Consider the following 112,459-nt stretch of genomic DNA (forward strand, 5'->3'; position numbering starts at 1 on the left):
CGGTGCGTGATCCCGCCGCCTCGTACCCGCAACTGCAGCGCGCGGCGGTGGCGAAGTACGGGGCCGGGGCCGGCATCGAGGACCTCGCGACCGGCTGGCTCAACGACCGCGCGGCAGTGGTCCGGCCGCACGGCATGAAGCCCAAGGCGTGGAACGACGGACTCTTCCGCGACAGCACCGTCCGGGCCGACAAGGACATCGAGATCGAGTACTGGACGGGCAAGGAGTACGGGGCCCGCCCGCCGGAGCAGTACCTGAGCGAGGGGTTCAAGATGCTGAACCTCAACGACGAGTTCCTCTATTACGTGCTCGGTCAGCCCAACAACTTCGTCTACCCCACCGGCAAGCGCATCTACGAGCAGTGGACCCCTCTCGTCCTGCGCGGCACCAGCCCCGTCCCGGCGAAGTACTCGGCCCAGATCCTCGGCGGCCGGTTCGCCGTCTGGGGCGACCTGCCGAACGCCCAGACCACGGCACAGGTGGCCGAGGGCATCCGGATGCCGCTGCGGGCCACGTCCCAGAAGCTGTGGGACCCGGACAAACCGCAGCTGACCTGGGACGGGTTCAAGGCGCTTGCGAAGGAGATCGACCAGGGCTGAGGCCGTGAACCCGTGAACCCGTGGACAGCGCGGCGAGCGGGGGCTACGTTCCGCTTGCCGCGTGGTCCGGGGAGGGACGCGCGCTCCATGCGCAGACGTCCGAATCCTGGGGGGTTCCACTTTCATGCTCTGCTCACTCTGCGGTACGAGACCTGCCGGCACCGCTGACGGGCGGTGCACGGTGTGCACCGCCTTCCGCCGTTCACGGGCGGGCGGGCTGATGCCGACGCCGACGGGACCGCAGACCACGCGTCTCCTGCGGTCACCGGTCGGGCTCGGCAGGGCGGTGTGCGTGCTGCTCGGCTCGGTGGCCGTGGCGGACCTGCTGGCGCTCGGCGCCGGCATCAACTCGCGCCAGGTGTTCAGCGAGGGGATGGCCGACGACTTCCTGACGTACGACGAAGCGGCCGGGGACCGCGCCGACATGCTGTACCAGGCCTCCGGATCGTTGCAGGTGCTGACCTTCCTGGCCACCGTCGTCGTCTTCCTCATCTGGTTCCGACGAGTGCGGCTCAACGCGGAGGTGTTCGACGCGTACGCCCACTCGATGCGGCCCGGCTGGGCGATCGGCGGCTGGTTCATACCCATCGGTGTCCTCTGGCTGCCCCACCGCGTCGCGAGCGGCATCTGGACCGCGAGCTCCCCGGGCGGCAGTAGCCGGCCTCCGGCCCCGCGCGGGCTGCTGCACGCCTGGTGGGCGGCGTTGCTCTGCTCGGAAGTCTTCTCCCGGTACGCCGAGCAGGTCTACTCGGACGCCGAGGAGCCGGACGAGATCCTGAACGCCTTCGACCAGGTCATGGCCGCCGACGCGCTCGACATCGCCGCCGCCGTTCTCGCGATCCTGTTCGTGCGCCGGCTGACCGCGATGCAGGGCGAGCGGGCGGTGCAGCGGGCTGTCCCCGTCGCCCCGCCGTTCGCAGCGGAACAGGCCGGCTGACCCCGGGCGCACTGAGAGACGGAGGCCGACCGGGGCCGAGCGGCGGTAATCAGACGGGACGAGTGACGATTTTCGGCCATTCGGCGCTGAAGGCGATAAGACGACGCGCTGCGTCCCCGTACGTCCGCGTACGGGGACGCCGACGGGAGACGCCGATGAGCCTGCTCGAACTGATTGCCGCCGCTGACGCCCGGGGGCTCGCCGCGAGCGGGGCCGCCTGCCTGGACCGGTGCATGCCGCAGCCCGCCGCCGGGGCCGAACCGGATCCGCTGCGCCCGCTCTGGGCCGGCTGCGCCGACCCGCGCGACTGGCCGGACCGGCTGGCCGAGGCCCGTGCGGCGCTGGACGCCCTGCCCGATCCGCCGGAGAGCGTCCTGCGCATCCGGATTCTGCTCGGCGAGGCGCCCGCGGAACGGGCGGGCGAGGAGCTGCGTACCTGGGCGGACGCGTGCTCGGTGCTGGCCCTCGACATCCACCGCGGACACGACGCCGCACGCGCCGACGCCACGGAGCTGGTGGGGCGCTGCCGGGCCGGCGATCCGGAAGGCGCGGGGCCACTGCTGTCCGGGGAGGCCGCCCGGCAGGTCCGGATCCTGGAGATGCTGGCGGAGATCGGGGACGCCGCCCCCACGGGAGTCGGCCTGCGCCAGGTGATGGATGTCTCGACCGAGGGCCAGCGGGTCCTGCGGGCCGCGGCTTCGCGACGGGCCCGGGTGCGCGGCTGACCCGGCGCCGAACGCCCACTGAAGAAGAGTGTGGCCCCGGTGTTGCTCGGCCTGGCTGCGGTGCTCGGCATTCTCCTCGCCGCGGGCGGCGGCATCTGCGTGCCGGCCGGCCTGTTGATCCGCCGGGCCGGGCGGGCGCGGGCGTTTGCCGTGCCGTTGACAACCCATGGCTTGGAGGGTCAGCAGGCCCCGTGGCCCGCGTCGGAGCGGTGACCCCGAACTTCTTTGCTAACACAAATAGCTTGTCCTACAGTGTGCCCCCTGAGACGAGCGTGGGGGAGGGGTCTTGGATCGGCCTGGAGCAGCGCTTGCTGTGCGAATTGCCGAGCGGCGGCGGGGTGTTGGTGATCCGCGGGCGCTGGTAGGTGAGATGCGGCGTTCGGTTCTTCTGGTGCCGACCGTGGGTGAACGGCTCTGGTCGGCGCGGTTGGGCGGGGTGCGGTGGATCTACGGGTTCACCGACGAGGCGGCGCTGGCCCGGTTTGCTCTGCTTCACGCATCGGGTGATCAGCCGATGGACTACGCGGCGCTGTTGGGTGCGCGCATCGTCGACGAGATCGTGCCGTCTCTGGGGGAGCCCGCCGGTCTCGCGGTCGACATCGCGACCGAGGACGGGTCGATGATCTTCCCGCCGGTGGTCGGCATCGTTCCGCAGGCGGTTGCCGTCGACGCGGGCGGGGCTGGGGAGGAGCGGTCATGAGCGGTGACGGGGCGGACCTGCATCTCGACAAGGAGTCGGTCACCAAGTTCACGAAGGGCGTGGGCGCGACGATCGACCAGCTCGGTGATCTCGGCGGTGCCACCGGGTCGGTGATGGGCAAGGGTTTCTCGGAGATGGCGATGACCGGGATGGAGGCCGGGCACCACGGTCTGGCGGCCGACTTCGAGGACTTCTGCGAACGCTGGGAGTGGGGTGTACGCGCCCTGGTGCGGGACGCCAGTGGGCTTGCGAACCGGCTCGGTCTGGCGGCGGGTACCCAGTGGGAGCACGACCAGTACCTCGCGGGCACGCTCAAGGTGGGTGCCAACTCCCTGTTCGGTGGGAACCCGCACGCGAGCGAGGAGGAGATCGCCAAGCAGAACTGGGGCGACATCTTCACGCCGGACTATCTGAACCCGGACTACAGCCCCGAGTCGTTCGACAAGGCGAGCCAGGACATGGGGCAGACCTGGAAGGACACCGGTCGCACCGTCCTCACCGAGGGCTACGGCGGCCGGCAGTCCGAGGTGTTCAACAACGCGCTCGGCCTCTCCGACGACCAGTTCGACCAGGCGCTGGACGAGACCTTCGGTCCGTCACCGGAGGAACGCGCCCAGCAGGCGCAGCAGCAAAGCGAGCCGGGGGGCAACTGAGCGTGGGTATAGGCGACTTCCTGAGCGACATCACGCCCGACTCGGTCGAGGACGTGATCGAGGACGGCGTCGAGTGGGCCGGTGACCGGGTCGAGGACGCCGGGAACTGGACCGCCGACCGGCTGGAGGACGTCGGCTGGGATTCCGGTGCGGACTGGGTGCGCGAGCAGTCCCGTTCGGTTGCCAACCGGATGGGCGCGGAGGTCGACGAGATGGACCTCGGGCAGACCGAGGACAAGACCAAGCTGATCTACGGCAGCCCCAGCAAGCTCAACGCCACCGTCACGAAGCTCCGCGGCTTCCAGTCGGCCTTCGACGGCACCGGCGACGGTCTCAAGGGCCTGGACTCCGGGCAGCTCAAGGGCGAGACGGCCGACGCGTTGCGCACCGCGGTGGGCACCCAGCCGCCCAAGTGGTACGCCGCCGCCGATGCGAGCGCGAAGGCGATCGGGGCTCTCGACGCGTTCGCCGACACCGTCACCTGGGCGCAGGGGCAGGCGCAGACGGCGATCGACAAGTGGAAGGAGGGCGTCAAGGCCTCCGAGGACGCCGCGGACGCCCACCGCAAGAAGGTCGACGACTTCAACAGCGCGGTCGACCGCTACAACGCCCAGCCCTCCGACAAGCGTGACCCGTCCTCTCTGCCTCCCCGGCCCGCGTCGACGTTCGTGGACCCCGGCAAGAAGCTGATGCAGGACGCGCAGGACCTCCTCGCCGCGGCCCGCGAGCAGCGGAACTCGGCGGCGCAGACCGCGCGCACGGCGGTGTGTGCCGCCCGCGACATGGCTCCGCAGAAGCCCTCGTACACCGAGCAGTTGCGCGACGGGGCCGAGGAACTGCAGGTCATGGGCATGCATGTGGACGGCGGCATCATCAAGGCCACGGCGGGCATGCTCAACTTCGTCCGCAGCGTCAACCCGATGGACCCGTACAACCTGACGCATCCGGCCGAGTACGTCACCTCCCTCAACAGCCTTGCCGCCGGTCTGGTGGTTGCCGCCAACGACCCGGTCGGCACCGGCACCACGATGGTCAAGGACTTCATGAAGGACCCGGCCGAGGGATTCGGCCGGCTGATCCCCGACATCGCGCTGACCATCGCCACCGGTGGCGGCGGCGCCGCGGTGAAGGGCGTGCGCGTCGCCGACGAGGCCGCCGAGGCCGCGCGGCTGCGCAGGTTCGTCGACGACGCCCCGGAAGGCACCCACAGCCGGCCCGACGGCGAGCGAATATCCGACGACACCGACCCGGTGGACCTCGCCACCGGCCGGATGTACCTCCCGCAGACCGACGTCACGGTCCCCGGCATCCTGCCGCTGCTCTTCACCCGCCGCACCGAGTCCGGTTGCACGGCCGGCCGCTTCCTGGGGCCCTCCTGGACCTCCACCGCCGACGAACGTCTGCAGATCGACGCCGTCGGCATTATCCACATCACCGCCGACGGGCTCCTGATCCGCTACCCGCACCCGGCCCCGGGAGCGCCCACCACGCCGGAGACGGACAGGGCCCGCACCCTGCTGGCCCGCGACGCCAACGGCGACTACACGGTCACCGACCCCGACAGCGGCCTGGTCCTCGACTTCGACGCCCCGCCGGGCAGCGAACCGGGGGGTGACGGAACCGCCTGGCTGTCGGAGGTGACCGACCGCAACGGCCACAGGATCAGCGTCGACCGCGACGAGGGCGGCCTGCCGCTGGCCCTGGTCCACTCGGCGGGCCACCACGTGAATCTGACCACCGAGGACGGCCGGATCACCGCTCTGTCCCTGGCCGGTGCGGGCGAGGCCGGCACGGACCTGCCCCTGATGAGCTACGGGTACGACGGCGGCGACCTCACCACCGTCAGCAAGCCGTCGGGCGCCACGACCACCTTCGTCTACGACGACCGCCGCCGCGTCACAGCCTGGATCGACTCCAACAACAGCCGCTACGACTACGCCTACGACGACCACGACCGCGTCATAGCCGAAGGCGGCCAGGCCGGCCACGTCCAGATCACCCTGACCTACACCGAACCCGACCCCGAGACGGGCCACCGCTCCACCACGCTCACCACCGCCGAAGGCCACGCCACACACCATCTGTTCGGCCCCGGCTGCCGTCGGCTGGCCGTCACCGACCCGCTCGGCCACACCACCCGGTTCACCTACGACCCATGCGGCAACCTCCTGGCCCGCACCGATGCGCTGGGTCTGCGCACCGCCTATGCCTACGACGAAGACGGCCGACTCGTCTCCACCACCGCCCCCGACGGCGGCGAACTACGCACGGTCCGCGGCCCGTTCGGCCTGCCCGTGGAGGTCGTCGGGCCGGACGGCAGCCGCATGCTCCACGAGTTCGACGAACGCGGCAACCGCACGGCGGCCACCGACCCGGCCGGCTCCACCACCCGCTACACCTACGACCGGGCCGGCCGGATCACCTCGGTCACCGACGCCCTCGGCGCCACGACCCACGTGGTGTGCGACGCGGCGGGCCTGGCCGTGGAGGTGACCGGCCCGACCGGCGTCGTCACCCGCACGGAGCGGGACGCCCTCGGCAGACCGGTCCGCGTCACCGATCCGGTCGGCGGCGTCACCCGCCTGGAGTGGCACGCCGACGGCCAACTCGCCCGGCGCACCGGGCCGGACGGCGCCACGGAGTCATGGACGTACGACGGCGAGGGCAACCGGCTGACCCACACCGACGCATCCGGTGGCGTCACCCGCTCCGAGTACACCCACTTCGATCTGCCCCTCGCCCGCACCGGACCCGACGGCGTCCGCCACGAGTTCGAGCACGACAACGAACTGCGCCTCACCCGCGTCACCAACCCACAGGGACTGGAATGGAGTTACGCGTACGACGCGGCCGGCAACATCGTCTCCGAGACCGACTTCGACGGGCGCACCCTCAGCTACCGGGTGGACGCCGTGGGCCGGCTCGCCGCCCGCACCGACACGCTCGGCGGGACCATCTCGTTCGAACGCGACCAGCTCGGCCAGGTAGTCAGCAAGGACGTCGACGGCCATGTGACGACGTACCTCTACGACAGAGCGGGACGCCTCCAGGAGGCGGCCGGGCCGGACAGCGAACTCCGGTACCAGTACGACCGCCGGGGAAAGGTCAAGACCGAGCTGGTCGACGGCCGTCCCGTCTCCTATTCCTACGACGCCCTGGGCCGCCGCACCCGGCGCACCACACCCACCGGTCACGTCACCTCCTACGCCTACGGTGCCGACGGCAGGCCCGAGCGCCTGACCAGCGGCGATCACCGGATCGACTTCACGCACGACGCCGTCGGCCGGGAGCTCACCCGCGCCTTCGGTGACGGGCTCACCATGACGTCGGCGTGGGACGAGGCCGGACGGCTCGCCGTCCAGCACATCACCGCCGGGACCCGGGCTGTCAACAGCCGCGCCTACTCCTACCGCGCCGACGGCAACCTGACCTCCGTCGCCGACCGGAAGTCGGGCACCCGCACCTTCGACCTCGACCCGGCGGGCCGCGTCACCGCCGTCCACGCCAAGGACTGGACGGAGCGCTACACCTACGACGACGCCGGCAACCAGACCTCGGCATCCTGGCCGTCCGGCCACCCCGGCAGCGAGGCCACCGGACCGCGCGCCTACACCGGTACCACGATCACCCGTGCCGGGAACGTCCGCTTCGAGCACGACGCCCTCGGCCGGGTCACCCTGCGCCAGAAGACCCGCCTGTCCCGCAAGCCCGACACCTGGCACTACACATGGGACACGGAGAACCGCCTCACCTCCGTCATCACCCCCGACGGCACACGGTGGCGCTACCGCTACGACCCGCTCGGCCGCCGCACCGCGAAACAGCGCCTCTCGGCCACCGACGGAAGCGTGGCCGAGGAGGTCCGGTTCACCTGGGACGGCCTGACCCTGTGCGAACAGACCAGCCACCGGCCGGACTCCCCGAACACGGTCGCCCTCACCTGGGACCACCGCGGCCACGCACCCCTGGCCCAGACCGAACGCATCCTCACGGCCGACGACCGCCAGGCAGAGATCGACCGCCGCTTCTTCGCCATCGCCACCGACCTCATCGGCACCCCCACCGAACTCATCGACGAGACCGGACACATCGCCTGGCGCTCCCGCTCCACCCTCTGGGGCACCACCGCCTGGAACCGGAGCAGCACTGCCTACATGCCCCTCCGCTTTCCCGGCCAATACCACGACCCCGAAACCAGCCTCCATTACAACTTCTTCCGGCACTATGACCCCACCACGGCCCGCTATCTCACCCCGGATCCGCTCGGTCTCGCTCCCGCGCCCAACCCGGCCGCCTACGTCCACAATCCGCACACCTGGTCGGACCCGCTTGGCCTTTCTCCGTGTCAAGAGAAGGGAGGAAACGCGGAGGTCGATCCCCGAAAGCTCGATTACCTGTTCAACAAGGACATCAAACCGGACTCACATAACTCGCCGAGGGCACTCCAGAACGAACTGCAGCTCCACCGGATCGGAATACCGGACACTCCACAGATGCGGCAGTACGTCACCGATCATCTGGCCCATACTGCCCAACAGCCGTTCGGGCGTACATTTAGCAAGGAGTGGCCCGGCGGAAGCGGTGATTTCGGCGTGACCGAATCTGTCCTCTACGGCCCGCACGGAGCACTTGGCGTCGAGAGTACCTGGCAGATTCTGCCGGGCGGCGAACATAGACTCTCCACAGTTATCTTCCGCGGTAGTGGCCCGAATGTCAGCATTCACGGCAGCCTGGACCACTGGCCGCCGTACAGTGAAAAGTGAAGGCGGACATGTACCGAGAGTTCCTCACCCCCGACGACGAAGAGGTCTACGAGGCCACCGGCGAATGGCCGGAGTCGGATGAAAGCGGCGCACGGGTTCTCACCCTGCGGGATGATTCAGGACAATCCATCATCTTTTCTTATGATGCCCCGGCGAGGTCAGTGAGGATCCGTTGGGTGAACGATCGGGGGGTCGAGATGCTGGATTTCTTCCGTGAAAGCGCAACGCGCCTTTCCTTCGCCTCAGGGCAATCGACCAAACACATGTCCATCGACTTCCATACGGGCGAGTGCGTGGGGGTCATGGAGATTCAGGTGACGCCCCATCTTTGGGTACGCGATCGCCTCCTATTCCAATAGGAATTCCAATAGGAGGCACTTCCCCTTCCCTGCGGTTGGCAACGTGCTTGGCGACTGCGACCAGGCTGTCCGGTGCCATCACGCATGAAGCGGGACGGGGCGATCTCGCTCCTCCCGCCGCCCTGCTTCTGGTGTCAGTGCCGTCGCTGATGACCATGCCCGCCGAAGCGACCATGCAGCCAGCGCTGCCCCGATTCCGTCAAGGGTGGGATTCCCGCCAAGCGCGGTTGCGCGACCCGGCTGTGCATATTCGATGAGGAGCAATCTCGGTGAGAATCACTATGGATGATGGCTGGCGCGCGGTGGTGACGGACGAGCCGCTGCACATCGCCCCCCGCTTTTCAGGCGACGCTGTGTGCGTCATGCACTACGCGGACGGGAAGGAGCGTGAGCGGTTCGTTGCGGACACCTTCGGTAGCCAACACTGGTTGTGGGACACGCCCGATGTCTTCCGGTTCGCCCCGGACAGCCGGAAACTGGTCGGGGTCGAACTCCAGATGCCGTACATGTCCGCCGTCGCCGAGACCTCTACTCGCCTTCCCGCCATGCCTGCCGTACGCCCGGGCGGGCTCCGTGCGGACGAGGTCCGGGACTTCCGGCATGAGACGTGCACAGTGCTGTGCCGCGCTCCGGGGGACGCCATGCTGATCTGTTTGCGCGACCTCGACGTCCTGGACGAACCGCTGGAGGCCTGCATCGGCATCGCCCCGGACATGGCGCTCCTCGTCCAGCACGGCAGCGTCGTCGGCTGGAATCTGACCGACCCGGTCCGGTACTTGACCACTTGGTTCGCCGACCCCGATCCCGCCCCGCCGTCCGACACCACGCGTCGGCTGCTCACAGAGTGCCTGGACCTGATCACCGAGCCGGTGATCGACGACGTGATGGACCGCGAACCGGCCGCCTTGGCCCGGCTCCGGGCCGCCGACGATGCCCTGCGCAACCAACAGGATGACCGCCATCGGGCCGACGCCCTGCTCGCGCTCATCGCTGGACTGGTCGAGGACTACGCAGACGTGCCGCCCCCGCAGAAGCCGTGAACCACTGCCCTGCCCTGCCCGGAGCGAGCGAAGTCCTGATCCCTCACATGACCGAGAGGAATCCGTGGGCAGGCTGACAGCGGCCTTTCGTAAGCGGGACACGCATTACTTCTCCGCAGGAGAACCGATCACGGCCGACGAGCCGATCGCCGGCTTCGACGAGCAGGAGGGCCGCCTGCTCGCGGACCACCCCCGAATGCGCCGGATCATATTTCGCCCACGTCCCGGCTGGCCGTTGCACCGCCACTACCTGCACTGGAGCGACCGAACCGGCCTGCCGTCCCTCGACAGGCGGGTGGCGGCCGGGGTGGCGACCGAAGAGGACTTCGCCGGGGCCGTTGTCGGAGAGCCTTACGGCACCTCGCACCCAGCCTGTGGTGCGAAGTTCCGGGTGATCGAAATGACCACTGTTGTTCCCTTGTTCTCCGACAGTCTCGAGCGCTCACGCGCTCACTCGTACCGCAACGGGTGCCCAGTCTGCGGGGGCCGCTTCAGGGGCAGCGCACTGGAGTCATCACGCCAGGAACGCCGTAAGGCGCGTTCGGGCCTCGCCCGGTCAGGGCCAGTAGGGACCCGCACTGGGCCGGCGTCAAGCCTTCGCGCAGGCGGATGATGGCAGTGACGTCGCGGATGACCACGCCCGCTGAAGCGGCTATGGCGGCAGCACCGCCCCGATGTCGTAGAGGGCGGGATTTCCGTCAAGCGCGGTTGTACGACTACGGCTGTGCAGATCCGTTGAGGAGCAACCTCGGTGAGAATCACCATGGACGGTGAGGGACCGCGAGTGTGACGGGCGGACCTCCGGTCATCGCGCCGCGCTTCGACTTCCCGGAGGATCACGGACATGGGTGACGGTATTTCTGGGGAGCTCCAGATCTACTCAGTAGAGGCTGGAGATGCTGCGACCGCCACGTGCGTAGTCCGCTGCGTAGGCGGCGTGGTGCGCACTGGCCGGCATTTCAGGACTTGCCCAACTGGTGACGCAACAGGCGATCCAGTCCTCCTGAGCCTCGACTGGATCAAGTGCTACGAAAAAATTGTGGACTCCCTGCATCCGCCCTACAGCGCCAAGGTTAAATTGTCCGGGAATGGGGTGGAATCCCTGAAGAGGGGCGTAATCCTTGCCTCTGTCGCGAATGATGAGCCCGAAGCGCCGTAAGGCGCGTTCAGGCCTCGCCCGGCCCTTCGGCTGCGCGCGGGGCGTGCGGAGGCCGCACGCCCTGGGCGTGACATGGCCGGAGCGGGGGAAATGGAGGACGACCGGGGCCGCCACCCCCCACAGGAGAGGCCCCGGTCGTCTTCCGCGGGGCCGCAGGACGACCCCGTACTCATCTCAGCGCCGCGACTGCGTTTTCTGTCACACCGCGCGGTGTCCGAAGAATGTTGCGGGTTGTACAAGTCATGGACGTGATGCCCGCGAAGGACGTAGCGTGCTGAGTCGCGCAGGGTGGCGCGGCAGCGATGACCAGCTGCGATTCAGGACAGCAGGGCAGGGTTGAGGGAGTGCTGGGGGACGACGCGGGGCTTACTGCCGCGGTGCTCGCGGCACAGGACGGGGACGAGGACGCCTTCCGTACTGTGTACCGCGCTGTGCAGCCGCGGCTGCTGGGCTACATACGAACGCTGGTGGGGGAGCCGGACGCCGAGGACGTGGCGTCCGAGTCGTGGCTGCAGATAGCCAGGGACCTCGACCGGTTCAGTGGTGACGCCGACCGGTTCCGGGGCTGGGCGGCGCGCATAGCCCGTAACCGCGCCCTGGACCATCTGCGGATGCGGGGCCGGCGGCCCGCCATCGGCGGCGACGAGACGGAACTGTCCGAGAAGCCGGCCGCGTCCGACACGGCCGACGAGGCGATCGAGGCGCTGGCCACCGGCCGCACCATGTCGCTCATCGCCCAGCTGCCGCAGGACCAGGCCGAGGCCGTGGTGCTGCGCGTGGTGGTCGGACTCGACGCGAAGAGCGCGGCGCAGACGCTGGGCAAGCGGCCCGGTGCGGTCCGCACCGCCGCGCACCGCGGGCTGAAGCGGCTCGCCGAACTGCTGCGGACGGATGGTGCGGACGCCGCGGACGGTGCCGGGCACCCGGGCGGCGAAGGCGGTCTGCGGGCGGCCGGTCCTGCGGAAGCGAGCAGTCCGCGCGGTGACGGACCGGCCGGAGGGGTGGGCGCGCCCAGGGGGTCGGCCGATGGTACGGCCCCGGCGCAGTCCCCGCAGGGCAACGGGGCGGGCCGGACGGTGGAACTCGGCGCCGTTCCCGCGCAACGCCCCTCCCGCAGCGGTCTGGTGGCGCCCGCCGGTGTGACGCATTCGCGTCCGTGGACGCAGAAGGACATGTGATGGCCGACGAGCAGTGCGAATGGCTTGACAAGGAAGCGGCGGAGAAAATGCTCCGCGGCGAACCGGTCGACCCCGCCGACGGCCGGATCCGACAGGACGCCGAAAGGCTCGCGGCCGTTCTGGATGCCGCGGCCCGCACCGGCCGCCCCGCTGCCGGTGAACTGCCCGGTGAGGCCGCCGCGCTGGCCGCCTTCCGTGCCGCCCGCCGTTCCGTCGCCCCTGCCACCGCCGTGTCCGCCCCCGCGGATACGGTGCGCGCTGCCCGGACCGGGACGGACGGCTCCGCCGAGTCCGAGTCCGGAATGCTCGCGCCCGTACACATACGCTCGGCCGGTTCCGGCACGGCGTCCGGAGCCGCGGGTTCCCGCGGCCCCCGCCCGATGCGCTGGAGCCGGCCGATCCGCTTCGGTCTGGTCGCCTCCCTCGCGTGCTGTGCGATCGGCGGGGTGGCCGTGGCCGCCGGGACCGGGATGCTGCCCGGCCCCTTCAGCCGGCACGCGCCCACACCGGCCACCTCGGTGTCGGCCGCAGCGTCCCCCGAGGAGCTGGGCTCCGGCCTCACCGCCGACGACGAATCCTCCGCACCGTCGCCCGGATCTCCCCGGCGGTGAGACCGCGACGCCGGGCGAGCCCGGCGCCGACGGGACCGGCGGCCCGGAGAGCGGCCGCCCCGACGGCGACGGCCGCACCACGGACGAGGGCTCCGGCGGCGACGGCACCGGCGACAACCGGTCCGGTGGCGCCGGGGACACCCCGTCGGACGGTGCCGACGCGACGCAGGGCCGGAGCAGCCAGGACGGCCAGGCCGGCGACGGGACGTCCGGCGACACCGGCGGCAAGACGCTCACCTGGTACGCCAAGACCCTGAAGGCCTGCCGCGCCTACCGCGACGGCACACTCGACGACGAGCGCAGAAGCCGCCTCGAAGCGTTGGCCAAGGGAGCTCGCAACCTCGACCGGTTCTGCGACCGGATGCTCGACGGAACGAGCACCGACGGAACGAGCGCCGAAGGTACGGGCGGCAACGGTACGGGCGGCGACGGTACGAGCGGCGACGGCCAGAGTGGCAGCGACAGCGACGACGACCCGGCCGGCAGCGACGGCTCGTCCGGCGGCGGCTCGGGCACTCTGCCCTCGATCAGGTTCTCCACCGCTTCCCCGAAGCCCCCGGCCGCCTCCCTCGCCCCGGGCTCCGGGTCCTCGTACTCCCCGGCGCCGGCGCTCTCCCGCGTGGCGCACTGACGTTCCTCACCGGCCCCCACCACCGGGTGTGACGTTTTTCGGCCTGTTGGCGCAGTACTGAGTGAGCCGACTGGTCATCGGCAGCGCCCGGAGCCGGGGTTCCCCCCGTACCTACGGCTCGGCGCAATGGCGCGGGCGGGACACGTTCCCCCGGTCCCGCCCGCGCCCCTCATCCACGACCTCACCAGTAGATGACGACCTTGTCGCCGTTGCGGACCTGGGCGAACAGTGACGCGATCTTCCCCTCGTCCCGGACGTTGACGCAGCCGTGCGAGGCGCCGTTGTACCCGCGGGCCGCGAAGTCCGACGAGTAGTGCACCGCCTGGCCGCCGCTGAAGAACATCGCGTACGGCATGGCCGTGTGATAGATCGACGACACGTGGTGCCGGGACTTCCAGTAGACGGAGAAGGTCCCTTCGCGGGTCGGTGTGTACTGCGAGCCGAACCGCACGTCCATCGACGAGACGACGTTGCCGTCGATCATCCAGGACAGCGTCCTGCTGTTCTTGCTGATGCAGATCACCCGGCCCGTCATGCACCGCTTGTCCGGCTTCGCGGCCGGGCGGGTGGTCGGCGGGTTCAGCTCGGCGGCCGTCGGCGCGTGCGTCATACCGAGCAGCTTCTGCCAGGTGAGCGTGTCCGTCCTCCCCGTACGGGACAGCCCGCGCTTGCCCTGGAACGACTGCACGGAGGCGACCGTGACAGAGCCGTAGTAGCCCGTGGGGCTGCGGTCGAAGTGGCCGATCTGACGCAGCCGCGCCTGGAGCTCGCGGACCTGCTTGCCCTGCGCGCCGCTCGCCATCAGCACCTTGGCCTGCGGATCGGCCGACGGCGTGGACGATGGTGTGGACGGGGGTGTGGGCTTGGGCGTGGCCTTCGGCGGTGCGCTCGGCTTCGCGCTCGCGGACGGGGTGGCGGATTCCGACCCGTTCGTGCCGGGCTTGGCGTCGTCGGTGGGTGAGCTGCTCGCCGACGGTGCGGCTGAAGCGCCGCCGGCCGGCTCCGCCTTGCATCCGGCGGTCACGGCGACCAGTGCCAGTACGGCGACGGCGGATGCCGCACCGGCTCCCCGGCCGCCTCTGCGTGCGTGGCCGCGCCCGGTCCTTCTGCTGCGTATCATCTCGGCCCCCTGAATCTGCGGTATCTCATGGGACGGATTCCCGCTCTGCCCGGTTGCCGAATCCTGCGCATGATGGGGAAAGCGGCACCGAGGACCGGAGGATGTCAGGCATCAGGGCTGTGAGCAAGGTCCCAGCCCTGTCCCCTCCAACGGTTGGGCACCCGCCGCTACAGTCCGTCGCGAGAGCCATTGGTTACCAGTGAGTAGCTTCAGCGGGAGGCACAGCAGATGACGCGCGAGTCGGAATCGGGACTGCCGATCGAGCCGGTCTACGGACCGGACACGCTCGACGGATGGGACCCCGACGAGAAGCTGGGTGAGCCGGGCACCTACCCCTTCACGCGCGGCGTGTACCCGTCCATGTACACCGGGCGCCCGTGGACGATGCGCCAGTACGCCGGCTTCGGTACGGCCACCGAGTCCAACGCCCGCTACAAGCAGCTGATCGCCAACGGCACGACGGGCCTCTCCGTCGCCTTCGACCTGCCCACCCAGATGGGCCACGACTCCGACGCGGAGATCGCGTCCGGCGAGGTGGGCAAGGTCGGGGTGGCGATCGACTCCATCGATGACATGCGCGTGCTGTTCGACGGGATCCCGCTGGGCGAGGTCTCCACGTCCATGACGATCAACGCCCCCGCCGCGCTGCTCCTGCTCATGTACCAGCTGGTCGGCGAGGAGCAGGGCGTCCCGGCGCGGCAGCTCACGGGCACCATCCAGAACGACGTGCTCAAGGAGTACATCGCCCGCGGTACGTACATCTTCCCGCCCCAGCCCTCCCTGCGGCTGATCGCCGACATCTTCAAGTACTGCCGGGCCGAGATCCCGAAATGGAACACCATCTCGATCTCCGGCTACCACATGGCGGAGGCCGGGGCCTCGCCCGCGCAGGAGATCGCCTTCACGCTCGCGGACGGCATCGAGTACGTCCGTACCGCCGTCGCGGCCGGCATGGACGTCGACGACTTCGCCCCGCGGCTCTCCTTCTTCTTCGTCTCGCGTACGACGATCCTGGAGGAGGTCGCCAAGTTCCGCGCAGCCCGGCGGATCTGGGCGAAGGTGATGAAGGAGGAGTTCGGCGCCGAGAACCCGAAGTCGCTGATGCTCCGCTTCCACACCCAGACCGCCGGCGTGCAGCTCACCGCGCAGCAGCCCGAGGTCAACCTGGTACGCGTCGCGGTACAGGGCCTGGCCGCGGTCCTGGGCGGCACCCAGTCCCTGCACACCAACTCCTTCGACGAGGCGATCGCCCTTCCCACCGACAAGTCCGCCCGCCTCGCCCTGCGCACCCAGCAGGTCCTGGCGTACGAGACGGACGTGACGGCCACCGTCGACCCGTTCGCGGGCAGCTACGTCGTCGAGAAGATGACCGACGACGTCGAGGCCGCGGCCGTGGAACTGATGCTCAGGATCGAGGACATGGGCGGCGCCGTCCACGCGATCGAGCACGGCTTCCAGAAGAACGAGATCGAGCGCAGCGCCTACCGCATCGCCCTGGAGACGGACAGCGCCGAGCGGGTCGTCGTCGGCGTCAACCGCTTCCAGCTCGACGAGGAGGAGCCGTACGAGCCGCTCCGCGTCGACCCGGCGATCGAGGCCCAGCAGGCGGCCCGGCTGGCGAAGCTCCGCGCCGAACGAGACCAGGGCGCGGTGGACGCGGCCCTGGCGGCCCTGCGCAAGGCGGCCGGGGGCACGGACAACGTGCTCTACCCGATGAAGGACGCGCTGCGGGCCCGCGCCACGGTGGGCGAGGTCTGCAACGCGCTGCGGGACGTGTGGGGGACGTACGTGCCGACGGACGCGTTCTGAGGCGTCTTCACGGGTCCGGCACCAAGGCTGAGGGAGCGCCGCCCCAAACCCCCGCTTCCGGCGTGTCGTACCCCCGTGCGAGACTCCGTTTCATGCTGGGTGTCACCGACCTTCCGACCTATCTCGCCGGCCTCGTGCTCATCGTTCTGCTGCCGGGGCCGAATTCGCTGTACGTGCTGTCCGTCGCCGCCCGGCGCGGGGTACGGACCGGCTATGTGGCCGCGGCCGGGGTGTGGACCGGGGACACGGTGCTGATGACGTTGTCCGCGCTCGGGGCCTCGTCCCTGCTGCAGACGACGCCCGTGCTCTTCGCCGTGGTGAAGTTCGCCGGTGCGGGCTATCTGACCTGGCTGGCGATCGGGATGCTGCGGGCCGCGGTGTCGATGTGGCGTGAGCGGCACCGCCGGGTGGCCGAGCTCACGGGCGAGGCGGCGGACGGGGCCGGGACCGCGGGCACCATGGAGCGGCCGTACCGGCGGGCGCTGGTGGTCAGCCTCTTCAACCCGAAGGCGATCCTGTTCCTGATCTCGTTCTTCGTGCAGTTCGTCGACCCGGGGTACGCCTACCCGGCGCTCTCCTTCCTGCTGCTGGGCACACTGCTCCAGATCGCCAGCTTCCTGTACCTGTCGATGCTGATCTTCGGCGGCACCCGGCTGTCCGCCGTGTTCCGCCGCCGCAAGCGGCTCTCGGCGGGAGCGACTTCGGCGGCGGGCGTGCTGTTCCTCGGGTTCGCGGCGAAGCTCTCGCTCAGCAGCGTCTGACCGGGCCTCAGGACTCCCGGTCGCCCTGCCCGGGCAGTCCAATGGCTCCCGAGCGGGACGGTGGCGTCACGGAGGCCTCGATCCGGGCGAACTGGTGGCCGAGGCTTGTCATCCACACCTCCAGATCGACCGACAGGGCAGTCGGTGGGTGGTCGCCCGGTTGCGGTACGGGCGGCCGCGCGGGCACCGTTCGGCCGGCCAGCAGTGCAGCGATCCGGTCGGCCTCCGTTTCCAGAGCCGCCGCTGTGGCGCGGGCCCAGGCCGCGGGCGAGCCCGTCGTACCGGAGCTCGGACGAAGGCCGAAGCGAGGGAGCCGGTACGCGCGCCCATGAGCATGTGGTTGGCGACGATGAGCACTGCGTGCCAGTCGGGGCCGGCTTCCTCCGACGCAGTACCGGACTACTCGTGCCAGGCCTCGCCGCCGACGTTGTGGATCATCCGCTGGAGCACCTTGAGGGTGCGGACGAACTCCTCGGGCGGGACGCCCTCGTGGATCTCCGCGCTCGCCCGCTGCACCCGGGCGTACGCGCGGTCGCGCAGGGCGTGGCCCTCGGGGGTCAGCCGTAGGCGGGTGCCGGGGTCCTGGGTGATCAGGGACCGGTCGAGCAGGGTGTCGATCTCGGGCTCCATACCGTCCCCGACGTCGAGGTAGCCGCTGAGCAGGGCGACCACCTCCGCGCGGGGGCGGCCGAGCTCGTCCGCGTCGGCGAGCTGGTTGAGCACCCACCACCGCGGTTGTGTCAGTCCGTGCTCGGCCAGCGCGGTACGGATGTGGGTCACGGTCGCCTTGTGGGCCGCCCAGCTCCAGTAACCGATCGGCTGCCGGGCGAGCCCTTCGTCGTCATGTGAGTAGTCCATGCCGCCGAACGTAGGAGCTCAACCGCGCTTGAGGTCAACACCCAGCGGAGCCAGATACTCCGTGAGCCCGGTGGCGTCCTCGCCCGCCCAGCCGATGTAGCCGTCCGGGCGGACCAGGAACAGCCCCTTGCCGTACGCCTCGTAGGCGTCCGTGCGGTGCACCCTGACCTGTGAGCCGGCGAACTCCGGCAGCTCCGCGTCGGTGCCGACCGCCAGGAGTGTGAAGTGCGGGCCCCGGAAGACGTCGAACAGCCGCCGGTCGCCCGCGGGCCCGTCGGGAGCGCGGTCGCCGGCCTCCAGAGCGCCCGCGCGGCCCGTTGACAGCGGCCCCTCGCGGTAGCCGAGGCCCAGTTGCTGGGTGGCCGCGCCCCGTTCCTGCTCGCCGCGGTGGATACGGGTGGACAGGCCGAGCATCTCCGCGGCGACGGGGCGGCGCTCCTCCTCGTAGGTGTCCAGCAGGGCCGCCGGCGCCCCGTGGCCCAGCACCTGGCCGAGCTTCCAGCCCAGGTTGTACGCGTCCTGCACGCTGGTGTTGAGCCCCTGGCCTCCCGCGGGGGAGTGGACGTGGGCGGCGTCCCCGGTCAGGAAGACCCGCCCGTCGCGGAACCGGTCGGCGAGTGCGGCGCGCGGCCGGAAGTCGGAGGACCAGAGCACCTCGGTGATGTCCTGCGCCGCCAGGTGGGTGCGCTCCGCGACGACGGCCCGCACCCCCTCCACGGAGATGTCCGGCTCGCCCTCCTTGAACTGGGCGACCAGCTGGAAGTCCGCTGTGCCGGGCAGCGGGCAGAGCGTGATGAAACCCGAGTCGGTGTTCATCATGTGCCAGTTGAGCCGGTCGAGCGCGGCCTCGGCGACCCGTACGTCGGCCACCAGCATCGGCGCCGGGTCCACCGTCTCCCCGGTCATCGCGATGGGCAGGGCCCGCCGCACGGTGGAGCGCCCGCCGTCCGCCGCGACGAGGTAGGAGGCGCGGACCGGGCCGGTGCTCAGCTGCGCGGTGACCCCGTCGGCGTCCTGGTCGAGGCCGGTCAGCGCGGTCGAGAACACGACGTCGCCGCCCAGCTCGCGCAGCCGGGCCAGCAGGATCTCCTGGGTGCGCCACTGCGGCATCATCCACGGTTCCCCGTACGGCTCCGCGTCCGTCGGGGCGGCCACCCGGAACATGTGGTGCTCGCCCATCCGCTCACCGTGCTGCCAGGCCATCCCGACCGGGGCGGGGCCGCCGTGCTCGCGGACCGCGTCGCCGACCCCGAGGTCGTCGAGGACCTCCCGGGTGCGGGGCTGGATGCCCTTGCCGCGCGAGCCGGGGAAGAGCGAGGGCGCCTGCTCGACGAGGAGGGCGGGAACGCCGCGACGGGCCAGGTCGCAGGCCAGGGCGAGACCGCAGGGGCCGGCGCCGACGATGAGGACCGAGGTCTCCGTGACGGTTTCCTTAACGCTGTTAAGTTCCATGCCCCGGAGTCTGCGCTTAACGCTGTTAAGTTGTCAAGGGTGGGGGCTGTTAACTTGTCGAGGTGGGTACGACGAAGATCGACCGGTCCCGGGTGGCCGAAACGGCGCTGCGGCTGCTGAACGAGGTGGGCCTGGACGGGCTCAGCCTGCGCGCCATCGCCAAGGAGCTGGACGTCAAGGCGCCCGCGCTCTACTGGCACTTCAAGGACAAGCAGGCGCTGCTCGACGAGATGGCCACGGTGATGTACCGCCGGATGCTCGACGAGGGCCTGCCGGGCCCGACTCCGGAGCGCTGGCAGGACCAGCTCGTCGCGTACAACAGCGGCCTGCGCGATGCGCTGCTGCGCTACCGCGACGGGGCCAAGGTGTACGGCGGTGCGAAGTTCACCGGCACCGAGCATGCGGACGGGCTCGAAGCCCATCTGCGGACCATGGTCGACGCGGGCTTCGAGCTGTGGCAGGCCGTCCGGGCGGGCACCACCGCGTACTCCTACACGATGGGCTTCGTCAGCGAGGAGCAGGGCGTCCGCCCGATGCCGGACCAGCAGCGCGAGGGCTTCGACATCGGGGAACGCGCGGAACGGCTGGCCCGCTACCCGCTGGCCGCCGCGGCCGGCGCCGAGATCTTCGCCAACTACGACGAACGCTTCGAGGACGGGCTGCGGCTCATCGTCGCGGGCATCGAGGCGCGGTACGGGACGGGCTGAGCCCGCCCCGCCGGAGCGCGCGGCCCGGTGCCGTCGCCGCTACGGTCGCGCGCGCCACCGCCGTACGCGCGTCAGAACCGCCGGTCCGAACGCCACGGCGAGCAGGGCCGCCAGCGCGGCCATCCCGGCAACCGTCCCGGCCCGCAGCCCCGGCGGCCGGAAGGTGCAGTCCACCGAGGTCCGGTCGCCGCCGACCGGCACTGCCACCAGGCCGAGGTACGAGTCGGCCGAACGCCCGTTGCAGCTCCATCCCGCGATCCGGGGCGCGGCCAGCACAGCCACCCCCCGGGTCCGCGGCGGGAGTTCGGCGTGCACACCGCTGCCCGAGACGGTGACCCGCGTCGCGCCCGTGTGCTTCAGCTCCGCCACCGCCGAGGCCAGGCGTCCCGGATCCAGGCAGCCGACGGCCTCGTGCGGGACGGTCCCCGCCCGCTCCACCCGCAGCGTCACGGCGATCCGGCCCGCACCCGCGCCCAGCGGCAGAATCCCGGCCCGGCGCGCGGGCATATCGCCCCGGACATCGGTCGGTTCACCGTTCGCACCCAGCCGGGCAGCGCCGAACAGGTCGGGCGCCCACAGGAACACCTGGCTGCCCGCGGGGCAGCTCGCCTTCAAGGTGTACGCGCCGGGCTCCACCGCGTAGGTGCTCGAATTCCTGTCAGTGGCGGCAGTGCCGTCCGCGGACCGCAGCGCGGTCGTGGAAAGCGTGTACACCGAAGCGCCCAGCACCTTCTCCTGGTTGCGGAACGGCGAGCGCCCCCACCCGGAGGCACCGGAGCCCGACGGCCGCACCGTCACCAGCGGCGGGACGTCCTGCCGGGTCACGGTCACCGGCCGCCGGTCCGGGCGGTTCCAGAGCTGATGCGGATCGCGCGGCATATGGACCCGGGCCCCGACCGAGAACACCGCGTCGGTCACCGGGTTGTCCAGGCTCTGCAGCGCGCGGCCGCGCGAGGTCCAGCCGGCGCCCAGCGCGAGGAAGGTGCGGGTCGTCACGTCAGGCGTATGACTGCTGTAGTAGGCCCCGCCCTGCCCGCCGACCAGCATCGGATCGTTGGCGGTGCTCTGATCGAGACCGGGGTCGGTGCGGTAGCGCGGCCAGCCGTCGGCGCCGGCGACCGCAGCGGCCTGGAGGCTCTGCCGCTCGCCCCAGGGGGCATAGTCGTCGAGCCGGTTCAGCCGCTGCCGGTCGGCGTACGCGGTGGTCGCGGCGGCCTGCCCGGCCTGCGCCCCGGCCAGCAGGAGCACCGCGAGCACGACGAACCTGCGGCTGCGGACCAGCGCGAGACCGCAGACCGCCGACACCAGTCCGGCGGCGAACAGCGGATAGGTCCACCGGGTGACCAGTTCGCTGGGGGCGGCGGCCGCGGCGATCAGCACCAGCACCCCGCCACCGCCCAGCAGCGCCCGCCGGTCCGGCCAGGCGTGGGCGACGGCGGTCCAGGCGGCGATCACCACGAGGCCGGAAAGGACGAACGTCTGCCGGAACGGGCTCCCGTTCGGCGTCGCGAAGGCGTGCCAGAGCAGATGGGTGGGCCCCCACTGCAACGACAGCGCGACCACCGCCACCAGCCCCGGCCACACCCACCGCTCCGCGCGCGGCACGGCACGGTGAAAGGCCAGCGCGCAGGCCAGCAGCAGGGAGCCGGTGCCGAGGAAGACCGCCGGGCTGAAGAATCCGTACGTGGCCGGCAGCAGCCGGGCGGCGACGTCCGGCCAGGGGGCCGGGGCGAACTCCCGGGTCCAGCCCGGATAGGCGTGCCGGGTCCCCAGGAACACCGGCACCAGCACCGGCGCGGCCAGACCGATGCCGATCAGCACCGTCCGTACCGCGCGCACCAGCCCCCGGACCCGCTCACGCGACGTCCCGTCCTCCAGCAGCAGCCGTACCACCAGCACCAGGGCCGCCCCGAGCGTGGCCATGTACGCGGTGTAGAAGTTGGACACCCAGGCGAGCGTGACAAGGAGCGCCCCCAGCACGGGCCGCCGCGCGGTGCGCGCCCACTCGCCGGCCAGGCACAGCAGCGGGAAGGCGATCAGTCCGTCCAGCCACATCGGGTTGTACGCGGCCTCGACGACCGACCAGCCGCACAGCGCGTACGAGGCACCGAGCACGGCTGCCAGCCACTCCCGGCCGCGCCCCCGGTGCAACGCGGTGAGCAGCCAGGTCATGGCCGCCGCTGCCGCCCCCGTCTTCACCAGCGTGACCACGTACACGGCCAGGTCGATCCGGTCCCTCGGGAAGACCCCGACGAGCAGGGCGAAGGGGCTGGTCAGGTACGTACCGAGGTCCGGCAGGAAGCTCGTGCCGAAACCCGACTGCCAGTTGACCAACAGCCCACCGTCCGCCCGCCCGTGCAGCAGGTCCCACAGCCGGGCGTGGAACGGTACGAACTGATTGCCCAGGTCGTTCACGCTGCGGGTGTGCGGGCCGAAGGGGTAGCTGCGGGCCACCGCGTCGCCGGCGCAGACGGTCACGACGGTGAGCGCGGTGGCCAGGGCAGCACCCAGGGCGCGCGGCGACCGGAGAATCGACGGAGTCCTCATGATGGGTCGAATATGCCATCGAACATCGCCAAATCCCGCGGGCGAAAAGGCGGTTCACCTGATGGACCGCCAGCCTTCACGCGGTCATCCCCGCTCGGTCATCCTGCACCCGCGGCTACCCGTGCAGAGTGCCGGACGGACACCGTCCACCGAGGAGCGTCCTGGGCGACGAGGCCGCGTCCTCATGATGACGATCGGCAGGGAAGAGATTGAAGGCATGGGAGTGGGAGCTGCAGCGCCACGACTGGGCGGCCTTGCGCTGCGGCTGCGGAAGGGGAGCGGCACACCTGCCCACCACCTTCCAACGGCTCCTCGGAGCCACCGCCCCCGACCGGACCGTGGGCCACACGTTCGCCGGTCATCTGGAGGAGCAGTCCATGCTCTTCGAGGCCGCCCCGCACGCAGTCCCGGTGATCCTCGCCGGCCTGGCCGAGCGCCCGCCGGATTTCGTCCGCGGCCCCCTGCTGAGCACCCTCGGCTTCCTGGTCACGGGCGAGTCCCACCACAGCGAAGCGGCAGCCGGGCGGCCCGGCCTGGACGAGGAGTGCGCAGAGTCGGTACGGGAGGGGCTCTGGCAGTTGTACGCCGAAGCCGCCGACGGCCACACCGAGGCGGCCCTGGACATTCTGGAGTACGTCGATCCGGACGAGGAACGCTTCGCCTTCCACCGGGCACGCTGCGCCGGCCGACTGCGGAAGTGACGCGACGTTCCTCCCCGCGTACAGCCGCCTCCGAGCGCGGGGCATGGCGGTCAACGAGGCACGGGTGACGGCCCGCCGGCCGGCACCCACGGACGGAGAGCGGCAGTTTCCCGTGCTGACAGGGCGAGTTCATCTTCCGGCTGTTCAGGTTTCCTAGCGTGCTACGGAGCCACGAACGGTTGACGAACATCCGTACCTCTCTCCCTACGCCCCTTCCCCCCACGGGCAGCAGACGCTTGGAGCGCCATGACGAAAGCCCGCACCCGTTGGCCACGGCAGCGTGACGCGGAGGAACCGACACCGCCCGACGGCGGCACGTCCTCCCTCGCCGCCGTCCGCCCGACGGAACTGGAGACCTGTCTGCGCGCCTGCGCCGCGCACAGCGGGAAGCTGGTCGCCGGGCTCGACCGCCGGCGTACGGCGCTCGCCGAGGCCCTGCGGAATCTGCTGGCCACCCACGCGACCATGGAGCAGCCGTCCTCCGAGGCAGCCTCCCCGCTCCCGCTGCTTCGGCGCGCCGGCAAAGGCGGGCCGGCCTCCGCGCTGGTCCTCGGTGACCAGCTGCTCGACCCGCTGCTCGGTGTCGGCACCAAGGCGCTGGACTGCGGTTACGAGGACGAGCTGAAGCTCGCCGTCCTCATCACCGACACCGTGCTGACCCAGCGCAGGAAGTCCCGGGCGGCCTGGCGGCTGCGGGCCCGGGTCCTGGAGGCGATCGGCGCGGAGAGCGCCGCCGTCGAGGCGTACGAGCGCTACCTCGCCCTCACCGACGAGGACGGCTTCGGGGTCGCCGCGAAGACGGCCGGTCTGCGGGCCGGCGCGGAATACCAGAGCGAACTGCTGCAGAAGCTGGAGCAGAGCTGCCCCGAGGCCGCGGCCTTCGCCGCAGGGTCCGTCACCGACACCTGGGCCGAGGGCCTGGCACTGTACGGGCGCGGGGACTGGAACCGGGCACAGTCCCGTCTGATCGGCGCGCTGCTGGCCCAGGACCGGGCCGGCGCGCCCGTGCCGGAGATCCAGGAAGCCCTCAGCCAGTACGTCGGCCTCGTGCTGGAGGCCGGCGGCGCGCCGGGTGGCGGCGGCCGTCCCCGCACCACCGCGGGCGACGGCGACCTCGCCCTCCTCACCGAACTCGTGGAGCTCTACGCCGGTCAGCGCCGGACCCGGATGCGTGGCCCGGTCGGCGACCCCACCTTCGGCGGCGTCGAATGGACGACGCTCGGCGAGTTCCGTAACCGCATCGCGGGCAAGTCGATCTGTCTGATCGCCAACTCGCAACGTGTCGGCACCGGTTCGATGGGCGCGGAGATCGACGCGTACGACCTGGTCGTCCGCTTCAACTCGTACCGGATCGACCCGTCGGCGACCGGCAGCCGTACCGACATCCACGCCACCATCCACAAGCACGGCTTCAACTGGGACCAGAAGGTCCACACCCGGCTGGTCTTCGGCGGGGTCGCCGGCGACTGGAAGTACTCGCTGCGCAACCGGCTGGTGCCCGGCGCCCAGCAGTACCTCGGCGACGAATCCCTGCGCTGGCCGCTGCGCAACATCGGCAGGGTCGGCACGGACGTCTGGCCGGCCATCCCCACCAGCGGATTCAACATGCTGTGGCTGCTGGACCACCTGGATGTCAGCCCGCAACTCGACCTGATCGGATTCGACTTCTACGAGAGCGGCGCCTACCGGCTGCCCGCCGCGATGAAGATGCCCATCACCTCCGTCCACGAGTACACCAGCGAAAAGGCGTGGGTCATGGAACGCGCCCAGAGCGTCACCGATACGAGGATCCGACTGCGATGACGACGACGCCCCCTACCGCGCCCACGCCGCACGCCCCCGCCAACGCCCTCACCGGCAAGCGCCGCGTCGCCTTCGCGAGCTTCGTGGACGAGAACTACCTGCCCGGCTTCCTCGCCCTGCTGCGCAGCCTCGCCCTGTCCAACCCGGCCGTCTGCGAGGACTTCATCGTCCTGCACGACGGGCTGCGCCCCGCATCCGTCGCACAGATCCGGGCGCTGCACCCGCGCATCGACTTCCGGCGGGTCGATGCCGCGCACTACGACACGTACGCCAAGGGCGACCAGGACAACTACCTGGTCCGCAAGGCCTACTTCATCCTCGATGTCTTCCGGGTGCGCGACTACGACACCGTGATCACCCTGGACACCGACATGGTGGTCCTCGGAGATCTGGGCGACCTGTTGAAGCTGCGCGACGGACTTGCCGCCGTTCCGCAGTTCTTCTACGGGCAGCACAAGCTCAACAGCGGGCTGCTGGTCATCCAGCGCGAGTATCTGAGCGACGCGTTCTGCGCGAAGATCGACGACGTGGGCCGCAAGGGCACCTACGAACTCGACAAGCACGACCAGGGCATCCTGAACGCCGTACTCGACGGCGACTTCGTGCAGCTCGACGCCCGCTACAACTTCGTCAAGCGGCGGCTCTCCGGCGACCTCCCGGTGCCCGACACCACCGCCATCCTGCATTTCACCGGCCGGCACAAGCCGTGGCAGGGCGGCGAGGCCGGCTACAGCCAGGCCGAGGACCGCTGGCGTGAGTTCGAGCTGTCCGACGCCGCGTTCCACGCCGCGTACCTGGCGCTGCCCGGCGCCAAGCACCACGACCTGCTGGTGCACTACGGCACCCCGCACGTCCGCCGCACCGCCGACCCCGAGAGCGCCCGCAAGGTCGCCCTCGCACACATCGGCGCCGGTGAGTACCAGGAGGCGGCCGACATACTCGGCGGCGTCCGGATCCCCATCGACGAGGCCTGGCCGCACGAGGTGCTCGGCAACGCGCTGCTGAGCGTCTCCCGCTACGAAGAGGCCCGCGCCCAGCTTCTGCTGGCCGCCGCAGCCCCCAACCGGGCCGCCACCGCCTTCTCGCGCCTCGCCCAGATCGCCTGGATCCACGGCGACGACACCACCGCCGCGCAGTACGCCCTCCAAGGGCTCGGCGTCGACCCCACCCACCGGGCGAACCGGCTGATGTACCAGCGCACCAGGGACGCCGAGACGCCCGCGGAGGGACCTGCGGACGAGCAACTCGCCCACGTCGCCTTCTACATGGACCGGCAGGGCAATGCCGGCGACAAGCTGCTCCCGGAGAGCGTCCGGCTGGCCTTCGGCCGCGACACCGGCCCGGCCCGCTGGCACTCCGTCCACGCCCACCGGCTGTTCGACGAGGCCGCCCTGGAACGCGTCAACGCCCGTCGCGGACTGGTCATCGGCGGCGGCGGGCTCTTCATCCCGGACACCGCTCCGAACGGCAACAGCGGCTGGCAGTGGAACGTCCCCGACGAACTGCTGGAACGGATCGACGTACCCGTCATGGTGTACGCGGTCGGGTTCAACGCCTTCGACGGCCAGGCGTACGGCCACGGCCGCGACCGGTTCCTCTCCTCGCTGCGCAAGCTGGTCGAGCGCGCCTCGTTCTTCGGGCTGCGCAACCACGGCTCGATCGAGAAGGTCCGCGAGCTGCTGCCGCCGTCACTGCACGACAAGGTCCGCTTCCAGCCCTGCCCGACCACCGTCACCCGGCAGCTGGTGGACGGCTGGACCGACCCCGCACAGCGCGAGAACACCGTGCTGATCAACGCCGCGTACGACCGCTCGGGGCTCCGCTTCGGCCACGACTACGCGCACTTCCTCGCCGAGATGGCCACCGCGGTGAAGGGGCTCGGCGCCCACGCCGAGGTGCAGTGCGTGGCCCACTCGCTGGACGACGAACGGATCGCCTTCGACCTGCGGCGCGAGCACGGCATCGCGCTGCCGGTGATCCCGATGTACGACTTCGGGAACGACGAGATCCGTGACACGTACGCCAGGACCAAGCTGGTCATCGGGATGCGCGGGCACGCGGGCATGATCCCGTTCGGCTGTGGCACGCCGATCATCAGCCTGATCTCGCACCCGAAGATGGCGTACTTCCTGGCCGACATCGAGCGGCCCGAATGGGGCATCTCCGTCCACGACCGGCACCTCGGGGCGCGGCTCGTGGAACGGGCGGCCGGGCTGCTCGGCGACCACGCGGCAGCGGTGGCCGATGTGCACGGCCGGCAGCAGGAACTGTGGAAGGTCACCGAGGCGAACGCGGCGGACCTGCGGTTCATCCGGGCGGGCGTGCGCGTCTGACCGCACGAGGGGAGGGGCGGGGCGCCGGTCGGCTTTCCCGCCCTCTGAGTGAACGCCCGACAGCGAAGGCCCCGTCCGGATCCAGGGACCGGACGGGGCCTTTCGCGTGTACCGCGAGCAGCGGCCGGGCGCATGCGCCCGCCCCGCCCGGCCGTCACCCCAACGCTGCCCGCTTCAACGCCCGGGCCCGGCGGGCCACTTTCCGCAGGGCCCGGCTGCGCGGGATGAAAGCGAGCTGGGCGGGGACAGCCCCCGGCAGGGCCAGCGTGGTCAGACGGCGACGCTTGAAGTAGCGCCAGGTGCGGTCGTCCAGATGGTGCGCGAGGTAGCGCTCGGCCGCCGGACGCAGGTCCGGGTAGATCTGGGGCTGCATCGCGAAGCCCACCGCCGTGAGCAGCGGGGAGACACGCTCGGCCACCTGGTCCGCGGAGGGCGGCGACCACGCGCGTACGGCCTGCGCGTCGCCCAGGTCCGGCAGCAGCGCGTCGACCAGCGTCACCGGCACCCGATTGCTGTTCTGGTACGGGGCGAGCCGGTCCAGCAGCAGGTCCGTGCCGGTCCTGGCGACCGGCAGCCCGTAGAACGCGGCCGCCGTCAGCAGGGCCGTGGAGAAGCAGCCGACGACCAGTGCCGGCCGCATCCGCTGGTACAGCACCTCCGCGAGCAGGGATGCGCCCGACGCGCCGGAGCGGCCGGATCCCCGTTCCAGCACGGTCAGTTCGGCGCCCAACGCGCTCGCCTCGGCCACCATCGCGTGCGCCCACTGCTCCGGCGCGGTGGGATGCGGCTTGAACACCAGACGGGTGTGCCCGAGCGCGACGGCGCCCCGGATCATCCGCAGATGCAGTTCCTCCTCCTGCGCCGCCTCGATCAGTCCGAGCGCCGAGAGGTACTGACCCAGCAGCAGTGCGGGCGCCTCCACGGGCGGGACCTCGACCGGCATGTCGGCCAGTTCGGCGAAGACCTTCAGCAGGTGGTCCGTGCTCAGCGTCTCCGGCTCGACGCCGAACTCCGTGAGCAGCAACGGCTTCAGCCCCGGCACCAGATCGGGATGGAGCAGACGGCGCACCCGGGTGCCGATCAGCGGGTCGATCTTGTTCCTGGTCGGGCCGTAGCTCATCAGGCCGTCCGCGTACACGTCGATCGGTGCGGCTGTGAAGATCTGGCAGATCGACAGGGCCGGGCTGACCTGGATCGATTCGACGACCAGCTCGATACGGTCGTTGCCGAGTCCCCAGTGGAGGCGCAGATGGCGTTCCCACAGCGGCACGTCGTCCGCACGCGGTTCCCAGGCCCCGGGGTGGAAGGGTGCGATGGTCTCGTTCCATGACAGCAAGCCGTCGAAGCGCCCGCGCAGCGCCTCGAAGCCGGGCATCGTGTCGACGGACGGGGAAGTCTCCGGGATCGAGGCGTTGTTGCAGAGCAGGAGGAGCGAGCGGTCGGCGGCCTCGAAACGGCCGTCGTCCATCGCGGCGGCCAGCGTGGCCACGCCGTAGAGGGTGGAGGCGACGAAGATGCGCGTGGTGCGCACGGTGGTCCTCATGCGGCAGCGACCTCCTTCGTGGTCTGCGGCCGACGGCGCAGCCGGCGCAGCAGCGTCGCGCGCTGCCCGTCCATCGAGTCCAGTGCCTCGTCGAGTACCTGTTGCGGCATGCGCTTCAGGGCCGCCGAGCTGAGCGACTTCAATGTCCGGGCCACCGAGGGTTCGAACCTTTCGATCGAGCTGTTGTGATGAGAAATGACGGCGCAATAAGTCCGTACGGCCTTCGGCAGCAGGGTATCCGCGTCACGGTCATCGGCCGTTTCCCGTACGACCTGGTCGAACGCCCGGATGAAATCGAGTTGGCGTACGTCCCCGATCTGGGTCAGTGAGGTGGAAACCCCGCGCCGGTAGAAGAGCCCCAGCATTCCGATCACCGCGAAGGAATCCGCCTGCCGGTGCAGCCGCCAGATCCACGGCCGGTCCTCCGCCGTGCGCAGCCCGTCCGTGAAATGCAGCAGGCCGCGGTCCAGCAGCCGGCGGTGATAGATCCCGGCCCAGGCGTACGGATAGTCGACCATCGTGGACCGGGTGGCGGGCAGGATCGCCGCGCGGGGATCCAGGGTCACGTCCCTGAGGCCGTGCGGTGCGCGCTGCACGGTGCGCGCCCGGCCGTTGACCTGGACATGGTCCGTACGGACGAAGTCGCAGGCCAGGCTCTCGGCACGGGCCACGAGCTCGGTGTAGTAACCGGGCGCCAGCCAGTCGTCGCCGTCCAGGAAGGTGAGGTACTCGCCGCGGGCCGCGTCCAGACCGGTGTTGCGTGCGGTGGCCAGCCCGCCGTTCTGTTCGTGTCTGAGCACCACCACCCCCGGAATGTCCTCCTGGGCGCGGTGCAGAATGTCCGCCGTCCCGTCGGTCGAGCAATCGTCGACGAGGATGAATTCGAAGTCCTCGCGGGCGTTGGCCAGCAGACTTCTGAGGGTGTCGGGCGCGTATGTCTGCACGTTGTAGAACGGCACGATGACGGAGAGCTTAACCACCCGCGTCACGCTAGTTCCGGGCCGCGCATTCGTCCTGTCGGCTGTGCAGACGGTGGGTGAACGGCGCCCGTCGGATTCATGAACCGGTAGGCCCACAGGGGAATTCCTCTTCGCCTTTCAACGAGCTGGGCGGCCGGTTCGGCAATCGTCGGCGGGCTGTTAACCCTCTGTTGCGGTCGCGTTGGGCTGTCCACCCCCGGGCCTTCCTAACGTCTGGGACGTGCCCCCACGTACCGAAAAGACGACCGCCCTCCGGGTAGCCGTACTCGCCGACTCCGACACCCGATGGAAGTGGGGCGCGCTCACCGCGCGCCGGCTGACCACGGGCGACGGCGGCGCGCCCACGCCCCGCACGGAGATCAGCGGGCTGCTGCTGCGCGGCCGGGCGACCCCGACACCCCGCCAGCTCGCCGAGGTCGGCGACGTCGGCATCGACACCGACCGGGTGCGCGAGGTGACGGCCGTAGAGTTCCTGCACACCGTGCGCGACGAGGGATACGACCTCGTGGTCCTCGCCCTCGTCGGCGGCGCCGTCCAGGCGATGGTGCACGGCCTCGCCGCACTCCGGCTGCCCGCCAGGCCCGTCGTCGTCACGGGTTACGTCGGCGTCGTCTACGAGAAGCTCGCCGACGGACTGCTGCTGCGCCACGGCGCCGACGTCGTCCTCGCCAACTCCCGCCACGACGCGGACCGTTTCCGCGCGGTGTACGAGGGAGTGGGCGCCGACGCCTCGGCCGTCACGGAGGCCGCCCTGCCGTTCCTCGGCGGCGCCCCGCACGTCCCTGAACAGGGCCGCGACACGGTCGTGTTCGCCGCCCAGCCCTCCGTACCGGCCTCCCGCGCCGACCGTACGTACCTGCTGCGCAGGCTGGTCGAGCACGCCAGGCTGCACCCGCAGCGCGAGGTGCTCCTCAAGCTGCGCTCCAAGCCCGGTGAGCACACCACGCACATCGAGGAACTCCCGTACCAGCGCCTCGCCGAGAAGCTGCCCGGCGGACTCCCGCCCAACTTCCGGCTCGTGTACGGGCACATGGGCGAGGTCCTGGACCGCACCGACCTGCTGGTCACCGTCTCCTCGACCGCAGCCCTGGAGTCCCTGCACCGACGCATCCCCACCGCGGTCCTCACCGACCTCGGGGTGCGCGAGACCCTCGGCAACCACCACTTCGTCGGCTCCGGCCTGCTCACCTCCTGGGACCACCTCGACGGCGGCGGCCACCCGGAGCCCGACGCCGAGTGGCTGGCCGGCCAGGGCGTCGCCGCCGACGGCACCTACGCCACGGCCTACGACACCGCCCGCGCCCGGGTCACCGCACTGCTGGCGCAGGACCGGCTGCCGGACCTCGCGCCCTACTACACACCCGCCACCGCCCCCGGCTACCTCCCCGGCATCCTCGCCCGCCACCACCTGGCCCCCGACGGCCGGCCACTGCCCGGCGCCGCGGCGCCCGGGGAGACCGGCCGGGTCAGGGGAGCGGTGCGCGAGGCGGTCCGCGACGCGGCCCGGGGCGCGTACCGCCACGGCGTCCAGCGGGTCGCCCCGGTCATCCGACGGATGGGCGAGCTGTGAACACCACCACCGAAACTCTTCCTGGAGCAGCGATGACGCAGCCCACCGTGCTCGCCGTGATCCCCGCCCGCGGCGGATCCAAGGGCGTACCCGCCAAGAACCTCGCCCAGGTCGGCGGCGTACCGCTCGTCGTCCGCGCGGTCCGCGCCTGCCTGGCGTCGAGCGAGGTGACGGACGTCGTCGTGACGACCGACGCCCCGGCCGTCGCCGAGGCGGCCCGGGCTGCGGGCGAGGCGCTCGGCGAGACGGCCCGGCTGCACTGCGTCCAGCGCCCCGAAGCCATCGCGGGCGACACCGCGACCAGCGAGGCCGCCGTGCTGCACGCGCTGGACACCTACGAGGCGGAGCACGGCCGGACCGTGGACGTGGTCCTGCTCGTCCAGTGCACCAGCCCCTTCGTCGCCCGCGAGGACATCGACGGCGTCGCCGCCGCGGTCGCCAGGGAGGGCGCCGACACGGCCGTCACCGTCGCCCCCTTCCACGGCTTCCTGTGGCGGGACGGCAGCGCGGTCGAGGACCACAACTACGGCGTCAACCACGACAAGGCCGTCCGCCCCCGCCGCCAGGACCGCCCCGAGGACCTGCTGGAGACCGGCGCCGCGTACGCGATGGACGCGGCAGGATTCCGCACCCACCGCCACCGCTTCTTCGGCCACACCGCGCTGGTGCGCACCGACCCGGCCCGCGTCCTGGAGATCGACGACCCGCACGACCTGGCCCGCGCCCGCGCCCTGGCCCCGCTCCTGGACCCGGCACCGCTGCCCACCCGCGACGACATCGACGCGGTCGTCCTCGACTTCGACGGCACCCAGACCGACGACCGGGTCCTCATCGACTCCGACGGCCGCGAGACCGTCGCCGTCCACCGGGGCGACGGACTCGGCATCGCCGCCCTGCGCAAGGCCGGACTGCCGCTGCTGATCCTCTCCACGGAACAGAACCCGGTCGTCGCCGCCCGCGCCCACAAGCTCCGCGTCCCCGTCCTGCACGGCATCGACCGCAAGGACCTCGCGCTCAAGCAGTGGTGCGACGAGCAGTCCATCGCCCCCGAACGCGTCCTGTACGTCGGCAACGACGTCAACGACCTCCCCTGCTTCGCACTCGCCGGCTGGCCCGTGGCCGTCGCGAGCGCGCACGACTCGGTACGCGCCGCGGCGCGCGCCGTGACGACCACCCCCGGCGGCTTCGGCGCCATCCGCGAGATCGCGGCCTGGCTGCTCGGCCCCACCCTCACCACTCCCACCCCCACCAAGTAAGTAAGGAACACCCTCATGAGCACCTCCCGACTGCGCACCCTCGGCAACCGCACCGCCGGCCCCGGCCACCCCGTGTACGTCACCGGCGAGATCGGCATCAACCACAACGGCGACCTCGACAACGCGATCGCCCTGATCGACGTGGCCGCCGAAGCCGGCTGCGACGCCGTCAAGTTCCAGAAGCGCACCCCCGAGATCTGCACCCCGCGCGACCAGTGGGACATCGAGCGCGACACCCCCTGGGGCCGGATGACCTACATCGACTACCGCCACCGCGTCGAGTTCGGCGAGACCGAGTACCGGGCCATCTCCGAGCACTGCGCCGAGCGCGGCATCGACTGGTTCGCCTCCCCGTGGGACACCGAGGCCGTCGCCTTCCTGGAGAAGTTCGACGTCCCCGCCCACAAGGTGGCCTCCGCCTCGCTCACCGACGACGAGCTGCTGCGCTCCCTGCGCGCCACCGGCCGCACGGTGATCCTCTCCACCGGCATGTCGACACCGCGCCAGATCCGCCACGCGGTCGAGGTCCTCGGCTCGGACAACATCCTGCTCTGCCACGCCACTTCGACGTACCCGGCCAAGGCCGAGGAGCTGAACCTCCGCGTCATCAACACCCTCCAGCAGGAGTACCCCAACGTCCCGATCGGCTACAGCGGCCACGAGACGGGCCTGCAGACCACCCTCGCCGCCGTCGCTCTCGGCGCCGCGTTCGTCGAGCGTCACATCACCCTCGACCGCGCCATGTGGGGCTCCGACCAGGCCGCGTCCGTCGAGCCGCAGGGCCTGACCCGCCTGGTCCGCGACATCCGCACCATCGAGGCGTCCCTCGGTGACGGCGTCAAGAAGGTGTACGAGTCGGAGCTCGGCCCGATGAAGAAGCTCCGCCGGGTCCCGGGCGTCGTGGCGGAGAGCGGCGAGACGGCCCAGGCCGCCGAGCCGGTCGCGGTCTGACGGGCAGACCGGTGAACCTCGCCTTCGTCGAGAGCCCGGTCCAGCTCCTGAACGTCCTGGAGTGGGCCTACACAGAGGGAGGCGGCGGCCGTGTCGTCGCGGACGTCACCGTCGTCGTCCTCCCTCCGGTCGACCCGATGTCGCGCGGTCAGCTGCGCCGGATGGCGGAGCTGGCCCGCGACGAGGGCATCACCGTGCGCTGGCAGGAGGCGCGCGGCGACTCGGGCACCCCCCTGAAGTCGCTGCGCGCCCTCACCAAGCTCGTCCGCAACGCCGACCACGTCGTCATCGGGGACCCGTTCTCCCGCTACGTACAGCTCCTGCTCTCCCTGGTCCGCCCCCGCCGGCTCACCGTGGTCGACGACGGCACCGCCACCATGGAGTTCGTCGCCCTGCTGACCCGCGGCGAGCGCCTGGTGCGCTGGCACCGCCGTGGCGGAGCCGGCCCCCGCGACCTGGCCCTGGCCCCGGTCTCAGCCACCGCCCGCCGCCGCTTCACCCCGTCCGCGGCGCGCGAGGTCGAGCTCTTCACCGCGATGCCGGTGATCCCGCCGCCCGGCATCAGCCTCATTCCCAACACCTTCTCCTGGACCCGCTCCCGCTTCGGCCCGCCGCTGCTCACCAAGGGCGCGGACCTGGTCGGCACCTCGCTGGTGGAGACGGGGGTGGTCGACCGCGGTCAGTACCTGGAAGCGGTCGCGGCGCTGGCCCGTGCCCACGGCGCCACCCGCTACTTCGCCCACCGACGCGAGTCCACCGAGAAGCTCCACGCACTGGAGGCCGCCACCGGCCTGGAGATCGTCCGCCCCGACCTCCCCCTGGAACTCATCGCCCGCCGCGGCCCGATCGGCCGTACGGTCCTGAGCTTCCCCTCCACGGTGGTCCACACCCTGCCCCTCGCCCTGGCCGGCACCGAGGTGAAGGTCGCGGTCTGCGACATCGCCCCGGAGTGGCTCCGCGAAACGGCCTCCCCGAGGGCCCAGGGCTTCCTGGCCGGGGTCACGGAGACGGCCCGCGACGTCCAGCGGCTGGCGCCCTGGCGGGCGACGGCGGTCACGACGGAAGCGTGAACCGGCCGGGCGGGCCCGTCAGGGGCGCACCTTCGACAAGGTGCAGGACGTCCCCGGTGTGACGCCGCTGGTGTACACGGTGGTGCCGGCGCCGTTCCCGATGCGCCGAGGGCTGCGGGGCTGACGGGCCCGCGTGCGTGCGGTGCGGCGGTCTCGATGACGGGATCGCCGCGATCGCTCTGCCCCGGGGCGGTGACAAAGCGGACGAGTTTACCCGCGGTGGCAGGCCCTCACACACCGTGACGCAGTCATTTATTCGTCTATGTGGCTGAACTTTTCTTGTTTCATGGTCAGTTGGAGGGGGAAGGGCCTTACCCTTCACCAGTGAACCACTCGATGCCCCGCGATCGTGAAGCCCGGCCGCTCATGGAAGAGGCCCTGCCCGGCACGCTGTCCGAATCCCTGCGCGCCGAGCTCGTCGCCTTCCGCCGCGATCTGCACATGCACCCCGAGCTCGGCAACCAGGAGTTCCGCACCACCGCGGCCATCAAGGCCCGGCTGGAGCAGGCAGGCCTCGAGCCGCGGGTGCTCGCCTCCGGGACCGGGCTCATGTGTGACGTCGGGACGCGGGACGGAGCGACGCGGCCCATGCTGGCGCTGCGGGCCGACATCGATGCGCTGCCGATCCCGGACACCAAGGCGGGCGTCCCGTACCGCTCCACCGTGCCCGACCGGGCGCACGCGTGCGGGCACGACGTGCACACCACCACCGTCCTCGGCGCCGGCCTCGTGCTCGCCGAGCTCGACCGGCAGGGGCTGCTGCCCAACCCGGTGCGGCTGATCTTCCAGCCGGCCGAGGAGGTGCTGCCCGGCGGGGCGCCCGACGCGATCGAGTCGGGGGTGCTGGAGGGCGTCGGCCGGATCATCGGGGTGCACTGCGACCCCAAGGTCGACGTGGGCCGCATCGGGCTGCGGGTCGGCGCGATCACCTCCGCCTGCGACCGGCTCGAGCTGTCCCTGGACGGCCCCGGCGGCCACACCGCCCGCCCGCACCTGACCACGGACCTGGTCACCGCCGCCGCCAAGGTCGCCACCGAGGTGCCCGCGCTGCTGGCCCGCCGGGTCGACGCACGGGCCGGGCTCGCGGTGACCTGGGGCCGGCTGGAGACCGGGCACGCGTGCAACGTGATCCCGCAACACGCCGAACTGTCGGGCACGGTTCGATGCCTGGATCTGACGGCGTGGCGCGACGCACCGGACCTGGTGCACGCCGCGATCGACGAGGTGGCCGGAATGTACGGCGCGAAGACGGTGATCAACTACATCCGGGGTGTCCCGCCCGTGGTGAACGACGCCGCCTCGATCGATCTGCTCTCGGGTGCGATGTCCGCCCGCCGCGGTTCGTATGCAATCGAGGACACCGAACAGAGCCTGGGCGGGGAGGACTTCTCCTGGTATCTGGAGCACGTGCCGGGGGCGATGGCGCGTCTCGGAGTGCGTACCCCCGGCGACACGCGCGGTCTGGACCTGCACCGGGGCAACTTCGACGCGGACGAGGAGGCGATCGCCGTGGGGGTGGAGCTCTTCACCGCCTCCGCTCTGCTTCATGGCAACCATCCGTAACCGGACAGGTCGCCCCAGGTTCGCGACGATCCGATAACGGCTTCCGTACAGGGCTTTATCTGACATCTACGCGCGTTACGATCGCGGCGAAACCAGCGCCGGAAGAGGCGCTTCGGTCAGGTTTGAAGGAGCCTTCCCTTGCGCCGGGTATCCAAGATCACCGCCGCGTGTGCTGTCACCGCAGCTCTCGCGCTCACCGCCACCGCGTGCGGCAGTTCGTCCGACGAGGACACCAGCTCCGACTCGGGTCAGATGAAGATCGGCATGGCCTACGACGTCGGCGGCCGTGGCGACAACTCGTTCAACGACTCCGCCGCCCGCGGCCTGGACAAGGCCAAGGCCGAGTTCGACGCCCAGACGAAGGAGCTCACCGCCAAGAACGGTGAGACCCCGGCCGACCGCGAGCAGCGCCTGCAGTCGCTGGCCGAGGGTGGCTACAACCCGGTCATCGCCGTCGGCTTCGCGTACAAGGACGCGGTCGACAAGATCGCTCCCAAGTACCCGAAGGTGAACTTCGGCCTGGTCGACTCGGTCTCCGACGCGAAGAACGTCGCCTCGATCGTCTTCACCGAGGAGCAGGGCTCGTACCTCGCCGGTGTCGCGGCCGCGCTGAAGTCGAAGGATGGCAAGGTCGGCTTCATCGGTGGTGTGGACCTCCCGCTGATCAAGAAGTTCGCCGCCGGTTTCCAGCAGGGCGTCAAGGACACCAAGCCCAAGGCCACGGTGCAGATCCAGTACCTGTCCACCGGCTCGGACCTGTCCGGCTTCGGCAGCCCCGACAAGGGCAAGGCCGCCGCCAAGGGCATGCTAGACAAGGGCATCGACGTCATCTTCGCCGCCGCGGGCGGCTCGGGTGCCGGTGCGATCGAGGCCGTCGCGGGCCAGAAGGGTGCCTGGGCCATCGGCGTCGACTCCGACCAGGCCCTGGACCCGGCGCTGTCCAAGTACAAGGCGTCGATCCTGACCTCGGTCGTCAAGAACGTCGACACCGGTGTCTTCGACCTGGTCAAGTCCGTCAAGGACGGCAAGCCGCTGACCGGCACGCAGACGTACTCCCTGGCCAAGGGCGGCGTCAGCCTGACCACCACGGGTGACCACCTCACGGACATCCAGACCCAGCTCGACGAGGCGAAGAAGAAGATCGTCGACGGCACCATCACGGTCAAGACCACGACCTGATCAGTCCCGTTGATCGGGGCCCGGACGAGCGGCTTCGGCCGCCCGACCGGGCCCCGATTCACGTACCCCCGTCACGGGGGTCACCGGCCCCGGTCCGCCATCTGTGATCAAGTGGCCAACGATTCGGTGGCGCTACGCGCGTAGCTCCGGCTCGGGCGCGGTACCTTTTTCCGCCCCCCGCTCACGCCTTCCCGTCTCCGTCCCCACCGCCTCCGCCCTCCGCTCCTGCCAAGGAGAGTGCGCCATCAACGCGTCCAGCAGTCCTCATGCCGTGGAGCTCCGCGGCATCACCAAGCGGTTCCCCGGGGTCGTGGCCAACCACGACATCGACATCACCGTGCGCCGCGGTACCGTCCACGCTCTCGTCGGTGAGAACGGCGCCGGCAAGTCCACTCTGATGAAGATCCTGTACGGCATGCAGAAGCCGGACGAGGGCACCATCGCGGTGGACGGCGAACAGGCCACGTTCTCCAACCCGGGCGACGCCATCGACCGCGGCATCGGCATGGTCCACCAGCACTTCATGCTCGCCGACTACCTCACCGTCCTGGAGAACGTCGTACTCGGCTCCGAGAAGCTGTACGGCATCGGCGACCGGGCCCGCGCGAAGATCCGGGAGATCTCCGACGCGTACGGACTCGGGGTCCGCCCGGACGCCATGGTCGAGGACCTCGGGGTCGCCGACCGTCAGCGCGTGGAGATCCTCAAGGTCCTCTACCGCGGCGCCCGCACCCTGATCCTCGACGAACCCACCGCCGTCCTCGTACCGCAGGAGGTCGATGCGCTCTTCGACAACCTGCGCGAGCTCAAGGCCGAGGGCCTCACCGTCATCTTCATCTCGCACAAGCTGGGCGAGGTGCTGTCGGTGGCCGACGAGATCACCGTCATCCGGCGCGGTACGACCGTGGGCACCGCCGATCCGAAGCACACCACGACCAAGCAGCTCGCCGAGCTGATGGTCGGCAGTGAGCTGCCCTCGCCGGAGACCCGCGAGTCGACCGTCACCGACACGCCGATGCTCACCGTCGACGGACTGCGGCTGACCGCGACCGACCCGGACGGGGTGGTGCGTGCCGTGCTCGACGGCATCACCTTCACCATCCACAAGGGCGAGGTCCTCGGCATCGCCGGCGTCGAGGGCAACGGCCAGTCCGAACTCGTCGACGCCGTCATGGGCATGCGCACCCTCGACGCGGGCTCCCTCGCCCTGGACGGTGCGGACATCTCCCGTACGCCGACGCGCCGGCGCCGCGAGAACGGCATGGCCGTCATCCCCGAGGACCGCCACCGGCACGGACTGCTGCTGGAGGCCCCCCTCTGGGAGAACCGCATCCTCGGCCACGTCACCGAACGCCCCAACAGCAAGGGCGCCTTCCTCGACCTCAAGGCGGCCCGCGCCGACACGGAGCGGATCGTGCGCGAGTACGACGTGCGCACCCCCGGCATCGAGGTCACCGCGGCCTCGCTCTCCGGCGGCAACCAGCAGAAGCTGATCGTCGGCCGCGAGATGAGCCACTCGCCCAAGCTCCTGATCGCCGCGCACCCCACCCGGGGCGTGGACGTCGGCGCGCAGGCCCAGATCTGGGACCAGATCCGCGAGGCGCGCCGCGAGGGACTGGCGGTGCTGTTGATCTCCGCCGACCTGGACGAGCTGATCGGGCTCTCCGACACCCTGCGCGTCATGTACCGCGGCCGGCTGGTCGCGGACGCCGATCCGGCCACCGTCACCCCCGAGGAACTCGGCTCGGCGATGACGGGCGCGGCCAGCGGCCACCTCGAAGCGCCGGAGGAGCCCCCGGCATTGGAGCCCCCGGCCCCGGGGAAGTCACTCGCCCCCGACGACCCGGCCGCCGACCGCACCGACACCGACCCCCGGAACGGGGGAGAGGACCGATGAAGAAGATCGACAAGGAGCGGCTGCTCCTGGGGATCGCGGCCCCCGTACTCGCGATCGTGGTCGCCTTCCTGGTGACGGCACTCGTGCTCGCCGCCACCGGCAAGGAGCCGTTCAACGCCTTCGGCATCATGTTCGACTACGGGGTGAAGTCGGACAGCCAGGTCTACATCCTGAACAAGGCGACGACGTACTACCTCGCGGGTCTCGCGGTGGCCATCGGCTTCCGGATGAACCTCTTCAACATCGGCGTCGACGGCCAGTACCGCCTCGCCGCATTCTTCGCGGCGGCGCTCGGCGGTGCGCTGACCCTGCCCGGAGCCCTCCAGATCCCGCTGATCATCCTCACCGCGATGATCGTCGGCGCGATGTGGGCCGGAATCGCCGGTGTCCTCAAGGTCACCCGGGGCGTCAGCGAGGTCGTCTCGACGATCATGCTGAACGCCATCGCGACCGCGATCATCGGCTATCTCCTCCAGCAGAACCGCCTCGGCCACCTCGACGAGGCCGGCACCAAGATCTCCACCAAGCCGCTGCCGGAGTCCTCGCACTTCTTCGAGTTCCCGACCACCCCGACGCCCATCTGGGGCTTCATCGTGATCGCGATCGTCGCGGGCATCGCCTACTGGTTCACGCTCTCGCGCACCCGGTTCGGCTTCGACCTGCGCACCGTCGGCCAGTCCGGCTCCGCGGCCGAGGCCAGCGGCGTGAACGTCAAGAAGATGGTCGTCACCTCGATGCTCATCTCGGGCGCCGTGGCCGGCCTGATCGGCATGCCGACCCTGCTCAACGACAGCTACGAGTACAGCGGCGACTTCCCGGTCGGCATCGGCTTCACCGGTATCGCCATCGCCCTCCTCGGCCGCAACCACCCCATCGGCATCGCGCTCGGCGCCCTGCTCTGGGGCTTCCTGGAACGCGGCACCGGAAAGCTGGAGTTCGAGGGGTACGACAAGGAGATCGTCGGCGTGATCCAGGGCGTCATCGTCCTGTGCGTCGTCATCGCCTACGAAGTCGTCCGCCGCTACGGACTCAAGCGCCAACAGAGCAAGGTCGGCGCGGAACTCGCCGCACAGGCCGCCCGTAACTCCGACCAGCAGGAGGTGTCGGCGTGACCGTCACGGCGACTTCCACCCCGCCCCCCGCGGCCCCCAAGGTCTCCGGCGGCAAGGGCGGCCGCACCCGCCTCTCCTTCCCCGTCGTCCTGCTGATCATCGCGGGCGTCCTGCTCGCGCTGTCCGCGGTGCGCGCCATCACCGGCGCGCAGGACGTCACCTCGGCCGGACAGATCAGCGCGGCCCTCGCGATGGCCGTGCCGATCGGCCTCGCCGGTCTCGGCGGCCTCTGGTCCGAACGCGCCGGCGTGGTCAACATCGGCCTCGAAGGCATGATGATCCTGGGCACCTTCTTCGGCGCCTGGGCCGGCTGGCAGACCAACGCCTGGCTCGGCGTCCTCGCCGGTGTCCTCGGCGGCATGCTCGGCGGACTGCTGCACGCGGTCGCGACCGTCACCTTCGGCGTCGACCACATCATCTCCGGCATCGCGATCAACATCCTGGCGCTCGGCTTCACCACCTACTTCGCCAAGCTGTGGTTCAACTCCGGCGAAGCGGCGGCCAAGGGCGGCTCGCCGAAGCAGTCCCCGCCGGCCGACGAGATCACCTCGGTGACGATCCCGGGCCTCTCCGACTGGCTGCACTCGGTCGAGAAGCACCACTGGTTCTTCGTCTCCGACCTGGCCGGTGTCATCGGCGGTCTGGTCACCAACGTGTCCCTGCTGACGATCGTCGCCGCGATCCTCTTCGTCGTGACGTTCTTCATCCTGTGGAAGACCGCCTTCGGCCTGCGGCTGCGCTCCTGCGGCGAGAACCCGGTGGCCGCCGAATCGCTCGGCGTGAACGTCTACACGTACAAGTACATCGCGGTGATCGTCTCCGGCGGCATGGCCGGACTCGGCGGCGCCTTCCTCTCCCTGGTCACCTCGCACATCTACAACGAGGGACAGACCGGCGGTCGCGGATACATCGGCCTCGCCGCGATGATCTTCGGTAACTGGCGGCCCGGCGGACTCGCCATGGGCGCCGGCCTGTTCGGCTTCGCCGACGCGCTCCAGCTGCGCAACGGCGGCGAGTCCGTCCACGCGCTGCTCCTGCTGCTCGTGGTCGTCCTGGCCGGCATCGCCGCCTGGAAGCTCTACCGCAAGAGCTTCGTGCAGGGCGTCGTCAGCGCGGTCATCGCCGCCGCCGTGCTGGTCTGGTACCTCGGTACGGACACCGTGCCCACCGAGTTCGTGAGCGCCACCCCGTACGTCGTCACCCTGCTCGTCCTCTCGCTCTCCGCGCAGCGGCTGCGGATGCCGAAGGCGGACGGCATGCGCTACCGCAAGGGCCAGGGCAAGTGACACCCACGGCCGGCGCGGACGCCGCCGCCATCGCCGGGGCCGACTGGGACGCCCTGCGGGCCGCCGCCCGGGACGCCATGTCCCGGGCGTACGCGCCCTACTCCGGCTATCCCGTCGGCGTCGCCGCGCGCGTCGACGACGGCCGCACGATCGTCGGCTGCAACGTCGAGAACGCCTCGTACGGCATCGGGCTGTGCGCCGAGTGCGGTCTGGTCTCCCAGCTGCACGCCACCGGCGGCGGCCGGCTGACCCACTTCACCTGCGTGGACGGCTCGGGCGAGATCCTGGTGCCGTGCGGCAGGTGCAGGCAGCTGCTGTACGAGTTCGGCGGACCGGAACTCGTCCTGGAGACACCGGACGGTTTCCGCACGCTCGACGAGATGCTGCCCCAGGCCTTCGGGCCGAGCCACCTCGGCTAGGGTTTTTCGTTTGGATCAGGCCCGAGCCCGCGAGCCCGGCATGATCCAAACGAGAGGCCCCAGCTGCCCGCCGGACGGGCCCGCACGCAGCGGGCCCGTCCGGCGGCCCTCTTCTTCTCTATGCGCGTAGAGTCAACGGGACTCATGCGTACGTACCGGCCGGAAGGACTCCAGGACATGGACGCCATCTCCGTCATCCGCACCAAGCGGGACCGAGGCGAGCTGACCCCCGAGCAGATCGACTGGGTCATCGACGCGTACACCCGCGGTGAGGTCGCCGACGAGCAGATGTCCGCGCTGGCCATGGCGATCCTGCTGAACGGCATGAACCGCACGGAGATCGCCCGCTGGACCGCCGCCATGATCGCCTCCGGCGAGCGGATGAACTTCGACGCGCTCTCCCGCCCCACCACCGACAAGCACTCCACCGGCGGCGTCGGCGACAAGATCACCCTGCCCCTCGCCCCGCTGGTCGCCGCCTGCGGCGCCGCCGTGCCGCAGCTCAGCGGACGCGGCCTCGGCCACACCGGCGGCACGCTCGACAAGCTGGAGTCCATCCCCGGCTGGCGCGCGCACCTGTCCAACGCCGAGATGCTGAACGTCCTCGACACCACCGGCGCGGTCATCTGCGCGGCGGGCGACGGCCTCGCCCCCGCGGACAAGAAGCTGTACGCGCTCCGCGACGTCACCGGCACCGTCGAGGCCATCCCGCTGATCGCCAGCTCGATCATGTCCAAGAAGATCGCCGAGGGCACCGGCGCACTCGTCCTGGACGTCAAGGTCGGCTCCGGCGCCTTCATGAAGACCATCGAGGACGCCCGCGAACTGGCCTCCACCATGGTCGCGCTGGGCACCGACAGCGGAGTACGCACGGTCGCCCTCCTCACCGACATGGCCACCCCTCTCGGTCTGACCGCGGGCAACGCCCTGGAGGTCCGCGAGTCCGTGGAGGTCCTGGCCGGCGGCGGCCCGCAGGACGTCATCGACCTCACCCTGGCCCTCGCCCGCGAAATGCTGGACGCGGCCGGACTCAAGGACGCCGACCCGGAGAAGGCCCTCGCGGACGGCTCCGCGATGGACGTCTGGCGCCGGATGATCTCCGCCCAGGGCGGCGACCCGGACGCCATGCTCCCGGTCGCCCGCGAACAGCACCTCGTCAGGGCCTCGTCCTCCGGCGTCCTGACCCGTCTGGACGCGTACGACATCGGCGTCGCCGCCTGGCGCCTCGGCGCGGGCCGCGCCCGCAAGGAGGACCCGGTCCAGGCGGGCGCGGGCGTCGAGCTGCACGCCAAGCCCGGCGACGAGGTGACGGCCGGCCAGCCGCTGCTGACGCTGCACACGGACACCCCGGAGAAGTTCGACTACGCGCTGAAGGCGCTGCCGGACGCATACGAGATCGCCCCGTCGGGCACACCGTTCGCCGCCACCCCGGTGGTGCGCGAACGCATCGCGTAACCGCGCCCGCCGACGCGAACGGCCCGCCGGGACGGTGAGAACCGTCCCGGCGGGCCGCTGTCGTGCGGGGCGGCGCCGGCCGCTTTCTGTCTTCCGGCGGCTACTCGGGCTACTTGCCGAAGTAGGCGTCGTAGATCGCCACCGAGGACTTGTTGCCCTTCTTGTCCGTGACATCGGCCTTGAAGGAGAGCGACTTCTTCTTCGCCGGGTTCTTCACGGAGATCCTGCCCTTTGTGACCGCGGTCTTCTTCCAGGTCTTCCCGGCGTCGTAACTGACGTACACCGTGAGCGACTTGAGGTTCTTCCCGGCGGCCGCGCCCTGCACCGTCACCGGCACGGACACGGACTTCCCGGCCTTGGCCGTGCTGTCCAGCGCAACCTCGGGCGTGAAGCGGACCATGGAGACCGGCAGCCCGGCGAATTCCGAGGTCCGGCCGGACCGGAAGGTCCAGCTCGCGTCGATCCGGGTGGAGACGGAGGCGACGTCGGAGCCGCGCCGAACCGACGTGGTCAGCCGGTAGTCGGCGGCAGCGGCCGGCACGGTGATGGGCACCTCGCCCGCCAGCGGGTCCTCGTTGCTGGTGAACACCTTGCCGTTGCGGTAGAGCACGGTCTTCACCGAGCTGTAGGTGGAGCCGCCGGCGTTCCGGTGGCCGTCGGCGACCAGCGGCAGCGACCCCGTGAGTTCGTTGCCGTCACGGAAGACCCCGAAGTCGGCGTTGACGTAGGGCCCGAACACCGCGGTGTTCACGGTCCTCGCGTACGTCCTGCGCGCCTGGACGGACTGCGGGGCACCGAGTGAGTACGAGGCGTCGGCCCGCGGGTAGCCGTCCTCGTCGGGCGCGCCGTTCTGGCTGAAGTCGAAGCCCCACCGCACCTGGTCGGCGGTGGACACATAGGCGGTGGTGGTCGACGGCAGCTTCTGGGTGGTGATGGCCGCCCAGCCGCCGAGTGCGCCGGGCAGATCGCTCAACGCGGCGACGTCGCCGGTCTTGCCCGTGACGGATGCACCGGCGCGGATCTTGAACCTGGCCAGCTGACCGCCGGTGAAGGCGCGGTGGTAGCCGGTCGCCGCCCGGCTCACCGGGCCGCCGACCGCGATGTCGTAACGGGTCGCCGCACCCTTCGTCCAACTGCCGTACCAGCGCTGGGAGAGCTGGATGCCGGTCGTCTTCGGGCCGAGGTGCGCGGTGCGCAGCGGCTTGTACGAGTCGAGCAGCCAGCCGTAGCCGTAGGAGATGTCCGCGGTCTCGAACTGGAGGTCGGGCGAGGCGAGCACGGACTTCGTGCCGGTGGCCGGAACGGTGATGTCCACCGGCTTGGCCAGCCGCGCGTCGAAGGTCACCGTGGTGTTCCTGGTGAGGTTCAGGTGGGGCTGGGTGAGCCAGTCGACGCCCTTGTCGTAGTCCTCCGGGTCGCCGTACACCGCCGAGTTCAGTACGTACCCGCCCTTGGGGACGCGGAGCTTCGCCGTGCCGTTGACGACCTCGGGGGACTCCCACACGCCGATCGCGGCGCCGTCGATGCCGAAGACGTCGCCCGTGGTGTACGGGGCCGGCTTGCCGTCGCGCCCGATGGTCCTGAGCGTGAGGTCGTACGACTCGCGCTCGCGAGCAACGGCGGCCGCGGTGCGGACGGTCTGCCCGCCGCCGGTCGCGACGACGTACGCGGAGTAGTCGCCGTCGGCCGTGCCACCGAGCTTGGTGTTGACGGTCAGCGGCACCTCGGCGGTGCCGCCCGCCGGGACGGTCACGCTGGTCGCGCCGAGGGCGAAGAAGCCGGCCGGGGCGGGCTTGCCCGTCGGGCCGGTGCCCTGGACGGTGAGCGCGAGCGTGACATCGGTCGTGCCGAGGTTGCGGTACGACACCTTCCTGGTGACCGGCACGTCATCGGTGTGCGGCCACTGCTGGAGGCCGAAGCTCACCGAGACCGGGTCGGCGACGACGGACTGGGTGATCGCCCGGTCGACGGCGATCCGGCCCGAGCCCTGCTGGAAGGGGGTGTACGTGCCCGGCTTCGTGGAGGCCGCGAGCGCGCCCTTGAGCTCGGTGTACTTCCACTCCGGGTGCTGCTGCTTGAGGAGCGCCGCGGCGCCCGCGACGTGCGGGGTCGCCATCGACGTACCGGAGATCGTCAGATAGCCCGGCGGGTTCTGGCCGACCTCCTGGTCGATGACGGAGCCGGGTGACGCTGCCGCCGTGATGTCCACGCCGGGAGCGGTGACATCGGGCTTGATCGCGCTGTCGCCGATCCGGGGGCCCCGGCTGGAGAAGTCCGCCAGCAGGTCCTGGTCGTCGACCGCGCCGACGGTCAGCGCGGAGTCCGCGCTGCCGGGGGAGCCGACCGTGCCGGCCCCGTCGCCCTCATTGCCCGCCGCGATGGCGAAGAGCACGCCGCTGGAGGCGGAGAGCTTGTCGACCGCAGCCTCCAGCGGGTCGATCCCCGGGGTGTCGGTGCCGCCGAGGCTCAGGTTGATGACGTCGGCGCCCTGTGCGACCGCCCACTCCATGCCGGCCAGGATGCCGGAGTCCTCGCCGAAGCCGTCGTCGTCGAGCACCTTGCCCTCGAGGAGCTTGGCGTCGGGTGCCACGCCCTTGAACTTCCCGCCCGACTTCGCCCCCGTACCGGCCGCGATCGAGGAGACGTGGGTGCCGTGACCGAAGTGGTCCTTCGTGTCGGGTGCCCCGGAGAAGTTCTCGGACGCGAGGATCTGGCCCTCCAGGTCCGGGTGGGTGGCGTCCGCACCGGTGTCCAGGACGGCGATCTTGACGCCCTTACCGGTGTAGCCCGCCTTCCAGGCGGTCGGGGCGCCGATCTGCGGGACGCTCTTGTCGAGGCTCGCCCGGCGCACACCGTCCAGCCACACCCGGTCGATTCCGGCGGCCGTGGTCCGCTGGGCGCTGCCCGACGGCTTGCTGGTGAGCGCCTGCCAGATGGACCGGGCGTCCTCCCGCGGGGTCGCCACGGACTGGGCGTTCAGCGACTTCAGCATGGGTCCGACCCGGGTGTCGCCGGCGTCCTCGACCTCGGCCTTCGCGGCCGTGGCCCCGGTGCCCCGGTAGGAGACGATCAGCTTCAGGCCCGACTTCTGCGCCCTGCGGTTCTCCGCCCGGTTCAGCTCCGTGACGTCGAACAGCCGGAGGTCCAGCTTTCCGGAACTGATCAGCCGGTGTGCGTCGGCGGGGACGAGCAGAGTGTGCCCGTCGCGTATCTGCCGCTGCACGGGTATGTGCTCGCGCCCCGCCGCGGGACGGAAGGCCACGACCCGGCCCTTGGCGTCCACCGTGACGCGGTCGCCGGTGATGAGCGTCAGCTGATGCCGGGTGCCGGACAGACTGTCCGCCGGCCGTGACGGGCTGCTGTCGCGGGCCACGGCCGGGGTGGTCAACCCGGCCGCGAGCGCCACGGCGGCCGCCGTGGCGACGGTCGAAACACACGCTCTTCTCACGTGTTTGCGCAACTCTCCCCCTGGAGAATCAGGCGGCCCCGGAGGGCCACTGGGCAGTCGGCTCCGATGCGTGCACCGGCGCCGGCTGTTTCACCCATGGAGAGGGGGGATTTGACCGAATGGGTTCACAGCAGGCACACAGATGAACGGAGTTGGCGGATCTTCACTGGCTGTCAGTCGTCTGTCGGCCGGTCCCGCGAGACGGGGGAGCGGCCGTGACGAGAGTGGCCGGCGAGGTCCCTGGGCAGCTCGGGGCACCGGGGCGCCCCGGGGAACCAGAGAAGAGGGCGCTGGGTCCGGCGGGAAGCGGAGAGCGACGGTGCGATGAGTTTCGGCCGCCGGACCGGTCTCCCAGATGTGGATGCCATGACCCCGATCGTTCTCACCGTCTCCGGACGCCTCACCCGGTCCGCCGCCCCCGGCCTCTGCGCCGAGCTGGAGGCGCTGCTGACCACCGCGGATGCGCAGGTGACCTCGGTGGACTGCGACGTGGGCGACCTCGTCCAACCGGATCTGGCCGCCGTGGAGACGATCGCCCGGCTGTCGCTGGTCGCGCGCAGGTCGGGCGGCCGGCGGCTGCGGCTGCGCCGGACACCTCCCGAACTCCGGTTGCTGCTCGATCTGGTGGGACTGGACGCGGTGGTCGGCGTCGTCGATCAGGAGGCCGATCACGAGGGGGCGCGGCGGGCCCCGGAGTGAGCGGGCAGCTGCCGGCTCACTCCGGGACCGCGAGGGCCCCCACACCCTTCGGTGTGGGGGCCCTCGCGTACCCGGCCTCATGGGGGTCAGTACACCTATTGATCCGCCTCGCCCCAGCCGTCCCTGACGACCACCTTCGGGCATGCGACGGCGGACAGCCGGGCGCCGCCGTGGACCGCCCCCGAGGGTGCGCCGCCGGGAAACGCCGACAGTGCGGGAGGCGCGGACGGACCGGCCGTGGACCCGGACCGCGCTCGGGCCTGATCGCAGACATCGGCGTACGCGCCCTCCGGCTGCGGACCGGGCTCCGCCGCGGAGCCCGGCGGCGCGACGGGGCCTGGCCCCGACGTGGCAGCCGGCTCACCCAGCCACTGCGTGACCCCCCAGCCGGCGACCGCGAGCACCGCCCACCCGGCCATCAGCCCCCGCACCAGCCGGGGCCTCACGCGGCATCGGCGTCCAGGTGGTCGGGCAGCCCGAACAGCGGGAACCAGCGCGGGGTGTCCAGGAAGCAGTGCATCCCGGTGATCGCACCGTCCGAGATGTCGATGACCTGCACCGCCCACGGCACGAAGCCCGGTCCGTCCGGATTCGGCTTGTAGTGCGCGAACGCCGGGGTGCCGTTCGCGGACGTCGCGACCAGCCGGGAGCCCTCGCAGGCCGCGCCGATGGACGTCATGAAGCCCGCGATGTCGTCGTGTCCCTGGAGCCAGAGGTCGAACGGCGGCATGGTCATGACGGCGTCCTCATGGAGGAGCGCGGTCAGCGCCTTCATGTCGTATCCCTCGAACGCCGCCACGTACCGCTCGAGCAGCTTGCGCTGCTCCTCGTCGAGCGGGTTCGCCGCGTCGGCGGCGGCATCGCCCTGGTGATCGGTCAGCGTCGCGCGGGCCCGCTGGAGCGCGCTGTTGACCGAGGCGACCGAGGTGTCGAGCAGCTCGGCGACCTCGCTCGCCTTCCACGCGAGCACCTCGCGCAGGATCAGCACCGCCCGCTGCTTCGGCGGCAGATGCTGGAGCGCGGCGACGAACGCGAGCCGTACCGACTCGCGCGCGACGGCGGCCTCGGCCGGGTCCGCGACCGACGGAAGGATCCGCCCGTCCGGCATCGGCTCCAGCCAGGTGTTCTCCGGAAGAGGATTCAGCGCGGCCTGCGCGAGCGGGGTCGGGCCGGACAGGTCGACCGGCCTGGCCCGCTTGTTGCCCGCGTTCAGCATGTCGAGGCAGACGTTCGTCGCGATGCGGTACAGCCAGGACCGCAGCGACGAACGTCCCTCGAACTTGTCGAAGCTGCGCCAGGCACGCACCAGCGTGTCCTGGACCGCGTCCTCCGCCTCGAAGGCCGAGCCGAGCATCCGGTAGCAGTAGCCGGTCAGCTCGACCCGGTGACCCTCCAGACGGCTGTCGATATCGGTCGTCGTCGCCGTCAGATCACTCATCGCTTCACTTCACCCCTGTTGCGCTGTGACACCGCTCACTCCAGCACTTCGGAAGCTACCGCAGGCCACTGACAACGGGGGCGAGAAGAGCAGAAGCGGTCACGTCCCGAGCTTGCGCCCGTACACGTACACGTCGTCGCCGTTCTTCAACAGATTCCAGTAAGACTTCGCGTCGGCGGTGCGCATGTTGACGCAACCGTGCGAGCCCGGCGGGTTCCACATCTTCACGCCCACCGCGTGGAAGGCCTGCCCGCCGTCGAAGAACTGGGAGTACGGCATCGCGACGTTGTAGATCGACGAGACGTGGTTCTTGTGCTTCCAGTAGATCTTCTTGGCCCCGGTCCGGGTCTCGTACCCGTCCCGCCCGGTCCGCACCGGCACCGGCCCGAACTTCAGCTTGCTGCCGTCCTGGATCCAGGTGATCTGCCGGGTGAGGTCGACGCACGCGATGCGCCCCTTGTTCGTGGGGCACTTCTTCGCCTTGTTCGGGGTCTTCCCGGCCGCCTTCTGGGCGGTGAGCGTCTGCATGGTGCGCCAGGTGATGGGCCCCGCGTAGCCGAGGGTGGGCGTGACCCCGTACTTGCTCTGGAACGACCGGATCGCCTTGCAGTCGGCGGCCGACTGCTTCCCGTCCACCTTCAGGTGCAGGTACTTCTCGGCCTGCTTCTGGTACGGCCCCTTGGACGCCGTGCACGACGCCGCCTGGGCGGTGCCGCCGGTGCCGAGCACGAACGCCGGTATCGCGGTCAGACCGGCGACGGCCAGCGCCAGCCCGCGCCGCGTCCGTACGCTCCGCATGTTCCCCGTGACTCTCATGTAAACCCCAACTCCCCTTCGCGCGCAGTGCGGTGCTTCCGCCTGCTAGACGCGCGTCGGGGAGTGGATGGTTGTGCGTCGAATGTCTCAGTTCTGTACGGCCAGTTCTGTACGGCTCGGTTCTGTACGGCTCAGTTCTGTACGGAGACCACGGTGCTCGGCCGCAGCCGATCGGCGCGCGCCGCCCGCGACCCGTACAGCGTGATCGAGACGACACCCAGGACCGCGAGCAGTCCGAGCGCGACCGTGCCCGCCCAGCCCCCGGTGTGGAAGGCGACCGCACCGAGCGTGCCGCCCGCGCTGGAGCCCAGGTAGTACGCCGACTGGTAGAGCGCCGACGCCTGTGCGCGGCCCTTGGTCGCCGTACGACTGACGGAGGACGAGGCGACCGCGTGCCCGGCGAAGAAGCCGGCCGTGATCAGGACCAGGCCGATGAGTACGGCGGCCAGGTGGTCGGCCAGCGAGAGCAGCAGACCGGCGGCCGTGGTGGAGACGGCGAGGTAGAGCGCACCCCGGCGCCCCAGCCGGGCGACGAGGCGCCCCGCCGTGGCGGAGGAGACCGTACCGACCAGGTAGACGAGGAAGATCGAGCCGACGACACCCTGCGGGAGGTTGAACGGCGCCTCGACGAGCCGGTAGCCGATCACCGTGTAGACCGCGCCGAACACCGTCATGAACAGTGCGCCGATCGCGTACAGCCGACGCAGCAGCGGATCGGTGAGGTGCCCGACGACGGTCTTCGCCAGTGCCCTCGGGTTCAGCGAACCGGGGGTGAAGTGCCGGGCCCGCGGGATCATGAAGTGGAAGACGACGGCGCAGGCCACGGCCAGCAGCCCGACCGCGCCGAGCGCCGCCCGCCAGCCCCAGGCCTGGGCGATCCAGCCGGTGAGGATACGGCCGCTCATCCCGCCGATGCTGTTGCCGGCCACGAACAGCCCGATCGCGGCCACCAGTGCCTTCGGCCGGACCTCCTCCGCCAGATACGCCATCGCGGAGGCGGGCAGACCGGCGAGCGCGGCACCCTGGACCGCGCGCAGCGCGATCAGCCAGCCGAGCGAGGGGGCGAACGGCACGAACAGCCCGACCACCACGGCCACCGCCAGCGAGGCGGTCATCATCTGCCGCCGCCCGAACCGCTCGGACAGCGCGCTCATCGGCAGCACACACAGCGCCAGCGCACCCGTCGCGGCGGACACCGTCCAGCTCGCCTGCCCGGCCGTGGCGCCGAAGGAGGCGGAGACGGCGGGCAGCAGGGCCTGGGTGGAGTAGAGGAGTGCGAACGTCGCGACACCGGCGGCGAAGAGCGCGAAGCTCATCCGGCGATAGCCGGGGCGTCCGGGCTCGAGCCGCTCCGAGACGGCGGGAACGGTTGCGGCGACGGGGGACGACTGGGTCGAGGCGGCCACGATGAGGGTGGACGCCCCGGTACTGGCAGGAGGCATGCCACGAACGTAGGCCTGCCACCTTTCATGCGTCCAATGCACAAACACGCGATAATCAATCCCATGGCGCATCAGCACAGCTCACAGCCTCGACTGTCACCAAGCAGTTACGAAGAAGACATTCGCGCGGTACTCGCGCCACGCCTCGCGTACTTCGAGGCGGTCGCCCGCCACGAGCACGTCACCCGCGCCGCGCACGAGCTGGGCGTCCCGCAGTCCACGCTCTCCCGGGCGATGGTCCGCCTGGAACAGGACCTGGGCGTCGCCCTGTTCGCCCGCAAGGGCCGCACGGTGTCCCTGACCCCCGCGGGCCGCACCTTCCTCGGTTCCGCGGAACGGGCACTCGCGGAGGTGGAGAAGGCAGCCGACTCGGTACGGGCCGACGCCGACCCCACCGCCGGCAAGGTCGCCTTCGGCTTCCTGCACACGATGGGCTCGGAAACCGTCCCCGCCCTCATCCGCGCCTTCCGCGTCGACCACCCCCGGGTGCGCTTCCAGCTCGTCCAGAACTACGGCGAGGCCATGATCGAACGCCTCCGGGCGGGCGGCCTCGACCTCTGCCTCACCTCACCGGTCCCGGACGCCCCGGACCTCGTCGCCCGCCGCCTGGACGAACAGCGGCTGCGCCTGGTCGTCCCCGAGGACCACCGCCTGGCCACCCGCCGCCGCGTCCGCCTGGCGGAGGCCGCCGACGAAACCTTCGTCACCCTGGAACCCGGCTACGGCCTGCGCCGCATCACGGACGACCTCTGCACGGAGGCGGGCTTCGTCCCCCGCGTCGCGTTCGAGGGTGAGGAGGCGGAAACCCTCCGCGGCCTGGTCGCGGCGGGCCTGGGCGTGGCGCTGCTCCCGCCCCCGGCGGTGGCCCGCCCGGGAGTCGTGGAACTCACGGTGACGGCACCGCGGGCTGCTCGGGAGATCGGCGTGGCCTGGCTGGACGGGCATCCGGACACCCCGCCGGTCGCGGCGTTCAAGAAGTTCCTGCTGTCGCGACGGGGGAACCTGTTGCCGGACTGAGGGGGTGGCGGCGCGGTGGCGGGGGTGGGGGCATCCCCGCGCGTGCGGGGGAAACTGCCGCCGGACTGAGGGGGTCAGGCGGGGGTGGCGGATGCGTACGCGGTGAAGGCCGACCAGGCGGTGGTCGAGACGGTGAACGGGCTCCGGGCGGTGTCCTTGGAGTCGCGGACGTGTACGGCGTCGGGGCGCAGGGCGACCTCGATGCAGTTGTCGCCGCCGCTGCCGCTGTAACTGCTTTTGCACCAGGCCAGTTCGGTACTCATAGCGCTCCTAGCATCTGCTTCAGCAGGCCCGCCGAGGCCTCGTGGCTCAGCGCCTGTGAGCGCATCTTGCCATAGCGCTGGAGCATGGCACTGACCGTTTTCGGGTCAGTGAGGAGGGTGCTGCTGTCGTGGCCCTCGACGTAGCCGAACCAGCTGTTGGCGGGCGTCTCCGCGAGGTACATCTGCCCGTCGATGCCGGAGTGATCCGGCTGCTTGAGGGGCATGACGAGGACCTCTACATTCCGGCGAACGCCCTGCGTATGCAGGTTGTCGATGAGTGCGGAAGTGACCCCAACCCCTCCCAATTGGCGTTCCAAAACGGCCTGTTCAATGAGAAAGGAAAATGACGTGGTGGGGCGCCCGGACAGGAGATCCTGACGCGCCAGGCGTGCGGCCACCTGCTGCTCGAACTGTTCGTCCGCGAGCGGTGGGAGCCGCCGGTCGAAAACGGCACGGATGTATCCCTCGGGCTGGAGTAATCCCGGGACCCCGCGGCACTCGTACGCGTGCAGCGTGATCGCCTCCTCCTCGATCCCCGCCCACTGTTGGAACCAGGAGGCCAGCCCTGTCCGCCTCCGCAGGCTCCGCGCGGCAGCGCTGAGTACTTTGCCCGCGACCGGCCCGAGGGCTTCCGCCGCCCGGTCCGGGAGGTTCTCGGGCGGGAAACGCTTACCCTGCTCGATCTTGGCGATGTAGGCGGACGAGTACTGCACGCGAGGCGCGAACTCCTCCTGGGTGAGGCCCGCGGCCTCGCGCAGTGCCTTTATGACTGCACCGAAAGTCTTGAGGCTGTCGGACAGTTCGGGTTCGCTGCCCGCCGTCGTGGTCTCGTGATCTGCTGTCGTCGCCGCCCCGTCATCCGCGCATCGATCAACTTGGCAATGATCACGGACAGTTACTCGCCCCGTCCAGCGCTTCAACCCATACAGCCGGATCTGTATGGGCGTCGTTCCTGCTGGAAACGGTGATCGAGGCGGAACGCTGGGCGCATGACAGCACTGCAAGCCCAACCATCGGTAACCGAGCGTGTGTTCGTCCAGAGGCGCTCTGCCACCCGTCTCGGCGCGACTCTCGCGCGGCGCCTGGCCGTGTGGAAGCTCGATGTCTGGGGGATCCCGTACGGCACCCCGCTCTCCGACGACGTGGCCCTGCTCGTCGCGGAACTCGCGGCCAACTCGGTCTTGCACGGGCGCGTACCGGGGCGCGACTTCGAACTGCGGCTGTCGTACGCGTACGAGACAGGGGCCGTACGCATCGAGATCTCCGACACCCACGAGATCCGCCCGGACCCGTTGTCCGTCCGGCCACCCGACACGGAGGCGGACGGGGGTCGGGGGCTGCTCATCGTCGAGGCCGTCGCCTTCCGCTGGGGGGTGAGCGACCGGGTGGGGCCGGGGAAGACGGTGTGGGCGGAGACGGAACCGGTTGCCCGGTGCGGGCGCGAGTCCGTCAGGTGAGCGGCTCGTGGTTGGCCCAGACGACCTTGTAGGGGTGGCGGGCCTGCCAGTGCTGGATGACTTCCTCAAGTCCGGGGGTTGTGAACGAGGCGTTGAGCGCGTCGAGGTCGGCGAGGGCTATCTGCACGATCCCGGTGGCGGTGGGCATGGGACTGTGGTCCTCGGCGGGTACACGGATGTGGCGCGAGGCCGCGAACGTCTGGATCTGCCCGGAGTCGCGCATGACCTGTTCGATGTCGTTGAGGAACTGATCCAGCTCGGTGGCCGGGATGGAGTCGGTGAAGGAGACGATCATTGTGTGGTGAATCATGGGTCAATCGAACCTCGGCCCGCGAATGAAGTCCAAGGCCGATTGATTCTTCGGCGATAACCTGGAGGAATGGTTGATCTGGAGACGCGTGAGCTGGAGTACTTCGTCGCGGTCGCCGAGGAGCTGCACTTCGGCCGGGCCGCCGCGCGCCTTGCCATCGCTCAGCCGGCGCTGTCGAAAGCTGTTCAACGTGTCGAATCGCGGCTCGGAGTTCAGCTGCTCCTGCGCTCCAGCCGTCACGTCTCGCTGACGCCGGCCGGAGAGGCTCTGCTGCATCACGGCCGCCACGCGCTCAACGCGGTGAGCGCTGCGGCCCGGAGCGCGCGCCGGGCCGGCGACGTCCAGGCGCAGCTGCGGCTGGTGATCAAGCCCGGTGGCGATGCCAACCTGCTGTCCGGGATCCTCGCCGCGTATGCCGGACAGCCCGATGCACGCAGGGTGGATGTCCTGTTCGGCGGTGCCACCGACCGCGCCGACTATCTGCGTGACGGCAGAGCCGATGTGGCGCTGTTGTACGCGCCGTTCGACGACCTCACGGGACTGGAGTCCGAGACGCTGTTCGTCGAAGGGCGCGTGGCGATTCTGCCGCGGGACCACCGGCTGGCCGCGCACACCGAGCTGCGGATGGCCGACCTGGAGCACGAGACGCTGCCGCGCTGGAAGGGTGTGCCCGACAGCGGAACCGGTCCGGAGATCGCGGACGTCGCGCAGATGACGCAGCTGATCATGCTCGGCCGGACGATCGCGGTCCTCCCGCGCTCGTCCGTGGAACCCGTTCACCCGGGGCTGGTCTACAAGCCGGTCGTCGATGCGGAGCCCAGCCGACTGGTCGTCGCATGGTCGCAGCTCGACCAGCGGCCACTCGTCGCCTCGTTCGTCGAGGCTGCGGTCACCGCGAGCCGGTCGCAGCCCGATCCGGCATCGGGCCAGGGGCCGGGCGTTTCTCCAGGTGGCGATGTCGGACAGTCGCCGGGTCGTTCGCCAATCTGAACTTCTGGGCCTACTGGAGCGGCGAGGCCGGCGGCCTCCAAGAAGAGGTCGGGGTCGGGCAGGCCGCCGATGCGGCAGATGGGACCATCCCCGCGGGTGCGGGGAGCAGAAGGCGGAGCTCTACCTGTAATTCGACCACTGGGGACCATTCCCGCGGGCGCGGGAGCGGAAGCCTGGCGGTATCGTCGCAGATCGAGGCCAGGGGGCGTCCTCGCGGGTCGCCCACACGGTCAGATGCGGCGTCCCTGACCTGATCCCCGTACCCGCAGGGTGGCCCCGGTACAGCCGATGGGGTCATCGCAATCGCCAACTGCTCCCTGTATCTGCGGGGATGGACCCAGCACCGGCCACAGGCCGGCGCTCGTGGCGCCCTGCTCCCCGCTCTCGCGGGGATGCCCCCGGGCGGAGACGAGGAGCGTGCTCCCGACTCCCCGGCCCCCGCGAAGGCATCCGATAGCGATCCGCCTTCCCGCCCTGACGTCGGTGGTTCGCGACGTCTTCAGGGCCTGCTGAACGTGACCTCCTTGGAGTCCTTGTCGCGCTTGAAGTTGCCGGCGAAGCCCCAGTTCTTCCAGCCGCCGTCGCCGTTGTTGGTGATCGTGCCGTCCTTGACGGCGAACACGTCCACACCGTCCACCACCGCGAGGTGTTCGAGGCCGGAGACCGCGGAGAAGGAGATCTCGTTGAAGTTCTTCACCGCGATGATGTTCGTGCCGGGGAAGCTGCGGCTGTATTCGTCGACCAGCGACTGGTTCAGTTCGGCGTCGCCGCCGGGTGCCTTGCCGCTGTAGTCGGTGCCGGGGTAGGGCCCGTCGTCCGTGTTCGTGTACTTCGGTGCCCCGTCGTCGAAGTCGACCGATTCCGTTCCGGTGGCAAGGGCGTCGGCGTCCAGGTCGGCGGGTTCCGGCTGCTCGAAGGTGGCATCCTTGCCGTCGCGGGTGACGTCGCCGTAGTACGCCCAGTTGGTGTAGCCGCCGTCGCCGTCGTTGCTGAACGTGCCCTTGTCGAAGACGTAGACGTCGAACACCGCCCGGCCCGAGGAGATTTCGTCCTCGGATTCGTCGGAGTGGTACTCGTTGGAGTTCAGCCGGTACCTGCTGTGGTCGATGAGCGTGTCCGGCTTCTCGGCCCAGTGCGAGGACTGCTCCGAGTGCATCGCGACCACGTTGTAGTCGGGGTAGCAGCGGCGCATGTCGTTCACGAGCATCCGGACCGCCTGCGTCGAACCCTCGTTGTCCAGCGGGGAGTACGTGTCGTAGTACCGGCTCCGGTCGGGCGGTTCCTGGCCCTCGATCTGGCAGCCCTCGTCGCCGGGCTTCCAGTCCTTCTTCCGCTTCGGGCGGGGAGGCTCCTCGAACGTGACGGTGCGGCGGTCCTCGCTGACGTCGAAAACACCCTTGAACGCACGGTTCTTCCAGCCGAGGTCGGCGTCGTCCGCCCAGGTGAACTTCCCTTTCCTGAAGGCGTAGACGCGGTATGTCGTGCCGCTGATCTCGACGGTCTGGATCATGGCCGCGCCGTCCATCTGCTGCAGATCGCCCTCATGAGGCTGTGCGATGACGATGTTGTAGTCGGGGAGGCAGTAGGAGAGATCGTCGAGCGCCAGCTTGACCCGCTTCTCCTTGTTCTTCTCGTTGCTGATCTTCTCCGCGACGAAGTTCACCAGGTACGAGTAGCCCCAGGCGGCAGTCTTGCCGACGGTCCCGCTGCCAGGTACGGAGACCGAGGAGTGCGACGACCGCTCCCGTGGCTCGAAGCACAGGCTCGGGAGCGCGTTGCCTTCGGTGTCGTCGGACCTGTTCTCTGTGTTGCCTCGGGGCTCGTTGCCCGGTCCGCCGCGCATGTCACCGGGCAGCCCGCCGGTGACGCCCGGCTGGGCGCCGGAGGTGTCGGCCGGTGTGAAGGACTTGGCGTCGGGGGGATTCCCGCCGCCTGTGACATCGTTGTCATGATTGACATCGTTGTCACTCTGGCAAGAGGCGCCCCCGCCGAACTCCAGGACGCGGCAGACCTGCTGCTGCGCCGTGTCTGCGATGTCACCCCCGACGGACGTGGCAAGGATTGCGCCGACCACGGTGGCCGCCACCGTCACCATCGCCACGTACTCGATCGCCGACTGTCCCGCGCTCGTGCGCGGGTCCCGGCGCGTTCGTTCGCTGCTGTGCACGTCTCACCTCGTCATGGCTCGCTCGGATCGCGTCACCGGGAGCCGTGCGGCTGCCGGGTGTGAACCGTAGCGAGCGCGACGGGGCCCACGGACAGTGCCCAAAGGCCCATACCAGGACCCAAATCGGGAGTGCGGGACCCTCGCGCGTGGGGATGGCCCCTGGGGTGCGAAGCGGCGCAAGCAGTGTGCCAACTGATCTCCGCACCCCCGGGCAAGCTCGCCTTCGGTTGCCTCCGCACGATGGGCTCGGCAACCGTCCCCGTCCCTTAGCGCGGCCCCTGGCCGAGGGTGGCGACCTCGCGTACGGCCTCGGCGACCGCCAGGAAGTCCTTCTTCAGGATCGAGTCGTGGTTGCTGGCGACCTTCGCGCTGATCTTGATGTGTGCGTTGCGGGCGACCACGCCATCGAGGCTGGCGCGGATGAGCTCCTGTTCGTCGCCCTTGCTTCCGAGGGAGTTGCCCGATGCGACGACGTATCGCGCCGGGACGGTGATGCTGTCCAGTACGGGGCCCAGTTCGCGCTCGCGGGCGAGCTTGCCGAGTTCGATGTTGCAGTCCGCCATCTGGGCGGCGTTCATGCGCGGGGTCAGGCCGGTCGGGCGCAGCAGCGGCATGAAGAGGTTCAGCCGGCGAAACGTCTTGCGGATCCGCTGCTCCATGGCGTCGTCCAGCCAGTCGTGCGGCTGTGCGCCTTCGACCATGACGACGCCCAGGGTGCGGTCGGGGTTGCGGCCGGCCCAGTGTGCTGCGACGAACGCCCCGTAGGACCAGCCGACCACGAGCGCCCGGTCGACGCCCCTGGCCGCGAGGACGGCGTCGACGTCCCGGACGGCGGCTTCGAAGGAGTAGTCCGCGGAACGCTTCGACTTCTTGCCGCGGGCCCGCTCGTCGTAGGTGATGTGCCGCCATTGCGTGCCCAGTTCCGCTATGACGTGCCGCCAGTAACCCTGGGTGGCGAACTGGCCGTTGAGGTAGATCACGGGGATTCCGGAGCCGCCGGTGTCCGTGACGGCCAGGGCCGTGTCGTCGACCGGCACCATGCCGGTCCACGCCGAACCGGTCGAGGAAGGGCTGTTCTTCGTCATGTGGTTCTCCTGGTCGCGTCGGGTGTGCGTCTCGTGCGGCTTCGCCAGGCCCTGGGTGCGGACCGCGGCCCCTTGGTTCTGATGGGCTGCGCTCGCTTCCCTACAGGCTGCGGGCGGTGATGTCGCCGTGGTCGGTGGTCGCTTGGATGTTCAGGCCGGCCGAGGCGCCTTCGGTGTTCCTCAGCGTGTTGTGGACCCGGCCGTAGCCGGTGCCGGCGTCCAGGGCGGCAGAGACTCCGTGGGCGGCGCCGACCGTCACGTCGCCCGTCCGGGTGCGCAGCACGAGCGTGCCGGAGGTGGCCTCGGTGATGTGGATGCTGCCCTTCTGGGTGCTGATCTCCGCGGCGCCGGTAAGGCGGCCGACCGTGACGTCGGCGGCGTGGGCGGTTACGTGCACGCTCGCGGCCTCGTCGATCCTGACCGCGCCGTGTGCGCCCTCGCAGGTGACGGCGCCGAGCCGTCCGACGCCGCGGAACTCGGCGCCGGCCGCTTTCGAATCGATACGGGATCCGGCGGGCAGTTGGACGGTCACCTCGATGGAACCGGATGCGCCGAGGAGCTGGTTCTTCTCCGCCGGGGCCTTGACCCGCAGGACACCGTCGGTGAACTCGACCGTGGTCTGCTCCGCCGCCTTCACGTCGCGGCCCTTGGAGGCGTCGGCGGGCAGGACCGTGACGGTGGTGTCGGCCCGGTCGGCGCCGATGACCTGGATGCGCCCTGCGGTGATGTCCACGACGGCGGAGATCGTGGCGGGGGTGTCGAACTTCTGCATGGTGCTCTCCTTGTGTGTTCTTCGTTTCTTACATTGGAAAAGCTACGTTGCGTTCGATGATCCGGCAACGAGCTTGTTGCGTCCAACTCGTATAGAAGCAGGTCATGGTACAGATTTCGTTGCAATGGTTGCGCAGCTAATGCAATGCCAGGGTGACGGTTCGTTGCATTGGGGTGTGGGCGAACGCTACGCTGGCGACATCACGGACGACGAAGGGGACCGCGATGCCGGGAGGCAGACTCACCCAGCAGGAACGCCAGCAGATCGCACTGGGCCTGGCCGACGACCTCGCCTACGCGGAGATCGCCCGACGTCTCGACCGCCCCACCTCGACGATCACGCGTGAGGTGATGCGTAACGGGGGTCCCGCCGCCTACCGTGCCGAACTGGCCCACCGTGCCACCGAACGCCGCGCCCACCGGCGCAGGAGCGCCCCGCCCCGAGCGCAGGGGGCACCGGTTCCGGCCGGCGGGAGCGACGACGAGGCCGTGCGCGAGTACGAGGAGGCTTTCACCACCCTCCTGATGCAACAGGGCCTGCCCAAGATGGCGGCTCGGGTGCTGACCTGTCTCTTCATCGCTGACGCGGGCAGCCTCACCGCGTCCGAACTCGTCCAGCGCCTCCAGGTCAGCCCGGCATCCGTCTCCAAGGCGATCGGGTTCCTCGAAGACCAGGGTCTCGTCCTGCGTAAACGCGACGAACGCCGCCGTGAGCGCTACTTCGTCGACGACGACGTCTGGTACCGGTCGACGATCGCCAGCGCCCACGGCACCGCCCGGATCGCCGAGACCGCACGGCAGGGCGTCGGCATCCTCGGCCGCGACAGCCCCGCCGCCGCCCGCCTCGAGAACATCGCCCGCTTCAGCGACTTCATCAGCGAGAGCATTCTTCGCGCCGCGGAGCAGGTCCGCGAAATCCTCCACGCGAAGCCCGAACCGGGCTCGGGCGGCGGCCCTGCCGAGCCCGACGCGGACCGTGGTTAGGGCGTCGCACGCCCGCCGCTCACCGCCCCAACGACTTCCCGAACCCCGCGGCCAGCGGCATCCGCAGCCCCAGCGGCGGTGGGGCGGCCAGTGCGTCGGCGACCGGGCGGGCGTAGGAGTGGGCGAAGAGGGAGCCGCGTACGAAGTCGGCTGCCAGGGCGGCGACTTCGGCGTGGTGCTGGCGCAGGGCGTGGCCGTCCGAGTGGACCTCGAAGCGGCAGGTGTCGCGGTTGGACTTCTTGGCACGTTCGGCCAGGCGGAACGACAACTCCGGGTCGGAGCGTGCGTCGTTCGTGCCGTGGACCAGCAGGACCTGGCGGCCGACCAGGTGCTTGACCGGTTCCGGTTCGGCGTCCGGGTCGCCCGGCAGCCAGGGGGCCATCGCGAGGACCGAGGTGACTGCCGGGTGGCCGCCCGCGCGGAGGGCCGCGCGGCCGCCCATGCCGTGGCCGGCCAGGCAGACCGGAATGTCGCCGTAGCGGCGTACGACCTCGTCCACCGCCCATTCGGCGTCCGCCGCGGGGTGGGCGTCCGTGGTGTTCCAGCCGCGGCAGCGGTAGTGCACGACGTGGGCGGCGAGGCCGTCGTCGCCACCGGCGCGGGCCAGGGAACGGGCCAGGGGGAGCCGAAGGGCGTAGGAGAGAGGGGAGGGGCGGCGGTACGAGTACGGCTCGCCGTCCGGGAGCAGCAGGACCACGCCGCTGACCGTGGTGGATTCTCCGGCCGTCCTGACGGCCCGTCCCAGCCTTGCAGCAGGCAGGGGGAGTGCGCGCTGTGCCATGACGCAACAGTGTCAGAAGGCCAGGTGTACGCCACCCGTATTCGCGGTCTCTGTTACGTATCGCCGAGCGGCGCTCTACGCGCGTAGGCGCTAGAGTGCGTGGATGATGAGCCCGACCCTCAATGTGCCCGGCCAGGATCAGATCCGGCGTGCCCCCAAGGTCCTTCTCCACGACCACCTCGACGGCGGCCTGCGCCCCGGGACGATCGTCGAACTCGCTGCGGCGAACGGATACGACGGACTTCCGGAGACCGATCCCGACAAGCTCGGTGTCTGGTTCAGAGAAGCCGCCGACTCCGGGTCGCTGGAGCGGTATCTGGAGACGTTCGCCCACACCTGCGCCGTCATGCAGACCCGTGACGCGCTCGTCAGGGTCGCCGCGGAGTGTGCCGAGGACCTCGCCGCGGACGGTGTCGTCTACGCCGAGATCCGGTACGCGCCCGAGCAGCACCTGGAAGCCGGGCTGAGCCTCGAAGAGGTCGTCGAGGCGGTCAACGAGGGCTTCCGCGAGGGTGAGCGCAGGGCGCGCCAGGACGGCAACCGCATCAGGGTGGGCGCGCTGCTCACCGCGATGCGGCACGCCGCGCGGTCGCTGGAGATCGCCGAACTGGCCAACCGCTACCGCGAGCAGGGCGTCGTCGGCTTCGACATCGCGGGCGCGGAGGCGGGCTTCCCGCCCACCCGGCACCTCGACGCCTTCGAGTACCTCAAGCGCGAGAACAACCACTTCACCATCCACGCCGGCGAGGCCTTCGGGCTGCCGTCGATCTGGCAGGCCATCCAGTGGTGCGGCGCCGACCGGCTCGGTCACGGCGTCCGCATCATCGACGACATCGAGGTCGCGGAGGACGGCAGCGTGAAGCTCGGCCGCCTGGCCTCCTACGTACGGGACAAGCGCATCCCGCTGGAGCTCTGCCCGACCTCCAACCTGCAGACCGGTGCCGCGGCCTCGTACGCCGAGCACCCGATCGGGCTGCTGCGCCGGCTCCACTTCCGGGCCACCGTGAACACGGACAACCGGCTGATGAGCGGTACGAGCATGAGCCGGGAATTCGAGAAGCTGACCGAGACATTCGGATACACGCTCGACGACATGCAGTGGTTCACCGTCAATGCGATGAAATCAGCATTCATTCCTTTCGATGAACGTCTGGCGATGATCAGCGACGTCATCAAGCCCGGATATGCCGAGCTGAAGTCTGAATGGCTCTTCGAGCAGACCGCTGCGACCAGCGTTTCTACCTCGGTCGCCGGCTGATCGACCGCCTTCGGGAAACGGCCGGGAGCGTGATTCCCGGCCGTTTCCCGCGTTTTTCGATGTTTGCGGGACGGGCAAGGGGCTGACTACGTTGCAGAGCCGCTCACGTCCCCTTCCCCAAGGATGAATTTCACATGAAGCAGTCTGCTGCCAGGACTCTCGGCGTCGCCGCTCTCGGTGCCGCTTTCGCCGCTGCCGCCGCCGGTACCGCGTCGGCCTCCGGGCTGCCGCTGGACGCCGCGACCGGCGCGCTGCCCGTCGCCGGCGCACTGTCGAACGCCACGTCGACGCTGCCGGTCCAGGACACCGCCACCGAGCTCCTCGGCACCAGCCAGACCAAGGTCCTGGGCGACGTCGCCGCCCCGGCCAAGGGCCTCATCGGCGGTATGCCCACCGGTGGTCTGACGACCAGTGGTCTGTCTGCCAACGGTCTGCCGCTCGGCCGCTGAGGCGCCGGCTCCGCACCTGCCCGTGGGCGGGCACCCGATGCCGGGTGTCCGCCCACAGGCATGCGTGCGGGACCTACCAGGCGGTCGCGGACGACGCCTTCTCCTCGGGGAGCAGCAGCCACAGCGCCAGGTAGAGCAGGAACTGCGGGCCCGGCAGCAGGCACGAGATGACGAAGATGATGCGCATGGTCCTCGCGGAGGTGCCGAAGCGCCGTGCCAGCGCTGCGCACACTCCGCCGAGCATGCGTCCGTCACGGGGGCGGGCAAGTGCGGCCATGGTGGGCTCCTTCGCGAACCGTTGTCGCGGGAGCGGTCCGTTTGCGCTCCCGATGTATCCAGGATGGCTCGCGGAACGGGGCAAAGCGTCGCTCTACGGAGCGATGCCGACCCTGGAAATCGTCGGGGTCGACCCCTGAGAGGACGACACCGACGAGGCCGGGGCCCCTTGGCCGACCGGGGGCAGCACCCGCACGCGCTGCCGCTTGCGGCGGCGCAGCCGCGCCCGCCAGGCCGGGACGACCAGGACGTGGGCGAGTGCGACGCCGGCGGTGTTCAGGATCAGCGAGTCGACGTCGACGACCTGGCCGGGCACCCCGGTCTGGCCCAGTTCGATGGCCAGCGAGATCAGTGCCCCGGCGGCGACGGTACGGGTCAGTGAGAACCACGGCGAGACGAAGAGCCGGCCCCCGGCGAGCGGCAGCAGCACGCCCAGGGGTGCCAGCAGCAGGAGTTCCTTGCCGATGCGGCGGGCGGCTGCGGCCGGGCCGAGGGAGAGGTCGGCCTTGATGCCTGCGAACGGCTGGAGGTTGGCGGCGGTCATCCACGGCACGTCCAGCGGGCGCAGAGTCAGCCACCCGACAAGCAGCAGATGCGCGAGGAGCAGAGACACTCCGACCGCGCGGAAGCGGATGACGGCTTGACCGCCCGAACCTTGACGCACGCCACCCAAGACGCGGACGGCGGCAGGATCGGTTCCGCTCGGGCGGGGGAGACCTGGCTCACCTCGTTCCCGCGACCCCGCGCCGCGTGCCGCGCCGGTCCCGCTCAGGGCCGCCGGTCCCGCTCAGGGCAGTTGGACCGCGCCCGTCGTCGGTACTGACTGCGGGCTGGCCTTCGTCTCCGTCGTGCAGAGGTAGGCGCGCGGTGCGTAGCTGCCCGGGCCCCCGAGCGTCACCGAGCCGTCGTGGACGAGCGACTCGCTCTCCGTGTACGTGCAGACGATCTGCGCCAGTGCCTCGGACGGCAGGTCCTCCGGCTGCTCGCTGAGGCGCAGTGTGCCCTTCGGGTCGCCCGTGCGGGCGCCGCCGACGCGGATCGTCGCTGGGACGTGGGTGGAGAAGCCCGCCTGCCGCTCGGCGCCGGGCGGTTTCTGGCGCAGTTCGTCCAGGAGGGCGCGGGCGATCCGGAGCCGGTCCGACGCCGTCTCCTGGACCTGAACCGCGCGGTCCACGGTGACCAGTTCCGAGGCGCAGACCAGATAGACCTGCACGGGGATGCCCTGCTGGGCCTGGGTGGCGATGTCCTCCGCCGGCATGGCGCACGGCACCCGTGACGGGGCCGGACCGGCGTCGACGGGCACCGAGGTGCTCCTGATCCCGCAGCCCGTCGCCAGTACGGCGCAGAGCGCGGCACCGGCCAGGGCCGCGGCGGGGCGGCGGCCCCGGCGTTCGCTGGGCGTCACGTCGCGTCGTCCTCCTCGTCCGGGATCTCGGCCTCGCGATCCTCGGTGGTGCCGTCCAGCGCCTCGGCGTCGCGCGGCAGGCGCAGGACGAACACCGCGCCGTCGCCGTCCGGCGAGTTCGCGGCGGTGATGTCGCCGCCGTGGATGTGCGCGTTCTCCATGGCGATCGACAGACCGAGACCGCTGCCCTCGGAACGCGGCCTGGAGGCACTGGCCTTGTAGAAGCGGTCGAAGACGTGCGGGAGCACGTCCTCGGGGATGCCGGGTCCGTGGTCGCGCACCTCGATGACGAGGTCGTCGCCCTCGGTCCGAACCGCGACCCGTACCGGCGAACCGCCGTGCTTCAGGGCGTTCCCGATCAGATTGGCCAGGATCACGTCCAGCCGGCGCGGGTCGAGGCGGACCATCATGCCGCGCTCGGCGTCCAGGTCCACCGCGTCCAGCCAGGCCCGCGCGTCGATGCAGGCGGTCACCTGGTCGGCGACGTCGACGGTGTCGACGACGAGCCGGGCCGTACCCGCGTCGAAGCGGGTGACCTCCATCAGGTTCTCCACCAGGTCGTTGAGGCGCCGGGTCTCGCTGACCACCAGGTGCACGGCGGGCGCGATCATCGGGTCGAGGCTGTCGGCCTCGTCCTCCAGCACCTCGGCGACCGCGGTGATCGCGGTGAGCGGGGTGCGCAGTTCGTGCGACATGTCGGCGACGAAGCGGCGGCTGGACTCCTCCCGCGCGCTCATGTCCGCGACCTTCTTCTCCAGGGAGCTCGCCGCTCTGTTGAACGTTCTGGAGAGATCGGCCAGTTCATCCGTGCCGGACACCACGAGCCGGGTGTCGAGCTTGCCCTCGCCGAGCTTGCGGGCGGCGTCGCCGAGCCGCTGCACGGGACGCAGCACCGTGGTCGCCGCGCCCTGCGCGAGCAGGGCGGAGCCGACCAGTGCCAGTGCGGTGGCGATCCCCAGTGACCAGGCGAGGGAGTTGAGGTCCTGCCGTTCCTGGTCGAGCGACTTGAGCATGTAGCCCGTCGGGCCGCCGCCGATGATCTTCGTGCCGGCGACGAGGTACGGCGTGCCGCGGATCGATATCCGCTGCCAGAACAGGTGGTACTGGTACTTGTTGCCCGCCTTGACGGGCTGCTTCTTGTCGACCTGCTTCTGCAGCGACGCCGGTACGTTGTCGCGGGTGAAGGTGTCCAGGTCGGAGTTGCCGACGATCGGCTTGCCGGGGTCGCGCTCGTCGATCAGCAGCACGCTGTAGCCGGGGCTGCTGCTCGCCATCTGCACGGCGGCGGTCTGCAGGTCCTCCTTGGTGGGGCGCAGGGGCAGCGAGGCCGCCCGGCCCTGCATCTCCTGACGGAAGTCCCCGAGGGCGGAGTCCTGCGTACGGGTCAGCACCGCCTCGCGGTTCAGCCAGTACGCGATCCCGGACGCGGACACCGCGGCGGTCAGCGCGACCAGCGCGAACACGACGACGAGCCGCAGCCGCAGGCTGGTCCAGCGGAGCCCGGCCAGCAGGCTCCGCCGCACAGCCGTACTCACTGCGGCGAGTCCAGCCGGTATCCCACGCCCCGCACAGTACGGATCAGGGTCGGCGAGGACGGTACGTCCTCCACCTTCGCGCGCAGCCGCTGGACACAGGCGTCCACCAGCCGGGAGTCGCCGAGGTAGTCGTGCTCCCAGACCAGGCGGAGCAGCTGCTGCCGGGACAGGGCCTGGCCCGGCCGGCGGCTCAGCTCCAGCAGGAGGCGCAGCTCGGTCGGCGTGAGCTGCAGGTCCTCGCCGTTCTTGGTCACGGTCATGGCGGAGCGGTCGATCACCACGTTGCCGAACGTCGCGGAGTCGGTGGACTCGCGCTCACCGCGGCGCAGCACCGCGCGGATGCGGGCGTCGAGCACCCGCCCCTGCACGGGTTTCACCACGTAGTCGTCGGCACCGGACTCCAGACCGACCACGACGTCGATGTCGTCGCTGCGCGCGGTCAGCAGGATGATCGGCAGCTGGTCGGTGCGCCGGATGCGCCGGCACACCTCGAAACCGTCGATCCCGGGCAGCATCACATCCAGCACGACCAGGTCGGGCCGCTGCTCGCGCAGCAGGTTGAGGCCGTCCTCTCCCGTCGCCGCGGTGGCCACACGGTGGCCCTGGCGTGACAGCGAGAGTTCGAGGGCCGTGCGGATGGCGTCGTCGTCCTCGATCAGCAACAGGAAAGGCACGTTGGTCATTCTGACCCATGGGGGAGCCCTAGTTCGACAGTTGGTCCCCTCTCATGCATCCGGCAGCCCCGAATCGGGTCGACGCCGGGCCCTGTGACAGGTCTGTGACAGTCGGCGGACAGCCCCATGAAATCGCCCCGGCAAGCTCGTTGACACAAGGAACGGACGGACTCCACCGACGGGGGGCGCGAGATGAACGCAACGCACAGCATCACCACGAGCGCAGTTGTCACGCGTCTCCACGACGTCGGGCGGAGCACCGAGAAGTCCGGCGCCGCATTGAACGGACGGGGGTGCGTTCGAGGCGCCGGGCGTCAGCACCCGTCGTCTGCGGAGCAAGGGCGCAAGCCCTACATGACGGTGGTCGACGCACCTGCCGCGACAGGCGCGGGCAACGGGGGAAGCGCGTACGGGGAGGTCACGGGGGAGCGGAAGGCCCCGGCGCAGACCGAGGACGCCGAAGCGGCGTTCACGGCCTACGTCCGGGAGCGCCGCGCCTCCCTGTACGCCACCGCCTATCACCTGACCGGTGACCGGTTCGAGGCCGAGGACCTGCTGCAGAGCGCCCTCTTCTCGACGTACCGGGCATGGGACCGGATCAGCGACAAGGCGGCGGTGGGCGGCTATCTGCGCCGCACCATGACCAACCTGCACATCAGTGCCTGGCGCAGGCGCAAGCTGAACGAATACCCGACCGAGGAGCTGCCGGAGACGGTGGGCGACACGGACGCGATGCGCGGTACGGAACTGCGCGCCGTGCTCTGGCAGGCGCTGGCGCGACTGCCCGAGACACAGCGCACGATGCTGGTCCTGCGCTACTACGAGGGCCGTACGGACCCGGAGATCGCGGCCATCCTCGACATCAGTGTCGGCACGGTGAAGTCCAGCATCTGGCGGTCGCTCCGCCGGCTGCGTGAGGACGAGGTCCTCAGCTTCGGCCGTGACGAGGAGGAGTCCTTCGGCGAGCTGGTGGCCTGAGGCAGGGGGATACGGGGAAACGGGGTCGCCGCCTCGGGGGAGGCGGCGGTGTACGGGGGAAACGGGGTCGCCGCTTCGGGGGAGGCGGCGGTGTACGGGGGAAACGGGGTCGCCGCTTCGGGGGAGGCGGCGGCGTACGGGGGAAGCCGAGGGGTCGGACGGGCCGGGGGGTCTTGTCCGGCCCCTCGGCGCGTCCGCCCGAGGTTCCCGGGAGCGGGGGCTTTTCGGGGGCGCTGCCTCCGTGCCCCCCGCGCTCCTCAGTCGCCGGAGGGGCTGATCTTGGCCGACGTCAGTGGCTGCGCCGGTGCCGGCGTGCGGCACCGCCCCGCCGCTGCGGCGGCCAGCCGGCCCAGTGCCTCGGCCTTGTCGCAGGGGTGCGCCCCCAGTTCCGCCTGGCGTGCCACGATCCGGCGTTCGGCCCGCATCAGCCGCCATCCCCGCCGCAGCAGGAACGGCACGGACTTGCGGCCTTCCCGCAGGTCCCGCAGCAGCCGCCGGCGGAACGTCGTCGACGGGCGGCCGCGCAGACACAGGGCATCCGCCAGTAGGCCCAGCGACTGACAGCGCTCGACTATGTCGGCGGCGAAGATCCCCTCGGCCACGAAGAGCGGGGTGCGCTCGATGTGGAGGGCCTCGTGCCCCGTCCGGGAGCTGGTGGCGATGTCGTACACCGGTACGTCGGTGCGTCCGGTGCGGCACAGTTCCGTGATCGCGGCGACCGCGGCATCGGCGTCCCAGGACTGTGCGGAGTCCCAGTCGATGTCCGTACTGCCGGTGACGAGCGGCAGCGTGGGGTCGCCTGCCTCCTTGTAGAAGTCGTCCAGCCGCAGTACCGGAAGACCGGTACGGACGGCCAGGGATGACTTGCCGGAGCCGGAGGGGCCCGCCAGCAGGACGACGCGGGTGGAAATCGCTTGGGAACTCACAGAACACAAGTGTGAGGCATTGACCCGCACAGGGGATCCCCCGGAGGTCTTGTTGGTATCCAGCATCACACCTCAACTACGCTGTGCACTCAACCGATTACTCGATTGATGGTTCGAATCGGCCCGATCAGGTGGGAACTTCATGGCACGTCACGCACTTTCCAAGTCCAGGCGCCGCACTCTGCTGCGGGCAGGTCTGACCGTCACCGCGGTCGGTGCCGCGCTCGGTGCGGGGGGTGCCGCGGCCCAGGCGGCACCCCTGCCCGTCGTGCAGGCGACGGGTACCGACACCAGCCTCGGCGAGGCGAGCGAGGCCGCGGGTACCGCGGTCACCGGGGCACTCGGCCACTCGCTCGACAACGGCATCGCGCCCGTGACGCATCTGCGGCTCGACCCGCTGGCCGGCACGGGCGTGGACCCGCTGGACAACGCGGTGGGGACGAAGGTCGCCGACTTCAAGCCGCTCTCCACCGCCGCCGTAACCGGCCCGGTGACCGGCGGCGGCGCGCTGAAGGACCTGCCCGTGGCGGGTCAGATCACGGGCCTGCTGCACGGCTGACGCGGAAACGGCCCGTGCCCCGGAATCCCGGGGCACGGGCCGCTGCCGTATCGGCGTCAGTACGAGGAGCCCGACACGCCCAGTGCGCCCGTCGGGTGCCAGACCGTCTTGGTCTCCAGGAACGCCGTCAGACGGTGGGTGCCCGGATCGGCCGACCAGTCGTCGCCGTCCACAGCCTGTGGGCGGCGGACCCGCTTCAGGTTGTCGGCCGCCGCGATCTCCAGCTCCTTCGCCAGCTCCGCGTCCGCCCCCGTGAGGTCGATGCCGTTCACGTCCTGGTGGGAGGCGAGCGGCGCGGCGATCTCCGCGGCCTTCCCCGACAGGATGTTGACGACCCCGCCCGGCAGGTCCGAGGTGGCCAGCACCTCGCCCAGCGCCAGCGCGGGCAGCGGGGACCGCTCCGAGGCCACGACGACCGCCGTGTTGCCGGTCGCGATCACCGGCGCGAGCACGGAGACCAGGCCCAGGAACGAGGACTCCTGCGGGGCGAGGACGGTCACGACCCCGGTCGGCTCGGGGGTCGAGAGGTTGAAGAACGGCCCCGCGACCGGGTTCGCCCCGCCCACGACCTGGGCGATCTTGTCCGTCCAGCCCGCGTACCAGACCCAGCGGTCGACCGTCGCGTCCACGACGGCAGCGGCCTTGGACTTCGACAGCCCCTCGGCCTCCGCCACCTCGCGCACGAACTGCTCCCGGCGGCCCTCCAGCATCTCGGCGACGCGGTAGAGGATCTGGCCGCGGTTGTACGCGGTCGCGCCCGACCAGCCGCCGAACGCCTTGCGGGCGGCCACGACGGCGTCACGCGCGTCCTTGCGGGAGGACTGGGGCGCGTTCGCCAGCCACTTGCCCTTCGAGTCCGTCACCTCGTACACCCGGCCGCTCTCGGAGCGGGGGAACTTTCCCCCGACGTACAGCTTGTAGGTCTTGAAGACGCTCAGTCGCCCGTCAGACATCGAGGTAGGCCTCCAGACCGTGACGGCCGCCTTCGCGGCCGAAGCCCGACTCCTTGTATCCGCCGAACGGCGAGGTCGGGTCGAACTTGTTGAACGTGTTGGCCCAGACGACGCCCGCCCGGAGCTTGTTCGCCACCGCGAGGATGCGGGAGCCCTTCTCCGTCCAGATGCCGGCCGAGAGGCCGTACTGGCTGTTGTTGGCCTTGGCGACGGCCTCGTCCGGCGTACGGAAGGTCAGCACCGACAGGACCGGGCCGAAGATCTCGTCGCGGGCGACGGTGTGCGCCTGGGTGACGCCGGTGAACAGCGTCGGCGCGAACCAGTAGCCGGCGGAGGGCAGCTCGCACGGTGCGGACCAGCGGTCCGCACCCTCGGCCTCGCCGGTCTCGACGAGAGCGGTGATCCGGGAGAGCTGCTCCTCGGAGTTGATCGCGCCGATGTCGGTGTTCTTGTCCAGCGGGTCGCCGAGGCGCAGCGTGGACAGCCGGCGCTTGAGGGAGTCCAGCAGCTCCTCCTCGATCGACTCCTGTACGAGGAGCCGCGAGCCCGCGCAGCAGACCTGGCCCTGGTTGAAGAAGATGCCGGTGACGATGCCCTCGACGGCCTGGTCGACGGGGGCGTCGTCGAAGACGATGTTGGCGCCCTTGCCGCCCAGTTCGAGCGTGGCCTTCTTGTCGGTGCCGGCGATCTGGCGGGCGATGGCCTTGCCGACCGCGGTCGATCCCGTGAAGGCGATCTTGTTGACGTCCGGGTGCTCGACGAGGGCCGAGCCCGCGTCCCCGTATCCCGTCAGGATGTTGACGACGCCCTTGGGCAGGCCGGCCTGGCGGCAGATGTCCGCGAAGAACAGCGCGGACAGCGGGGTCGTCTCGGCGGGCTTGAGCACCACGGTGTTGCCGGTGGCGAGCGCCGGGGCGATCTTCCACGCGAGCATCAGGAGCGGGAAGTTCCACGGGATGATCTGGCCGGCCACGCCGAGCGGACGCGGATTGGCGCCGTAGCCCGCGTGGTCCAGCTTGTCGGCCCAGCCCGCGTAGTAGAAGAAGTGCGCGGCGACCAGCGGGAGGTCCGCGTCGCGGGTCTCCTTGATGGGCTTGCCGTTGTCGAGGGTTTCGAGAACGGCGAGCTCGCGGCTGCGCTCCTGGATGATCCGGGCGATCCGGAACAGGTACTTGGCGCGCTCGGAGCCGGGCAGCGCCGACCACTTCTCGAACGCCCGGCGGGCCGCCTTCACGGCCCGGTCCACGTCCTGGGCGCCTGCCCGCGCGACCTCGGAGAGCACCTCCTCGGACGAAGGGCTGACCGTCTTGAAGACCTGGCCGTCGGCGGCGTCGGTGAACTCGCCGTCGATGAACAGGCCGTACGAGGGGGCGATGTCGACGACGGAACGGGATTCCGGCGCCGGTGCGTACTCGAATGCAGATGCCATGGGAATCAGTCCACCGTCACGTAATCGGGGCCGGAGTAACGGCCGGTGCTGAGCTTCTGGCGCTGCATCAGCAGGTCGTTCAGCAGGCTGGAGGCGCCGAAGCGGAACCAGTGGTTGTCCAGCCAGTCCTCGCCCGCCGTCTCGTTCACCAGTACCAGGAACTTGAGGGCGTCCTTGGAGGTGCGGATGCCGCCGGCCGGCTTCACGCCGATCTGGATGCCGGTCTGCGCACGGAAGTCGCGCACCGCCTCCAGCATCAGCAGGGTGTTCGCGGGGGTGGCGTTGACCCCGACCTTGCCGGTCGACGTCTTGATGAAGTCCGCGCCCGCCAGCATCCCGAGCCAGGAGGCACGGCGGATGTTGTCGTACGTGGACAGCTCACCGGTCTCGAAGATCACCTTCAGCCGGGCCCGGCCGCACTCGGCCTTCACGGCGAGGATCTCCTCGTACACCTTGAGATAGCGACCGGAGAGGAAGGCGCCGCGGTCGATCACCATGTCGATCTCGTCGGCCCCGGCCGCCACGGCGTCGCGGACGTCCGCGAGCTTCACGTCGAGCGCGGCGCGCCCGGCAGGGAACGCCGTCGCGACGGACGCCACCTTCACGCCGGAACCGGCCAGGGCGGCCACCGCGGTCGCCGCCATGTCGGGGTAGACGCAGACCGCCGCGGTGTGCGGGGTCGTGCGGTCGGTGGGATCGGGATGAACGGCCTTGGCGGCGAGCGCGCGGACCTTGCCCGGGGTGTCCGAGCCTTCCAGCGTCGTCAGGTCGATCATCGAAATGGCCAGGTCGATGGCGTACGCCTTGGCCGTCGTCTTGATCGAACGGGTTCCGAGCGAGGCGGCGCGCGCTTCGAGGCCGACGGCGTCGACGCCGGGCAGCCCGTGCAGGAAGCGGCGCAGCGCACTGTCGGACGCCGTCGCGTCGGCGAATGCGGGAGCAGTGGTGGGCATGGTCACCAGATGAGCATATCTACGCGCGTAGCGGCCTGTACAGGGGCCCCGGCCATTCGCGCATCACGCGGCGCCACGGGCGCGGTGTGCACGCGCGTACGGGGCTCGCCCTGCCCGTCTCCGTACGCATGTCCGGCAGTCTCCGTACGCATGTCCGGACGGCCGCCCCCGCGTCCGGCGCGTACGTCAGGCAGAATCGGGCTCATGACGAGCCCCACACCGCCCTCCGAGCCCACCTATGCCGACCGGACGTACCGGTCGCCCGCCGGGCTGGTCGGGGGTGTCCTGTTGCTCCTGCTCGTCTGCTGGCTCGGGGGGGACGCCGTGATCAGGGGCGAGGGCCGCGCGCCGTGGCTGGCCCTGGCCGGGCTGCTGACCGTGGTGCCGCTGGTCGTCGCCTTCACCCTGCGCCCCGTGGTGCTCGCCAACACTGAGCGCATCCGGATCCGCAACCCTTTCCGGACGATCACGCTGCCGTGGACCGACGTCGCGGACGTCCGGGCCGGGTACTCGAGCGAGCTCTTCACGAGCGACGACGAGAAGTTCCAGCTCTGGGCCGTCCCGGTGTCGCTGCGGCAGCGCAAGAAGGCCGCCCGTCACCAGTCCCGGCGGTCGATGGACGACCCGTACCGCAGGACGTCCGTCACCGCCGACGTGCGCGACGCGAAGGCGCGGACGGCGGCCGCGGACCAGGCGGTCGTGGACCTGAGGGAGCTGGCCGAACGCGCGGGCGACAAGCCCGTAGCCGGGGGCACCCTCAAGTCGGTGCGCTGGGCGTACGAGGTCATCGCACCGGCCGTGGCGGGCGCGGTGCTGCTGGTGGTGCTGGGCGCGATCGGCTGAGGCGCCTCCTGCGGTCCGGGCGCGGACGCCCAGAGCACAGACGCGCCCCGGGCGCAGTCGTCCCGGGGCTCCGACGGGGGAATCACCGGTCCTTGAGCACGGTCCACCACCAGGCGATGCTGGCGATCGGCAGAGGCTGGTCCACTTCCCGTTCGTGGAAGGGGGAGGTCGCGCTGCCGGCGGGAAGGTCGGCCGGATTCTCCGGATTGACGTAGCGATTGGTGGTGAGGGACCAGTCGTAGTCGGCGCGGATCCAGTGGTCGCAGTCCGCGATCCAGCGGTGGAGTTCAGGGCCGGCGTCGTGCAGGATCTGGTCGCGCAGCCGGAGGTACAGGGCCATGGCGCGGGTGTGCATCATGGCGGTCTCGCTGACCGCTTCGGCGAGGGAGCATTTCTGCTCGTACGCGATCAGGTCGACGATGTTTCCGTATCCCTCCTGGCTGCGCTGGCGCTCCTTGTGGTACGAGATCAGGTCGTTGGACCAGCCGATGATCGAGGCGAAGATCTCGACGAACGCGCGGACGTCGTGGCGCTCGTAATCGGCCGCGGGGAGGTCGTATCCGTGGATGATCTCGCTGAGGGTCGAGAAGATCTTGACTGCGGAGGAGTCGAGCCGGACCGCCAGATGGTCGGAGAGGCTGGGAATCCGCCCGTGGGCGCTGTTGGCGGCCATCCAGACCTGGCCCTGGAGGTAGGCGCGGAAGCCGGCGGCCCAGCGGGCGGTCTGCACGGGGGTGGTCAGGTCGTCGAGCCGCAGACGCAACTCGCGCAGAGCGGCGCTGTAGCTGTCCTCGGTGGGAGCGGCCCAGGGGACTTCGACTATGCGCTGAAGCTTGGTGATGACCAGCAGGGTGGCGTCCGGGGACGCTGAGACCGGCCCCTCGTCGCAGTACTCGTCGTCGAAGGCGAAGAGCCACATCAGGAAGTCCGAAGTCCACTGCAGGGCGGCGAGGCGCCCGGACGGTGCGCCGCGGCCGGTTATCTCTCCGACGGAGATGCGCGTCAGCCGTTCGCGCTGCGCCAGGTCGGAGTACAGGCCGAATCGATCGAGCCAGGCAGCCGAGCGTTCGTCGATCTCACGCCAACTCGGGTGGATCCCCGACGGGAGCGGAACCCACAGCCGAGGGATCTTCGGTGCTGTCGCTGGGGAGGTCATTTACCACCCTTTCGAGTGTACTTCTCAATTACGCTGAGTTTCGGAAGTTATCAAGGTGTACGGGGAACAGGAACAGCCGTTTTCGGCCGGGTTGGCCGACGGACCGGTGCCCTTTCCCTTGCGGGGTCGGGCATTTCTGGCCACGTCCCCGGTGCCTGCGAAACCGTGCGCGTGGTGGATCGCGCCTCGTTCACGCATGGGCTTTCTCGACGCGTAGTTGGCCCGAAAGTGACTGTTTCAGTCGCGGGACGTGCGATGGGTGGCGGCCCTCACCTTCGGCGAGGGCTGGCACAACCTCCACCACGCCGACCCCAACAGCGCACGCCACGGAGCGCTCAAGGGCCAGACCGACCCCACGGCACGGCTGATCGCGCTGTTCGAGAGGCTCGGCTGGGCCTACGACGTGCGCTGGCCCGACGAACGCCGCCTCGCCGCCAAGCGACTGGACGCGGGGCGCACGGTGCCCGGCCGGGTGAGCCCCCGGTGAACCGGCGGTGCGGACCTTGCGGCAGCCGGCCGGCGTCCTGCCCGATGTGCGCCGAACGAGTTGCTGAGGCAGAGCCCCCGCCACGTACTCACCGGACACCCCCGACGCTGAACGCATAATCAGCCTTCATGCACCGAGCGATGGCATACGTATGAGGCGCGGCCCCGTGGCGGTCACGGGCCTCGGACTGATCACCCCGGCGGGAATCGGTGAGAAGGCCACGTGGGAGGGGCTGAGCACGGGGTGCTCCGCCGCCGCGGCCGATCCCGACCTCGACGGGCTGCCCGTCGCGTTCTCCTGCCGCGTCCCCGACTTCGACGCCCGGCAGCTCCTGGGACACCAACGGGCGCGACGGCTCGACCGGTTCGCCACGCTCGCGCTGCTCGCCGCCCGGGAGGCCGTCGCGGACGCCGGGCTCACGGCGGACGGACCGGCCGGCCCGCGCGTGGGTGTGGTCATGGGGGTGGGCAACGGTTCCATGCAGAGCTGGCAGGCCGAGTTCGACCGGCTCGCGGACCTGGCACCCACCCGAATCTCGCCCCTCGCGCTGTCCCGCAGCGTGCCCAACATGGCCGCAGCCGAGATCGCGATCGACCTCGGTGCGACAGGCCCCAACCTGGCCGTCTCCACAGCCTGCGCCTCCGGCACCAGCGCCATCGGCCTGGCCCGGGACCTGCTGCTCTCGGGCGCCTGCGACGTGGTGCTCGCCGGAGGCAGCGAGTCGGCCCGGCTGCGGATGACCGCCGCGTGCTTCGCCCAGATGCGGGCGCTCTCCCGCCGTGCCGGCGCACCGAACGCCGCGTCCCGCCCCTTCGACCGCGACCGCGACGGCTTCGTCCTCGGTGAGGGAGCCGCCGTCCTCGTCCTGGAACGCCCCGAGGACGCCCGCGCCAGGGCCGCACGGACCCGGGCGTACGTCGCCGGGTTCGGGGCGAGCTGCGACGCGTACCACTTCACCGCGCCCCACCCCCGCGGCGACGGTGCGGCCGAGGCGATCCGCAGTGCCCTGGCCGACGCCGGTCTCTCGCCCGAGGACGTCGACCATGTCAACGCCCACGGCACGGCCACGCCGAGCGGTGACGCCGCCGAACACCACGCCCTGCAACAGGTGTTCCGCCGTCCGCCGCCGGTCACCGCGCTCAAGGGCGCGATCGGACACGCCATCGGCGGCGCCGGGGCCATCGAGGCGGCGTGCACGGTGCTGTCCCTGGAGCACCAGCTCATCCCGCCCACCGCCAACCTGGACACAATCGACCCGGAGATCGACCTCGACGTCGTCACCAAGGCCCCTCGTCCGCACCCCATGCGGGCGGCGATCAGCAACTCCTTCGGCTTCGGCGGCCAGAACGCGGTGCTCGCCCTCACCAGCGCCGGGTGACGCACCGGCCGCCGAGGCCGGGGGCCGCCGAGCCCCTTGGCCGAGCGGGCGCCGTTCGGGGGAATATCGGCCGTTGCCGAAGGGGCGTCGGGCGTGGCAGGAGCGGCAACGGGCCGAGCCCCACCAGCATCCCGGTGTGATCATCGGACGACATCGGAACCCGGAACCCCGCTTACGGCACCGCCGTCACATGGCCTCCCTCCTGCTGTCGTCCTTGCTCGCCGCGGTCGCGGGCATCGGCCCTCCCGCTCCGGCCCGCGCCGACGGCGCGGGGAAGCACGGGCTGGCGCTCAGCGTGAGCGTGAACTCCCGCCCCGGGCTGGGCGCGCTGCGACCGGGGATCCGGGTGGGTGATCCGGTGGTCAAGAAGACCGTTCAGCGTCTTTTCGGTGCCGCCGGTCACTTCTGCTTCCATGCATTGGGCCTGCCGCCCGGCATCCGATCGGGGCGGCGGGGGGCGTGATGACGGGCGTTCTCGCCGCGGTGCTCCTCGGCTTCGCCGCCGCACTCGTCGCGCTCCTGCGCATCCCCGTCCTCGGACTGACCGACGAGATGTTCCACCGCCCGCAGGAACGCACCCGGACCGCCGACTACGTCAACGGCCGCTTCGGATGACCCGATGCGGGCCGGGGCCGGGGGCCGCGGTCCGGGTGCTCGTCAGATCCCGGCCGCGGCCGCCAGGTCCCGCTTGATCCCGGCCAGCAGCTCCGCGCCCTTCGCGCGGGCCGCCGGCAGTTCGTCGGCCGAGGCGACGGGCACCACGACCTCCAGGTAGCACTTGAGCTTCGGCTCGGTGCCGCTCGGGCGGACGATCACCCGGGCGCCCTCCAGCTGATAGCGCAGCCCGTCGGTGGGCGGCAGCAGCTCCGTGCCGTGCGACAGGTCCTCGGCCGAGGTGACGGCCAGGCCCGCGAGTGCGGTCGGCGGCTGCTCGCGCAGGCGGCGCATGGCGTCCGCGATGACCGACAGGTCCTCGACCCGGACCGACAGCTGGTCAGTGGCGTGCAGCCCGTGTTCGAGGGCGAGGTCGTCCAGCAGGTCGAGCAGCGTGCGGCCCTGCTCCTTGAGCACGGAGGCGAGTTCGGCGACCAGGAGCGCGGCCGTGATGCCGTCCTTGTCGCGGACGCCGTCCGGGTCGACGCAGTAGCCGAGCGCCTCCTCGTAGCCGTACCGCAGACCCTCCACGCGGGCGATCCACTTGAAGCCGGTCAGCGTCTCCTCGTAGCCGAGGCCCGCCTTCTCGGCGATCCGGCCGAGGAGGGACGACGACACGATCGACTCGGCGAAGACGCCCGTGACACCGCGGCCGACGAGATGGGCGGCGAGCAGCGCGCCGACCTCGTCGCCGCGCAGCATCCGCCAGCCGCCGTCGGCGGCCGGGTCCGGGACGGCGACGGCGCAGCGGTCCGCGTCCGGGTCGTTGGCGATGATGATGTCGGGGTCCGAGCGGCGTGCGGTGGCGAACGCGAGATCCATCGCGCCGGGCTCCTCCGGATTGGGGAAGGCCACGGTGGGGAACGCGGGGTCGGGCTCGGCCTGCTCGGCGACGAGGACCGGGGCGGGGAAACCGGCGCGGTCGAAGGCGGCGGTGAGCACGGACGTGCCGACGCCGTGCATCGCCGTGTGGACGACGCGGGCGGTACGTGGCGAACCGTCGGCCAGCACAGTGTCCGTACGCGCCAGGTAGGCGTCCAGGACCTCGTCTCCGAGGATCTCCCAGCCGTCGTCGGGGCGGGGCACGGTGTCCAGCGGGCCGACCGCGGCGATCGCGGCGGCGATCTCGCCGTCGGCCGGCGGCACGATCTGCGAGCCGTCGCCGAGGTAGACCTTGTAGCCGTTGTCGCGCGGCGGGTTGTGGCTGGCGGTGACCTCGACGCCCGCGACGGCGCCCAGATGCCTTATGGCGTACGCCAGCACGGGGGTGGGGAGCGGGCGGGGGAGTACGGCTGCCCGCAGACCGGCGCCGGTCATGACGGCCGCCGTGTCCCGGGCGAAGTCGGTGGACTTGTAGCGGGCGTCGTAGCCGATGACGACGAGGCCGCCGTCCTGCCCCTGGTCCTTCAGGTACGCGGCGAGCCCGGCGGCGGCGCGGATGACGACGGCGCGGTTCATCCGCATCGGGCCGGCGCCGATCTCACCGCGGAGCCCGGCGGTGCCGAACTGGAGTGTGCCGGCGAAGCGGGCGGTGAGCTCGTCGAGGTCCTCGGTCTCGATGAGCTTGGCGAGCTCGTCGCGGGTCTCGGGGTCGGGATCCTCGGCGAGCCAGGTCCTGGCCCGGGCGATGAGGTCCTGCTGCACGGTGTCCGCCTTTCCGTTTCCGGGGTGCGTGGTGGTGAATCAAGCCCCTGGGGTCCCCCCGGACGGGGCCCGGGGGAGATCGAGGAGCAGGGGTACGGGGGCGGAGCCCCCGAAGCCGGCCGGGCCCGAGGCGCGGTCAGATGCGGTCGAGCACCCGGGCCAGCAGCGAGCCCATCCGGGTCGCCGAGTCGCGCCCCGCCTGCAGTACTTCTTCGTGGTTCAGCGGCTCGCCGCTCAGCCCCGCCGCCAGGTTCGTCACCAGGGAGATGCCCAGCACCTCCGCGCCCGCCTCACGGGCCGCGATGGCCTCCAGCACGGTGGACATGCCGACGAGGTCGCCGCCCATCACACGGACCATGTTGATCTCGGCCGGCGTCTCGTAGTGCGGGCCGGGGAACTGCACGTACACACCCTCTTCGAGGGTCTCGTCGATCTCCTTGCACAGCGCCCTCAGCCGGGGCGAGTACAGGTCGGTCAGGTCGACGAAGTTGGCGCCGATGATCGGCGACGCCGCCGTGAGGTTGATGTGGTCACTGATCAGGACCGGCTGCCCGGGGCGCATGCCCTCGCGCAGGCCGCCGCAGCCGTTCGTCAGCACGACGGTCCTGCAGCCCGCGGCGACGGCGGTACGCACTCCGTGCGCCACGGCGGCGACGCCACGGCCCTCGTAGTAGTGCGTACGGCCCAGGAAGACCAGGGCGCGCTTCTCGCCGATGCGGTACGAGCGGATCGTGCCGCCGTGACCCTCGACGGCAGGGGCCGGGAATCCGGGCAGGTCCGTCACCGGGAACTCGGCCTCCGGTGTGCCGAGCGCATCGCCGGCGGGCGCCCAGCCGGAGCCCATCACGAGGGCGACGTCGTGGGTCTCGGCACCGGTCAGCTCGCGCAGGCGGGCGGCGGCGTCGGCAGCGGCGGCGTGCGGGTCGCCCTGGATGTGGTCCGGAATAACTGATGCGTTCACGCGGATGAGCGTAACCGCTGATTCCCTACGCGCGTAGATGCTCCTGTACAGAGTCTCGCCGTGTTCGTTCGTGTGTTCCCACAGTCGTCCCGCGGTGATCATGCGAAAGGGCAGATCAGGGCGGCCCTGCGGCGCTCAGCAGGGGCGCTTGCGGAGTTCCATCACATAATCGTGCGGCGCGCCCGCGGAGTCCGCCGCGTCGGCGATCTCGCCCAGGTAGCGGGCGGAGGGCAGGCCGCCCTCGTACCCGTTCAGCACGTACATCCAGGCCGGCTCCTCGCCGTCCAGGGTGTGCACCCGGACCCGCATGCGGCGGTAGATGTCCAGGCCGACGCCCTCCCAGCGGTCCATGGAGTCCTCGTCCATCGGCGCCAGGTCGTACAGCGCCACGAAGACCTGGGAGCGCGGCGCCTCGACCACCGTGGCCAGCGCGCCCTCCCAGCCCATCTGCTCGCCGCCGAACGTCAGCCGCCAGCCGTTCAGCCAGCCGGTACCGCGCAGCGGGGAGTGCGGTGCGCGGCGCGTCATCAGCCGCGCGTCGAGGTTGCCGGCGTACGCGGCGTAGAGCGACATGGGGTCGAGGGTACGGGAGGTGACACCGGGAGCGTCGATTCCTCGGAGGAACACCCTCGCCCGCGGGCCGGATCCATCGGCCGCTTCCCGTGTCCCGGACGCCCCGGCGCACGTATGGAGGGCCCCGGGGCGAAGCACCTTGGCGCGTGCGGGACAATGAAGTACGTACTGCATTCCCCCGGGGCGGCCCCCCGGACCCCCGGCCGGGACAGCAGACGGCCGCGGGACGAGAAACGCGAGGCGGACTTTTCGTGACCCGGATCGTGATCATCGGCGGCGGACCCGGCGGGTACGAGGCGGCATTGGTGGGCGCCCAGCTCGGCGCGGAGGTGACCGTCGTCGACTGTGACGGCCTCGGCGGCGCGTCCGTACTCACCGACTGCGTGCCCTCGAAGACCCTGATCGCGACGGCAGAGGTGATGACCACCTTCGACTCCTCGTACGAGGAGCTCGGCATCATCGTCGCGGACGACACGCCGCACATGGAGCAGGCGGCGCGTGTGGTCGGCGTCGACCTGGGCAAGGTCAACCGACGGGTGAAGCGCCTGGCGCTCGCCCAGTCCCACGACATCACCGCCTCCGTCACCCGTGCGGGCGCTCGGGTGATGCGCGGGCGCGGCCGTCTGGAGGGCCTCCAGGCCGCCGACGGCTCCCGCCAGGTCGTCGTCACCGCCGCCGACGGCACGGAGGAGACGCTCACCGCGGATGCCGTGCTGATCGCCACCGGCGGCCACCCCCGGGAGATCCCGGACGCGCTCCCCGACGGCGAGCGGATCCTGAACTGGACCCAGGTCTACGACCTCGACGAGCTCCCCGAGGAGCTCATCGTGGTCGGCTCGGGTGTGACCGGCGCCGAGTTCGCCGGCGCCTACCAGGCCCTCGGCTCCCGCGTCACCCTCGTCTCGTCCCGTGACCGGGTGCTGCCGGGCGAGGACCCGGACGCGGCGGCCGTCCTGGAGGACGTCTTCCGGCGCCGCGGCATGAACGTGATGGCCCGCTCCCGCGCCCAGTCCGCCAAGCGGGTCGGCGACCGGGTCGAGGTGACCCTCGCCGACGGCCGGGTCATCACCGGCTCGCACTGCCTGATGGCGGTCGGCGCGATCCCGAACAGCGCGGGCATGGGTCTGGAGGAGGCCGGGGTCCGGCTCAAGGACTCGGGCCACATCTGGACCGACAAGGTCTCCCGCACCAGCGCGCCGGGCGTCTACGCGGCCGGCGACGTCACCGGGATCTTCGCCCTCGCCTCGGTCGCCGCCATGCAGGGCCGTATCGCGATGTACCACTTCCTCGGTGACGCGGTGGCCCCGCTGAACCTGAAGACGGTCTCCTCGAACGTCTTCACCGACCCCGAGATCGCCACGGTCGGCTACAGCCAGGCCGACGTCGACGCCGGCAAGATCGACGCCCGGGTCGTCAAGCTCCCGCTGCTGCGCAACCCGCGCGCCAAGATGCAGGGCATCCGCGACGGCTTCGTCAAGATCTTCTGCCGGCCCGGCACCGGCATCGTGGTCGGCGGCTGTGTCGTCGCGCCGAAGGCGAGCGAGCTGATCCACCCCATCTCGATCGCCGTCGACAACAATCTGACCGTGGAACAGATCGCAAACGCCTTCACTGTGTATCCGTCCCTGTCGGGATCGATCGCGGAAGTGGCCCGTCAGTTGCACACCCGGAAGCAGGCGGGCGAGGGGTAATCACCTCGGGGAAGCCCCGGGGAACCCGGCATTCCCCGGCAACCCCCGGCAACGCGGGCGGTCCGGCGACCGCGCTCGATCAGTACGGAACAACAACGGGGCCGCCTATACCACTTGGCGGCCCCTTGTATGTACAACTTCTGCTATTCGGCGCAAACACCTGAAAACGCTCGGGCGGTCACGTTACTGTCAGTTTTGTGTTCGCTGCAGAACGTCGTCAGTTGATCCTCGAAATGGTGCGTGCCAACGGGGCGGTATCGCTCCGTGAGCTCGCCCGCGTCGTCCAGACCTCCGAAGTGACCGTACGGCGGGACGTGCGGGCACTGGAGGCAGAAGGACTCCTCGACCGCCGGCACGGCGGTGCGGTTTTGCCGGGCGGTTTTACGCGGGAGTCCGGCTTTCCGCAGAAATCCCATCTCGCCACCGCGGAGAAAACGGCCATCGCCGACCTGGCCGCCGGCCTCGTCGAAGAGGGCGAGGCCATTGTGGTCGGCGCCGGTACGACCACGCAGGAGCTGGCCCGCCGGCTCGCGCGGGTCCCCGGTCTGACCGTGGTCACCAACTCACTGCTCGTCGCCCAGGCGTTGGCCCATGCCAACCGGGTGGAAGTGGTGATGACCGGGGGCACCCTGCGCGGTTCCAACTACGCCCTGGTGGGCAGTGGGGCCGAGCAGTCGCTCCAGGGACTGCGGGTCTCGCGCGCCTTCCTGTCCGGGAGCGGGCTCACCGCCGAACGCGGTCTCTCCACGTCCAACATGCTCTCCGCGAGCGTGGACCGGGCGCTGGTGCAGGCGGCGGGGGAGGTGGTGGTCCTCGCCGATCACACCAAGCTCGGCTCCGACACCATGTTCCAGACCGTGCCGACGGATCTCATCACCCGTCTGGTGACGGACGAACCGGCCGCGCACGACGACCGGGCGGCCGCGGAGCTGCAGGCCCTGGCGGACCAGGGGGTGCAGATCGCGGTGGCGGGCGCCGGAGGTGCGTCCGTCCCGGCCGACAGTGCGCCACCGGGCCGTGGCGCCCGTCGCGACATGCCCCTGCCGGGGCAGCGCCGTACGCACGCACAGCAGTTGCGCGGGGCGGCGGCGCTGGCGGAGCAGGGCGGTCAGGCGGACCGGGGGAGAGTGGCGGACCTGCGCCGCCGGTAGCGGGTTTCGGGGGGCGCTCCCCCCGGACCCCCGCTGCTCAACCGCCGGAGGGGCTGGATTTGTCCGGGCCGGCGCTCCTCAATCGCCGGAGGGGCTTGCATGCCCGGGGTTCGACCGCCCCTTCAGCCCCTGCAGCGTCAGCGTCAGCAACCGCCCCGCCAGCTCCGGATCGTCCGGCGACTGCTCGGCGGCCAGCGCGATCGCGTTCGTCAGCTGCATCAGGTCGTCGATGGACACATCGGCCCGCACGGCCCCGCTCGTCTGCGCCCGGCCCAGCAGCACCGAACCCGCCTCGCGGAGCGGCACATTGCACGGCGAAAGGGCCGAGGTCTCGTCCCGGCACGTCGACATGAGCGCCTGGGCCAGCCCCCGGTACTCACCCGCATGAGTGATGAGCGCGCCCAGCCACTCCACCAGGCCGGTGCACGGCTGCTCCGCCTCGGCCAGTTCGCGGGAGCGGGTGATCAGGGAGGCCACGGCCTCCTGGAAGACCGCGCTCATCAGCGCGTGCCGGGTCGGGAAGTGCCGGTACAGCGTGCCGATGCCCACGCCCGCCCGTCGCGCGACGTCCTCCAGGGACGCGTCGGTTCCGTGCTCGGCGAAGGAGTCGCGGGCCTCGGTCAGCAGCCGGTCGTAATTGCGGCGCGCGTCGGCGCGCATGGGCTTGTCCGGCGTGCGGACCGGTGTCCGTGCCGTACTCGTCGCCATTGCGCAGTCCTCCCTGTGTCCGGCCTGGGGTCCAGGATGCCATCGTGCAACCGGAGTCGCCCTCCGTAACACTGAACGGCCGGACTGTGACCGAGAAATGACCGGCGCCCCGGTCACGTCCTATGACATGAGCGGGGCGCCGGCGGAACAGGTGTCGCGAGGATCAGTCCTTGATCTCGCAGATGACGGCACCGGAGGAGACCGAGCTGCCGACCTCGGCGGCGAGGCCCTTCACCGTGCCGGCGCGGTGGGCGTTGAGGGGCTGCTCCATCTTCATGGCCTCCAGGACGACGATCAGATCGCCCTCCTTGACCTCCTGGCCCTCCTCCACGGCGATCTTCACGATCGTGCCCTGCATCGGGGAGGCGAGGGTGTCGCCGGAGGCGGCGGAGCCGGACTTCTTGGCCGCGCGGCGTTTGGGCTTGGCGCCCGCCGCGAGTCCGGTGCGGGCCAGGCTCATGCCGAGCGAGGAGGGCAGGGAGACCTCGAGGCGCTTGCCGCCGACCTCGACGACGACCGTCTCGCGGCCGGACTCCTCGTCCGCCTCCGTGTCGGCCGGAGCGGCGAACGGCTTGATCTCGTTGACGAACTCCGTCTCGATCCAGCGGGTGTGGATGCGGAACGGGTCGCTGGTGAACGCGGGGTCGGCGACGACCGCGCGGTGGAAGGGGATGGCGGTGGCCATGCCCTCGACGTTGAACTCGGCCAGCGCACGGGCCGCGCGCTGGAGCGCCTGCTCACGCGTCGCACCGGTCACGATCAGCTTGGCGAGCAGGGAGTCCCAGGCCGGGCCGATGACCGAGCCGGACTCGACGCCCGCGTCGAGGCGGACGCCGGGGCCGGTGGGCGGGGCGAAGAGGGTGACGGTTCCGGGGGCGGGCAGGAAGCCGCGGCCCGGGTCCTCGCCGTTGATCCGGAACTCGAACGAGTGGCCGCGCACGGCCGGGTCGTCGTAGCCGAGCTCCTCGCCGTCGGCGATGCGGAACATCTCGCGCACGAGGTCGAGGCCGGTGACCTCCTCGGTGACGGGGTGCTCCACCTGGAGGCGGGTGTTGACCTCGAGGAAGGAGATCGTGCCGTCCGTGCCGACCAGGAACTCGACCGTGCCGGCGCCGACGTAGCCGGCCTCCTTCAGGATCGCCTTGGACGCCGCGTACAGCTCCGCGTTCTGCGCCTGGGACAGGAAGGGGGCCGGGGCCTCCTCGACCAGCTTCTGGTGGCGGCGCTGGAGCGAGCAGTCACGGGTCGAGACGACGACCACGTTGCCGTGGGAGTCGGCCAGGCACTGGGTCTCCACGTGCCGCGGCTTGTCGAGGTAGCGCTCCACGAAGCACTCCCCGCGCCCGAACGCGGCGACGGCCTCACGGACCGCGGAGTCGTACAGCTCCGGGATCTCCTCCAGCGTGCGCGCGACCTTCAGCCCACGCCCGCCACCGCCGAACGCGGCCTTGATCGCGATCGGCAGCCCGTGCTCCTTCGCGAAGGCGACCACCTCGGCGGAACCCTCGACCGGGTCCGGGGTACCCGCGACGAGCGGGGCACCGGCGCGCTGGGCGATGTGGCGGGCGGCGACCTTGTCACCGAGGTCCCGGATCGCCTGCGGCGGCGGGCCGATCCACGTGAGACCGGCGTCGAGCACGGCCTGGGCGAACTCGGCGTTCTCCGACAGGAAGCCGTAACCCGGGTGGATCGCGTCCGCCCCGGAGTCCTTGGCCGCCTGGAGCACCTTGGCCATGTCCAGATAGCTGGCGGCCGGGGTGTCACCGCCCAGAGCGAATGCCTCGTCGGCCGCACGCACATGCAGAGCGTCGCGGTCCGGGTCTGCGTAGACGGCCACGCTCCCGATTCCCGCGTCCCGGCAAGCTCGGGCAACACGGACAGCAATTTCGCCACGGTTGGCGATGAGCACCTTGCGCACGATGGCTCCCTCCTTGAAACAAGCTGAGTTTAGGGACAACCGACACGGCCATACGACCCGTCCCCAATGGTGAGCTTGCCCACACGGAGTGTGATTCGAGGCTTGCTCGAGTCGCGAAATCCCTTGTGGCACCACGGTACGCCGGGAACCATGACCGCACAGTAGCCACGAGGTGTGGTCCAGGTCTCTGTCGGTACGGGCAGCGACTCCCCCTGTTTCTTTGTGGACTTCCTACTAAGGGGTGCGTGATTCTTTGCCCGACGCACGAGGGCGCGCACAAGGGGGGTGCGAAGCCGGGGCGGACGGGGGCGCGAAGGGGGTGTCGAACCCCTTGTCCGGAGGATTACCCGTTAGTAGGGTCCGCGCTATCGCACGTACTGCAGGTAACAGGGGGTGAGCGCCATGGTGCGCAGGCTGGTGGCTTTCATAGCCGCGCTCGTGCTGTTCGCGGAAGCCGTGGGCATCGTGATCGTCAACGTGGTCCTGGGAACGGTCGTGAAGAACCAGGACATGTCCCTGGCCGGCACGGATCCCGGCGTCATGTCCAAGGGGACCTGGGTGCTGGGCGGCGTCTCGGGACTGTTCCTGGTGCTGTGCGGCGTGCTGCTCCTGCTGGCCGGCATCCGTGACCGGGCCCCCGGCCGCGTCGCCCGGATCGTGCTCATCTCCTGCGCCGTCATCCACGGGGTGCTGGGCGCCCTGACGGTGGGCCTGGTCGGCTGGTCCGCGTTCGTGATCATGATGGTGGTGCTCGGCCTCATCGTGTTGACGCTGGTGGCGTACGGCCCCGCCGACCGGCAGCCGGCCACCGCCGCCGAGCCCGAGCAGCCGGCGGCCCCGGCCCCTGCCTGACCGGCAGGGCCCGCCCCGGACCCGGAGGTCTCAGACCCAGAGGTCGGTGACCTGGACCCCCAGCTCGCCCAGCAGCCGCCGCAGCAGCGGCAGCGAGAGCCCGATGACGTTGCCCGGGTCGCCGTCGATGGAGTCCACGAACGGCGCCGAGCGCCCGTCGAGGGTGAACGCGCCCGCGACATGGAGCGGCTCACCCGAGGCCACGTAGGCGGCGACCTCGGCGTCCGAAGGCTCACCGAAGCGCACCGTCGTGGACGCGGTCGCGGAGGCGGTGCGCCCGCTCGCGGTGTCGATCACGCTGTGACCGGTCTGCAGGACTCCGGCGCGCCCCCGCATGGACTTCCAGCGGGCCGTGGCCTCCTCGGCGTCGGCGGGCTTGCCGAGCGCCTCACCGTCCAGTTCGAGCACCGAGTCGCACCCGATGACCAGCGCCCCCGCGGCCTCCGGCCGCCCGGCCACGGCCGCGGCCTTGGCCCGGGCCAGCACGAGCGCGAGCTCGGCCGGCGTCGGGGCGCTCAACGCGTCCTCGTCGACCCCGCTGACGATCACCTCGGGCGCGAAACCGGCCTGCCGCAGCAGACCGAGACGGGCGGGGGACTGCGAGGCGAGCACGAGACGGCGGCGAGCGGGATCAGTCATGGGTGCCATCGTACAAATCAGCCGGTGCGGGGAGGACCGCCCCCGGGAACGCAGGCCCCCGCCGCTCACCGCGTCCCGAGCGCGATCATCGCGACCACCATGGCGAGCGCGAGCACCAGCCACGCGCGCCGCATCATGTCCTGGGCGTCGCGCAGTTCCTTCGGCGGCTTGTTCTCGGGGTCGGACCACAACATGATCCGATCCTGCTGCGGGGGCCGCCGCCGCGCCTGAGTACCCGTACTCAGGCCACCTGGTGCGTACGGACCAGATCCTTCCGGTACGTGCCGGAGGCCCGGACCCCTCAAGGGGTCCGGGCCTCCGGCGACAGTCCGTGACTAACCGGGCCAGTACGTACGCGCCCAGGCGCGCGGTCCCGGCAGATGGCGCCCGCGCCGGGCCAGCCGGCCGGGGTCGGACCACTGCGCCGGCAGCTCCGGCGCGCCGGACGACACGGCGGACGCCGCCACGGCGCGCGCCCGGACCACCGCCAGTGCGGCGGCCAGCTCCTCCGGGGTCGGGTTGCCCCGTACGACCTTGATCATGGCCAGGACCCTTTCTAGAGGGGGATGTTGCCGTGCTTCTTCGGGGGCAGCGACTCCCGCTTGGTCCGCAGCTGCCGCAGCCCCTTGACCACCTGTGCCCGGGTCTCGTGCGGCATGATCACCGCGTCGACGTAACCGCGCTCGGCCGCCACGTACGGGTTGAGGAGCGCGTCCTCGTAGTCCGCCATCAGTTCGGCGCGGGTCGCCTCCCTCTCGTCGGCGTCCGTGACGGCGGCGATCGTGCGGCGGTGGAGGATGTTGACGGCGCCCTGGGCGCCCATGACGGCGATCTGCGCGGTCGGCCAGGCCACGTTGATGTCTGCGCCCAGGTGCTTGGAGCCCATGACGTCGTACGCGCCGCCGAACGCCTTGCGGGTGATCACCGTGATCAGCGGGACGGTGGCCTCCGCGTACGCGTAGATCAGCTTGGCGCCGCGGCGGATGATGCCGCCGTACTCCTGGTCGACGCCCGGCAGGAAGCCCGGGACGTCGACGAAGGTCAGCACGGGCACGTTGAACGCGTCGCACGTGCGGACGAACCGTGCGGCCTTCTCGCTCGCGTTGATGTCCAGGCAACCGGCGAACTGCATCGGCTGGTTGGCGACGATGCCGACCGGATAGCCCTCCACCCGGCCGAAGCCGGTGAGGATGTTCGGCGCGAACAGGGCCTGGGTCTCCAGGAACTCGCCCTCGTCCAGCACGTGCTCGATCGCGGTGTGCATGTCGTACGGCTGGTTCGCCGAGTCCGGGATGAGCGTGTCCAGCTCACGGTCCTCGTCGCTGACCGCCAGGTCCGCCTCCTCCGGGAAGGCCGGGGCCTCGGAGAGGTTGTTCGACGGCAGGTACGACAGCAGCGACTTGACGTACTCGATGGCGTCCTTCTCGTCACCCGCCATGTGGTGCGCCACACCCGAGGTGGTGTTGTGCGTACGGGCGCCGCCGAGCTCCTCGAAGCCGACGTCCTCGCCGGTGACCGTCTTGATGACGTCGGGTCCCGTGATGAACATGTGCGAGGTCTGGTCGACCATGACCGTGAAGTCGGTGATCGCGGGGGAGTAGACCGCGCCGCCCGCGCACGGTCCGACGATCAGGGAGATCTGCGGGACGACACCCGAGGCGTGCACGTTGCGGCGGAAGATCTCCGCGAAGAGGCCCAGCGCCGCGACACCCTCCTGGATGCGGGCGCCGCCGCCGTCGTTGATGCCGATGACCGGACAGCCGGTCTTCAGCGCGAAGTCCATCACCTTGACGATCTTCTCACCGTAGACCTCGCCGAGCGAGCCGCCGAAGATGGTGAAGTCCTGCGAGTACACGCAGACGGGTCGGCCGTCGACCGTGCCGTACCCGGTGACGACACCATCCCCGTACGGCCGGTTCTTCTCGATGCCGAAGTTCGTCGAACGGTGCCGGGCGAACTCGTCCAGCTCCACGAAGGAACCCTCGTCGAGCAGGAGATCGACGCGCTCGCGCGCCGTCAGCTTGCCCTTCGCGTGCTGCTTTTCCACCGCGCGTGCGGAGCCCGCGTGGGTCGCCTCGTCGATACGGCGCTGCAGGTCCGCGAGCTTGCCCGCGGTGGTGTGGATGTCGATCTCTTCCGGCTCGGACATCGGGTGGCGGCTCCCTGCCTGGTCACGGGGACGACTGTGCTGCTGATCAGCGGATGAATGGCTGACGGCCCGCAGCACCGAACGGCTACTGCCCCGTAGCGTATCGGCGCGGATACGGTTCGGCAGTGCGTCGTTTGACACACCTAGGGTGGGTTGCATGACACCTTCGGATGCGCCACAGAGCCGTTGGTCGGACCTGGACCGGCCGCCCCTGAACCTCCCCGCGCTGCGCCGCGGACTGCTGGTGCCCGGCGGGCTGTGGACCTCCCTCGACGTCGTCGCCGCCACCGGCTCCACCAACTCCGATCTCGCGGGCCGCGCGGCCTCCCTCGCCGAGGGCACCGTCCTGGTCGCGGAGGAGCAGACCGCCGGCCGGGGCCGCCTGGACCGTACGTGGACGGCGCCGGCCCGCTCCGGCCTGTTCTTCTCCGTCTACCTGACGCCGGGCTCCGTGCCGGTGCAGCGGTGGGGCTGGCTGCCGCTCCTCGCCGGGGTCGCCGCTGCGACCGGCCTGGCACGGTCGGCGGGCGTAGACACGGCGCTGAAGTGGCCCAACGACCTGCTGGTCACGGTCGACGGCGAGGAGCGCAAGGCGGGCGGCATCCTCGCCGAGCGGGCCGGCGACGGCGTCGTCATCGGCATCGGCCTCAACGTCTCCCTGCGGGCCGACGAGCTGCCCGCCCCCACCGCCGCCTCGCTCGCCCTCGCCGGAGCGGTGTCCACCGACCGCGAGACGCTGCTGCGGGGCGTACTGCGCTCGCTGGAGCAGTGGTACGGGCAGTGGAGGGCGGCCGACGGCGACGCGGCCGCCAGCGGGCTCCAGGAGGCGTACGCGGCGGGCTGCGCGACGCTCGGCCGGAGAGTACGGGCCCAGTTGCCCGGCAACCGCACGCTCACCGGTGACGCGGTGGCGATCGACGGGGACGGCCGGCTGGTCCTGTCCTCGGACGACGGATCGCGAAAACCGGTCTCGGCGGGCGACATCGTGCACCTGCGCGGCGCGGAGGGCGGACTGACCTGAGGGACCCGCGGCGCGACCCCGTCCGGAAACGCCCTGGACGACGTGAGGTAGGGCACACCTGCCGTATCGTTGAGGCGATCCACCGACAGATCGGCAGGGCAGTGCGCAGGGAACGGGCAGGAGGCGGCTGGTGACCGTCGACGACACGACCTCCGGCGCGGGCGAAGAGCCCCCGTCGGACTCCTCGGTCCACGCGACACCGCATCACGAAGTCGACCACACGGCCGAACCGACCGACGATCCCCTGGCGATCCGGCTGGAACAGCTGATCCTGGGGGCCGACCGGCGCTACACCCCGTTCCAGGCCGCCCGGACCGCGGGCGTCTCCATGGATCTGGCGTCCCGGTTCTGGCGGGCCATGGGATTCGCCGACATCGGCCAGGCCAAGGCGCTGACCGAGGCCGACGTGCTGGCGCTGCGGCGGCTGTCCGGTCTGGTCGAGGCGGGGCTGCTCAGCGAGCCGATGGCGATCCAGGTGGCCCGGTCGACCGGGCAGACCACCGCCCGGCTGGCGGAATGGCAGATCGATTCCTTCCTGGAGGGCCTCACCGAGCCGCCCGAGCCGGGGATGACCCGCACCGAGGTCACGTACCCGCTGATCGAGCTGCTCCTGCCGGAGCTGGAGGAGTTCCTGGTGTACGTGTGGCGGCGCCAGCTCGCCGCCGCCACCGGCCGGGTCGTGCAGGCCGCGGACGACGAGGAGATGGTCGACCGGCGGCTGGCCGTCGGCTTCGCCGACCTCGTGGGCTTCACCCGGCTGACCCGCCGCCTGGAGGAGGAGGAGCTCGGTGAGCTCGTCGAGTCCTTCGAGACCACCTGCGCCGACCTCGTCGCCGCGCACGGCGGCCGGCTCATCAAGACCCTCGGTGACGAGGTGCTCTTCGCCGCCGACGACGCGGGCACCGCGTCCGAGATCGCGCTGCGCCTCATCGAGGCGATGACCCTGGACGAGACGATGCCGGCGCTGCGCGTCGGCATCGCGTTCGGCACGGTCACCACCCGGATGGGTGATGTCTTCGGCACCACGGTGAACCTCGCCAGCCGGCTGACGTCGATAGCGCCGAAGGACGCCGTCCTGGTGGACGGGGCGTTCGCCAAGGAGCTGACCCGTACCGGCGACGCCCCCGTCTCCGAGGCCCAGGCCGCGGAGGAGGCCGCGGCCGCCGCCGAGCGGGCCGAGAAGGAGGGCGCGGACGGCGAGGAGCCGGCTCCCGCACCCAAGTACCGCTACGGGCTGCAGCCGATGTGGCAGCGCCCGGTGCGTGGCCTGGGCATCGTCGAACCGTGGCTGCTGGCCCGTCGCGGCACGTCCTGACCGGTCCCTGATCGCCCGGCCGGTACGTCCTGACCGGTCCCTGATGGCCCGGCCGGTCCGTCCCGGCCGGCCCGGCCGCCCCCTGCCCTCCCGCCCCGGGAGAGCTCTAGGATCCCTCCGGTAACGCTCGTTAACCGGAGGGGTGCAGCCATGACCGTCACGTCCGAGCAGCGGTTCGGGGAGTTCGTCGTCGTACGGGGCCACGAGGGCCTGGAGCACGTCGCCGAGCTGGTTCTCGACCGGCCCAAGGCCATGAACGCCGTGTCCACCGACATGGCGCGCTCGATCGGCGCAGCCTGTGCCGCGCTCGCCGCCGACCCGGATGTCCGGGTCACCGTCCTCACCTCCAGCCATGAGCGGGCCTTCTGCGTGGGCGCGGACCTCAAGGAGCGCAACTCCTTCACCGACGCGGACCTGGTGCGCCAGCGGCCCACCGCACGCGCCGCCTACACCGGAGTCCTCGAACTGCCGATGCCGACGATCGCCGCGGTGCACGGCTTCGCGCTCGGCGGCGGGTTCGAGCTGGCCCTGTCCTGCGATCTGATCGTCGCCGACGCGACCGCCCTGGTGGGCCTGCCCGAGGTGTCGGTCGGGGTCATCCCGGGCGGTGGCGGCACCCAGCTGCTGCCGCGCCGGATCGGGGCCGCGCGCGCCGCCGAGCTGATCTTCACCGCCCGCCGGGTGGAGGCGGCCGAGGCGCGCGAGCTGGGGCTGGTCGACGAGCTGGTCCCGGAGGGCGAGGACCGGGCCGAGGCGCTTGCGCTGGCCGGCCGGATCGCGGCGAACTCCCCGGTGGGTCTGCGGGCGGCCAAGCGGGCGCTGCGGCTCGGCCACGGGCTCGATCTGCGGGCCGGGCTGGAGGTCGAGGACTCCGCGTGGCGCTCGGTGGCCTTCTCCGGCGACCGGGCGGAGGGCGTGGCGGCGTTCAACGAGAAGCGGAAGGCGAACTGGCCCGGGGAATGACGCGATCGTGACCCCGGGTGTTCGTTCTGCGGCGCACCGCGCATGAGCCGAGTCGCAAACTGATCAAATCATCACAAATCTACATAAGCTGGTGCGATGGGTGGTGACGATGCGCGGCTGCGGGCCGTGGTTTCGCTTGCGCAGGCGATGGCGGCGGCGCACACCCCGCGGGGGTGCTGGCGAGCGGCCGCGCTGGGGGCGTGCGAGGCGTTGGGCGGCAGCTTCGCCGCGTTGTCGGTCTGGGAGCGCGGGCGCGGGCGGCTGCGGGTCCTGGTCAACGCGGGCGAGCGGGCCGAGGGGGAGGAGGAGTTCCCCGACGAGGAGACGTACCCGGTGCATCAGTTCCCGGAGATCACCGAGTTCCTGCATGAGCGGTGGGCCGGGGGCGGTGAACCGGACGCCTGGGTGGAGACCGCCGACGGCCCGGTGGAGCCGGAGCCCGGGGGTGCGGGCGTGGCGGGTGCGCATGGCTACCGGCGCGGCTACTGCCATCAGCGGGTGTCGGCGCTGCGCCGGCGCGGGCGCGGCTGCTGCGTGGTCGCGCCGATCGTGCTGCACGGGCGGGCCTGGGGCGAGCTCTACGTGGCCCGACGGGTGGGGGAGCCGGTGTTCGACCGCCGGGACGCGGACTTCGCCACCGTGCTGGCGGCCGTCGTGGCCGCCGGGATCTCCCAGACGGAGCGCCTGGAGGAGGTGCGCAAGCTCGCCTTCACCGATCCGCTGACCGGTCTCGCCAACCGGCGGGCCGTCGACATGCGGCTGGACGAGGCGGTGGAGCGGCACCGTGAGGACGGCTCGGTGGTGAGTCTGGTCGTCTGCGACCTGAACGGCCTGAAGTGGGTCAACGACACACACGGGCATGCCGTCGGCGACCGGCTGCTGGAACGTTTCGGCTCCGTGCTGTCCCGGTGTGGGGCCATGCTGCCCGGGGCGCTGGCTGCCCGGCTCGGCGGGGACGAGTTCTGTCTGCTGGCCCTGGGCCCCGGGGCGAACGAGGTGATCGCGGTGGCCACGGAGCTCTGTGAGCGGGCCGCCGAGCTGGAGTTCGGCAACGGGGTCGCCTGCGGGATCGCGTCCACCGGGGATCCGATCGGTTCGGTGGTCTCCGCGCGGCGGCTCTTCCGGCTCGCGGACGCGGCCCAGTACCGGGCGAAGGCGGCCCGCTCCACGAAGCCGGTGGTCGCGGGGCGCGACGGCGAGGTCATCCGGCTGGCCGACTCCCCGCCCAAATCCGCCCATGACCGCCGCCGCCTGCGGGGTTCCGTCCCCGAGGTGACGGACGAGGTAAGGGGTCAACCCGACGACCACTAGTGACATGAAGGGTTTCACTCCGTACGCTTCTGAATATGGATATGCATACAGTCGTGGTGGGGACGTCCGGTACCACTGCTCAGGACGTCATCGCCGTGGCCCGCGGCAACGCCCGTGTCGAGCTCTCCGCGGCCGCGGTGAGCGCCCTGGCCGCCGCCCGCGAGATCGTGGACGCACTCGCCGCCAAGCCCGAGCCGGTCTACGGCGTCTCCACCGGATTCGGCGCCCTGGCCAGCCGCCACATCAGCCCGGAGCTCCGCGCCCAGCTCCAGCGCAACATCGTCCGCTCGCACGCGGCCGGCATGGGCCCGCGGGTCGAGCGTGAGGTCGTCAGGGCGCTGATGTTCCTCCGGCTGAAGACGGTCGCCTCCGGTCACACGGGCGTGCGGCCCGAGGTCGCCCAGACCATGGCGGACGTACTCAACGCCGGGATCACACCCGTCGTTCACGAGTACGGTTCCCTCGGCTGCTCCGGTGACCTCGCGCCGCTCTCGCACTGCGCCCTGACCCTGATGGGCGAGGGTGACGCGGAGGGACCCGACGGGACCGTGCGCCCGGCCGGTGAGCTCCTCGCCGCCCACGGCATCACCCCGGTCGAGCTGCGCGAGAAGGAGGGCCTCGCCCTCCTCAACGGCACCGACGGCATGCTCGGCATGCTCGTGATGGCCCTCGCCGACCTGCGCAGCCTCTACACCTCGGCCGACATCACCGCGGCCCTCTCCCTGGAGGCCCTGCTCGGCACGGACAAGGTCCTCGCCCCCGAGCTGCACGCCATCCGCCCGCACCCCGGCCAGGGCGCCAGCGCCGACAACATGCTGCGGGTGCTCGCCGGTTCGGGTCTGACCGGTCACCACCAGGACGACGCGCCGCGCGTCCAGGACGCCTACTCCGTGCGCTGCGCGCCCCAGGTCAACGGCGCAGGCCGCGACACCCTCGCCTACGCCGCGGTCGTCGCCGACCGCGAGCTGGCCTCGTCCGTCGACAACCCGGTGGTGCTCCCCGACGGCCGGGTCGAGTCCAACGGCAACTTCCACGGGGCGCCGGTCGCCTACGTCCTGGACTTCCTGGCGATCGTCGCCGCCGACCTCGGCTCCATCACCGAGCGCCGCACCGACCGGCTGCTGGACAAGAACCGTTCGCACGGGCTGCCGCCGTTCCTCGCCGACGACGCCGGTGTCGACTCCGGCCTGATGATCGCCCAGTACACCCAGGCCGCCCTGGTCAGCGAGATGAAGCGGCTCGCCGTCCCCGCCTCGGCCGACTCGATCCCGTCCTCCGCGATGCAGGAGGACCACGTCTCGATGGGCTGGTCGGCCGCGCGCAAGCTCCGTACCGCCGTCGACAACCTCGCCCGGATCGTCGCCGTCGAGCTGTACGCGGCGACCCGCGCCGTCGAACTGCGCGCCGCGCAGGGCCTGACCCCGGCCCCCGCCTCGCTCGCCGCCATCGAGGCGCTGCGGGCGGCGGGCGTCGAGGGCCCCGGCCCGGACCGCTTCCTGTCGCCGGACCTGGCCGCGGCGGACGCCTTCGTCCGGGCGGGCAGGCTCGTCTCGGCGGTCGAGCCCGTCACGGGGCCGCTGGCCTGACCACGGCCGTACGCACATGTAAGCGGCCACCGGGCGGATCCGGTGGCCGCTGTCGTGTGTGCGGCCCGCTCACAGGGCCGGCTGCGGACCTCCGCGACGGCCGGAGTACGTGACGAAGCCGGCTCCGATGCCCAGGAACGCCATGCCGCCGACGAGATACGGCGTCGTGTCGATGCCGGTCCCGGTCTCGGCGAGCGTGGTGGAGTCCAGGTCCGAACCGGAGGCGGCGGCGCTGCGGCCGGCCGTGCTCGGTGCGGGGGTCGCGTCGCCCGCGTTGGCGGACGGGACGAACCACAAGGCGCACAGCAGTGTTCCCGCAGCGGTGGCGGTCAGGAGCGGGCGGCGGGTGATGGCCACGGAATCGATCCCCCTCGGGGCAGCCGTAAGAGAAAGGGCTCCCCGAATGACGGGTCCCCTCAGGCCTGTTGCACCGATGCTAATGAACGCAGCGGGTCGCGGGAAAGCCATGGCGGCCGGGAGTTCGGGCCGACCGGCCTTACGCTCCGTCTCATGAGCACTTCTGAGTCATCACGGTTCGTTCGCCTTCGTGTCGAAATGGTGGTGGAGATCACGGACGCCGACGCCCTGAGCGGGACCGCGCTGGAAAGCCTCGCGGCCGAGTACGGGGAGCCCGGCGGCGAGTCCGCCGAAGAACGCACGCATGCCGAGACCGCGGTACGGGAAGACGGTGCGGAGGCCCTCGCCTCGCTGATCGACCCGTTCGACCTGGTCGGTGAGGTGCCCGGGGTCGAGCTGACCCAGGCCTCCTGGAGCAGCGAGACCATCGACTACGACCCGGACGACCCGGACGGATGGGACCTCGATGACGGCCAGGACGAGGACGACGACGAGGACGGCGACGAGGACGACGGCGACGAGAGCGCCTCCGGCGTCCCGCACAATGGGGAGAAGGACGCCAGTACGGAACGGCGGGTCTAGCGGGTGGGAACACCGGCCCCGGCCCGCTTCCGGCGGACCGGGGCCGGTGTGCGTGAGCAGCCGGTGGATACCGGTCACGGACGTGCTGTACAACCGGGTTGTGTACCGGTGGACACATAGGTGATGAGCAGCGGGAACCATGGCTGTCGCCACCGCGTCGATGAGTGGTGTTCCCCACATCTGAGCCAGATATGGAACGGGGCGCCCATTCAGGGTGTTCTTGGAACATTGACGGGGTATCGCCGGTCAACGGCCTTGCTCGGGGTTTTTGGGGATTTCGGCAACGATGGAGAAGCGTGTGATGACGGACAGCAAACGGCGCAGGGGCCTCATGGCCGCGTCCGCACTGCTCGGCGGCGTGCTGGTGCTTTCGGCCTGCAACGACGGCGGCGACAAGGGCGGCCCTAGCCCCGACAGCTCGAAGTCACAGGCGGCCGAGGTCGACAAGGCGGCGGCCGAGGAGGCCTCCGAGGCGCAGATAGCGATCTCGCCGAAGAACGGCGCGACCAACGCGAGCATCAACAACGCCGCCAAGGTCACCGTCACCAAGGGCAAGCTGACGGTCGTCACGATGACGACGGCAGCCGGTGAGAGCGTCAAGGGCACCCTGTCCGCCGACGGCACGAGCTGGAAGCCGGACGCGCAGCTGGAGCGTTCGACCACGTACAAGATCAATGCGACGGCGCAGGACTCGAAGGGCCGCGAGGCGCACGAGAACTCCTCCTTCACCACCGTGTCGCCCGCCAACAGCTTCATCGGGAACTTCACCCCCGAGGACGGCTCGACCGTCGGCGTCGGCATGCCCGTCTCGATCAACTTCAACAAGGCGATCACCGACCAGAAGGCCGTCCAGGCCGGCATCACCGTGACGTCCAGCAGCGGCCAGCAGGTCGTCGGCCACTGGTTCAACTCCCAGCGCCTGGACCTGCGTCCCGAGGACTACTGGACGGGCGGCTCCACCGTCACGCTGAAGCTGGCGCTGGACGGCGTCGAGGGCGCGGACGGCGTCTACGGCGTGCAGCAGAAGACCGTCACCTTCAAGGTCGGCCGCAACCAGGTCTCGACCGTGGACGCCAAGACGCACACGATGACCGTCACCCAGAACGGCAAGACGATCAAGACCATCCCGATCTCGGCCGGTTCGTCGGACAATCCGACGTACAACGGCCAGATGGTGATCTCCGAGAAGTTCAAGGAGACCCGGATGGACGGCTCGACGGTCGGCTTCACCGACGACGACGGCAAGGGCGAGTACGACATCAAGGACGTGCCGCACGCCATGCGGCTGTCCACGTCGGGCACCTTCATCCACGGCAACTACTGGGGCGCCAAGTCGATCTTCGGCAGCGCCAACACCAGCCACGGCTGCGTCGGCCTCTCCGACGCCAAGGGCGCCGGTGACCCCAACGAGCCCGCCGCCTGGTTCTACAACAACTCCATGATCGGCGACGTGGTCATCGTCAAGAACTCCCCGGACAAGACCATCCAGCCCGACAACGGCCTCAACGGCTGGAACATGAGCTGGGCCCAGTGGACGGCGGGCTCCCAGGCCTGAGCCGGCCGACCGCTTTCCCCCTCACCCCGTACGCCGAAGGCGGCGGCACCGGATCCCCACCGATCCCGGAGCCGCCGCCTTCGGCGTACCGGGCTGTTCTCATCCCGCTCTCATCGTGGCCTTAACCCACCATCACAAGCGGTTCCTAGCCTCACGCCATGTTCTTCACCTACCTCCGGCGCGAGCTGCGCCGCCGCAGAAAGGCGGCGCTCGTCGTCGCCTCGGGGCTCGCCCTCGGCATTGCGCTGGTCATCATCGTCAGTTCGGTCTCCTCGGGCATGAGCAAGGCCCAGGACAAGGTCCTCGAATCGCTGTACGGCCTCGGTACGGACATGACCGTCACCAAGGCCGCCGCGGCTCCGGGATCCAGCACGGAACGCCCCAAGTTCGAGTTCGACGCCAGGGACAGCGACGACGACGCGACCCAGAGCACGGACCGGGTCATGGTCCAGGGCTTCCAGACGCTCGCCTCCACCACCGTGGACAAGGTGGACAAGCAGAGCGGCGTCGCCGACGCCGTCGGCGGGCTGAGCATGACCGTCATGAAGGTGGACGGCCAGTTCAGGCGCGGTGAGTTCAAGCAGGAGGGCGGCACGGCCGAGGGCGCCCGAGGCGGCCCCGGCGGCGGCAGCGGCCAGCCCCAGGGCGAGGTCCAGGGCGGCGGCGCCTCCTTCGACGTCAACTCCTACACGGTGTACGGCACCGACGTCACCAAGCAGGACCTCGGCCCGCTCACCTCGTCGAAGATCACCGCCGGACGTACGTTCAGGACGACCGAGACCAACGCGAAGGTGGCCGTCGTCGACGCCGCCTACGCCAAGGAGAAGAAGCTCTCGGCCGGCAAGACGGTGACCATCCACGGCACCAAGTTCACGATCGTCGGCGTCTCGACGGCCGACAGCGGTGACGCGGCCGCCAACCTCTACATCCCGCTCCAGCAGGCGCAGACCCTCGCCGACGCGAAGAACAAGGTCACCACGGTCTACGTCAAGGCCGCGGACTCGCAGCAGATCGACAGCGTCAAGTCCACCATCCAGAAGAACATCGCGGGTACCACGGTCACCACCTCCGCCGACCTGGCGGACACCGTGTCCGGCTCCCTGTCCACCGCGTCCGACCTGGCCTCCAGTGTCGGCAAGTGGCTCTCCATCGCCGTGCTCATCGCCGCCTTCCTGGTGGCGGGACTCCTCACCTCCTCCGCGGTCAGCCGCCGCGTACGGGAGTTCGGCACGCTCAAGGCGCTCGGCTGGAAGAGCGGCCGGGTCACCCGCCAGGTCATCGGCGAGGCACTCGTCAACGGCCTGATGGGCGGCGTCCTCGGCATCGCGGTCGGCCTGGCCGGCGCGTACGCCGTCACGGCGGTCAGCCCCACCCTCACCGCCCAGCTCGGCTCCTCGGGCGGCGGCGCGGGACGTGGCGGCGGCATGATGGGCGGCCCCGGCCGTCAGACCGCGTCCAAGGCGCTCGACATCGCCCTGACCGCGCCCGTCTCGCTCTCCATCATCCTGATCGCCGTCGGTCTGGCCGTGGCGGGCGGGCTGATCGCGGGTGCCTTCGGCGGCTGGCGCGCCTCCCGGCTGCGCCCCGCGGACGCGCTGCGCCGCGTCGAGTAGCCCGCCGCGGGATGCCCGGTGGCCGGGCATCCCGCACCCCCGTCCCCGCGACCCGCGATCCACGGGGCGTTCGCCCGGGATCCGCGATCATCGGCCAGCAGGAGTTGACCCATGTACACCCTTCAAGGCGTCACCAAGCGCTACACGCGCGGCAAGTCCACCGTCCACGCGCTCGCCGGCGTCGACCTGACCATCGAGGACGGCGGCCGCCTGGTCATCCAGGGCCCCACCGGCGGCGGCAAGTCCACGCTGCTCCAGATGCTCGGCGGCCTGGACCGCCCCACCGACGGCAGCGTCGAACTCGACGGGGTGGACCTCGCGAAGCTCAGCGAGGCCAAGCTCACCAAGGTGCGCGCCGAGAACATCGGCTTCGTCTTCCAGAGCTTCAACCTCATCCCGACGCTCACCGCCCAGGAGAACGTCGAGACCGCCCTCGTCCCGCTCGGCGTCAAGGCGTCCGAACGGCGCAGACGAGCCGCCGAGGCGCTCGACTCGGTTGGACTGGGCGAACGGCTCGGCCACCTCCCCAGCGAGATGTCCGGCGGCCAGCAGCAGCGGGTCGCCATAGCCAGAGCCCTGGTCAAGCAGCCCAAGGTGCTCCTCGCCGACGAGCCCACCGGCAACCTCGACGAGTCCATGCGGGACGAGATCATGGAGGTGCTGGAGACCATGTGGAAGGAACACGGGCTCACCTTCATCATGGTCACCCACGACAGCGCGATCGCCCGCAGGGCCCCGCGGCTGGCGACCATCCGCAAGGGCAAGGTCACCATCACGGAGAACGCCGCGGCCTGACCCGGCAACGCACCGCACCCCCGCCCCTGGCCGGCGGACCCGCCCGGGTCCGCCGGCCAGGGGCGTTGGCGGGCACTTCAGACCGCCCGCCCGGCAACGGCCCTGCGGTGCGCCGCCAGGTCGCTGCGGCGGACCTGGCGCAGGCCGACCGGGTCGGTGCAGCCGCCGGCCTCCTCGCAGGCCGGCCGCGGACCGGGACCGCCCGCGCCACTGGGTCCCACCAGACGGGCGCGGAGCCCGTACCAGGGCTGCAGCGGCAGCCAGCACAGCCCGTACAGCCAGCGCCGCACCAGCCGTCCGGGGCCGGGGCGCCGCACGTCGGGCAGGCTCACCACCCGTATCCCCATGATCAACTTCCCCGCGCCCGCGCCCACGACCGCGGTGAGCACCACCTGGTTGAGGAACGAGAGGACCAGCACCGGCCCGATCAACAGCGCGACGACCTGGGGGACGGTCGCCGAGTCCGCGTACGGCCGGACGAGTAAGCCGCCGGTGACCAGGCAGAGATAGCAGTCGAGCCCCACGGCGAGGTAGCGGCGCATCTCGCCGGCGCGGGGCGGTGTGCCAGGCGCGGGCCGGGCCGACCGTGCGGGGACGTACGGGGGTCCCGGCTGCCCGTAGCCGAGCAGGGGGCCATTGGCCAACGGCGGTGCCCTGTAAGGAGTATGAGGATTCCGGCTCTTGCGGCTCCCCCGTGATGTTGTCATGACGGAATCATGTCTGATTGCCCGTCACCGCGGGCCAGGACCGCATACCTCCGGTATATCGGGCGCGCCGGTCCCATGGTGCAGCCCGCTGCACCACTGATTCGGGAGGCCGGCCCCTCGTGCCGGAATCCGGCCGCCGGAAGCATGAAGGACACAGCCGGGCAGGGGCCCGGCACTCCCGCCCGACTTCCTGGAGGAACCCCGTGAAGCCGCTTCTGTGGACCCTGCTCCTCGCCGCGCTCGTCGCGAACCTCTCGCTGAACTTCCTGGTGGACCAGGAAGGACTGCACATCGCCCTGAGTGTCGTGTCGGGCGTGGTCCTGCTCGCGTCGGCGGCCGGCCTGTGGGTGCTGCGCAGCCCGCGCGAGGACTGAGGACGGCCCGCCGCGGACCTCACACCCACCCGTACGCCCCTGTGAGGTTCACCACTTCGAATGATGCGCGACCCCGCCGCAACAGGCCGATTCTCCCCGGAACCGGCCTGGGGCCGGGCGGTTGCGGCCTTCCCTCGCAGGGCGCGAAGGGATCACCATGTGGATGGCCGTGGAGCATTTCGTCGTCCCACTGGGACACTCGATACGCCACAACGGTCCTGTACGTCGCTTTCGTGAGCACGGTATGCGTGATGTCGGGCGACGCCCTCAACGGCGAGGGGGACCTGGTGCCCCTCGGGACGGGGGCGCCTTCGCGCATGAGCCGACCCATGGAAGGTCTTGATCAGATGCCGGCCACCCCTGACTCCGCAACGCCGCACGCCGCCCACCGCGTCATCGAGCCGCTGTACGCGGAGATCCTCCGCCGCAACCAGGGCGAGAAGGAGTTCCACCAGGCCGTACGGGAAGTCCTGGAGACGCTCGGCCCGGTGCTGGCCCAGCGGCCGGAGTTCGTGGACGCCCGGATCATCGAGCGCATATGCGAGCCGGAGCGCCAGCTCATCTTCCGTGTGCCGTGGTCGGACGACTCGGGCGACATCCACGTCAACCGCGGTTTCCGGGTCGAGTTCTCCAGCTCGCTCGGCCCGTACAAGGGCGGGCTGCGCTTCCACCCCTCGGTCAACCTCGGCATCGTGAAGTTCCTCGGCTTCGAGCAGATCTTCAAGAACGCCCTCACCGGCATGCCCATCGGCGGTGGCAAGGGCGGCTCCGACTTCGACCCGAAGGGTCGCTCGGACGCCGAGATCATGCGGTTCTGCCAGTCGTTCATGACCGAGCTCCACCGCCACCTCGGCGAGTACACCGACGTCCCCGCCGGTGACATCGGCGTGGGCGGCCGCGAGATCGGCTACCTCTTCGGCCAGTACAAGCGGATCACCAACCGTTACGAGTCCGGAGTCCTCACCGGGAAGGGCCTCGGCTGGGGCGGCGCCCTGGTGCGCACCGAGGCGACCGGCTACGGCTGCGTCATGTTCACCGCCGAGATGCTCCGCAGCCAGGGCGACAGCCTCGACGGCCGGCGCATCGTCGTCTCCGGCTCGGGCAACGTCGCGATCTACGCGATCGAGAAGGCCCAGCAGCTCGGCGCCACGGTGGTGACCTGCTCCGACTCCGACGGTTACGTCGTGGACGAGAAGGGCATCGACCTCGCCCTGCTCAAGGAGATCAAGGAGACGGGCCGCGGCCGCGTCTCCGAGTACGCGGAGCGCCGCGGCGAGCACGCCGTGTTCGTGCCAGGCACCGGCGTCTGGAACGTGGCCTGTGATGTGGCCCTGCCCTGCGCCACGCAGAACGAACTCCACGAGGCCGACGCGCTGGCCCTCGTACGCAACGGTGTGAAGGCGGTCGCCGAGGGCGCCAACATGCCCACCACCCCCGAGGCCGTCCGCGTGTTCCAGGACGCCGGAGTGGCCTTCGCCCCCGGCAAGGCGGCCAACGCGGGCGGTGTGGCGACCAGCGCCCTGGAGATGCAGCAGAACGCCTCCCGCGACTCCTGGACGTTCGCCCACACGGAGGAGCGGCTCGCGGAGATCATGCGCCACATCCACGACTCCTGCTACACCACGGCGGAGCGCTACGGCAGCCCCGGCAACTACGTGGTCGGCGCGAACATCGCCGGCTTCGAGCTGGTCGCCGACGCGATGCTGGCGCAGGGACTGATCTGATCCGGTCCCCGGTGTGCTGACACGGGCCCGGGACGCGAAAGGCGTCCCGGGCCCGTGGTCCGCGTGTGCCCTTCGGGCCGGCGGGTGTGCACGCCCGTCAGCATGGCGGAGCTCCTCGCGGATCTCATCGAGGGCGGAACATCGGCCGCGTGAAGTGTGCCTTCCGCTTCACTGCTCATGCCCGGCGTCAACTGCGCTCGACGGACCGGCAGGACGCGCTCCGTATTCTGACCGCCATCGCGCCGCTCGGTGAAGATCCCTGGCGGGAGGACACCGACGTCAAGAAGCCGGCAGGCCGTGACGTCGGGTGCGCTCCAGGTCACCCGACAGCCACGCCGGGGACGAAGGCCACGATCCCGGAGAGGAAGCTGCCGATTGCGGCCAGAGTGACGAGCGCGGCCTTGCCGTCCGAGAAGAGGCCGGAGAAGAACGCGCGCAGTTGCCGCCGGAGGATCAGCATCTTCAGCTTCTGCCAGCGATGCTGGCGGATGTGACAGCCCATGAGGAGGCCGGTTGCATTGTTCCGGCAACCGTCTTCCCTTCCCCTGACCGGGGCCGCGCAGGTCACAGGCGCTTGGAAGAAGCACCAGATCAGGACCAGCCCCGACAGAGCTGCGACGCTTGCCGGCCCCGCGGTCTGGTTGGCCCAGGCGGCGATCAGTAACGCGGCGGCGATCACACCCCACCACTGCCGCAACCCACCGAGCCGAACGCTGCGTGCCCCCGAAGTCGCCATGCCTCCATGGTGACGGGATGGCTGTTGCCGCGTGCGGTGTCCCGCCTCGCTTGACCGAAAACGATCTCATGGTGCCCGGTGGACGACGCCGATGACTCGGTGCAGGCCTGGGTTACACCGCAGAAGCCGGCCTGCGCCGGAACGTCTCCGCCAGGCCCGTGTTCGCCACCACCACGACGGCCAGGGCCACGGCCGCCACCGGGTGCCCCACCCCGTACAGCGCGAGGGCGCCGCCGCCGAGCACCACGGCCTTGATCGCGAGCACACCGGCGAGCGGCAGCCGGATCCGGGCGCGGGGTGCGGCGAACGTCCCCCACAGGGCGATGGCGATCGCCAATACCCCGATCCCTAGCAGTAGTTGGACGGCGAGGTTGTCCCCGAGGCTGAACCCCCACCAGAACAGGCAGCCCAGCGCCACCAGTTCCACGAGGAATGCCAGAGCCTCGTTGGCGGCCCACCACGGGCGGCCGCTCGACGAAGGGATCGCCGGCCCGTCCGTACGGTTGTCGTGCATGGTGCCCCACCCTCCCCGTTCACGTCGGAGTGAGGGTATCCGGCTCAGCCCTGGGCCGGTGCGACACCGATCGGGCACGAGACGCCCGTGCCGCCGATCCCGCAGTAGCCCGCCGGGTTCTTGTCGAGGTACTGCTGGTGCGCCGGCTCTGCGGGCCAGAACGTACGGCCCTCGGCCGGGAGGATCTCCGTGCTGATCTCGCCGTAACCGGAGCCCGTGAGGACCTTCTGGTACGCCTCGCGGGACGCCGCCACGGCCGCCGCCTGCTCGGGGGAGTGGGTGTAGATCGCGGAGCGGTACTGAGTGCCCACGTCGTTGCCCTGGCGGAAGCCCTGGGTCGGGTCGTGGGACTCCCAGAAGACCTTCAGGAGCTGGGCGTACGTGACGGTCTTCGGGTCGTACACCACGCGGACCGCCTCCGTGTGGCCGGTCAGGCCCGAGCAGACCTCCTCGTACGCGGGGTTCTCCGTGTAGCCGCCCTGGTAGCCGACGAGCGTCGTCCAGACGCCGTCCGTCTCCCAGAACTTGCGCTCGGCACCCCAGAAACACCCCATCGCGAAGTCCGCGACCTCCAGGCCCTCCGGGTACGGGCCCAGCAGGGCGTTGCCCAGGACCGTGTGGCGGGACGGGACGGTGAATTCCGGGGTGGCGCGGCCGCGCAGGGCCTCCTCCGGGGTGGGGAGCTGCGGGGTGCGGCGGTTCAGGAACATGCGGGGGCTCCTCCTGGGATCGGCGTGCTGTCCGTACAACGCACCGGGACCGCCGTGGATTCCGGCCCCGCTGCTCAGGCGCGGGGCGAACGGTCCTCCGACTCGGTCGCCTCCACATAGGCGGCGGCACGCTTGCGGGCCTTGAACCAGAAGTAGAGGCCGAGGCCGATCAGGATCAGGGGTATCAGACGTGCCATGAGGAGTACCGGTCCTTGTCGTGGGGGCGGTCGCTGCTTCGGGGAGCTGGTGCCCCCACGGTCGCACACCGGCGTTCGCGGGGGGACTGCCGCTGGGAGAGGAGCTAACGCAGCAGCGTCGCCGGGCTGCCGCCGTTCGCCTCGTAGCCGGCCACCGCCAGGGCCCGGTACACGGTGTACTCGGCGGCCGGGTCGGAGTTCGCCGTCCACGGCAGCGCACCCACGTGCCCGTCGATGTGGATCAGCTGGTTCATCGCCTCGGACCAGCGCTCCATCCGCACCAGGAACAGCACCAGGAGATGACGGACGTGCGCGAGCATCGGGTCGTCGGCGCGGGCCGCGTGGACCGCGAACATCGCACCCTCGACGGCCTTCGTCACTACCTGGCTCCGGTAGAACCCCTGCACCAGATTGACCTCGGGCAGATGCTCGTACACCGCGAACAGCGGCAGCGCGGCCAGCAGCGAGCCCTGCGGGGCTCGGGCGGCGGCCGCGGTCGCGAAGCGGTCGGCCTCCTCGCGCGATCCGTGCCACTTCTCGCACCAGAAGTGCAGCGCCGCGATGTGCGCGCCCATGTGGGCCGGCGCCCGGTCGATGATCTTCGCCCAGAGCTGGTCGAACTCCTCGTGGGAGTAACCGAGTCCACGGGCGACGGCCAGCTCCACGAGATACGGGACGGGGTCGCCCGGCGCCAGCAGGGCCGCCTCGCCGACGACCGTACGCGCCTCCTCCAGAATGATCCGGAAGTCGTCCGTACCGGCTGTCGACGAACGCCACGCCTGCTGGACCAGGAACTCCGCGTGCACGGCCGCGGCACCCGCGTCCTTCGGCGCCTCGGCCCGCCACTTGCGCAGCCATGCCCCGCCCACGCCCGGCCGCTGCATCAGCTCCAGCGAGGCGGCCCCGGCGAACGCCTGCACCCGCTGCCACCGCACCTCGCCGCCCTTGGGCGTCCCGGACAGCAGCTGGGACGCGGCCCGCCACTCCTGGGTGTGCTGGACGACATCGAGGACGTCGAGGAGATCCTGGTCGGGGCCCGGCATCCGGATGTCGAGCTCCTCCTGACGCACGAAGCCGTAGGTGTCCGGATCTGCGGCGTCCGGGGAGCCCGGTGCCACCAGGCGGATGCCACCGCGACGGCGCCGTACATAGGGGCCGACGACGGCGGCGAGAAGGCACAGCGCGAGCAGGAACAGCAGAATCTCCATGCCCCCATTGTCACCGGACGGCACGGTTCTCTGTGAGCGCCCTCGGAACGAACTACGCTCGGGGCCCATGAGCGACCAGCACAGCTTCGAGACTCTCGCGATCCATGCGGGAAACACCGCCGATCCCCTCACCGGCGCTGTTGTTCCGCCCATTTACCAGGTGTCCACGTACAAGCAGGACGGCGTGGGCGGACTGCGCGGCGGCTACGAGTACAGCCGCAGCGCCAACCCCACGCGCACCGCGCTGGAGGAGAACCTCGCGGCCCTGGAGGGAGGCCGCCGCGGACTCGCCTTCGCGTCCGGCCTCGCCGCCGAGGACTGCCTGCTCCGCACGCTGCTGACGCCCGGCGACCACGTGGTCATCCCGAACGACGCCTACGGCGGTACGTTCCGGCTGTTCGCGAAGGTCGCCTCGCGCTGGGGCGTGGAGTTCTCGGTCGCCGACACCTCGGACGTGGCGGCGGTCCGGGCAGCGATCACCCCGCGCACCAAGGCGATCTGGGTGGAGACCCCCTCCAACCCGCTGCTCGGCATCACCGACATCGCGGCGGTCGCCGGTGTGGCCCGCGCCGCGGGCGCACGGCTCGTCGTCGACAACACCTTTGCCAGCCCCTACCTCCAGCAGCCCCTCGCCCTGGGCGCCGATGTCGTGGTCCACTCCACGACCAAGTACATGGGCGGCCACTCGGACGTCGTCGGCGGCGCCCTGATCGTCAACGACCCCGACCTGTCCGACGAGTTGGCATACCACCAGAACGCGATGGGCGCCGTCGCCGGTCCGTTCGACGCCTGGCTGGTGCTGCGCGGCATCAAGACCCTCGCCGTCCGGATGGACCGGCACAGCGAGAACGCCACCAAGGTCACCGAGCTGTTGACCCGCCACCCCAAGGTCACCCAGGTCCTCTACCCCGGGCTGCCCGAGCACCAGGGCCACGAGATCGCCGCCAAGCAGATGAAGGCCTTCGGCGGGATGGTGTCCTTCCGGGTCGCGGGCGGCGAGGAAGCGGCCGTCGAGGTCTGCAACCGCGCGAAGCTCTTCACCCTCGGTGAATCGCTCGGTGGTGTCGAATCGCTGCTGGAGCACCCGGGCCGGATGACGCACGCCTCCGCCGCCGGGTCCCCGCTGGAGGTCCCGGCCGACCTGGTCCGCCTCTCCGTAGGCATCGAGAACAGCGACGACCTGCTGGCCGACCTGACACAGGCGCTCGGCTAGCCGGCGCTCGGCCGGTCAGCGCGCGACCGCATCGGGGGCGGGGCCGGAAGGCCGGTCCCGTCCCGGTGCGAGCCGGGCCTTCCCGTCCTCAGACCGAGGCCTTCTCGTCCTCCAGCGAAGCCCGGACCTGCTCCCGCAGCTCGGGGCTGTCGGTGTGCTCATGGACGGAGACGGCGTGCTCGGTCGCCGCTCGCACGACTTCGTCCTCCTCGCCGGAGATGGTCAGCGAACAGTTCGACACGCTCGGATACTTGCGGCAGTCAGCGATCTTCCTGGTCATCACAGCCTCCTCGGGCGGTGCCCTTCCAGGATAGAGCCGGAGTCGTTCCGGGATGAATCGGTACGGGTCAGGCGCACCGCGCCTACCAACCGTCCAGCGGCGGCGTCGTCTCGGCGGGCGGCACCTGCCAGGGCTGGGCCACCACCGCCCACACGGTGAACGCCACGACCGCAGCGGCCGCCGTCAGCAGCCACAGCCGGCGCAGCACCCGCCGCAGGCGCAGCAGCCGGGCACCGCGTTCCGCCGCCCGCGCCGCCAGTTCCGCTGGCACCTGCGGATGGGGGGTCTCCAGCATCCGCCGGACGTCGTCCTCCCTGCGCCAGCTACCGCTCACGGCGCAGCCCCCAGGGCGCGCCCCCGGCGCGCCGTCGGAGTCCGGGTGCCGCGCATCGTGGCCACCGCGCGGTTGCAGACCGTGCGGATCCGGTCCGCCGGCACCCCGAGCAGCGCCGCCGTCTGCTCCTCCGGGACACCCTCGTACAGGCGCAGCACCAGGACCAGCCGCTCCTTCGGGGTCAGCCGGTCCAACTGCCCGCCGCGCGGGCGGCGATGGCGCCAGGCCTGCCGGGCGAACCGGGTGGCGAGATCCTGCCGGGTGCGGTTGTACGGATCCTCGCCGTGCAGCCGGTCCCAGTCCGCGTAGGTCCGGGCCAGCGCCGCAGTGAGCAGTCGCAGCGCGTGCTCGTTGGCTCCGGGCGGATCCGCCGGCTCGGCCGTGAGCAGGGTCGCGGCATGCAGCAGCCGACCCGCCGCGCCCGCCACGAAGGCCTCGAACTCCTGGGCGCGGCGCTGCAGTCGGACCGCATGGCGCTCTCGCACGAGGTCCATCGGAGCGCTCCGCGGGCCCCGGGTCAACCCCCAGGGGCCCGGTGGGTCAGGGCTGGTGCCGGGCCCTATCCCGCCGGCGGCGGCTGGTGCGCCGCCTGCCGCGCGGCGAGGGACCCGTTGAAGCGGGTGAGGAGCGCGCAGAACGTGTCCCGCTCCTCCTCGGTCCACTCGTCCGTCACCTGGGACATCAACTCGCGCCGCGAGGCCCGGACCTCATCCAGCCGCGCCTGGCCGCGCGGGGAGAGCTGGAGCACGACCGCACGGCCGTCCTCCGGGTGCGAGGTGCGCTTGACCAGACCGGTGTCCACGAGTGGCGCGACCTGCCGGGTCACCGTCGAGGAGTCGATCCCCATTCCGGCGGCCAGCGCCTTCACGCCCATGGGACCTTCCCGGTCCAGCCGGTTGAGCAGCAGATAAGCGGCCCGGTCCATGGAGTTGCGCACCTGGCCGACGCCGCCGAGGCGGGTCTGTTCGGCGCGCCGGGCGAAGACCGCCACCTGGTGCTGCAGAGCGTCGAGAAGGTGGTCGTGACCCGGGTTCTCCGGGGTGGCGCCCCCGGAAGGAGACGCGGCAGTCGTCATGTCCTGAGGGGGCATGGCCGGGGGCTCTCTTCGTACGGTGTCGGATGGGTGGGGGACAGAGTACGCGGCCCCGGGGCAACGCGTACCAGTGCCGCACAAACCTGCGGAGATCGGCGCAGGAGGGGACCATCGACGGCGGCCGCAACCCCTTTCAGCTGCAAGACTTGCGGTATGAACTTCCCACCGCCCGGCCGTTTCCCCCCGCTGATCCTCGATGACGTCCGGGGGGCGCAGAAGATGCTCTCGGGCGTCTCCAGGGTCACGCCGCTGGAGGGCAGCCGGCATCTGTCCGCTCTGGTGGGTGCGCCCGTCCAGTTCAAGTGCGAGAACCTGCAGCGGACCGGCTCGTTCAAACTGCGGGGCGCGTACGTACGCATCTCCGGTCTGACCCCGGTCGAGCGGGCGGCCGGGGTGGTGGCCGCGAGCGCCGGAAACCATGCGCAGGGTGTCGCGCTCGCGTCTGCGCTGCTCGGCGTACGGGCAACGGTCTTCATGCCGGTCGGGGCGCCACTGCCCAAGGTCGCGGCGACCCGCGAGTACGGGGCGCAGGTGCGGCTGCACGGCCACGTCGTCGACGAGACACTGGCGGCGGCGCAGGAGTACGCACAGGAGACCGGCGCGGTCTTCATCCACCCCTTCGACCACCCCGACATCATCGCGGGGCAGGGCACGGTGGGCCTGGAGATCCTGGATCAGTGCCCCGAGGTACGCACGATCGTCGTCGGCATCGGCGGCGGCGGGCTCGCTGCCGGGATCGCCGTGGCGGTGAAGGCCGTCCGGCCCGACGTGCGGATCATCGGCGTGCAGGCGGCGGGCGCCGCCTGCTACCCGCCGTCGCTGGCCGCCGGCCACCCCGTGTCGATCGGCTCGCTCCAGACGATGGCGGACGGCATCAAGGTGGGTCGCCCCGGCGACGTGCCCTTCGGCCTGGTCCAGGAGCTGGTCGACGAGGTCCGTACGGTCTCCGAGGACGAGCTGTCCAGCGCCCTGCTGCTCTGCCTGGAGCGGGCGAAGATGGTGGTGGAGCCGGCCGGCGCGAGCCCGGTGGCCGCGCTGCTGAGCGACCCGAAGTCGTTCCGCGGCCCGGTGGTGGCGCTGCTGTCCGGCGGCAACGTGGACCCGCTGCTGATGCAGCGCATCCTGACCCACGGCATGTCGGCGGCCGGGCGCTATCTGAGCCTGCGGCTGCGCCTGACGGACCGCCCCGGCGCGCTGGCGACCATGCTGGGCGTGCTCACGGTGGCCGATGCCAACGTGCTGGATGTCAGTCATGTGCGTACCGACCCCCGGCTCGGCCTCACCGAGGCCGAGGTGGAGCTCCACCTGGAGACCAAGGGGCCCGAGCACTGCGAGGAGGTCGCGGCGGCGTTGCGCGAGGCGGGCTATCTCGTGATGGGCTGACCCCTTGTCGGTCGCGATGTATCGCGATACTTTACCGGCGCCCGGCCGACCCGTGCACACATGTTCATCTCGTGTGTTCACCGGGCGCGGAATCACGGGCAAATCTAGGATCTGTGAGGAAGTCACCCGAACGCACTGGGGGAATCCCGTATGCCAGGCGCCATCTACGCCGAAGGTCTGGTGAAGACCTTCGGAGACGTACGAGCACTCGGCGGCGTCGACCTCGACGTGCCGGAAGGCACCGTCCTCGGACTTCTCGGCCCCAACGGAGCCGGCAAGACGACCGCCGTACGCGTCCTCACGACGCTGCTCAGGCCCGACAGCGGCAGCGCCTTCGTCGCGGGCATCGACGTACTGAAGAAGCCCAACGAGGTACGGCGTTCGATCGGGCTCTCCGGCCAGTTCGCCGCCGTCGACGAATACCTGACCGGCCGCGAGAACCTGCAGATGGTCGGCCAGCTCTACCAGATGTCGTCCCGTGACGCGAAGGCGCGGGCCGCGGAGCTGCTGGAGCGGTTCAACCTCGCCGACGCGGCCGACCGCACCGCCAAGACCTACTCCGGCGGCATGCGCCGCCGGCTCGACCTCGCGGCGGCGCTCGTCGTCTCCCCGCCGGTCATGTTCATGGACGAGCCGACCACCGGCCTCGACCCCCGCAACCGGCAGCAGCTCTGGGACGTCATCGAGGAACTCGTCGCCGGTGGTACGACGCTGCTGCTGACCACGCAGTACCTGGAGGAGGCCGACCGCCTCGCCCACGACATCTGCGTGATCGACCACGGTCTCGTCATCGCCCGCGGCACCTCCGACCAGCTCAAGGCCCGCACCGGCGGTGAACGCGTCGAGGTCGTCGTCCAGCAGCGCGACCAGATCGACCCGGCCCGCGAGGTCCTCGCACACCTGGGCAAGGGCGAGGTCGCCATCGTCCCGCACATGCGCAAACTGACCGTCCCGGTCAACGGCGGCGCCAAGCTCCTGGCCGAGGTCATCCGTGACCTGGACGCCCGCGGAGTGGAGATCGACGACATCGGGCTGCGCCGCCCCACGCTCGACGACGTGTTCATCTCCCTCACCGGCCACGCGGCCGAGCAGGAGAAGAGCGACGAGAACGGGACGGACCCGCAGCCGGCCGCCCGGACGGAGGCGGAGAAGTGAGCGCTGTCACCCGTACGACCACGGCCCCCGCGCCCCGAGGCGCCGGCGGCATCGGCCAGTCCGCCCGCGATTCGCTGGTCATCGCCCGGCGCAACCTGATCCGGATGACCCGAATTCCCGAAGTGGTACTTTTCGGGCT

Annotated in this window: 108 protein-coding genes and 1 pseudogene (2 of these 109 running past the window's edge); 61 read left to right on the plus strand and 48 right to left on the minus strand. The window is 70.8% G+C overall.

Features of this window, described 5'->3' with window-relative positions:
• From SH922_RS24735 to SH922_RS24790, 12 genes are all read left to right on the plus strand, one after another.
• On the plus strand, positions 1 to 599 hold the end of the coding sequence (locus tag SH922_RS24735) for a family 20 glycosylhydrolase (RefSeq protein WP_393060034.1). The gene continues 1,003 nt to the left of window position 1, outside the view; 599 of the gene's 1,602 nt are visible here — the last part of the coding sequence; its start codon lies off the left edge, out of view; its stop codon occupies positions 597 to 599.
• Between the two features lie 220 nt (positions 600 to 819).
• Complete coding sequence (locus SH922_RS24740; protein WP_393060035.1) at positions 820 to 1,536, plus strand: DUF4328 domain-containing protein; 717 nt, start codon at positions 820 to 822, stop codon at positions 1,534 to 1,536.
• Between the two features lie 155 nt (positions 1,537 to 1,691).
• The gene (locus tag SH922_RS24745; protein ID WP_393060036.1) at positions 1,692 to 2,261 is read left to right on the plus strand and encodes a hypothetical protein; all 570 of its coding nucleotides are present in this window, start codon (positions 1,692 to 1,694) and stop codon (positions 2,259 to 2,261) included.
• Between the two features lie 39 nt (positions 2,262 to 2,300).
• Positions 2,301 to 2,474: a hypothetical protein gene (locus tag SH922_RS24750; protein ID WP_393060037.1), complete on the plus strand. Its 174-nt coding sequence runs from the start codon at positions 2,301 to 2,303 to the stop codon at positions 2,472 to 2,474.
• A gap of 157 nt (positions 2,475 to 2,631) precedes the next feature.
• Entirely contained in the window at positions 2,632 to 2,961 is a 330-nt protein-coding gene (locus SH922_RS24755) for an SseB family protein (RefSeq protein ID WP_393063680.1), read from the plus strand.
• Positions 2,958 to 3,614, plus strand: a complete 657-nt coding sequence (locus tag SH922_RS24760) for a hypothetical protein (protein ID WP_393060038.1) — start codon at positions 2,958 to 2,960, stop codon at positions 3,612 to 3,614. The genes SH922_RS24755 and SH922_RS24760 overlap by 4 nt, the downstream gene beginning before the upstream one ends.
• 2 nt (positions 3,615 to 3,616) lie before the next feature.
• The gene (locus tag SH922_RS24765) at positions 3,617 to 8,377 is read left to right on the plus strand and encodes a putative T7SS-secreted protein (protein ID WP_393060039.1); all 4,761 of its coding nucleotides are present in this window, start codon (positions 3,617 to 3,619) and stop codon (positions 8,375 to 8,377) included.
• Complete coding sequence (locus SH922_RS24770) at positions 8,374 to 8,736, plus strand: hypothetical protein (protein ID WP_393060040.1); 363 nt, start codon at positions 8,374 to 8,376, stop codon at positions 8,734 to 8,736. Before SH922_RS24765 ends, SH922_RS24770 begins: the two co-directional genes overlap by 4 nt.
• Positions 8,737 to 9,005: 269 nt before the next feature.
• Positions 9,006 to 9,776: a hypothetical protein gene (locus SH922_RS24775; RefSeq protein WP_393060041.1), complete on the plus strand. Its 771-nt coding sequence runs from the start codon at positions 9,006 to 9,008 to the stop codon at positions 9,774 to 9,776.
• Positions 9,777 to 11,279: 1,503 nt separating this feature from the next.
• A complete protein-coding gene (locus SH922_RS24780) occupies positions 11,280 to 12,113 on the plus strand; it encodes an RNA polymerase sigma factor (RefSeq protein ID WP_393063681.1) in 834 nt (277 codons plus the stop codon).
• Entirely contained in the window at positions 12,113 to 12,724 is a 612-nt protein-coding gene (locus tag SH922_RS24785; protein ID WP_393060042.1) for a hypothetical protein, read from the plus strand. The genes SH922_RS24780 and SH922_RS24785 overlap by 1 nt, the downstream gene beginning before the upstream one ends.
• 319 nt (positions 12,725 to 13,043) lie before the next feature.
• Complete coding sequence (locus SH922_RS24790) at positions 13,044 to 13,355, plus strand: hypothetical protein (RefSeq protein WP_393060043.1); 312 nt, start codon at positions 13,044 to 13,046, stop codon at positions 13,353 to 13,355.
• A gap of 181 nt (positions 13,356 to 13,536) precedes the next feature.
• Here SH922_RS24790 and SH922_RS24795 read toward each other — a convergent pair whose 3' ends face one another.
• Complete coding sequence (locus SH922_RS24795) at positions 13,537 to 14,475, minus strand: L,D-transpeptidase family protein (RefSeq protein WP_393060044.1); 939 nt, start codon at positions 14,473 to 14,475, stop codon at positions 13,537 to 13,539.
• 228 nt (positions 14,476 to 14,703) lie between these two features.
• Here SH922_RS24795 and SH922_RS24800 point away from each other — a divergent pair, with 228 nt between their 5' ends.
• The gene (locus tag SH922_RS24800; RefSeq protein ID WP_393060045.1) at positions 14,704 to 16,284 is read left to right on the plus strand and encodes a methylmalonyl-CoA mutase; all 1,581 of its coding nucleotides are present in this window, start codon (positions 14,704 to 14,706) and stop codon (positions 16,282 to 16,284) included.
• A 92-nt stretch (positions 16,285 to 16,376) separates the two neighbouring features.
• Positions 16,377 to 17,045, plus strand: a complete 669-nt coding sequence (gene leuE, locus SH922_RS24805) for a leucine efflux protein LeuE (RefSeq protein WP_393060046.1) — start codon at positions 16,377 to 16,379, stop codon at positions 17,043 to 17,045.
• Between the two features lie 399 nt (positions 17,046 to 17,444).
• Here leuE and SH922_RS24810 read toward each other — a convergent pair whose 3' ends face one another.
• Entirely contained in the window at positions 17,445 to 17,903 is a 459-nt protein-coding gene (locus SH922_RS24810) for a MarR family winged helix-turn-helix transcriptional regulator (protein WP_393060047.1), read from the minus strand.
• An 18-nt stretch (positions 17,904 to 17,921) separates the two neighbouring features.
• The gene (locus SH922_RS24815; RefSeq protein ID WP_393060048.1) at positions 17,922 to 19,355 is read right to left on the minus strand and encodes an FAD-dependent monooxygenase; all 1,434 of its coding nucleotides are present in this window, start codon (positions 19,353 to 19,355) and stop codon (positions 17,922 to 17,924) included.
• 62 nt (positions 19,356 to 19,417) lie between these two features.
• Between SH922_RS24815 and SH922_RS24820 the strand changes: the two genes are divergently transcribed.
• Positions 19,418 to 20,062: a TetR/AcrR family transcriptional regulator C-terminal domain-containing protein gene (locus tag SH922_RS24820; protein ID WP_393060049.1), complete on the plus strand. Its 645-nt coding sequence runs from the start codon at positions 19,418 to 19,420 to the stop codon at positions 20,060 to 20,062.
• A 39-nt stretch (positions 20,063 to 20,101) separates the two neighbouring features.
• Here the strand turns inward: SH922_RS24820 and SH922_RS24825 are convergent, their stop codons facing one another.
• Positions 20,102 to 22,609, minus strand: a complete 2,508-nt coding sequence (locus tag SH922_RS24825) for a YfhO family protein (RefSeq protein WP_393060050.1) — start codon at positions 22,607 to 22,609, stop codon at positions 20,102 to 20,104.
• Positions 22,610 to 22,818: 209 nt separating this feature from the next.
• Here SH922_RS24825 and SH922_RS24830 point away from each other — a divergent pair, with 209 nt between their 5' ends.
• From SH922_RS24830 to SH922_RS24840, 3 genes are all read left to right on the plus strand, one after another.
• Entirely contained in the window at positions 22,819 to 23,310 is a 492-nt protein-coding gene (locus tag SH922_RS24830) for a hypothetical protein (RefSeq protein WP_393060051.1), read from the plus strand.
• Between the two features lie 246 nt (positions 23,311 to 23,556).
• Positions 23,557 to 25,113: a hypothetical protein gene (locus tag SH922_RS24835; RefSeq protein ID WP_393060052.1), complete on the plus strand. Its 1,557-nt coding sequence runs from the start codon at positions 23,557 to 23,559 to the stop codon at positions 25,111 to 25,113.
• Positions 25,110 to 27,446, plus strand: a complete 2,337-nt coding sequence (locus tag SH922_RS24840; protein ID WP_393060053.1) for a glycosyltransferase — start codon at positions 25,110 to 25,112, stop codon at positions 27,444 to 27,446. The genes SH922_RS24835 and SH922_RS24840 overlap by 4 nt, the downstream gene beginning before the upstream one ends.
• 154 nt (positions 27,447 to 27,600) lie before the next feature.
• Here the strand turns inward: SH922_RS24840 and SH922_RS24845 are convergent, their stop codons facing one another.
• Both SH922_RS24845 and SH922_RS24850 read right to left on the minus strand, forming a co-directional pair.
• On the minus strand, positions 27,601 to 28,989 hold the full coding sequence (locus SH922_RS24845; protein WP_393060054.1) for a polysialyltransferase family glycosyltransferase: 1,389 nt from the start codon (positions 28,987 to 28,989) through the stop codon (positions 27,601 to 27,603).
• Complete coding sequence (locus SH922_RS24850) at positions 28,986 to 29,969, minus strand: glycosyltransferase family 2 protein (protein WP_393060055.1); 984 nt, start codon at positions 29,967 to 29,969, stop codon at positions 28,986 to 28,988. The genes SH922_RS24845 and SH922_RS24850 overlap by 4 nt, the downstream gene beginning before the upstream one ends.
• Before the next feature lie 220 nt (positions 29,970 to 30,189).
• On the opposite strand from SH922_RS24850, the gene SH922_RS24855 reads away from it, so the two are divergent.
• The 11 genes from SH922_RS24855 (at position 30,190) to SH922_RS24905 (ending at position 43,727) form a co-directional block, all read left to right on the plus strand.
• Entirely contained in the window at positions 30,190 to 31,539 is a 1,350-nt protein-coding gene (locus tag SH922_RS24855; protein WP_393060056.1) for a DUF6716 putative glycosyltransferase, read from the plus strand.
• A gap of 32 nt (positions 31,540 to 31,571) precedes the next feature.
• Complete coding sequence (locus tag SH922_RS24860; protein WP_393060057.1) at positions 31,572 to 32,795, plus strand: cytidylyltransferase domain-containing protein; 1,224 nt, start codon at positions 31,572 to 31,574, stop codon at positions 32,793 to 32,795.
• A gap of 15 nt (positions 32,796 to 32,810) precedes the next feature.
• A complete protein-coding gene (locus SH922_RS24865) occupies positions 32,811 to 33,746 on the plus strand; it encodes an N-acetylneuraminate synthase family protein (RefSeq protein WP_393060058.1) in 936 nt (311 codons plus the stop codon).
• Between the two features lie 11 nt (positions 33,747 to 33,757).
• Positions 33,758 to 34,816, plus strand: coding sequence for a hypothetical protein (locus tag SH922_RS24870; RefSeq protein ID WP_393060059.1), 1,059 nt, complete (start codon positions 33,758 to 33,760; stop codon positions 34,814 to 34,816).
• Positions 34,817 to 35,152: 336 nt separating this feature from the next.
• Positions 35,153 to 36,379 carry an amidohydrolase gene (locus SH922_RS24875; RefSeq protein ID WP_393063682.1) on the plus strand — a complete coding sequence of 409 codons (1,227 nt, stop codon included), beginning with the start codon at positions 35,153 to 35,155 and terminating at the stop codon, positions 36,377 to 36,379.
• Between the two features lie 138 nt (positions 36,380 to 36,517).
• Positions 36,518 to 37,558 carry a BMP family protein gene (locus tag SH922_RS24880; RefSeq protein ID WP_393060060.1) on the plus strand — a complete coding sequence of 347 codons (1,041 nt, stop codon included), beginning with the start codon at positions 36,518 to 36,520 and terminating at the stop codon, positions 37,556 to 37,558.
• A gap of 271 nt (positions 37,559 to 37,829) precedes the next feature.
• The gene (locus SH922_RS24885; RefSeq protein ID WP_393060061.1) at positions 37,830 to 39,455 is read left to right on the plus strand and encodes an ABC transporter ATP-binding protein; all 1,626 of its coding nucleotides are present in this window, start codon (positions 37,830 to 37,832) and stop codon (positions 39,453 to 39,455) included.
• Positions 39,452 to 40,567, plus strand: coding sequence for an ABC transporter permease (locus SH922_RS24890; RefSeq protein ID WP_393060062.1), 1,116 nt, complete (start codon positions 39,452 to 39,454; stop codon positions 40,565 to 40,567). The genes SH922_RS24885 and SH922_RS24890 overlap by 4 nt, the downstream gene beginning before the upstream one ends.
• On the plus strand, positions 40,564 to 41,853 hold the full coding sequence (locus SH922_RS24895) for an ABC transporter permease (protein ID WP_393060063.1): 1,290 nt from the start codon (positions 40,564 to 40,566) through the stop codon (positions 41,851 to 41,853). The genes SH922_RS24890 and SH922_RS24895 overlap by 4 nt, the downstream gene beginning before the upstream one ends.
• Complete coding sequence (locus tag SH922_RS24900; RefSeq protein WP_393060064.1) at positions 41,850 to 42,272, plus strand: cytidine deaminase; 423 nt, start codon at positions 41,850 to 41,852, stop codon at positions 42,270 to 42,272. The genes SH922_RS24895 and SH922_RS24900 overlap by 4 nt, the downstream gene beginning before the upstream one ends.
• Before the next feature lie 177 nt (positions 42,273 to 42,449).
• Positions 42,450 to 43,727 carry a thymidine phosphorylase gene (locus SH922_RS24905; RefSeq protein WP_393060065.1) on the plus strand — a complete coding sequence of 426 codons (1,278 nt, stop codon included), beginning with the start codon at positions 42,450 to 42,452 and terminating at the stop codon, positions 43,725 to 43,727.
• Positions 43,728 to 43,836: 109 nt separating this feature from the next.
• Here the strand turns inward: SH922_RS24905 and SH922_RS24910 are convergent, their stop codons facing one another.
• Positions 43,837 to 47,175 (minus strand): S8 family serine peptidase, encoded by a 3,339-nt coding sequence (locus tag SH922_RS24910; protein ID WP_393060066.1) that lies wholly within the window; start codon positions 47,173 to 47,175, stop codon positions 43,837 to 43,839.
• Positions 47,176 to 47,541: 366 nt separating this feature from the next.
• Here SH922_RS24910 and SH922_RS24915 point away from each other — a divergent pair, with 366 nt between their 5' ends.
• Positions 47,542 to 47,874 (plus strand): STAS domain-containing protein, encoded by a 333-nt coding sequence (locus SH922_RS24915; protein WP_393060067.1) that lies wholly within the window; start codon positions 47,542 to 47,544, stop codon positions 47,872 to 47,874.
• Between the two features lie 95 nt (positions 47,875 to 47,969).
• Here the strand turns inward: SH922_RS24915 and SH922_RS24920 are convergent, their stop codons facing one another.
• The 4 genes from SH922_RS24920 to SH922_RS24935 all read right to left on the minus strand — a co-directional run bounded on the left by SH922_RS24920 (position 47,970) and on the right by SH922_RS24935 (position 51,570).
• Positions 47,970 to 48,320, minus strand: coding sequence for a hypothetical protein (locus SH922_RS24920; RefSeq protein ID WP_393060068.1), 351 nt, complete (start codon positions 48,318 to 48,320; stop codon positions 47,970 to 47,972).
• The gene (locus SH922_RS24925) at positions 48,317 to 49,312 is read right to left on the minus strand and encodes a sigma-70 family RNA polymerase sigma factor (protein WP_393060069.1); all 996 of its coding nucleotides are present in this window, start codon (positions 49,310 to 49,312) and stop codon (positions 48,317 to 48,319) included. The genes SH922_RS24920 and SH922_RS24925 overlap by 4 nt, the downstream gene beginning before the upstream one ends.
• Before the next feature lie 99 nt (positions 49,313 to 49,411).
• The gene (locus SH922_RS24930; protein ID WP_393060070.1) at positions 49,412 to 50,128 is read right to left on the minus strand and encodes a L,D-transpeptidase family protein; all 717 of its coding nucleotides are present in this window, start codon (positions 50,126 to 50,128) and stop codon (positions 49,412 to 49,414) included.
• Between the two features lie 131 nt (positions 50,129 to 50,259).
• Entirely contained in the window at positions 50,260 to 51,570 is a 1,311-nt protein-coding gene (locus tag SH922_RS24935; protein ID WP_393060071.1) for an MFS transporter, read from the minus strand.
• 63 nt (positions 51,571 to 51,633) lie between these two features.
• On the opposite strand from SH922_RS24935, the gene SH922_RS24940 reads away from it, so the two are divergent.
• Positions 51,634 to 52,587: a LysR family transcriptional regulator gene (locus SH922_RS24940; protein ID WP_393060072.1), complete on the plus strand. Its 954-nt coding sequence runs from the start codon at positions 51,634 to 51,636 to the stop codon at positions 52,585 to 52,587.
• Positions 52,588 to 52,661: 74 nt separating this feature from the next.
• Here the strand turns inward: SH922_RS24940 and SH922_RS24945 are convergent, their stop codons facing one another.
• Both SH922_RS24945 and SH922_RS24950 read right to left on the minus strand, forming a co-directional pair.
• Positions 52,662 to 52,850 carry a DUF397 domain-containing protein gene (locus tag SH922_RS24945; RefSeq protein WP_393060073.1) on the minus strand — a complete coding sequence of 63 codons (189 nt, stop codon included), beginning with the start codon at positions 52,848 to 52,850 and terminating at the stop codon, positions 52,662 to 52,664.
• The gene (locus SH922_RS24950) at positions 52,847 to 53,650 is read right to left on the minus strand and encodes a helix-turn-helix domain-containing protein (RefSeq protein ID WP_393063683.1); all 804 of its coding nucleotides are present in this window, start codon (positions 53,648 to 53,650) and stop codon (positions 52,847 to 52,849) included. The genes SH922_RS24945 and SH922_RS24950 overlap by 4 nt, the downstream gene beginning before the upstream one ends.
• Positions 53,651 to 53,839: 189 nt before the next feature.
• On the opposite strand from SH922_RS24950, the gene SH922_RS24955 reads away from it, so the two are divergent.
• Positions 53,840 to 54,307, plus strand: coding sequence for an ATP-binding protein (locus tag SH922_RS24955; protein ID WP_393060074.1), 468 nt, complete (start codon positions 53,840 to 53,842; stop codon positions 54,305 to 54,307).
• Here the strand turns inward: SH922_RS24955 and SH922_RS24960 are convergent.
• Entirely contained in the window at positions 54,300 to 54,617 is a 318-nt protein-coding gene (locus tag SH922_RS24960) for a hypothetical protein (RefSeq protein WP_393060075.1), read from the minus strand. The two genes, SH922_RS24955 and SH922_RS24960, sit on opposite strands and share 8 nt — an antisense overlap.
• A 69-nt stretch (positions 54,618 to 54,686) precedes the next feature.
• On the opposite strand from SH922_RS24960, the gene SH922_RS24965 reads away from it, so the two are divergent.
• Entirely contained in the window at positions 54,687 to 55,607 is a 921-nt protein-coding gene (locus SH922_RS24965; protein ID WP_393060076.1) for a LysR family transcriptional regulator, read from the plus strand.
• Positions 55,608 to 56,106: 499 nt separating this feature from the next.
• Here SH922_RS24965 and SH922_RS24970 read toward each other — a convergent pair whose 3' ends face one another.
• The 3 genes from SH922_RS24970 to SH922_RS24980 form a co-directional block, all read right to left on the minus strand.
• The gene (locus SH922_RS24970; protein ID WP_393060077.1) at positions 56,107 to 57,774 is read right to left on the minus strand and encodes a hypothetical protein; all 1,668 of its coding nucleotides are present in this window, start codon (positions 57,772 to 57,774) and stop codon (positions 56,107 to 56,109) included.
• Between the two features lie 266 nt (positions 57,775 to 58,040).
• Positions 58,041 to 58,859: an alpha/beta fold hydrolase gene (locus SH922_RS24975; RefSeq protein ID WP_393060078.1), complete on the minus strand. Its 819-nt coding sequence runs from the start codon at positions 58,857 to 58,859 to the stop codon at positions 58,041 to 58,043.
• Between the two features lie 100 nt (positions 58,860 to 58,959).
• A complete protein-coding gene (locus SH922_RS24980) occupies positions 58,960 to 59,631 on the minus strand; it encodes a DUF4097 family beta strand repeat-containing protein (RefSeq protein ID WP_393060079.1) in 672 nt (223 codons plus the stop codon).
• A gap of 224 nt (positions 59,632 to 59,855) precedes the next feature.
• On the opposite strand from SH922_RS24980, the gene SH922_RS24985 reads away from it, so the two are divergent.
• On the plus strand, positions 59,856 to 60,614 hold the full coding sequence (locus tag SH922_RS24985) for a helix-turn-helix domain-containing protein (RefSeq protein ID WP_393060080.1): 759 nt from the start codon (positions 59,856 to 59,858) through the stop codon (positions 60,612 to 60,614).
• A gap of 19 nt (positions 60,615 to 60,633) precedes the next feature.
• Here SH922_RS24985 and SH922_RS24990 read toward each other — a convergent pair whose 3' ends face one another.
• Positions 60,634 to 61,395 (minus strand): alpha/beta hydrolase, encoded by a 762-nt coding sequence (locus tag SH922_RS24990; protein ID WP_393060081.1) that lies wholly within the window; start codon positions 61,393 to 61,395, stop codon positions 60,634 to 60,636.
• Positions 61,396 to 61,498: 103 nt separating this feature from the next.
• Between SH922_RS24990 and SH922_RS24995 the strand changes: the two genes are divergently transcribed.
• Positions 61,499 to 62,653, plus strand: coding sequence for an adenosine deaminase (locus SH922_RS24995; protein ID WP_393060082.1), 1,155 nt, complete (start codon positions 61,499 to 61,501; stop codon positions 62,651 to 62,653).
• Between the two features lie 134 nt (positions 62,654 to 62,787).
• A complete protein-coding gene (locus SH922_RS25000; protein ID WP_393060083.1) occupies positions 62,788 to 63,102 on the plus strand; it encodes a hypothetical protein in 315 nt (104 codons plus the stop codon).
• Between the two features lie 73 nt (positions 63,103 to 63,175).
• Here SH922_RS25000 and SH922_RS25005 read toward each other — a convergent pair whose 3' ends face one another.
• From SH922_RS25005 to afsQ1, 5 genes are all read right to left on the minus strand, one after another.
• Positions 63,176 to 63,379, minus strand: coding sequence for a PspC domain-containing protein (locus SH922_RS25005; protein ID WP_393060084.1), 204 nt, complete (start codon positions 63,377 to 63,379; stop codon positions 63,176 to 63,178).
• Between the two features lie 93 nt (positions 63,380 to 63,472).
• The gene (locus tag SH922_RS25010; protein WP_393060085.1) at positions 63,473 to 64,042 is read right to left on the minus strand and encodes a VanZ family protein; all 570 of its coding nucleotides are present in this window, start codon (positions 64,040 to 64,042) and stop codon (positions 63,473 to 63,475) included.
• 123 nt (positions 64,043 to 64,165) lie between these two features.
• Positions 64,166 to 64,783 carry a GerMN domain-containing protein gene (locus tag SH922_RS25015; protein ID WP_393060086.1) on the minus strand — a complete coding sequence of 206 codons (618 nt, stop codon included), beginning with the start codon at positions 64,781 to 64,783 and terminating at the stop codon, positions 64,166 to 64,168.
• Positions 64,780 to 66,318, minus strand: coding sequence for an ATP-binding protein (locus SH922_RS25020; protein ID WP_393060087.1), 1,539 nt, complete (start codon positions 66,316 to 66,318; stop codon positions 64,780 to 64,782). The genes SH922_RS25015 and SH922_RS25020 overlap by 4 nt, the downstream gene beginning before the upstream one ends.
• Entirely contained in the window at positions 66,315 to 66,992 is a 678-nt protein-coding gene (gene afsQ1, locus SH922_RS25025; protein ID WP_026171255.1) for a two-component system response regulator AfsQ1, read from the minus strand. Before afsQ1 ends, SH922_RS25020 begins: the two co-directional genes overlap by 4 nt.
• Positions 66,993 to 67,184: 192 nt before the next feature.
• Between afsQ1 and SH922_RS25030 the strand changes: the two genes are divergently transcribed.
• Complete coding sequence (locus tag SH922_RS25030) at positions 67,185 to 67,970, plus strand: SigE family RNA polymerase sigma factor (RefSeq protein ID WP_393060088.1); 786 nt, start codon at positions 67,185 to 67,187, stop codon at positions 67,968 to 67,970.
• 257 nt (positions 67,971 to 68,227) lie between these two features.
• On the opposite strand, the gene SH922_RS25035 is transcribed toward SH922_RS25030, so the two are convergent.
• Positions 68,228 to 68,962: a uridine kinase gene (locus tag SH922_RS25035; RefSeq protein WP_393060089.1), complete on the minus strand. Its 735-nt coding sequence runs from the start codon at positions 68,960 to 68,962 to the stop codon at positions 68,228 to 68,230.
• Between the two features lie 76 nt (positions 68,963 to 69,038).
• Between SH922_RS25035 and SH922_RS25040 the strand changes: the two genes are divergently transcribed.
• Complete coding sequence (locus SH922_RS25040; RefSeq protein WP_393060090.1) at positions 69,039 to 69,455, plus strand: hypothetical protein; 417 nt, start codon at positions 69,039 to 69,041, stop codon at positions 69,453 to 69,455.
• A gap of 56 nt (positions 69,456 to 69,511) precedes the next feature.
• Here the strand turns inward: SH922_RS25040 and SH922_RS25045 are convergent, their stop codons facing one another.
• Genes SH922_RS25045 through deoC form a run of 3 tightly spaced genes read right to left on the minus strand, consistent with a single transcriptional unit; the run spans position 69,512 to position 72,790 of the window.
• Complete coding sequence (locus SH922_RS25045; protein ID WP_393060091.1) at positions 69,512 to 70,408, minus strand: aldehyde dehydrogenase family protein; 897 nt, start codon at positions 70,406 to 70,408, stop codon at positions 69,512 to 69,514.
• Positions 70,401 to 71,837, minus strand: coding sequence for an aldehyde dehydrogenase family protein (locus SH922_RS25050; protein ID WP_393060092.1), 1,437 nt, complete (start codon positions 71,835 to 71,837; stop codon positions 70,401 to 70,403). The genes SH922_RS25045 and SH922_RS25050 overlap by 8 nt, the downstream gene beginning before the upstream one ends.
• Positions 71,838 to 71,842: 5 nt before the next feature.
• Complete coding sequence (gene deoC / locus SH922_RS25055) at positions 71,843 to 72,790, minus strand: deoxyribose-phosphate aldolase (RefSeq protein WP_393063684.1); 948 nt, start codon at positions 72,788 to 72,790, stop codon at positions 71,843 to 71,845.
• A gap of 204 nt (positions 72,791 to 72,994) precedes the next feature.
• On the opposite strand from deoC, the gene SH922_RS25060 reads away from it, so the two are divergent.
• Positions 72,995 to 73,633, plus strand: a complete 639-nt coding sequence (locus SH922_RS25060) for a PH domain-containing protein (RefSeq protein WP_393060093.1) — start codon at positions 72,995 to 72,997, stop codon at positions 73,631 to 73,633.
• A gap of 82 nt (positions 73,634 to 73,715) precedes the next feature.
• Here SH922_RS25060 and SH922_RS25065 read toward each other — a convergent pair whose 3' ends face one another.
• Complete coding sequence (locus SH922_RS25065; protein WP_393060094.1) at positions 73,716 to 74,789, minus strand: terpene synthase family protein; 1,074 nt, start codon at positions 74,787 to 74,789, stop codon at positions 73,716 to 73,718.
• A 235-nt stretch (positions 74,790 to 75,024) separates the two neighbouring features.
• Between SH922_RS25065 and SH922_RS25070 the strand changes: the two are divergent.
• From SH922_RS25070 to SH922_RS25085, 4 genes and pseudogenes are all read left to right on the plus strand, one after another.
• Positions 75,025 to 75,276: pseudogene (locus tag SH922_RS25070) on the plus strand (acyl-CoA desaturase); the annotation flags it as partial.
• A 151-nt stretch (positions 75,277 to 75,427) separates the two neighbouring features.
• A complete protein-coding gene (locus SH922_RS25075) occupies positions 75,428 to 76,654 on the plus strand; it encodes a beta-ketoacyl-[acyl-carrier-protein] synthase family protein (RefSeq protein ID WP_393060095.1) in 1,227 nt (408 codons plus the stop codon).
• Positions 76,655 to 76,844: 190 nt separating this feature from the next.
• The gene (locus tag SH922_RS25080) at positions 76,845 to 77,117 is read left to right on the plus strand and encodes a hypothetical protein (RefSeq protein WP_393060096.1); all 273 of its coding nucleotides are present in this window, start codon (positions 76,845 to 76,847) and stop codon (positions 77,115 to 77,117) included.
• Positions 77,117 to 77,269 carry a hypothetical protein gene (locus SH922_RS25085; RefSeq protein ID WP_393060097.1) on the plus strand — a complete coding sequence of 51 codons (153 nt, stop codon included), beginning with the start codon at positions 77,117 to 77,119 and terminating at the stop codon, positions 77,267 to 77,269. The genes SH922_RS25080 and SH922_RS25085 overlap by 1 nt, the downstream gene beginning before the upstream one ends.
• 42 nt (positions 77,270 to 77,311) lie before the next feature.
• On the opposite strand, the gene SH922_RS25090 is transcribed toward SH922_RS25085, so the two are convergent.
• The 3 genes from SH922_RS25090 to SH922_RS25100 form a co-directional block, all read right to left on the minus strand.
• Positions 77,312 to 78,952 (minus strand): phospho-sugar mutase, encoded by a 1,641-nt coding sequence (locus SH922_RS25090; protein WP_393060098.1) that lies wholly within the window; start codon positions 78,950 to 78,952, stop codon positions 77,312 to 77,314.
• A gap of 136 nt (positions 78,953 to 79,088) precedes the next feature.
• Positions 79,089 to 79,913 (minus strand): purine-nucleoside phosphorylase, encoded by an 825-nt coding sequence (locus SH922_RS25095; RefSeq protein WP_393060099.1) that lies wholly within the window; start codon positions 79,911 to 79,913, stop codon positions 79,089 to 79,091.
• A 135-nt stretch (positions 79,914 to 80,048) separates the two neighbouring features.
• Entirely contained in the window at positions 80,049 to 80,486 is a 438-nt protein-coding gene (locus tag SH922_RS25100) for a gamma-glutamylcyclotransferase (protein ID WP_024490113.1), read from the minus strand.
• 251 nt (positions 80,487 to 80,737) lie between these two features.
• On the opposite strand from SH922_RS25100, the gene SH922_RS25105 reads away from it, so the two are divergent.
• Together SH922_RS25105 and SH922_RS25110 are read left to right on the plus strand one after the other, a co-directional pair.
• Positions 80,738 to 82,177, plus strand: coding sequence for an NAD(P)H-quinone dehydrogenase (locus SH922_RS25105; protein ID WP_327709191.1), 1,440 nt, complete (start codon positions 80,738 to 80,740; stop codon positions 82,175 to 82,177).
• 197 nt (positions 82,178 to 82,374) lie between these two features.
• Entirely contained in the window at positions 82,375 to 83,328 is a 954-nt protein-coding gene (locus tag SH922_RS25110) for a DeoR/GlpR family DNA-binding transcription regulator (RefSeq protein ID WP_393060100.1), read from the plus strand.
• A 78-nt stretch (positions 83,329 to 83,406) separates the two neighbouring features.
• Here the strand turns inward: SH922_RS25110 and SH922_RS25115 are convergent, their stop codons facing one another.
• Complete coding sequence (locus SH922_RS25115; RefSeq protein WP_393060101.1) at positions 83,407 to 84,036, minus strand: TetR/AcrR family transcriptional regulator; 630 nt, start codon at positions 84,034 to 84,036, stop codon at positions 83,407 to 83,409.
• A gap of 163 nt (positions 84,037 to 84,199) precedes the next feature.
• Positions 84,200 to 85,954 carry an acetyl/propionyl/methylcrotonyl-CoA carboxylase subunit alpha gene (locus tag SH922_RS25120; protein WP_393060102.1) on the minus strand — a complete coding sequence of 585 codons (1,755 nt, stop codon included), beginning with the start codon at positions 85,952 to 85,954 and terminating at the stop codon, positions 84,200 to 84,202.
• A 402-nt stretch (positions 85,955 to 86,356) separates the two neighbouring features.
• Here SH922_RS25120 and SH922_RS25125 point away from each other — a divergent pair, with 402 nt between their 5' ends.
• Positions 86,357 to 86,806 carry a hypothetical protein gene (locus tag SH922_RS25125; RefSeq protein WP_393063685.1) on the plus strand — a complete coding sequence of 150 codons (450 nt, stop codon included), beginning with the start codon at positions 86,357 to 86,359 and terminating at the stop codon, positions 86,804 to 86,806.
• 30 nt (positions 86,807 to 86,836) lie between these two features.
• Here SH922_RS25125 and SH922_RS25130 read toward each other — a convergent pair whose 3' ends face one another.
• From SH922_RS25130 to SH922_RS25145, 4 genes are all read right to left on the minus strand, one after another.
• The gene (locus SH922_RS25130) at positions 86,837 to 87,454 is read right to left on the minus strand and encodes a nucleoside triphosphate pyrophosphatase (RefSeq protein ID WP_393060103.1); all 618 of its coding nucleotides are present in this window, start codon (positions 87,452 to 87,454) and stop codon (positions 86,837 to 86,839) included.
• 56 nt (positions 87,455 to 87,510) lie between these two features.
• Positions 87,511 to 87,639: a morphogenic membrane protein MmpB gene (gene mmpB, locus SH922_RS25135; protein ID WP_350989353.1), complete on the minus strand. Its 129-nt coding sequence runs from the start codon at positions 87,637 to 87,639 to the stop codon at positions 87,511 to 87,513.
• Between the two features lie 141 nt (positions 87,640 to 87,780).
• Entirely contained in the window at positions 87,781 to 87,987 is a 207-nt protein-coding gene (locus tag SH922_RS25140; protein ID WP_393060104.1) for an acyl-CoA carboxylase epsilon subunit, read from the minus strand.
• Between the two features lie 14 nt (positions 87,988 to 88,001).
• Positions 88,002 to 89,594 (minus strand): acyl-CoA carboxylase subunit beta, encoded by a 1,593-nt coding sequence (locus SH922_RS25145; RefSeq protein WP_393060105.1) that lies wholly within the window; start codon positions 89,592 to 89,594, stop codon positions 88,002 to 88,004.
• 157 nt (positions 89,595 to 89,751) lie between these two features.
• Between SH922_RS25145 and SH922_RS25150 the strand changes: the two genes are divergently transcribed.
• From SH922_RS25150 to hutH, 5 genes are all read left to right on the plus strand, one after another.
• Positions 89,752 to 90,615, plus strand: coding sequence for a biotin--[acetyl-CoA-carboxylase] ligase (locus SH922_RS25150; protein ID WP_393060106.1), 864 nt, complete (start codon positions 89,752 to 89,754; stop codon positions 90,613 to 90,615).
• Between the two features lie 130 nt (positions 90,616 to 90,745).
• Complete coding sequence (locus SH922_RS25155) at positions 90,746 to 91,930, plus strand: adenylate/guanylate cyclase domain-containing protein (protein ID WP_393060107.1); 1,185 nt, start codon at positions 90,746 to 90,748, stop codon at positions 91,928 to 91,930.
• A gap of 150 nt (positions 91,931 to 92,080) precedes the next feature.
• Positions 92,081 to 92,893: an enoyl-CoA hydratase/isomerase family protein gene (locus tag SH922_RS25160; protein WP_393060108.1), complete on the plus strand. Its 813-nt coding sequence runs from the start codon at positions 92,081 to 92,083 to the stop codon at positions 92,891 to 92,893.
• Positions 92,894 to 92,989: 96 nt separating this feature from the next.
• Positions 92,990 to 94,204, plus strand: a complete 1,215-nt coding sequence (locus tag SH922_RS25165) for a diguanylate cyclase domain-containing protein (RefSeq protein ID WP_393060109.1) — start codon at positions 92,990 to 92,992, stop codon at positions 94,202 to 94,204.
• Positions 94,205 to 94,239: 35 nt separating this feature from the next.
• Positions 94,240 to 95,790, plus strand: a complete 1,551-nt coding sequence (hutH, locus tag SH922_RS25170; protein ID WP_393060110.1) for a histidine ammonia-lyase — start codon at positions 94,240 to 94,242, stop codon at positions 95,788 to 95,790.
• Between the two features lie 69 nt (positions 95,791 to 95,859).
• Here the strand turns inward: hutH and SH922_RS25175 are convergent, their stop codons facing one another.
• Positions 95,860 to 96,147 (minus strand): LPXTG cell wall anchor domain-containing protein, encoded by a 288-nt coding sequence (locus SH922_RS25175; protein ID WP_393060111.1) that lies wholly within the window; start codon positions 96,145 to 96,147, stop codon positions 95,860 to 95,862.
• 153 nt (positions 96,148 to 96,300) lie between these two features.
• On the opposite strand from SH922_RS25175, the gene SH922_RS25180 reads away from it, so the two are divergent.
• From SH922_RS25180 to SH922_RS25195, 4 genes are all read left to right on the plus strand, one after another.
• The gene (locus SH922_RS25180) at positions 96,301 to 96,729 is read left to right on the plus strand and encodes a hypothetical protein (RefSeq protein ID WP_393060112.1); all 429 of its coding nucleotides are present in this window, start codon (positions 96,301 to 96,303) and stop codon (positions 96,727 to 96,729) included.
• Between the two features lie 286 nt (positions 96,730 to 97,015).
• Entirely contained in the window at positions 97,016 to 98,284 is a 1,269-nt protein-coding gene (locus SH922_RS25185; protein WP_393060113.1) for an Ig-like domain-containing protein, read from the plus strand.
• A 158-nt stretch (positions 98,285 to 98,442) separates the two neighbouring features.
• Positions 98,443 to 99,897, plus strand: a complete 1,455-nt coding sequence (locus tag SH922_RS25190; RefSeq protein WP_393060114.1) for an ABC transporter permease — start codon at positions 98,443 to 98,445, stop codon at positions 99,895 to 99,897.
• Positions 99,898 to 100,008: 111 nt separating this feature from the next.
• Positions 100,009 to 100,692, plus strand: coding sequence for an ABC transporter ATP-binding protein (locus SH922_RS25195; RefSeq protein ID WP_385282052.1), 684 nt, complete (start codon positions 100,009 to 100,011; stop codon positions 100,690 to 100,692).
• Between the two features lie 77 nt (positions 100,693 to 100,769).
• Here SH922_RS25195 and SH922_RS25200 read toward each other — a convergent pair whose 3' ends face one another.
• Positions 100,770 to 101,234 carry an RDD family protein gene (locus SH922_RS25200; RefSeq protein ID WP_393063686.1) on the minus strand — a complete coding sequence of 155 codons (465 nt, stop codon included), beginning with the start codon at positions 101,232 to 101,234 and terminating at the stop codon, positions 100,770 to 100,772.
• A 368-nt stretch (positions 101,235 to 101,602) separates the two neighbouring features.
• Here SH922_RS25200 and SH922_RS25205 point away from each other — a divergent pair, with 368 nt between their 5' ends.
• Together SH922_RS25205 and gdhA are read left to right on the plus strand one after the other, a co-directional pair.
• Positions 101,603 to 101,773, plus strand: coding sequence for a hypothetical protein (locus SH922_RS25205; RefSeq protein ID WP_393060115.1), 171 nt, complete (start codon positions 101,603 to 101,605; stop codon positions 101,771 to 101,773).
• A 347-nt stretch (positions 101,774 to 102,120) separates the two neighbouring features.
• A complete protein-coding gene (gdhA, locus tag SH922_RS25210; RefSeq protein ID WP_393060116.1) occupies positions 102,121 to 103,497 on the plus strand; it encodes an NADP-specific glutamate dehydrogenase in 1,377 nt (458 codons plus the stop codon).
• Positions 103,498 to 103,816: 319 nt separating this feature from the next.
• Here gdhA and SH922_RS25215 read toward each other — a convergent pair whose 3' ends face one another.
• From SH922_RS25215 to SH922_RS25235, 5 genes are all read right to left on the minus strand, one after another.
• On the minus strand, positions 103,817 to 104,233 hold the full coding sequence (locus SH922_RS25215) for a hypothetical protein (RefSeq protein WP_393060117.1): 417 nt from the start codon (positions 104,231 to 104,233) through the stop codon (positions 103,817 to 103,819).
• A gap of 112 nt (positions 104,234 to 104,345) precedes the next feature.
• Positions 104,346 to 104,747 carry a YrdB family protein gene (locus tag SH922_RS25220; RefSeq protein WP_393060118.1) on the minus strand — a complete coding sequence of 134 codons (402 nt, stop codon included), beginning with the start codon at positions 104,745 to 104,747 and terminating at the stop codon, positions 104,346 to 104,348.
• Between the two features lie 44 nt (positions 104,748 to 104,791).
• Positions 104,792 to 105,457, minus strand: coding sequence for a peptide-methionine (S)-S-oxide reductase MsrA (msrA, locus tag SH922_RS25225; protein ID WP_393060119.1), 666 nt, complete (start codon positions 105,455 to 105,457; stop codon positions 104,792 to 104,794).
• Between the two features lie 74 nt (positions 105,458 to 105,531).
• On the minus strand, positions 105,532 to 105,654 hold the full coding sequence (locus SH922_RS25230) for a hypothetical protein (protein WP_393060120.1): 123 nt from the start codon (positions 105,652 to 105,654) through the stop codon (positions 105,532 to 105,534).
• A gap of 104 nt (positions 105,655 to 105,758) precedes the next feature.
• Positions 105,759 to 106,862 (minus strand): hypothetical protein, encoded by a 1,104-nt coding sequence (locus SH922_RS25235; protein ID WP_393060121.1) that lies wholly within the window; start codon positions 106,860 to 106,862, stop codon positions 105,759 to 105,761.
• A 67-nt stretch (positions 106,863 to 106,929) separates the two neighbouring features.
• Between SH922_RS25235 and SH922_RS25240 the strand changes: the two genes are divergently transcribed.
• The gene (locus SH922_RS25240) at positions 106,930 to 108,075 is read left to right on the plus strand and encodes a cystathionine gamma-synthase (protein ID WP_393060122.1); all 1,146 of its coding nucleotides are present in this window, start codon (positions 106,930 to 106,932) and stop codon (positions 108,073 to 108,075) included.
• 88 nt (positions 108,076 to 108,163) lie between these two features.
• Here SH922_RS25240 and SH922_RS25245 read toward each other — a convergent pair whose 3' ends face one another.
• The 4 genes from SH922_RS25245 to SH922_RS25260 all read right to left on the minus strand — a co-directional run bounded on the left by SH922_RS25245 (position 108,164) and on the right by SH922_RS25260 (position 109,779).
• Positions 108,164 to 108,355 carry a DUF1059 domain-containing protein gene (locus SH922_RS25245; protein WP_136327728.1) on the minus strand — a complete coding sequence of 64 codons (192 nt, stop codon included), beginning with the start codon at positions 108,353 to 108,355 and terminating at the stop codon, positions 108,164 to 108,166.
• Between the two features lie 82 nt (positions 108,356 to 108,437).
• Positions 108,438 to 108,689 carry a hypothetical protein gene (locus SH922_RS25250; RefSeq protein WP_393060123.1) on the minus strand — a complete coding sequence of 84 codons (252 nt, stop codon included), beginning with the start codon at positions 108,687 to 108,689 and terminating at the stop codon, positions 108,438 to 108,440.
• Complete coding sequence (locus SH922_RS25255; RefSeq protein WP_393063687.1) at positions 108,686 to 109,174, minus strand: sigma factor-like helix-turn-helix DNA-binding protein; 489 nt, start codon at positions 109,172 to 109,174, stop codon at positions 108,686 to 108,688. Before SH922_RS25255 ends, SH922_RS25250 begins: the two co-directional genes overlap by 4 nt.
• Before the next feature lie 74 nt (positions 109,175 to 109,248).
• Positions 109,249 to 109,779: a MarR family winged helix-turn-helix transcriptional regulator gene (locus SH922_RS25260; protein ID WP_393060124.1), complete on the minus strand. Its 531-nt coding sequence runs from the start codon at positions 109,777 to 109,779 to the stop codon at positions 109,249 to 109,251.
• A gap of 156 nt (positions 109,780 to 109,935) precedes the next feature.
• On the opposite strand from SH922_RS25260, the gene ilvA reads away from it, so the two are divergent.
• The 3 genes from ilvA to SH922_RS25275 all read left to right on the plus strand — a co-directional run.
• Positions 109,936 to 111,165, plus strand: coding sequence for a threonine ammonia-lyase (gene ilvA / locus SH922_RS25265; protein ID WP_393060125.1), 1,230 nt, complete (start codon positions 109,936 to 109,938; stop codon positions 111,163 to 111,165).
• Between the two features lie 150 nt (positions 111,166 to 111,315).
• Positions 111,316 to 112,320 carry an ATP-binding cassette domain-containing protein gene (locus SH922_RS25270; protein WP_393060126.1) on the plus strand — a complete coding sequence of 335 codons (1,005 nt, stop codon included), beginning with the start codon at positions 111,316 to 111,318 and terminating at the stop codon, positions 112,318 to 112,320.
• Positions 112,317 to 112,459, plus strand: partial view of an ABC transporter permease gene (locus tag SH922_RS25275; protein WP_393060127.1) — the 5' portion only. It continues 709 nt past the right edge of the window; 143 of the gene's 852 nt are visible here — the first part of the coding sequence; it begins with the start codon at positions 112,317 to 112,319; its stop codon lies off the right edge, out of view. The genes SH922_RS25270 and SH922_RS25275 overlap by 4 nt, the downstream gene beginning before the upstream one ends.

Origin of the sequence: Streptomyces sp. LN549 (genome assembly GCF_043203805.1) — a bacterium.
In the GTDB taxonomy this organism is placed as follows: Bacteria; Actinomycetota; Actinomycetes; order Streptomycetales; family Streptomycetaceae; genus Streptomyces.

What these genes read in the sequence shown, in the direction of transcription:
- SH922_RS24740 (WP_393060035.1), top strand. Translation starts at nt 820, where the DNA reads ATGCCGACGCCGACGGGACCGCAGACCACGCGTCTCCTGCGGTCACCG.
- SH922_RS24745 (WP_393060036.1), top strand. Translation starts at nt 1,692, where the DNA reads ATGAGCCTGCTCGAACTGATTGCCGCCGCTGACGCCCGGGGGCTCGCC.
- SH922_RS24755 (WP_393063680.1), top strand. Translation starts at nt 2,632, where the DNA reads ATGCGGCGTTCGGTTCTTCTGGTGCCGACCGTGGGTGAACGGCTCTGG.
- SH922_RS24760 (WP_393060038.1), top strand. Translation starts at nt 2,958, where the DNA reads ATGAGCGGTGACGGGGCGGACCTGCATCTCGACAAGGAGTCGGTCACC.
- SH922_RS24785 (WP_393060042.1), top strand. Translation starts at nt 12,113, where the DNA reads ATGGCCGACGAGCAGTGCGAATGGCTTGACAAGGAAGCGGCGGAGAAA.
- SH922_RS24795 (WP_393060044.1), bottom strand. Translation starts at nt 14,475, where the DNA reads ATGATACGCAGCAGAAGGACCGGGCGCGGCCACGCACGCAGAGGCGGC.
- SH922_RS24800 (WP_393060045.1), top strand. Translation starts at nt 14,704, where the DNA reads ATGACGCGCGAGTCGGAATCGGGACTGCCGATCGAGCCGGTCTACGGA.
- leuE (WP_393060046.1), top strand. Translation starts at nt 16,377, where the DNA reads ATGCTGGGTGTCACCGACCTTCCGACCTATCTCGCCGGCCTCGTGCTC.
- SH922_RS24810 (WP_393060047.1), bottom strand. Translation starts at nt 17,903, where the DNA reads ATGGACTACTCACATGACGACGAAGGGCTCGCCCGGCAGCCGATCGGT.
- SH922_RS24815 (WP_393060048.1), bottom strand. Translation starts at nt 19,355, where the DNA reads ATGGAACTTAACAGCGTTAAGGAAACCGTCACGGAGACCTCGGTCCTC.
- SH922_RS24825 (WP_393060050.1), bottom strand. Translation starts at nt 22,609, where the DNA reads ATGAGGACTCCGTCGATTCTCCGGTCGCCGCGCGCCCTGGGTGCTGCC.
- SH922_RS24835 (WP_393060052.1), top strand. Translation starts at nt 23,557, where the DNA reads ATGACGAAAGCCCGCACCCGTTGGCCACGGCAGCGTGACGCGGAGGAA.
- SH922_RS24840 (WP_393060053.1), top strand. Translation starts at nt 25,110, where the DNA reads ATGACGACGACGCCCCCTACCGCGCCCACGCCGCACGCCCCCGCCAAC.
- SH922_RS24845 (WP_393060054.1), bottom strand. Translation starts at nt 28,989, where the DNA reads ATGAGGACCACCGTGCGCACCACGCGCATCTTCGTCGCCTCCACCCTC.
- SH922_RS24860 (WP_393060057.1), top strand. Translation starts at nt 31,572, where the DNA reads ATGACGCAGCCCACCGTGCTCGCCGTGATCCCCGCCCGCGGCGGATCC.
- SH922_RS24865 (WP_393060058.1), top strand. Translation starts at nt 32,811, where the DNA reads ATGAGCACCTCCCGACTGCGCACCCTCGGCAACCGCACCGCCGGCCCC.
- SH922_RS24875 (WP_393063682.1), top strand. Translation starts at nt 35,153, where the DNA reads ATGCCCCGCGATCGTGAAGCCCGGCCGCTCATGGAAGAGGCCCTGCCC.
- SH922_RS24890 (WP_393060062.1), top strand. Translation starts at nt 39,452, where the DNA reads ATGAAGAAGATCGACAAGGAGCGGCTGCTCCTGGGGATCGCGGCCCCC.
- SH922_RS24905 (WP_393060065.1), top strand. Translation starts at nt 42,450, where the DNA reads ATGGACGCCATCTCCGTCATCCGCACCAAGCGGGACCGAGGCGAGCTG.
- SH922_RS24915 (WP_393060067.1), top strand. Translation starts at nt 47,542, where the DNA reads ATGACCCCGATCGTTCTCACCGTCTCCGGACGCCTCACCCGGTCCGCC.
- SH922_RS24925 (WP_393060069.1), bottom strand. Translation starts at nt 49,312, where the DNA reads ATGAGTGATCTGACGGCGACGACGACCGATATCGACAGCCGTCTGGAG.
- SH922_RS24930 (WP_393060070.1), bottom strand. Translation starts at nt 50,128, where the DNA reads ATGAGAGTCACGGGGAACATGCGGAGCGTACGGACGCGGCGCGGGCTG.
- SH922_RS24935 (WP_393060071.1), bottom strand. Translation starts at nt 51,570, where the DNA reads ATGCCTCCTGCCAGTACCGGGGCGTCCACCCTCATCGTGGCCGCCTCG.
- SH922_RS24940 (WP_393060072.1), top strand. Translation starts at nt 51,634, where the DNA reads ATGGCGCATCAGCACAGCTCACAGCCTCGACTGTCACCAAGCAGTTAC.
- SH922_RS24945 (WP_393060073.1), bottom strand. Translation starts at nt 52,850, where the DNA reads ATGAGTACCGAACTGGCCTGGTGCAAAAGCAGTTACAGCGGCAGCGGC.
- SH922_RS24955 (WP_393060074.1), top strand. Translation starts at nt 53,840, where the DNA reads ATGACAGCACTGCAAGCCCAACCATCGGTAACCGAGCGTGTGTTCGTC.
- SH922_RS24960 (WP_393060075.1), bottom strand. Translation starts at nt 54,617, where the DNA reads ATGATTCACCACACAATGATCGTCTCCTTCACCGACTCCATCCCGGCC.
- SH922_RS24965 (WP_393060076.1), top strand. Translation starts at nt 54,687, where the DNA reads ATGGTTGATCTGGAGACGCGTGAGCTGGAGTACTTCGTCGCGGTCGCC.
- SH922_RS24975 (WP_393060078.1), bottom strand. Translation starts at nt 58,859, where the DNA reads ATGACGAAGAACAGCCCTTCCTCGACCGGTTCGGCGTGGACCGGCATG.
- SH922_RS24980 (WP_393060079.1), bottom strand. Translation starts at nt 59,631, where the DNA reads ATGCAGAAGTTCGACACCCCCGCCACGATCTCCGCCGTCGTGGACATC.
- SH922_RS24985 (WP_393060080.1), top strand. Translation starts at nt 59,856, where the DNA reads ATGCCGGGAGGCAGACTCACCCAGCAGGAACGCCAGCAGATCGCACTG.
- SH922_RS24990 (WP_393060081.1), bottom strand. Translation starts at nt 61,395, where the DNA reads ATGGCACAGCGCGCACTCCCCCTGCCTGCTGCAAGGCTGGGACGGGCC.
- SH922_RS24995 (WP_393060082.1), top strand. Translation starts at nt 61,499, where the DNA reads ATGATGAGCCCGACCCTCAATGTGCCCGGCCAGGATCAGATCCGGCGT.
- SH922_RS25000 (WP_393060083.1), top strand. Translation starts at nt 62,788, where the DNA reads ATGAAGCAGTCTGCTGCCAGGACTCTCGGCGTCGCCGCTCTCGGTGCC.
- SH922_RS25005 (WP_393060084.1), bottom strand. Translation starts at nt 63,379, where the DNA reads ATGGCCGCACTTGCCCGCCCCCGTGACGGACGCATGCTCGGCGGAGTG.
- SH922_RS25030 (WP_393060088.1), top strand. Translation starts at nt 67,185, where the DNA reads ATGAACGCAACGCACAGCATCACCACGAGCGCAGTTGTCACGCGTCTC.
- SH922_RS25035 (WP_393060089.1), bottom strand. Translation starts at nt 68,962, where the DNA reads ATGCTGGATACCAACAAGACCTCCGGGGGATCCCCTGTGCGGGTCAAT.
- SH922_RS25040 (WP_393060090.1), top strand. Translation starts at nt 69,039, where the DNA reads ATGGCACGTCACGCACTTTCCAAGTCCAGGCGCCGCACTCTGCTGCGG.
- SH922_RS25045 (WP_393060091.1), bottom strand. Translation starts at nt 70,408, where the DNA reads ATGTCTGACGGGCGACTGAGCGTCTTCAAGACCTACAAGCTGTACGTC.
- SH922_RS25050 (WP_393060092.1), bottom strand. Translation starts at nt 71,837, where the DNA reads ATGGCATCTGCATTCGAGTACGCACCGGCGCCGGAATCCCGTTCCGTC.
- deoC (WP_393063684.1), bottom strand. Translation starts at nt 72,790, where the DNA reads ATGCCCACCACTGCTCCCGCATTCGCCGACGCGACGGCGTCCGACAGT.
- SH922_RS25060 (WP_393060093.1), top strand. Translation starts at nt 72,995, where the DNA reads ATGACGAGCCCCACACCGCCCTCCGAGCCCACCTATGCCGACCGGACG.
- SH922_RS25065 (WP_393060094.1), bottom strand. Translation starts at nt 74,789, where the DNA reads ATGACCTCCCCAGCGACAGCACCGAAGATCCCTCGGCTGTGGGTTCCG.
- SH922_RS25075 (WP_393060095.1), top strand. Translation starts at nt 75,428, where the DNA reads ATGAGGCGCGGCCCCGTGGCGGTCACGGGCCTCGGACTGATCACCCCG.
- SH922_RS25080 (WP_393060096.1), top strand. Translation starts at nt 76,845, where the DNA reads ATGGCCTCCCTCCTGCTGTCGTCCTTGCTCGCCGCGGTCGCGGGCATC.
- SH922_RS25085 (WP_393060097.1), top strand. Translation starts at nt 77,117, where the DNA reads ATGACGGGCGTTCTCGCCGCGGTGCTCCTCGGCTTCGCCGCCGCACTC.
- SH922_RS25100 (WP_024490113.1), bottom strand. Translation starts at nt 80,486, where the DNA reads ATGTCGCTCTACGCCGCGTACGCCGGCAACCTCGACGCGCGGCTGATG.
- SH922_RS25115 (WP_393060101.1), bottom strand. Translation starts at nt 84,036, where the DNA reads ATGGCGACGAGTACGGCACGGACACCGGTCCGCACGCCGGACAAGCCC.
- SH922_RS25125 (WP_393063685.1), top strand. Translation starts at nt 86,357, where the DNA reads ATGGTGCGCAGGCTGGTGGCTTTCATAGCCGCGCTCGTGCTGTTCGCG.
- SH922_RS25130 (WP_393060103.1), bottom strand. Translation starts at nt 87,454, where the DNA reads ATGGCACCCATGACTGATCCCGCTCGCCGCCGTCTCGTGCTCGCCTCG.
- mmpB (WP_350989353.1), bottom strand. Translation starts at nt 87,639, where the DNA reads ATGTTGTGGTCCGACCCCGAGAACAAGCCGCCGAAGGAACTGCGCGAC.
- SH922_RS25140 (WP_393060104.1), bottom strand. Translation starts at nt 87,987, where the DNA reads ATGATCAAGGTCGTACGGGGCAACCCGACCCCGGAGGAGCTGGCCGCC.
- SH922_RS25145 (WP_393060105.1), bottom strand. Translation starts at nt 89,594, where the DNA reads ATGTCCGAGCCGGAAGAGATCGACATCCACACCACCGCGGGCAAGCTC.
- SH922_RS25150 (WP_393060106.1), top strand. Translation starts at nt 89,752, where the DNA reads ATGACACCTTCGGATGCGCCACAGAGCCGTTGGTCGGACCTGGACCGG.
- SH922_RS25160 (WP_393060108.1), top strand. Translation starts at nt 92,081, where the DNA reads ATGACCGTCACGTCCGAGCAGCGGTTCGGGGAGTTCGTCGTCGTACGG.
- SH922_RS25165 (WP_393060109.1), top strand. Translation starts at nt 92,990, where the DNA reads ATGGGTGGTGACGATGCGCGGCTGCGGGCCGTGGTTTCGCTTGCGCAG.
- hutH (WP_393060110.1), top strand. Translation starts at nt 94,240, where the DNA reads ATGGATATGCATACAGTCGTGGTGGGGACGTCCGGTACCACTGCTCAG.
- SH922_RS25180 (WP_393060112.1), top strand. Translation starts at nt 96,301, where the DNA reads ATGAGCACTTCTGAGTCATCACGGTTCGTTCGCCTTCGTGTCGAAATG.
- SH922_RS25185 (WP_393060113.1), top strand. Translation starts at nt 97,016, where the DNA reads ATGGAGAAGCGTGTGATGACGGACAGCAAACGGCGCAGGGGCCTCATG.
- SH922_RS25190 (WP_393060114.1), top strand. Translation starts at nt 98,443, where the DNA reads ATGTTCTTCACCTACCTCCGGCGCGAGCTGCGCCGCCGCAGAAAGGCG.
- SH922_RS25195 (WP_385282052.1), top strand. Translation starts at nt 100,009, where the DNA reads ATGTACACCCTTCAAGGCGTCACCAAGCGCTACACGCGCGGCAAGTCC.
- SH922_RS25200 (WP_393063686.1), bottom strand. Translation starts at nt 101,234, where the DNA reads ATGCGCCGCTACCTCGCCGTGGGGCTCGACTGCTATCTCTGCCTGGTC.
- gdhA (WP_393060116.1), top strand. Translation starts at nt 102,121, where the DNA reads ATGCCGGCCACCCCTGACTCCGCAACGCCGCACGCCGCCCACCGCGTC.
- SH922_RS25215 (WP_393060117.1), bottom strand. Translation starts at nt 104,233, where the DNA reads ATGGCGACTTCGGGGGCACGCAGCGTTCGGCTCGGTGGGTTGCGGCAG.
- SH922_RS25220 (WP_393060118.1), bottom strand. Translation starts at nt 104,747, where the DNA reads ATGCACGACAACCGTACGGACGGGCCGGCGATCCCTTCGTCGAGCGGC.
- msrA (WP_393060119.1), bottom strand. Translation starts at nt 105,457, where the DNA reads ATGTTCCTGAACCGCCGCACCCCGCAGCTCCCCACCCCGGAGGAGGCC.
- SH922_RS25230 (WP_393060120.1), bottom strand. Translation starts at nt 105,654, where the DNA reads ATGGCACGTCTGATACCCCTGATCCTGATCGGCCTCGGCCTCTACTTC.
- SH922_RS25235 (WP_393060121.1), bottom strand. Translation starts at nt 106,862, where the DNA reads ATGGAGATTCTGCTGTTCCTGCTCGCGCTGTGCCTTCTCGCCGCCGTC.
- SH922_RS25240 (WP_393060122.1), top strand. Translation starts at nt 106,930, where the DNA reads ATGAGCGACCAGCACAGCTTCGAGACTCTCGCGATCCATGCGGGAAAC.
- SH922_RS25245 (WP_136327728.1), bottom strand. Translation starts at nt 108,355, where the DNA reads ATGACCAGGAAGATCGCTGACTGCCGCAAGTATCCGAGCGTGTCGAAC.
- SH922_RS25260 (WP_393060124.1), bottom strand. Translation starts at nt 109,779, where the DNA reads ATGCCCCCTCAGGACATGACGACTGCCGCGTCTCCTTCCGGGGGCGCC.
- ilvA (WP_393060125.1), top strand. Translation starts at nt 109,936, where the DNA reads ATGAACTTCCCACCGCCCGGCCGTTTCCCCCCGCTGATCCTCGATGAC.
- SH922_RS25270 (WP_393060126.1), top strand. Translation starts at nt 111,316, where the DNA reads ATGCCAGGCGCCATCTACGCCGAAGGTCTGGTGAAGACCTTCGGAGAC.